This is a genomic window from Porphyrobacter sp. CACIAM 03H1 (assembly GCF_002215495.1).
Classification (GTDB): domain Bacteria; phylum Pseudomonadota; class Alphaproteobacteria; order Sphingomonadales; family Sphingomonadaceae; genus Erythrobacter.
In genome coordinates this window covers 3,234,786-3,345,921 of sequence record NZ_CP021378.1, presented here as the reverse complement: position 1 = coordinate 3,345,921, position 111,136 = coordinate 3,234,786, and the positions used below count along the sequence as shown (strand labels likewise).

99 protein-coding genes, 5 tRNA genes, 3 rRNA genes and 1 other RNA gene (2 of these 108 only partly in view) are annotated in these 111,136 nt (G+C 67.5%); 55 read left to right on the top strand and 53 right to left on the bottom strand.

Annotation, left to right across the window (positions count from 1 at the left end; all coding sequences use genetic code 11):
- From CBR61_RS15840 to CBR61_RS15830, 3 genes are all read right to left on the bottom strand, one after another.
- Positions 1-100, bottom strand: the beginning of a protein-coding gene (locus CBR61_RS15840) for a DUF2490 domain-containing protein (protein WP_088915239.1). The gene continues 572 nt to the left of window position 1, outside the view; only the first 100 of its 672 coding nucleotides appear in the window; the start codon lies at positions 98-100; its stop codon lies beyond the left edge, outside the window.
- 89 nt (positions 101-189) lie between these two features.
- The gene (locus tag CBR61_RS15835; RefSeq protein ID WP_088915238.1) at positions 190-723 is read right to left on the bottom strand and encodes a YceD family protein; all 534 of its coding nucleotides are present in this window, start codon (positions 721-723) and stop codon (positions 190-192) included.
- The gene (locus tag CBR61_RS15830) at positions 720-1,247 is read right to left on the bottom strand and encodes a ubiquinol-cytochrome C chaperone family protein (protein WP_088915237.1); all 528 of its coding nucleotides are present in this window, start codon (positions 1,245-1,247) and stop codon (positions 720-722) included. The genes CBR61_RS15835 and CBR61_RS15830 overlap by 4 nt, the downstream gene beginning before the upstream one ends.
- Positions 1,248-1,492: 245 nt before the next feature.
- Here CBR61_RS15830 and CBR61_RS15825 point away from each other — a divergent pair, with 245 nt between their 5' ends.
- Genes CBR61_RS15825 through CBR61_RS15805 form a run of 5 tightly spaced genes read left to right on the top strand, consistent with a single transcriptional unit; the run spans position 1,493 to position 5,397 of the window.
- Positions 1,493-1,978, top strand: coding sequence for an outer membrane protein assembly factor BamE (locus tag CBR61_RS15825; protein ID WP_233996769.1), 486 nt, complete (start codon positions 1,493-1,495; stop codon positions 1,976-1,978).
- Positions 1,979-2,018: 40 nt separating this feature from the next.
- Positions 2,019-2,576 carry an ATP-dependent protease subunit HslV gene (gene hslV, locus CBR61_RS15820; protein ID WP_088915235.1) on the top strand — a complete coding sequence of 186 codons (558 nt, stop codon included), beginning with the start codon at positions 2,019-2,021 and terminating at the stop codon, positions 2,574-2,576.
- A gap of 16 nt (positions 2,577-2,592) precedes the next feature.
- Complete coding sequence (locus tag CBR61_RS15815; protein WP_324616819.1) at positions 2,593-3,705, top strand: acyltransferase; 1,113 nt, start codon at positions 2,593-2,595, stop codon at positions 3,703-3,705.
- 10 nt (positions 3,706-3,715) lie between these two features.
- Positions 3,716-5,029: an ATP-dependent protease ATPase subunit HslU gene (gene hslU / locus CBR61_RS15810; protein ID WP_088915233.1), complete on the top strand. Its 1,314-nt coding sequence runs from the start codon at positions 3,716-3,718 to the stop codon at positions 5,027-5,029.
- Positions 5,029-5,397: an ACT domain-containing protein gene (locus CBR61_RS15805; protein WP_088915232.1), complete on the top strand. Its 369-nt coding sequence runs from the start codon at positions 5,029-5,031 to the stop codon at positions 5,395-5,397. The genes hslU and CBR61_RS15805 overlap by 1 nt, the downstream gene beginning before the upstream one ends.
- On the opposite strand, the gene CBR61_RS15800 is transcribed toward CBR61_RS15805, so the two are convergent.
- The gene (locus CBR61_RS15800) at positions 5,398-7,353 is read right to left on the bottom strand and encodes a prolyl oligopeptidase family serine peptidase (RefSeq protein ID WP_088915674.1); all 1,956 of its coding nucleotides are present in this window, start codon (positions 7,351-7,353) and stop codon (positions 5,398-5,400) included.
- Positions 7,354-7,374: 21 nt separating this feature from the next.
- Between CBR61_RS15800 and CBR61_RS15795 the strand changes: the two genes are divergently transcribed.
- Positions 7,375-7,923: a GFA family protein gene (locus CBR61_RS15795; protein WP_233996768.1), complete on the top strand. Its 549-nt coding sequence runs from the start codon at positions 7,375-7,377 to the stop codon at positions 7,921-7,923.
- A gap of 4 nt (positions 7,924-7,927) precedes the next feature.
- Here the strand turns inward: CBR61_RS15795 and CBR61_RS15790 are convergent, their stop codons facing one another.
- Together CBR61_RS15790 and CBR61_RS15785 are read right to left on the bottom strand one after the other, a co-directional pair.
- Positions 7,928-9,796 (bottom strand): ABCB family ABC transporter ATP-binding protein/permease, encoded by a 1,869-nt coding sequence (locus CBR61_RS15790; RefSeq protein ID WP_088915231.1) that lies wholly within the window; start codon positions 9,794-9,796, stop codon positions 7,928-7,930.
- 49 nt (positions 9,797-9,845) lie between these two features.
- On the bottom strand, positions 9,846-10,814 hold the full coding sequence (locus tag CBR61_RS15785) for a retropepsin-like aspartic protease (RefSeq protein WP_088915230.1): 969 nt from the start codon (positions 10,812-10,814) through the stop codon (positions 9,846-9,848).
- 725 nt (positions 10,815-11,539) lie between these two features.
- On the opposite strand from CBR61_RS15785, the gene CBR61_RS15780 reads away from it, so the two are divergent.
- The 7 genes from CBR61_RS15780 (at position 11,540) to CBR61_RS15750 (ending at position 17,568) form a co-directional block, all read left to right on the top strand.
- Positions 11,540-13,024, top strand: a 16S ribosomal RNA gene (locus CBR61_RS15780).
- Between the two features lie 197 nt (positions 13,025-13,221).
- Positions 13,222-13,298, top strand: a tRNA-Ile gene (locus tag CBR61_RS15775).
- 9 nt (positions 13,299-13,307) lie between these two features.
- A tRNA-Ala gene (locus CBR61_RS15770) sits at positions 13,308-13,383 on the top strand.
- Positions 13,384-13,656: 273 nt separating this feature from the next.
- Positions 13,657-16,444: ribosomal RNA gene (locus CBR61_RS15765) — 23S ribosomal RNA — on the top strand.
- A 132-nt stretch (positions 16,445-16,576) separates the two neighbouring features.
- Positions 16,577-16,691: ribosomal RNA gene (gene rrf / locus CBR61_RS15760) — 5S ribosomal RNA — on the top strand.
- Together the 16S, 23S and 5S rRNA genes with 3 tRNA genes alongside form the textbook arrangement of a ribosomal RNA operon.
- 112 nt (positions 16,692-16,803) lie before the next feature.
- Positions 16,804-16,880: transfer RNA gene (locus CBR61_RS15755), tRNA-Met, on the top strand.
- 94 nt (positions 16,881-16,974) lie between these two features.
- Positions 16,975-17,568 carry an HD domain-containing protein gene (locus CBR61_RS15750; protein ID WP_088915229.1) on the top strand — a complete coding sequence of 198 codons (594 nt, stop codon included), beginning with the start codon at positions 16,975-16,977 and terminating at the stop codon, positions 17,566-17,568.
- A gap of 8 nt (positions 17,569-17,576) precedes the next feature.
- Here CBR61_RS15750 and CBR61_RS15745 read toward each other — a convergent pair whose 3' ends face one another.
- The 9 genes from CBR61_RS15745 to CBR61_RS15705 all read right to left on the bottom strand — a co-directional run bounded on the left by CBR61_RS15745 (position 17,577) and on the right by CBR61_RS15705 (position 29,799).
- A complete protein-coding gene (locus CBR61_RS15745; protein ID WP_233996767.1) occupies positions 17,577-19,442 on the bottom strand; it encodes a methyl-accepting chemotaxis protein in 1,866 nt (621 codons plus the stop codon).
- 86 nt (positions 19,443-19,528) lie between these two features.
- Positions 19,529-21,334, bottom strand: coding sequence for a methyl-accepting chemotaxis protein (locus CBR61_RS15740; RefSeq protein WP_233996766.1), 1,806 nt, complete (start codon positions 21,332-21,334; stop codon positions 19,529-19,531).
- Positions 21,331-22,872, bottom strand: a complete 1,542-nt coding sequence (locus CBR61_RS15735) for a putative bifunctional diguanylate cyclase/phosphodiesterase (RefSeq protein WP_233996765.1) — start codon at positions 22,870-22,872, stop codon at positions 21,331-21,333. The genes CBR61_RS15740 and CBR61_RS15735 overlap by 4 nt, the downstream gene beginning before the upstream one ends.
- A gap of 117 nt (positions 22,873-22,989) precedes the next feature.
- Positions 22,990-23,856 (bottom strand): CheR family methyltransferase, encoded by an 867-nt coding sequence (locus CBR61_RS15730; RefSeq protein ID WP_088915228.1) that lies wholly within the window; start codon positions 23,854-23,856, stop codon positions 22,990-22,992.
- A 14-nt stretch (positions 23,857-23,870) separates the two neighbouring features.
- The gene (cheB, locus tag CBR61_RS15725; RefSeq protein WP_233996764.1) at positions 23,871-25,055 is read right to left on the bottom strand and encodes a chemotaxis-specific protein-glutamate methyltransferase CheB; all 1,185 of its coding nucleotides are present in this window, start codon (positions 25,053-25,055) and stop codon (positions 23,871-23,873) included.
- Positions 25,052-25,417 (bottom strand): response regulator, encoded by a 366-nt coding sequence (locus CBR61_RS15720; RefSeq protein WP_088915227.1) that lies wholly within the window; start codon positions 25,415-25,417, stop codon positions 25,052-25,054. Before CBR61_RS15720 ends, cheB begins: the two co-directional genes overlap by 4 nt.
- A 55-nt stretch (positions 25,418-25,472) precedes the next feature.
- A complete protein-coding gene (locus CBR61_RS15715) occupies positions 25,473-25,931 on the bottom strand; it encodes a chemotaxis protein CheW (protein ID WP_088915226.1) in 459 nt (152 codons plus the stop codon).
- Complete coding sequence (locus CBR61_RS15710) at positions 25,928-28,366, bottom strand: chemotaxis protein CheA (protein WP_088915225.1); 2,439 nt, start codon at positions 28,364-28,366, stop codon at positions 25,928-25,930. The genes CBR61_RS15715 and CBR61_RS15710 overlap by 4 nt, the downstream gene beginning before the upstream one ends.
- Before the next feature lie 62 nt (positions 28,367-28,428).
- Complete coding sequence (locus CBR61_RS15705; protein WP_088915224.1) at positions 28,429-29,799, bottom strand: MATE family efflux transporter; 1,371 nt, start codon at positions 29,797-29,799, stop codon at positions 28,429-28,431.
- A 93-nt stretch (positions 29,800-29,892) separates the two neighbouring features.
- Between CBR61_RS15705 and CBR61_RS15700 the strand changes: the two genes are divergently transcribed.
- Both CBR61_RS15700 and CBR61_RS15695 read left to right on the top strand, forming a co-directional pair.
- Positions 29,893-30,657, top strand: a complete 765-nt coding sequence (locus CBR61_RS15700) for a class II aldolase/adducin family protein (protein ID WP_088915223.1) — start codon at positions 29,893-29,895, stop codon at positions 30,655-30,657.
- 19 nt (positions 30,658-30,676) lie between these two features.
- Positions 30,677-31,225, top strand: a complete 549-nt coding sequence (locus CBR61_RS15695; protein ID WP_088915222.1) for a (2Fe-2S)-binding protein — start codon at positions 30,677-30,679, stop codon at positions 31,223-31,225.
- 115 nt (positions 31,226-31,340) lie between these two features.
- On the opposite strand, the gene CBR61_RS15690 is transcribed toward CBR61_RS15695, so the two are convergent.
- Complete coding sequence (locus CBR61_RS15690; protein WP_088915221.1) at positions 31,341-33,626, bottom strand: TonB-dependent receptor family protein; 2,286 nt, start codon at positions 33,624-33,626, stop codon at positions 31,341-31,343.
- A gap of 153 nt (positions 33,627-33,779) precedes the next feature.
- On the opposite strand from CBR61_RS15690, the gene arsC reads away from it, so the two are divergent.
- On the top strand, positions 33,780-34,124 hold the full coding sequence (gene arsC, locus CBR61_RS15685; RefSeq protein ID WP_088915220.1) for an arsenate reductase (glutaredoxin): 345 nt from the start codon (positions 33,780-33,782) through the stop codon (positions 34,122-34,124).
- 75 nt (positions 34,125-34,199) lie between these two features.
- Here arsC and CBR61_RS15680 read toward each other — a convergent pair whose 3' ends face one another.
- Together CBR61_RS15680 and CBR61_RS15675 are read right to left on the bottom strand one after the other, a co-directional pair.
- The gene (locus CBR61_RS15680) at positions 34,200-35,576 is read right to left on the bottom strand and encodes an MFS transporter (protein WP_172835984.1); all 1,377 of its coding nucleotides are present in this window, start codon (positions 35,574-35,576) and stop codon (positions 34,200-34,202) included.
- 16 nt (positions 35,577-35,592) lie between these two features.
- A complete protein-coding gene (locus tag CBR61_RS15675; protein ID WP_088915219.1) occupies positions 35,593-36,411 on the bottom strand; it encodes a glycerophosphoryl diester phosphodiesterase membrane domain-containing protein in 819 nt (272 codons plus the stop codon).
- Positions 36,412-36,507: 96 nt separating this feature from the next.
- Here CBR61_RS15675 and lipB point away from each other — a divergent pair, with 96 nt between their 5' ends.
- Complete coding sequence (lipB, locus tag CBR61_RS15670; protein WP_088915218.1) at positions 36,508-37,197, top strand: lipoyl(octanoyl) transferase LipB; 690 nt, start codon at positions 36,508-36,510, stop codon at positions 37,195-37,197.
- Positions 37,194-37,502: a hypothetical protein gene (locus tag CBR61_RS15665; protein WP_088915217.1), complete on the top strand. Its 309-nt coding sequence runs from the start codon at positions 37,194-37,196 to the stop codon at positions 37,500-37,502. Before lipB ends, CBR61_RS15665 begins: the two co-directional genes overlap by 4 nt.
- A 10-nt stretch (positions 37,503-37,512) precedes the next feature.
- Here CBR61_RS15665 and CBR61_RS15660 read toward each other — a convergent pair whose 3' ends face one another.
- Positions 37,513-38,625 carry an alkene reductase gene (locus CBR61_RS15660; RefSeq protein WP_088915216.1) on the bottom strand — a complete coding sequence of 371 codons (1,113 nt, stop codon included), beginning with the start codon at positions 38,623-38,625 and terminating at the stop codon, positions 37,513-37,515.
- Between the two features lie 69 nt (positions 38,626-38,694).
- On the opposite strand from CBR61_RS15660, the gene CBR61_RS15655 reads away from it, so the two are divergent.
- Positions 38,695-39,609: a DMT family transporter gene (locus CBR61_RS15655; protein WP_088915215.1), complete on the top strand. Its 915-nt coding sequence runs from the start codon at positions 38,695-38,697 to the stop codon at positions 39,607-39,609.
- Here CBR61_RS15655 and CBR61_RS15650 read toward each other — a convergent pair.
- The 4 genes from CBR61_RS15650 to CBR61_RS15635 all read right to left on the bottom strand — a co-directional run bounded on the left by CBR61_RS15650 (position 39,606) and on the right by CBR61_RS15635 (position 43,848).
- On the bottom strand, positions 39,606-40,952 hold the full coding sequence (locus CBR61_RS15650) for a DUF2254 domain-containing protein (RefSeq protein WP_088915214.1): 1,347 nt from the start codon (positions 40,950-40,952) through the stop codon (positions 39,606-39,608). The two genes, CBR61_RS15655 and CBR61_RS15650, sit on opposite strands and share 4 nt — an antisense overlap.
- Before the next feature lie 77 nt (positions 40,953-41,029).
- Positions 41,030-42,031: a quinolinate synthase NadA gene (nadA, locus tag CBR61_RS15645; RefSeq protein WP_088915213.1), complete on the bottom strand. Its 1,002-nt coding sequence runs from the start codon at positions 42,029-42,031 to the stop codon at positions 41,030-41,032.
- An 81-nt stretch (positions 42,032-42,112) separates the two neighbouring features.
- The gene (locus tag CBR61_RS15640) at positions 42,113-42,886 is read right to left on the bottom strand and encodes a hypothetical protein (RefSeq protein WP_172835983.1); all 774 of its coding nucleotides are present in this window, start codon (positions 42,884-42,886) and stop codon (positions 42,113-42,115) included.
- A 71-nt stretch (positions 42,887-42,957) separates the two neighbouring features.
- Entirely contained in the window at positions 42,958-43,848 is an 891-nt protein-coding gene (locus CBR61_RS15635) for an MBL fold metallo-hydrolase (protein WP_088915212.1), read from the bottom strand.
- A 129-nt stretch (positions 43,849-43,977) separates the two neighbouring features.
- Between CBR61_RS15635 and glpK the strand changes: the two genes are divergently transcribed.
- Positions 43,978-45,450 carry a glycerol kinase GlpK gene (gene glpK / locus CBR61_RS15630; RefSeq protein ID WP_088915211.1) on the top strand — a complete coding sequence of 491 codons (1,473 nt, stop codon included), beginning with the start codon at positions 43,978-43,980 and terminating at the stop codon, positions 45,448-45,450.
- 3 nt (positions 45,451-45,453) lie between these two features.
- Here the strand turns inward: glpK and CBR61_RS15625 are convergent, their stop codons facing one another.
- Both CBR61_RS15625 and CBR61_RS15620 read right to left on the bottom strand, forming a co-directional pair.
- A complete protein-coding gene (locus CBR61_RS15625; RefSeq protein WP_088915210.1) occupies positions 45,454-45,915 on the bottom strand; it encodes a DUF1465 family protein in 462 nt (153 codons plus the stop codon).
- 249 nt (positions 45,916-46,164) lie between these two features.
- Positions 46,165-46,374 carry a DUF465 domain-containing protein gene (locus tag CBR61_RS15620; RefSeq protein ID WP_017666379.1) on the bottom strand — a complete coding sequence of 70 codons (210 nt, stop codon included), beginning with the start codon at positions 46,372-46,374 and terminating at the stop codon, positions 46,165-46,167.
- A gap of 280 nt (positions 46,375-46,654) precedes the next feature.
- On the opposite strand from CBR61_RS15620, the gene CBR61_RS15615 reads away from it, so the two are divergent.
- From CBR61_RS15615 to tilS, 5 genes are all read left to right on the top strand, one after another.
- The gene (locus tag CBR61_RS15615; RefSeq protein ID WP_088915209.1) at positions 46,655-46,822 is read left to right on the top strand and encodes a YdcH family protein; all 168 of its coding nucleotides are present in this window, start codon (positions 46,655-46,657) and stop codon (positions 46,820-46,822) included.
- Positions 46,823-46,909: 87 nt separating this feature from the next.
- A complete protein-coding gene (gene ptsP / locus CBR61_RS15610) occupies positions 46,910-49,195 on the top strand; it encodes a phosphoenolpyruvate--protein phosphotransferase (protein WP_088915208.1) in 2,286 nt (761 codons plus the stop codon).
- A 154-nt stretch (positions 49,196-49,349) separates the two neighbouring features.
- Positions 49,350-50,327 (top strand): helix-turn-helix domain-containing protein, encoded by a 978-nt coding sequence (locus CBR61_RS15605; protein WP_088915207.1) that lies wholly within the window; start codon positions 49,350-49,352, stop codon positions 50,325-50,327.
- A gap of 127 nt (positions 50,328-50,454) precedes the next feature.
- Positions 50,455-51,462 (top strand): tetratricopeptide repeat protein, encoded by a 1,008-nt coding sequence (locus tag CBR61_RS15600; RefSeq protein WP_088915206.1) that lies wholly within the window; start codon positions 50,455-50,457, stop codon positions 51,460-51,462.
- Positions 51,453-52,445, top strand: a complete 993-nt coding sequence (gene tilS, locus CBR61_RS15595; RefSeq protein WP_088915205.1) for a tRNA lysidine(34) synthetase TilS — start codon at positions 51,453-51,455, stop codon at positions 52,443-52,445. Before CBR61_RS15600 ends, tilS begins: the two co-directional genes overlap by 10 nt.
- A gap of 21 nt (positions 52,446-52,466) precedes the next feature.
- Here the strand turns inward: tilS and CBR61_RS15590 are convergent, their stop codons facing one another.
- Positions 52,467-53,312 carry a L,D-transpeptidase family protein gene (locus tag CBR61_RS15590; RefSeq protein ID WP_088915204.1) on the bottom strand — a complete coding sequence of 282 codons (846 nt, stop codon included), beginning with the start codon at positions 53,310-53,312 and terminating at the stop codon, positions 52,467-52,469.
- Positions 53,313-53,493: 181 nt separating this feature from the next.
- Between CBR61_RS15590 and CBR61_RS15585 the strand changes: the two genes are divergently transcribed.
- Positions 53,494-55,044: a hypothetical protein gene (locus tag CBR61_RS15585; protein WP_157696638.1), complete on the top strand. Its 1,551-nt coding sequence runs from the start codon at positions 53,494-53,496 to the stop codon at positions 55,042-55,044.
- 10 nt (positions 55,045-55,054) lie between these two features.
- Here the strand turns inward: CBR61_RS15585 and rimO are convergent, their stop codons facing one another.
- A complete protein-coding gene (gene rimO, locus CBR61_RS15580; RefSeq protein WP_088915202.1) occupies positions 55,055-56,428 on the bottom strand; it encodes a 30S ribosomal protein S12 methylthiotransferase RimO in 1,374 nt (457 codons plus the stop codon).
- Between the two features lie 79 nt (positions 56,429-56,507).
- Here rimO and CBR61_RS15575 point away from each other — a divergent pair, with 79 nt between their 5' ends.
- The 4 genes from CBR61_RS15575 (at position 56,508) to CBR61_RS15560 (ending at position 59,577) form a co-directional block, all read left to right on the top strand.
- A complete protein-coding gene (locus CBR61_RS15575; RefSeq protein ID WP_088915201.1) occupies positions 56,508-56,747 on the top strand; it encodes a DUF6356 family protein in 240 nt (79 codons plus the stop codon).
- A gap of 50 nt (positions 56,748-56,797) precedes the next feature.
- Positions 56,798-57,319 (top strand): hypothetical protein, encoded by a 522-nt coding sequence (locus CBR61_RS15570; RefSeq protein ID WP_088915200.1) that lies wholly within the window; start codon positions 56,798-56,800, stop codon positions 57,317-57,319.
- On the top strand, positions 57,316-57,717 hold the full coding sequence (locus tag CBR61_RS15565; protein ID WP_088915199.1) for a DUF1761 domain-containing protein: 402 nt from the start codon (positions 57,316-57,318) through the stop codon (positions 57,715-57,717). Before CBR61_RS15570 ends, CBR61_RS15565 begins: the two co-directional genes overlap by 4 nt.
- A 447-nt stretch (positions 57,718-58,164) precedes the next feature.
- Entirely contained in the window at positions 58,165-59,577 is a 1,413-nt protein-coding gene (locus tag CBR61_RS15560) for a choice-of-anchor tandem repeat GloVer-containing protein (RefSeq protein WP_088915198.1), read from the top strand.
- 84 nt (positions 59,578-59,661) lie between these two features.
- Here the strand turns inward: CBR61_RS15560 and CBR61_RS15555 are convergent, their stop codons facing one another.
- The 3 genes from CBR61_RS15555 to serS all read right to left on the bottom strand — a co-directional run bounded on the left by CBR61_RS15555 (position 59,662) and on the right by serS (position 62,897).
- Positions 59,662-60,741 carry a potassium channel family protein gene (locus CBR61_RS15555; RefSeq protein WP_088915197.1) on the bottom strand — a complete coding sequence of 360 codons (1,080 nt, stop codon included), beginning with the start codon at positions 60,739-60,741 and terminating at the stop codon, positions 59,662-59,664.
- On the bottom strand, positions 60,741-61,505 hold the full coding sequence (surE, locus tag CBR61_RS15550; RefSeq protein ID WP_088915196.1) for a 5'/3'-nucleotidase SurE: 765 nt from the start codon (positions 61,503-61,505) through the stop codon (positions 60,741-60,743). Before surE ends, CBR61_RS15555 begins: the two co-directional genes overlap by 1 nt.
- 114 nt (positions 61,506-61,619) lie before the next feature.
- Positions 61,620-62,897 (bottom strand): serine--tRNA ligase, encoded by a 1,278-nt coding sequence (serS, locus tag CBR61_RS15545; protein WP_088915195.1) that lies wholly within the window; start codon positions 62,895-62,897, stop codon positions 61,620-61,622.
- A gap of 133 nt (positions 62,898-63,030) precedes the next feature.
- On the opposite strand from serS, the gene CBR61_RS15540 reads away from it, so the two are divergent.
- A complete protein-coding gene (locus CBR61_RS15540; protein WP_088915194.1) occupies positions 63,031-63,270 on the top strand; it encodes a hypothetical protein in 240 nt (79 codons plus the stop codon).
- A 63-nt stretch (positions 63,271-63,333) separates the two neighbouring features.
- Here the strand turns inward: CBR61_RS15540 and CBR61_RS15535 are convergent, their stop codons facing one another.
- Positions 63,334-65,661: a TonB-dependent receptor gene (locus CBR61_RS15535; RefSeq protein ID WP_088915193.1), complete on the bottom strand. Its 2,328-nt coding sequence runs from the start codon at positions 65,659-65,661 to the stop codon at positions 63,334-63,336.
- 122 nt (positions 65,662-65,783) lie between these two features.
- Between CBR61_RS15535 and CBR61_RS15530 the strand changes: the two genes are divergently transcribed.
- The 4 genes from CBR61_RS15530 to CBR61_RS15515 all read left to right on the top strand — a co-directional run bounded on the left by CBR61_RS15530 (position 65,784) and on the right by CBR61_RS15515 (position 70,687).
- The gene (locus CBR61_RS15530) at positions 65,784-66,437 is read left to right on the top strand and encodes a TetR/AcrR family transcriptional regulator (protein WP_088915192.1); all 654 of its coding nucleotides are present in this window, start codon (positions 65,784-65,786) and stop codon (positions 66,435-66,437) included.
- A 218-nt stretch (positions 66,438-66,655) separates the two neighbouring features.
- Complete coding sequence (locus tag CBR61_RS15525; protein ID WP_233996763.1) at positions 66,656-68,890, top strand: TonB-dependent hemoglobin/transferrin/lactoferrin family receptor; 2,235 nt, start codon at positions 66,656-66,658, stop codon at positions 68,888-68,890.
- 20 nt (positions 68,891-68,910) lie between these two features.
- Complete coding sequence (locus CBR61_RS15520) at positions 68,911-69,915, top strand: DUF6607 family protein (protein ID WP_088915190.1); 1,005 nt, start codon at positions 68,911-68,913, stop codon at positions 69,913-69,915.
- A gap of 94 nt (positions 69,916-70,009) precedes the next feature.
- Entirely contained in the window at positions 70,010-70,687 is a 678-nt protein-coding gene (locus tag CBR61_RS15515) for a Fe2+-dependent dioxygenase (RefSeq protein ID WP_088915189.1), read from the top strand.
- Here CBR61_RS15515 and CBR61_RS15510 read toward each other — a convergent pair.
- A complete protein-coding gene (locus CBR61_RS15510) occupies positions 70,661-71,407 on the bottom strand; it encodes a hypothetical protein (protein ID WP_088915188.1) in 747 nt (248 codons plus the stop codon). The two genes, CBR61_RS15515 and CBR61_RS15510, sit on opposite strands and share 27 nt — an antisense overlap.
- A 49-nt stretch (positions 71,408-71,456) precedes the next feature.
- Complete coding sequence (locus tag CBR61_RS15505) at positions 71,457-74,084, bottom strand: M14 family metallopeptidase (protein ID WP_088915187.1); 2,628 nt, start codon at positions 74,082-74,084, stop codon at positions 71,457-71,459.
- 103 nt (positions 74,085-74,187) lie between these two features.
- Here CBR61_RS15505 and CBR61_RS15500 point away from each other — a divergent pair, with 103 nt between their 5' ends.
- Entirely contained in the window at positions 74,188-74,616 is a 429-nt protein-coding gene (locus CBR61_RS15500) for a hypothetical protein (RefSeq protein ID WP_088915186.1), read from the top strand.
- 58 nt (positions 74,617-74,674) lie between these two features.
- Positions 74,675-75,217: a hypothetical protein gene (locus tag CBR61_RS15495; protein ID WP_157696636.1), complete on the top strand. Its 543-nt coding sequence runs from the start codon at positions 74,675-74,677 to the stop codon at positions 75,215-75,217.
- Between the two features lie 97 nt (positions 75,218-75,314).
- On the opposite strand, the gene CBR61_RS15490 is transcribed toward CBR61_RS15495, so the two are convergent.
- Positions 75,315-75,389 (bottom strand) — tRNA-Val (locus CBR61_RS15490).
- An 87-nt stretch (positions 75,390-75,476) separates the two neighbouring features.
- Entirely contained in the window at positions 75,477-77,384 is a 1,908-nt protein-coding gene (gene sppA / locus CBR61_RS15485) for a signal peptide peptidase SppA (protein ID WP_088915184.1), read from the bottom strand.
- A 118-nt stretch (positions 77,385-77,502) separates the two neighbouring features.
- Between sppA and CBR61_RS15480 the strand changes: the two genes are divergently transcribed.
- Together CBR61_RS15480 and CBR61_RS15475 are read left to right on the top strand one after the other, a co-directional pair.
- On the top strand, positions 77,503-78,519 hold the full coding sequence (locus CBR61_RS15480) for an aspartate carbamoyltransferase catalytic subunit (protein WP_088915183.1): 1,017 nt from the start codon (positions 77,503-77,505) through the stop codon (positions 78,517-78,519).
- Positions 78,516-79,751, top strand: a complete 1,236-nt coding sequence (locus CBR61_RS15475; protein ID WP_088915182.1) for a dihydroorotase — start codon at positions 78,516-78,518, stop codon at positions 79,749-79,751. The genes CBR61_RS15480 and CBR61_RS15475 overlap by 4 nt, the downstream gene beginning before the upstream one ends.
- An 87-nt stretch (positions 79,752-79,838) precedes the next feature.
- On the opposite strand, the gene CBR61_RS15470 is transcribed toward CBR61_RS15475, so the two are convergent.
- The 3 genes from CBR61_RS15470 to CBR61_RS15460 all read right to left on the bottom strand — a co-directional run bounded on the left by CBR61_RS15470 (position 79,839) and on the right by CBR61_RS15460 (position 82,700).
- A complete protein-coding gene (locus CBR61_RS15470; protein ID WP_157696635.1) occupies positions 79,839-81,212 on the bottom strand; it encodes a tetratricopeptide repeat protein in 1,374 nt (457 codons plus the stop codon).
- 64 nt (positions 81,213-81,276) lie between these two features.
- Positions 81,277-81,957, bottom strand: a complete 681-nt coding sequence (locus tag CBR61_RS17185; RefSeq protein WP_088915180.1) for a hypothetical protein — start codon at positions 81,955-81,957, stop codon at positions 81,277-81,279.
- 20 nt (positions 81,958-81,977) lie between these two features.
- The gene (locus CBR61_RS15460) at positions 81,978-82,700 is read right to left on the bottom strand and encodes a ParA family protein (protein WP_088915179.1); all 723 of its coding nucleotides are present in this window, start codon (positions 82,698-82,700) and stop codon (positions 81,978-81,980) included.
- Positions 82,701-82,968: 268 nt separating this feature from the next.
- Here CBR61_RS15460 and CBR61_RS15455 point away from each other — a divergent pair, with 268 nt between their 5' ends.
- The 5 genes from CBR61_RS15455 (at position 82,969) to CBR61_RS15435 (ending at position 87,105) form a co-directional block, all read left to right on the top strand.
- Positions 82,969-84,063 carry an SPOR domain-containing protein gene (locus CBR61_RS15455; RefSeq protein WP_233996762.1) on the top strand — a complete coding sequence of 365 codons (1,095 nt, stop codon included), beginning with the start codon at positions 82,969-82,971 and terminating at the stop codon, positions 84,061-84,063.
- 95 nt (positions 84,064-84,158) lie between these two features.
- Positions 84,159-85,454 (top strand): DUF418 domain-containing protein, encoded by a 1,296-nt coding sequence (locus tag CBR61_RS15450; protein WP_088915178.1) that lies wholly within the window; start codon positions 84,159-84,161, stop codon positions 85,452-85,454.
- A 76-nt stretch (positions 85,455-85,530) separates the two neighbouring features.
- A complete protein-coding gene (locus tag CBR61_RS15445; RefSeq protein ID WP_088915177.1) occupies positions 85,531-85,731 on the top strand; it encodes a (2Fe-2S)-binding protein in 201 nt (66 codons plus the stop codon).
- 138 nt (positions 85,732-85,869) lie between these two features.
- Positions 85,870-86,352 (top strand): bacterioferritin, encoded by a 483-nt coding sequence (bfr, locus tag CBR61_RS15440; protein WP_088915176.1) that lies wholly within the window; start codon positions 85,870-85,872, stop codon positions 86,350-86,352.
- A 285-nt stretch (positions 86,353-86,637) separates the two neighbouring features.
- Complete coding sequence (locus CBR61_RS15435) at positions 86,638-87,105, top strand: hypothetical protein (protein ID WP_088915175.1); 468 nt, start codon at positions 86,638-86,640, stop codon at positions 87,103-87,105.
- Between the two features lie 52 nt (positions 87,106-87,157).
- Here the strand turns inward: CBR61_RS15435 and CBR61_RS15430 are convergent, their stop codons facing one another.
- The 3 genes from CBR61_RS15430 to CBR61_RS15420 are packed head-to-tail and all read right to left on the bottom strand — an operon-like array spanning position 87,158 to position 89,428.
- Entirely contained in the window at positions 87,158-87,646 is a 489-nt protein-coding gene (locus tag CBR61_RS15430) for a DUF2721 domain-containing protein (RefSeq protein WP_088915174.1), read from the bottom strand.
- Between the two features lie 6 nt (positions 87,647-87,652).
- A complete protein-coding gene (gene der / locus CBR61_RS15425) occupies positions 87,653-89,065 on the bottom strand; it encodes a ribosome biogenesis GTPase Der (protein ID WP_088915173.1) in 1,413 nt (470 codons plus the stop codon).
- Between the two features lie 51 nt (positions 89,066-89,116).
- Positions 89,117-89,428: a DUF3297 family protein gene (locus tag CBR61_RS15420; protein WP_088915172.1), complete on the bottom strand. Its 312-nt coding sequence runs from the start codon at positions 89,426-89,428 to the stop codon at positions 89,117-89,119.
- A 133-nt stretch (positions 89,429-89,561) separates the two neighbouring features.
- Between CBR61_RS15420 and CBR61_RS15415 the strand changes: the two genes are divergently transcribed.
- Positions 89,562-89,646 (top strand) — tRNA-Leu (locus tag CBR61_RS15415).
- 63 nt (positions 89,647-89,709) lie between these two features.
- Complete coding sequence (gene tig, locus CBR61_RS15410; RefSeq protein WP_088915171.1) at positions 89,710-91,263, top strand: trigger factor; 1,554 nt, start codon at positions 89,710-89,712, stop codon at positions 91,261-91,263.
- A gap of 20 nt (positions 91,264-91,283) precedes the next feature.
- Here the strand turns inward: tig and CBR61_RS15405 are convergent, their stop codons facing one another.
- Complete coding sequence (locus CBR61_RS15405) at positions 91,284-92,819, bottom strand: amidase (RefSeq protein WP_088915170.1); 1,536 nt, start codon at positions 92,817-92,819, stop codon at positions 91,284-91,286.
- Between the two features lie 165 nt (positions 92,820-92,984).
- On the opposite strand from CBR61_RS15405, the gene clpP reads away from it, so the two are divergent.
- Both clpP and clpX read left to right on the top strand, forming a co-directional pair.
- Positions 92,985-93,689, top strand: coding sequence for an ATP-dependent Clp endopeptidase proteolytic subunit ClpP (clpP, locus tag CBR61_RS15400; RefSeq protein ID WP_088915665.1), 705 nt, complete (start codon positions 92,985-92,987; stop codon positions 93,687-93,689).
- A gap of 197 nt (positions 93,690-93,886) precedes the next feature.
- On the top strand, positions 93,887-95,152 hold the full coding sequence (gene clpX / locus CBR61_RS15395) for an ATP-dependent Clp protease ATP-binding subunit ClpX (RefSeq protein WP_088915169.1): 1,266 nt from the start codon (positions 93,887-93,889) through the stop codon (positions 95,150-95,152).
- A gap of 197 nt (positions 95,153-95,349) precedes the next feature.
- On the opposite strand, the gene CBR61_RS15390 is transcribed toward clpX, so the two are convergent.
- From CBR61_RS15390 to mtgA, 5 genes are all read right to left on the bottom strand, one after another.
- Entirely contained in the window at positions 95,350-95,904 is a 555-nt protein-coding gene (locus tag CBR61_RS15390; protein ID WP_233996761.1) for a fasciclin domain-containing protein, read from the bottom strand.
- Positions 95,905-96,047: 143 nt separating this feature from the next.
- Positions 96,048-96,824 carry an anti-sigma factor domain-containing protein gene (locus CBR61_RS15385; protein WP_088915168.1) on the bottom strand — a complete coding sequence of 259 codons (777 nt, stop codon included), beginning with the start codon at positions 96,822-96,824 and terminating at the stop codon, positions 96,048-96,050.
- Positions 96,821-97,408 carry a sigma-70 family RNA polymerase sigma factor gene (locus tag CBR61_RS15380; RefSeq protein ID WP_088915167.1) on the bottom strand — a complete coding sequence of 196 codons (588 nt, stop codon included), beginning with the start codon at positions 97,406-97,408 and terminating at the stop codon, positions 96,821-96,823. Before CBR61_RS15380 ends, CBR61_RS15385 begins: the two co-directional genes overlap by 4 nt.
- Positions 97,408-98,355, bottom strand: a complete 948-nt coding sequence (locus CBR61_RS15375) for a cation diffusion facilitator family transporter (protein ID WP_088915166.1) — start codon at positions 98,353-98,355, stop codon at positions 97,408-97,410. The genes CBR61_RS15380 and CBR61_RS15375 overlap by 1 nt, the downstream gene beginning before the upstream one ends.
- A 6-nt stretch (positions 98,356-98,361) precedes the next feature.
- A complete protein-coding gene (gene mtgA / locus CBR61_RS15370; protein ID WP_088915165.1) occupies positions 98,362-99,033 on the bottom strand; it encodes a monofunctional biosynthetic peptidoglycan transglycosylase in 672 nt (223 codons plus the stop codon).
- Positions 99,034-99,137: 104 nt separating this feature from the next.
- On the opposite strand from mtgA, the gene CBR61_RS15365 reads away from it, so the two are divergent.
- On the top strand, positions 99,138-100,472 hold the full coding sequence (locus CBR61_RS15365; protein WP_088915164.1) for an amidohydrolase: 1,335 nt from the start codon (positions 99,138-99,140) through the stop codon (positions 100,470-100,472).
- Positions 100,473-100,620: 148 nt separating this feature from the next.
- Here CBR61_RS15365 and rpoH read toward each other — a convergent pair whose 3' ends face one another.
- Positions 100,621-101,508, bottom strand: coding sequence for an RNA polymerase sigma factor RpoH (rpoH, locus tag CBR61_RS15360; RefSeq protein WP_088915163.1), 888 nt, complete (start codon positions 101,506-101,508; stop codon positions 100,621-100,623).
- 134 nt (positions 101,509-101,642) lie between these two features.
- Positions 101,643-102,605 carry an RluA family pseudouridine synthase gene (locus tag CBR61_RS15355; protein WP_172835982.1) on the bottom strand — a complete coding sequence of 321 codons (963 nt, stop codon included), beginning with the start codon at positions 102,603-102,605 and terminating at the stop codon, positions 101,643-101,645.
- A 64-nt stretch (positions 102,606-102,669) separates the two neighbouring features.
- Between CBR61_RS15355 and CBR61_RS17265 the strand changes: the two genes are divergently transcribed.
- From CBR61_RS17265 to rnpB, 4 genes are all read left to right on the top strand, one after another.
- A complete protein-coding gene (locus CBR61_RS17265; protein ID WP_088915161.1) occupies positions 102,670-103,368 on the top strand; it encodes a Mov34/MPN/PAD-1 family protein in 699 nt (232 codons plus the stop codon).
- 9 nt (positions 103,369-103,377) lie between these two features.
- Positions 103,378-104,031 carry a histidine phosphotransferase family protein gene (locus CBR61_RS15345; RefSeq protein WP_088915160.1) on the top strand — a complete coding sequence of 218 codons (654 nt, stop codon included), beginning with the start codon at positions 103,378-103,380 and terminating at the stop codon, positions 104,029-104,031.
- A gap of 21 nt (positions 104,032-104,052) precedes the next feature.
- On the top strand, positions 104,053-104,772 hold the full coding sequence (locus tag CBR61_RS15340) for an N-acetylmuramoyl-L-alanine amidase (RefSeq protein ID WP_088915159.1): 720 nt from the start codon (positions 104,053-104,055) through the stop codon (positions 104,770-104,772).
- Positions 104,773-104,913: 141 nt separating this feature from the next.
- An RNA gene (rnpB, locus tag CBR61_RS15335) (RNase P RNA component class A) lies at positions 104,914-105,345 on the top strand.
- Between the two features lie 255 nt (positions 105,346-105,600).
- Here rnpB and CBR61_RS15330 read toward each other — a convergent pair.
- The 3 genes from CBR61_RS15330 to CBR61_RS15320 all read right to left on the bottom strand — a co-directional run bounded on the left by CBR61_RS15330 (position 105,601) and on the right by CBR61_RS15320 (position 108,703).
- Positions 105,601-106,911, bottom strand: coding sequence for a UDP-glucose dehydrogenase family protein (locus tag CBR61_RS15330; RefSeq protein ID WP_088915158.1), 1,311 nt, complete (start codon positions 106,909-106,911; stop codon positions 105,601-105,603).
- Positions 106,912-106,965: 54 nt separating this feature from the next.
- On the bottom strand, positions 106,966-107,772 hold the full coding sequence (locus CBR61_RS15325) for a metallophosphoesterase family protein (RefSeq protein ID WP_172835981.1): 807 nt from the start codon (positions 107,770-107,772) through the stop codon (positions 106,966-106,968).
- A gap of 178 nt (positions 107,773-107,950) precedes the next feature.
- Positions 107,951-108,703 (bottom strand): SIMPL domain-containing protein, encoded by a 753-nt coding sequence (locus CBR61_RS15320; RefSeq protein WP_088915157.1) that lies wholly within the window; start codon positions 108,701-108,703, stop codon positions 107,951-107,953.
- Positions 108,704-108,779: 76 nt separating this feature from the next.
- Between CBR61_RS15320 and CBR61_RS15315 the strand changes: the two genes are divergently transcribed.
- Positions 108,780-109,217 carry a VOC family protein gene (locus tag CBR61_RS15315; RefSeq protein ID WP_088915662.1) on the top strand — a complete coding sequence of 146 codons (438 nt, stop codon included), beginning with the start codon at positions 108,780-108,782 and terminating at the stop codon, positions 109,215-109,217.
- Positions 109,218-109,319: 102 nt separating this feature from the next.
- On the top strand, positions 109,320-110,351 hold the full coding sequence (locus CBR61_RS15310; RefSeq protein WP_067406434.1) for an IS110 family transposase: 1,032 nt from the start codon (positions 109,320-109,322) through the stop codon (positions 110,349-110,351).
- 485 nt (positions 110,352-110,836) lie between these two features.
- Here CBR61_RS15310 and CBR61_RS15305 read toward each other — a convergent pair whose 3' ends face one another.
- Positions 110,837-111,136: the 3' portion of an IS110 family transposase gene (locus CBR61_RS15305; RefSeq protein WP_088915661.1), read on the bottom strand. It continues 780 nt past the right edge of the window; only the last 300 of its 1,080 coding nucleotides appear in the window; its start codon lies off the right edge, out of view — the gene reads right to left on this strand; its stop codon occupies positions 110,837-110,839.

The following is a 111,136-nucleotide window of genomic DNA, read 5'->3' as shown; positions in this document are numbered from 1 at the left end:
ACTGGCCGAGCCAGACATTGCCGTCCTCCTCCGCCGCCGCAGCGGGCGCGGCGGCGAGGGCGAGGAGCGGGAGCAGCAGCGGCAGGCGCGGGGCGGGCATGGCGGGACTCGGACGGGGAAGGGAGCGTTTGCCCATGCCGGACAGGCGCTTAAGGGGCCGTGCCGCCATGCCTATGGACACGCGCCGGGTCAGTCCTTCTTCAGCCCGGCGAGCAGATCGGCGAGCGGCCCGCGCACCTCGTCTTCCTGCACGATCCCCGCCGCGGCGCGCGCGGCATCGGCATCGGGCCCTTCGGCATAGGGATCGATCGCGAGGCCCAGCGACTGCGCCACGGCCTCGCCGAGATCGAACATCTCGCCGCTGAATTCGATCTCGTCGCAATCGTCGGCCTCGAGCTCGATTTCCTCGTCCTCGCTCGCCGGGCGCTGATGGTCCTCGACGAAGCGCAAATCGATGGGCTCGTCGATGGTAACCGGGAAATCCTCGCCACTGATCGCGCAGGGCTGCATGATCGCGGCCTTGAGCCGCCCCGTTGCGCGGATCGCGCGAGGCTTCTGTTCGAGGCTGATCTCGGCGCGCAGGCTCTCGACCGCGCCAAGGCCGAAGCGCGCCGCGAGCGCAGCGCGCTCCGCCTCGCTTGCCTCGATCACCACCGGTCCGCCGGGGAGCGGGCGCGCCTTGACCATGCGGGTCAGTTCGGACGGGGGGAGAGGCGCGCTCACCAGATCGCGCTCGCCTTCAGCATTTCGGCATCGGAAAAGCGACCCAGCCGCTCGGACAGCTTCATGATCCGCCCGGCCACGGCCCGTGCGCCCGCCGCCTCGTCGGTGCCGGGCGCGAAGGTGACATTGCGCGCGATCGCCGCCGTCAGCCGGTCGAGATCGCCTTCGTTCAGCGCCCCGCGATAGGCCCCGAGCCGCCCGCCGAGCACGCTCATCAGCTTGCCGATGCGCTTGCCCACGACCACGTCGTTGACCCCGAATTCGCGCAGCTGGCCGTCCATGTCCTCGACGAACAGCTCCGCCAGCAGCGCGCTTTCCGCGCGCATGTCGGAGGCTTCCAGCCGCACCATCGCCGCGCTCAGCACTGCGGTGATCATGTCGAAGCGGCCCGCGATCGAGTCCGCCACGCCGCATTCGGTGTAATACACGGTGTCGCGCGCCAGCTCGATCACGCGGTGCCACAGCGGCCGCACGCCTTCGCGCGGGTCGGGGGCGGTGCCGAGCAGGCGGGAGAGGAAGGACATTGGGAGGTTATGCCTTTCGCGCGAGTGGACCGGAGCGGGGCGAACCCCTCGCTCCTTACGACAACGCAGAAGCCGCGGATGCGTTCAACCGGGGTTCAACCCGCCTCGGCCACCGCTATGCCATATGGTGCGTTGCAAGCTTGCGCCTAGCCCCTTAAAGCACCACGCCCAAGGGACAAGAGCGCAAGGCTGCGCACACAGCACGGGACGGACACGGTTTGGCTGACATGACAAGGGCGGTGGCGATGAATTCCGGCTGGCGCAAGGCTGGCGGCGCGGTGCTGCTGGCGCTCGCGGGCCTGGGGCTGCCGGCCTGCTCGGCGATCCGCGAATCGCGCGGCTACATCGTCGATCCCACCCTGACCTCGCTGATCCAGCCCAAGATCGACAACCAGCAGTCGGTGGAAGGCACGCTCGGCCGCCCGACCTTCACCAGCCAGTTCGGCACTCCGACCTGGTATTACGTGTCGAGCATCACCGGCCAGCGCCCCTTCAACCGCCCGCGCATCCGCGACCATTCGGTTCTGGCGGTGACCTTCGACGAGAGGGGCCGCGTGTCGGAGGTGAAGCGCAGCGGCGTGGAGCAGGTCGTGTTCCTCGATCCCAACGGCAACAAGACCCCGACGCTGGGCCGCGAGCGCGGCTTCCTCGAGGACCTGTTCGGCAATATTGGTCAGGTCGGCGGTGCGGGCGTCGGCGGGGCGCCGGGCGGCGGGCCGAACGGGCAGTAAGCCGCTTGAACGGCTTGCCCTGCGCTCCATATTGGCGGGCATGAGCAACGATCCATCGGCCCACGGCCTCGTGCAATGGCACGGCACCACCATCATCGGCGTCCGCCGCGGCGGCACCACCGTCATCGCCGGTGACGGGCAGGTGTCGATGGGCAACACCGTGATGAAGCCCAATGCCCGCAAGGTCCGCCGCATCGGCAACGGCTCCGTGATCGCGGGCTTCGCCGGGGCGACGGCGGATGCCTTCACCCTGTTCGAGCGGCTCGAGAAGAAGCTCGAGCAATATTCCGGCCAGCTGATGCGCGCCTCGGTGGAGCTCGCCAAGGACTGGCGCACCGACAAGTACCTGCGCAACCTCGAGGCGCTGATGATCGTCGCCGACAAGGACACGCTGCTGGTGCTGACCGGCAACGGCGACGTGCTGGAACCGGTGGGCGAGATCGCCGCGATCGGATCGGGCGGGAACTTCGCCCTGGCCGCCGCGCGGGCGCTCGCCGATTACGAGCAGGATGCCGAGACCATTGCCCGCAAGGCGATGGCGGTCGCGGCCGAGATCTGCGTCTTCACCAACGGCAATTTGACGGTCGAGACGGTTTAGCCCTATCCGCCCGGGAGTGCGGGCGGAAAACGGGGATCCAGGCAGCGGCGCGGCCGAGACGCAGGGCGGCAGGATCGTCGCGATCCAGCTCTTGCGCGCGCTCGCCGCGCTGACCGTGGCTGCGGGTCACCTTGCCTTCGCCTTCGCCGATCATCTCCCAGGCGGCCTCGGCATAGCGCCCGAGGCGGACGGGCGGTCCGGACAGGTGGCGGTGATGCTGTTCTTCGTCATCTCCGGCCATGTGATGGTCGTTTCCTCCGAAAGCCTGTTCGGGCGGGCGGGCGCGCGCCGGATCTTCTGGCGACGGCGGCTGGTGCGGGTGATGCCGCCATACTGGATCGCGAGCGGACTGCTCGCCGTTATCTTCCTGACCCTGTTCCCCCAGCCGATCGACCCGGCGCGCTTTGGGCAATCACTGCTTCTTATCCCCTACTGGCCGGCCGACGGCACGCTGCGGGCGGTGCCGTTCCTCTGGGTGGGCTGGACGCTGTTCTACGAGATGCTGTTCTACGCCCTGTTCGGGCTCTTCATCGTCTGGCGGCGCGAGGCGGCTATTGCCGGGGTGGCGGTGGTGCTGGCGGCGCTCTGTCTCGCGGGGCTTTGTGTTGATCCCGTCAATGCGCCGCTGTTCACCGCCACGCGGCCGGTGACGCTGGTTTTCGTTGCAGGAATGCTGCTCGCATTGTGGCGTGCACGAAACGGATGCGCGCCCCCGTGGCTGCGCGCCGCGATGCTGGCGGCGGCCCTCGCGGCCTGGTGGGGCGTGCCGGTGCCGGCCGATCCGCCCGCGATGGGCTTTGGCTATCTGTTGTGGAGCGGACTGCCGGCGCTCCTGATCGCGCTCGCTGCGCTGTCCGGCCCGCTGGCCCTGCCCGCCGCCGGCTTCGTGAACCGGGCGGGTAATATGAGCTATTCGCTCTATCTCCTGCATGTGCCCGTCGCGTGGTTCTGGCTGTGGTTCTGGGGACGCCTGCCGGGTTTCGATGCCAGGCCGTGGGACTATCTCGTGAGTGCGCTGGCCGCGACGATCGCGGCCAGCTGGCTGTTCCATCGGTGGATCGAGCGGCCGATGACACTGGCCTTGAACCGGCGGCTGCGCTCGCCACATGGGCATGAAAGATCAGCCTGAAACGGAACCAATGGACAGCTCCCCCACTCAGTCGCTCACCCCCAAGGCCATCGTCGCCGCGCTCGACGAGCACATCATCGGTCAGGCCGACGCCAAGCGCGCGGTCGCCGTCGCGCTGCGCAATCGCTGGCGCCGCCAGCGGCTCGGCGCCGAGCTGCGCGACGAGGTCACGCCCAAGAACATCCTGATGATCGGCCCCACGGGCTGCGGCAAGACCGAGATCAGCCGCCGCCTGGCGAAACTCGCCGAGGCCCCCTTCATCAAGGTCGAGGCGACCAAGTTCACCGAGGTCGGCTATGTCGGCCGCGACGTCGAGCAGATCGCCCGCGACCTCGTGGAAGAGGCGATCCGCCTCGAGAAGGAACGCCGCCGCGAGAAGGTGCGCGAGGCCGCGAGCGAGGCGGCGATGCAGCGGCTCCTCAATGCGCTGGTCGGCGAGAACGCCTCGGAGGCGACCCGTGAAAGCTTCCGCCAGCGCATCGTCCAGAACGCGATGAACGATGTCGAGGTCGAGATCGAGGTGCGCGACACGCCGGCCGCACCCTTCGACATGGGCCCGATGGGCGGGCAGATCGGGATGATCGACCTGTCCGACATGATGGGCAAAGCGCTGGGGCGGAAGAACACCCGCCGCCAGAAGCTGCGAGTGCCCGACGCATGGGACAAGCTGGTCGACGAGGAGGCCGACAAGCGTCTCGATCAGGACGATGTCGCCCGCGCCGCGCTCCAGAACGCCGAGACCAACGGGATCGTGTTCCTCGACGAGATCGACAAGATCGCGGTCAGCGACGTGCGCGGCGGCTCTGTCAGCCGCGAGGGCGTGCAGCGCGACCTCCTCCCGCTGATCGAGGGCACCACGGTCGCCACCAAGTACGGGCCGATGAAGACCGACCACGTGCTGTTCATCGCGAGCGGTGCCTTCCACGTCGCCAAGCCCTCGGACATGCTGCCCGAATTGCAGGGCCGCCTGCCGATCCGCGTCGAGCTGCGCGCGCTGACCGAGGCGGATTTCGTGCGAATCCTTTCTGAAACCCGCGCCAATCTCGTGACGCAGTACAAGGCGCTGCTCGGCACCGAACAGGTGACGCTCGATTTCGCCGATGATGCCGTTGCCGAGATCGCGCGCATTGCCGCGCAGGTGAACAGCAGCGTCGAGAACATCGGCGCGCGGCGCCTGCAGACCGTGATGGAACGGCTGCTCGAGGAGATCAGCTTCGAGGCCGAGGATCACGTCGGCGAGACGATCCGCATCGATGCCGACTACGTCCGCTCCCGGCTCGAGGGGCTGGCGGGCAACACCGACCTTTCCAAGTACATCCTGTAATGGCGGGCGGGCCGGTCAGCGATCTTGCGGGGATGCTGGCAGGCATGGCCCCTGTGCTCGATGCTCAGGCCTGGGCCTTTGTCCTGATCGAGGGCGAGCCGCCCGCCGAAGCCTTCGCCCTGATCCGCGAGGACGAGGGCACCACCGCGATCCTGCCGGCGGAGGGTGGCGGCTTTGCCCGGATCACCCTCACGGTCCATTCCGCGCTCGAGGGCGTGGGCCTTACCGCCGCCGTGGCGGGCGCGCTCGCTGCACGCGGGATCGCCTGCAATGTCGTGGCGGGGTTCCACCACGATCACCTCTTCGTGCCGTGGGAGCGGCGCGAGGAGGCGCTGGAGGTGCTCCAGCGCCTCTCCGTCACGGGCTGATTACTCGCCCAGCAGGTGCTTCTTCCAGAACACCAGCTGCGCGAGGAAGGCGTAGTCGGAATTGGCCTTCTTCGCGAAGCCGTGGCCCTCGTCGGCGGCCACGAGGTGCCACGCCTCGCCGCCGTTCGCCCGGATCGCGGCGACCATCTGGTCGGCTTCTGACTTGGGCACGCGCGGATCGTTGGCACCGGTGATCACGAACATCGGCTTTTCGATCTCGTTCACCCGGGTGAGCGGGCTGATCTCCATCAGCTTGGCGCGCTGTTCGGGGATGCGCTCGTCGCCGTATTCCACCCGGCGCAGGTCCTGGCGGTAGGGGTTGGTGTTTTCGAGGAAGCTGACGAAGTTGCTGATCGCCACGGTGCACTGGGTGGCCGCGATCCTGTCCTTCAGCTGCACCGCCGCCGCATAGCACATGTAGCCGCCATAGGAGCCGCCGGTTAGGCCCACCTTCGCCGGATCGACCGCCTTGTCCTTGCGCACGGCATCGATCAGCGCAGCCATGTCCTTGACCGAGTCCTCCCGCTTGAACGGCCCGTTGTCGAGGCTGACGAAGGTCTTGCCGTAGCCGGTCGAACCGCGGACGTTGGGGTAGAATACCCCGATGCCGAGCTCGTTGAGGTAGTAGTTGCTGCGGCCCATGAAGCCCGCGGTCGACTGGCCCTCGGGCCCGCCGTGGACGCTGACGATCAGCGGGCGTTTGCCGGGGAACTTCGCCGGATCGGGCATGTAGAGGAGGCCCGAGACCTCCAGCCCGTCGAAGCTTTTCGTCGTCACGATGCGCGGCTCGACGTTGACCTCGGTGTCGAGACCGCCGGTCTCGCTGCGGGTCCAGCGGGTGAGCTGCATCGTCTTGGGGTCGAGCGACCAGACGTCCGCCGCGCTCTTGGCGCTGGAGAAGGAGAAGCCGATCTCGCCCCACGGCGCGATCTCGAGCCCGCCGATCTGGCCGGCGGGCAGGGCATCGACGCGGGTCACCTTGCCCGAAGCGATGTCGAGGATGCGCAGCCGGTCCGAACCCGCCTCGTTGACCTCGTAGACGATGGTCTTGCCGTCATCCGAGATGTCGAAGCCGTCGACGTCCCATTTCTCGCGACTGACCGGGGTGAAGGTGCCGGTGACCGGGTCGATCCGGCCGAGGCGCTGGAAGTCCGCGCCCTCGTCGCTCGTCACCCACAGCGTCCCGTCGGGGCCGATCTCCATACCGCCATAGGCGATCATCGCCCTGGGGTCGCCGATCGGGGTCATCGCGCCGCTGGCGAGGTCGAGCCGGTAGAGGTCGACATCCTGCACCGAGCGGTAGTCGGCGACATAGGCGGTCGTCTTGTCGGGCGAGAAGCCGGCGATGGCCCAGCCGCCGCCCTTGCTCTCGTGGACCATCCGTGCCGAACCGGGATCGCGCGGGTTCATGACATAGAGGTCCGAATCAACGCCATTGCGGCGGGTCGAGCTGAAGCCGATCAGCTCGCCGTCGCGGCTCCAGGCGTTCATCTCGTTGCGGCTCCTGCCGTCGGTGAGCAGGGTGAGGCGGCCGTCCTTCAGCGTGTGGAGCTGGAAATACTCGTCCCCGCCGCGATCCTTGCTGACCAGCACGACATCGCCCTTGCCCGGCGCGAAGGAGCCGCGCACCGGTTCGGCCTCGAAGCTGATCTGGGTGCGTGCGCCCATCGGCATCTCGACGCGGTGGAGCTGGCTGACATTGGCGAAGCGGGTCGAGATCATCACCGCGCGGGTGTTCGGATCCCAGCCGGCGAAGCCCGCGCCGCGGGCTTCGAGATAGGGGCGCACGCGCTCGGCCAGTTCGAGCGGGATCGGGGGCATCTGTTCGGCGGTGAGCGCAGCAGGCTTGGCGACAACCAGCTCGGGTGCTTGCTCGGGCTGGGTGGTCGCTGTCTGGGCCGCAAGCGGCATGGCAGTGGCGGCGAGCAGCGCGCCGATAAAACGCAGTCGAAGCATTTTGGTGAATATCCCCTTGTTATGCATGGTCTGCACAGCGTGCGGGTTCATGATGTTTACGACCCGAACAGGCCATTGATTGCGATGGTGCGCCAGCCTAGCTTCGACAAGTACCGAAGCCAAGCCACGCCGACCGACGCTCAGCTCAAGTGCCGGAAAAGGAGCCTGCCGATGCCCCAGGGTCGCTGCCATTGCGGCGCTTGTGTCTATGCTATCGAGGGCGAGGCTGTTCGCGCCTCCATCTGCCATTGCTCGGACTGCCAACGCTGTGCAGGCGCGCATGCTGTCGGCTGGCTGGCGGTGCCGAGAGCGGCATTCCGGCTGGTGCAGGGCGAGCCTGCAATCTACCGCTCGTCCCCCGGTGCGGAACGCTGGTTCTGTGGGGCGTGCGGGACCGGTCTTTACTACATCAATGAAGATGTCCTGCCAGGGATCGTCGACGTGCAGATCGCGACGCTCGACGACCCTGATGCCTATCCGCCCGAGGCGCTGATGCAGCTGGCGGATGCACCGGCTTGGGTGGCGACGCTGCACAAGCTTCCGCGGTTCGAACGTTTCCCGCCGGACTAGACTTCTACTCGGCGGCTTCGGCCTCGGCAGCGAGATCGTCGTCCTCGCGCCGCTCGCTCGCCTGGCGCGCCCACATTTCGGCATAGAGCCCGCCCCGCGCGATCAGCGTTGCATGGTCGCCGCTTTCGGCCAGCCGGCCGTGATCGAGGACGAGGATGTTGTCGGCATCGGCGATGGTCGACAGGCGATGCGCGATGGCGATGGTGGTGCGGCCTTCGGCGATCCGGTGGAGGGTTGCGAGGATCTCCTGTTCGGTGCGGGTGTCGAGCGCGCTGGTCGCCTCGTCGAGCAGCAGGATCGGCGGGTTCTTGACCAGCGTGCGGGCGATGGCGACGCGCTGCTTCTCCCCGCCCGAGAGCTTCAGCCCGCGCTCGCCCACCATCGTGTCGTAGCGGTCGGGCAGCCGCTCGATCAGCGGGGTGAGCGCGGCATCGCGTGCCGCCGCCTCGATCCGCGCCTGGTTCGCGCCTTCGGCGCCATAGGCGATGTTGTAGGCGAGGCTTTCGTTGAACAGCACCGAATCCTGCGGGACGATGCCGATCGCGGCGCGGAGCGACTCCTGCGTGACCCCGGCGATGTCCTCGCCTCCCACCAGCACGCGGCCGGCCTGCGGATCGTAGAAGCGGAACAGCAGCCGCCCGATGGTGCTCTTGCCCGCGCCCGAGGGGCCGACGATGGCGGTGGTGGTGCCGGCGGGCACTTCGAAGCTGAGGCCGTTCAGGATCGTGCGGCCCGGGTCATAACCGAAGGTGACATTGTCGAAGACGACCGTCGGCTTGCGGATGACCAGCGCGGGGGCGCCGAGCTTGTCGCGCACCTCGATGTCGGTGTCGATCAGGCGGAACATCTCCGCCATGTCGATCAGGCCCTGACGGATGGTTCGATACACCCAGCCGAGCACGTCCAGCGGGCGGAACAGCTGGATCAGATAGGTGTTGACGAGGACCAGATCGCCGACCGTCAGCGCACCGGTGCTCCAGCCCCACACGGTATAGGCCATTGCGCCTGCCACCAGCGCGTTGGTGATCGCCCCTTGCGCCATGTTGAGCAGGCCTACCGAGTTCTCGGACTTGATCGCGGCTTCGGCATAGGCGCGCGCGGCCTGGGAGTAGCGCGCCTCCTCCCGCTTCTCGGCGCCAAAATACTTCACGGTCTCGTAGTTGAGCAGCGAATCGACCGCGCGGTGCAGGGCCTTGCCGTCGAGATCGTTCATCTCGCGCCGCAGCTTGGTGCGCCATTCGGTGATCGCGCGCGTCACCCAGACATAGGCGATCACGGTGACGGCGGTGGCCGCGACCAGCTCGATCCCGAAATTGAGGTAGAAGATGACGCCGACCGCGATCAGCTCGATGATGGTCGGCGCGATGTTGAACAGCAGGAAATAGAGCATCTGGTCGATGCTCTTGGTTCCGCGCTCGATGATCTTGGTTACCTCGCCGGTGCGACGCGCGAGGTGGAACCTCAGGGACAGGCGATGGAGGCGGTGGAAGACGTCCTCGGCCAGGTGCAGGGTAGCGATCTGGCCGACCCGCTCGAAGGCCATGTTCCTGAGGTTGTCAAAGGCGACCGATGTGAAGCGCCCCAGCGCATAGGCCGCGACCAGCGCCAGCGCGACCGTCGCCCCTTCGCGCATCGTGCCTGTTCCCGACATGGCATCGACCGCGCCCTTGTAAGCGAAGGGCAGGGCGAGGGTGACGGCCTTCGCCGCCAGCACCAGCGCCATCGCGATGACGATGCGGGTGCGCAGGGCCGGATTGTCCTTCGGCCAGAGGTAGGGGAGGAAGCGCCTGAGTGTCGGCCAGCCCTCCACGTCGCGCGCGCGAGTCTTCTTATTGGCAGGATCGGCGGCGGGGGTGGGGGCGTCGGGCGGCATGGCCCGTCCCATGTGGGCGCCCCCGCGCCGCCGCGCAAGGACGGCGGGCCTAGAAGCGCGCCCGGTAGTTGGCCGATTGCTTCGCCTGGCGCAGCGCCCTTGCGACGTCGGCCGGCACGTCGAAAAGGATGCGCTGGCGGTCGAAATCGATCGCGACCCGGTCGAACAGGGCGAGGTGCTGCATCCCGATCGAGAGCACCGGCTGGTCCTGCAGCCCGAGCGCGGCGAAGGCGGGGGTGTCGGCAAAGGTCAGCGGCACGTCGGACAGCGACATGCCCTCGATCGTGAGCGAGCGCACGATGGCAAGCTCGCCGACGATATCGACGCCGTTGACGTCGGTGGTGACGACCTCCTCGGCGCGGCGCGCGCGGATCCGCTCGCGCAGGGCGAGGTTGCCCAGGCTCGCCTGCGCGCCGGTGTCGATGATTACCGTCGCCCGCACATCGTCGACGAAGGCATCGGTGATGAGCAGCTGTCCGAGCTTCTGGCGCGCACGCACGATGATCTCGAACCCGCCGCCCCGGGCTTTGCGGCTGGCATCCTCCACCGCGATGGTCTGCTTGCGGAAGTCGATCAGCACGCGGAAGTCCTGCAGCGCGTCGAGTCCGATGATCCCGTCCGCCCCGACGTTCTCGCGCGCGAGCACGGGCGCGGTGAAATCGGTGAAGCTGTTGGTGCCGAAATCGATGCGACCGACCCGAGCGAGCTCGACCTCGCGGCGGCTGGCCATGCCGACCAGCACGGCCGTCCCCGCGGGCGCGAGATTCGCCGCGGTGCGAATCTGGTGGGTGATGGCGGTGGCCTGGCTGCCGGTGTCGATCATGAAGGCGAAGGGACCGGCGCCTTCCACCAGCACGGGAAGCGTAAGCCTTGCGTGACGCTCCTCCTCCAGCAGCAGCACCTCGGCTCCGGGATCGACGAGGCCGGCGGCGGGCGAAGGAGCAGGCGAGGGGGTCTCCGCCGCTACCGGCAAGGCGGCGGCTAGCGCAGTGGCGGCGAACAGGTGTCGCGCTCTCATGGTCTCTCTCCCATGCGGCAGGGCGCTGGCGGCACTGTCACGCAGGGGCGATCCTACCATGTCGGAGCGAGGCTCCCAACAGGCCGCGAATCCGTCTGCCGCGGATTCGCCGGGCGATCCGGGGTGAATCGCGGCCGGAAAGGGGGCGTGGCTGGTCTGAAAGCCGCCGAAAGGCCGATTCAGGGGGGTGATTCACCCGGATTCGCGGAGTGCCCGGGGTGATTCTCGGGGGTCCAAGGGGACGGAGAGGGGCCGAATGTAGGGAAAAAATGGCGGAATTCTGCGGTTCTTGCGCGTCCCTGAAATAAAATTGCAAAAACCCGTTGACCGAATCAGGAAGCGCTCATAGATGGGCTCCACCGACGCGGCGCTGACGGCTTCCACCGCCACCGCAACGCTCGGTCGCCAACAAATTCGGATAGCCGGTCCCCCGGTGTAAATCGGGGAACCAAGCGCTGTCCGCCATTTCTGTCTGGCGGCTCTTTGACATCGTTGGTTTTTGATGAAGGGACATGTGGGCGACGGCGCCCGGTCCGGGGACCTCAAGGCTCCGGTAACCGGTTAACTCAAGCCGATCGCCATATCCGATCGCGGGCTCCACGCCTGCCCGGATGGCAAGCATGTTCATTCGTATCCATTACGTTTGACAGTGCAGGTATCGGCTCCTTGCAGCTCATGCCATGCTGGTCGATGGGGTTATCCCCATGCCGGTTTGGTGTGTGACACAACTTGAGAGTTTGATCCTGGCTCAGAACGAACGCTGGCGGCATGCCTAACACATGCAAGTCGAACGAGACCTTCGGGTCTAGTGGCGCACGGGTGCGTAACGCGTGGGAACCTGCCCTTAGGTTCGGAATAACTCAGAGAAATTTGAGCTAATACCGGATAATGTCTTCGGACCAAAGATTTATCGCCTTTGGATGGGCCCGCGTTGGATTAGCTAGTTGGTGGGGTAAAGGCCTACCAAGGCGACGATCCATAGCTGGTCTGAGAGGATGATCAGCCACACTGGGACTGAGACACGGCCCAGACTCCTACGGGAGGCAGCAGTGGGGAATATTGGACAATGGGCGAAAGCCTGATCCAGCAATGCCGCGTGAGTGATGAAGGCCTTAGGGTTGTAAAGTTCTTTTACCAGGGATGATAATGACAGTACCTGGAGAATAAGCTCCGGCTAACTCCGTGCCAGCAGCCGCGGTAATACGGAGGGAGCTAGCGTTGTTCGGAATTACTGGGCGTAAAGCGCACGTAGGCGGCTTTTTAAGTCAGGGGTGAAATCCCGGGGCTCAACCCCGGAACTGCCCTTGAAACTGGGAAGCTAGAATCTTGGAGAGGCGAGTGGAATTCCGAGTGTAGAGGTGAAATTCGTAGATATTCGGAAGAACACCAGTGGCGAAGGCGACTCGCTGGACAAGTATTGACGCTGAGGTGCGAAAGCGTGGGGAGCAAACAGGATTAGATACCCTGGTAGTCCACGCCGTAAACGATGATAACTAGCTGTCCGGGTTCATGGAACTTGGGTGGCGCAGCTAACGCATTAAGTTATCCGCCTGGGGAGTACGGTCGCAAGATTAAAACTCAAAGGAATTGACGGGGGCCTGCACAAGCGGTGGAGCATGTGGTTTAATTCGAAGCAACGCGCAGAACCTTACCAGCCTTTGACATCCTAGGACGACTTCTGGAGACAGATTTCTTCCCTTCGGGGACCTAGTGACAGGTGCTGCATGGCTGTCGTCAGCTCGTGTCGTGAGATGTTGGGTTAAGTCCCGCAACGAGCGCAACCCTCGTCCTTAGTTGCCATCATTAAGTTGGGCACTTTAAGGAAACTGCCGGTGATAAGCCGGAGGAAGGTGGGGATGACGTCAAGTCCTCATGGCCCTTACAGGCTGGGCTACACACGTGCTACAATGGCATCTACAGTGGGCAGCTATCCCGCAAGGGTGCGCTAATCTCCAAAAGATGTCTCAGTTCGGATTGTCCTCTGCAACTCGAGGGCATGAAGGCGGAATCGCTAGTAATCGCGGATCAGCATGCCGCGGTGAATACGTTCCCAGGCCTTGTACACACCGCCCGTCACACCATGGGAGTTGGATTCACCCGAAGGCAGTGCGCTAACCGCAAGGAGGCAGCTGACCACGGTGGGTTCAGCGACTGGGGTGAAGTCGTAACAAGGTAGCCGTAGGGGAACCTGCGGCTGGATCACCTCCTTTCTAAGGATATTCGCGAAAGCGCCTCGGCTAGCCCGGGGAAGTGCTTCGCGGTCTCCAAAGAACATTGCCGTCGTCCTCATGTCCTTTCATCAATCGGAATACAGCGCACCGCTTGCGGTCGCGCTGTGTGCCTTAGCCGGCTCACGCCATTGGCGGCAGCCTGTTCCCTCGGGAATGGCAGCCGGCCGCAGTGGAGTGGGCCTGTAGCTCAGTTGGTTAGAGCGCACCCCTGATAAGGGTGAGGTCAGAGGTTCAAATCCTCTCAGGCCCACCATCACCTCAAGGGGCCTTAGCTCAGCTGGGAGAGCGGTTGCTTTGCAAGCATCAGGTCATCGGTTCGATCCCGATAGGCTCCACCAGGCACTTCAAACTTCCGATAGATGAAACGAACCGGATCCTGCTTCGGCAGGTCAGGCGATCGTGCTGATTAGTCAGCGTCGCCGATCTTTGACATTGTGAATGGGTTTTTAAATCGATGCCGTGGCGCATGGATTGTATCGAACGGGCTTCGGCCTGCGCGGACGATCGTGCATCACAAATCAATCAAATTGATTATCTGGCTGAGATAATTCTCCCACCATCTTCAAGCGCTCGGGCTTTTATGCAGGCCTGACGTTGATGGTGTGGATTCTCAAGCGTGAGGTAAGAGCATTTGGTGGATGCCTTGGCATGTACAGGCGATGAAGGACGTGGCACGCTGCGATAAGCGTCGGGGAGTTGTGAGCAAACTTTGATCCGGCGATTTCCGAATGGGGAAACCCACCTTCACCATTTCTTCCAGTCTGCTTTCGGGCAGGCCGGGCGAGGTGGATAAGGTATCACCGAGCTGAATATATAGGCTTGGTGAAGCGAACCCGGGGAACTGAAACATCTCAGTACCCGGAGGAAAAGACATCAACAGAGATTCCCGTAGTAGTGGCGAGCGAACCGGGACCAGGCCAGTGCCTTCATTTCAACTAGCAGAACACTCTGGAAAGTGTGACCATAGCGGGTGACAGTCCCGTATGCGAAAGTGATGATGAAGGACTAGAGTAGGGCGGGACACGTGTAATCCTGTCTGAACATGGGGGGACCACCCTCCAAGCCTAAATACTCGTACATGACCGATAGCGAACACAGTACCGTGAGGGAAAGGTGAAAAGCACCCCGATTAGGGGAGTGAAACAGTACCTGAAACCGGATGCTTACAAGCAGTTGGAGCCCCATAGGGGGTGACAGCGTACCTCTTGCATAATGGGTCAGTGACTTAATCTAGCATGCGAGCTTAAGCCGTTAGGTGTAGGCGAAGCGAAAGCGAGTCTGAATAGGGCGACTGAGTATGTTGGATTAGACCCGAAACCCGGCGATCTAGGCATGAGCAGATTGAAGGTGCGGTAACACGCACTGGAGGATCGAACCGTTGCATGTTGAAAAATGCTCGGATGACTTGTGTTTAGGGGTGAAAGGCCAATCAAGCCGGGAAATAGCTGGTTCTCCGCGAAATCTATTGAGGTAGAGCGTCAGATGTATGCCGATGGGGGTAGAGCACTGGATGGGCTAGGGCTGCGCGAGCGGTACCAAACCTAACCAAACTCCGAATACCATCGAGTCTTGTCTGGCAGACAGACGGCGGGTGCTAAGGTCCGTCGTCAAAAGGGAAACAGCCCTAACCTACAGCTAAGGTCCCCAAGTCATATCTAAGTGGGAAAGCATGTGGGAATCCCAAAACAACCAGGAGGTTGGCTTAGAAGCAGCCATCCTTTAAAGAAAGCGTAACAGCTCACTGGTCTAAATAAGGGTTCCTGCGGCGAAGATGTAACGGGGCTAAAGATATGCACCGAAGCTTAGGGTTGCAGTTTACTGCAGCGGTAGCGGAGCGTTCCGTAAGCGAGCGAAGGAGAAGGGTAACCGACTCTGGACGTATCGGAAGTGCGAATGCTGACATGAGTAGCGACTAACAGGGTGAGATACCCTGTCGCCGAAAGACCAAGGGTTCCTACGCAATGCTAATCAGCGTAGGGTGAGCCGGCCCCTAAGACGAGCCCGAAGGGGGTAGTCGATGGGAACCACGTTAATATTCGTGGGCCTGGTGGTGTGTGACGGATCTCGTAAATTGTCCCTCCTTATTGGATTGGTTGGGCAGTGAAGAGGTTCCAGGAAATAGCCCCACCGTATAGACCGTACCCGAAACCGACACAGGTGGTCAGGTAGAGTATACCAAGGCGCTTGAGAGAAGTATCCTGAAGGAACTCGGCAAATTGCCTCCGTACCTTCGGAAGAAGGAGGCCCCGTCTTAAGGCAACTTTTGGCGGGGGGCACAGGCCAGGGGGTAGCGACTGTTTATCAAAAACACAGGACTCTGCTAAGTCGGCTTCAAGACGACGTATAGGGTCTGACGCCTGCCCGGTGCTGGAAGGTTAAGAGGAGGAGTGCAAGCTCCGAATTGAAGCCCCAGTAAACGGCGGCCGTAACTATAACGGTCCTAAGGTAGCGAAATTCCTTGTCGGGTAAGTTCCGACCTGCACGAATGGCGTAACGACTTCCCCACTGTCTCCAGGATATGCTCAGCGAAATTGAATTCTCCGTGAAGATGCGGAGTACCCGCGGTTAGACGGAAAGACCCCGTGCACCTTTACTGCAGCTTCAGAGTGGCATTAGGAAAGAGTTGTGTAGCATAGGTGGGAGGCTTTGAAGCGACGGCGCCAGCTGTCGTGGAGCCATAGGTGAAATACCACCCTGCTGTTTTCTGATGTCTAACCACGCACCGTTATCCGGTGTTGGGACCCTCTGTGGCGGGTAGTTTGACTGGGGCGGTCGCCTCCTAAAGAGTAACGGAGGCGCGCGATGGTAGGCTCAGGACGGTTGGAAACCGTCTGTTAGAGTGCAATGGCATAAGCCTGCCTGACTGCGAGACTGACGAGTCGAGCAGAGACGAAAGTCGGTCATAGTGATCCGGTGGTCCCTCGTGGAAGGGCCATCGCTCAACGGATAAAAGGTACGCCGGGGATAACAGGCTGATGATTCCCAAGAGCTCATATCGACGGAATCGTTTGGCACCTCGATGTCGGCTCATCACATCCTGGGGCTGGAGCAGGTCCCAAGGGTTTGGCTGTTCGCCAATTAAAGTGGTACGTGAGCTGGGTTCAGAACGTCGCGAGACAGTTTGGTCCCTATCTGCCGTGGGCGTCGATACTTGAAAGGAGTTGCCCCTAGTACGAGAGGACCGGGGTGAACGTGCCTCTGGTGTACCTGTCATCCTGCCAAGGGTGCCGCAGGGTAGCTATGCACGGACGGGATAACCGCTGAAAGCATCTAAGCGGGAAGCCTCCCTTGAGATTAGGTATCTTTGAACCGTGATAGACCATCACGTTGATAGGCCGGGTGTGGAAGTGCAGTAATGTATGGAGCTAACCGGTCCTAATAGTTCATATCGCGCTTGAGAGTCTGCACTATCAACGTCAGCCCTGCACTGCAGGAGCGCGTTGGTGGAGAAAGCTCCAGTCAGATACGCCCTTAACCACTCATACCCATGAGTGTGCATCGATTTGAAACCCGCATCCACTGGTCCCATTGCTTGGTGGCCATAGCGTCTGTGACCCACCCGATCCCATCTCGAACTCGGCCGTGAAACCAGACAGCGCCGATGGTACTAACGCTCAAGCGTTGGAAGAGTAGGTCGCCGCCAGGCATTGCGACCAGTGGGAGCGGGAATAACCCATTCACAAGTCAACAGGGCTGACCCGCAAGGGCGGCCCTTTTGGCGTCTTTGAAGCCTTCCGGCTTCACGGACGTATCGGTATCGCGGGATGGAGCAGCCCGGTAGCTCGTCAGGCTCATAACCTGAAGGTCGTTGGTTCAAATCCAACTCCCGCAACCACCGTCAAAAACCCACCACAGATCAACGTCATCCACGCCCGCAGCCTCGCTGCCGGGCGCAATCGGCGTTTGATCGGGCTAAAGGAGGACATGCGATGACCGATGGCTTTGCCACCCCCTTCCTCACCGACCGCTTCGACGATGCGCTCGCCTATGCCAGTCACCTCCACCGCGCGCAGCGGCGCAAGGGGAGCGAGATCCCCTATGTCTCGTACCTCCTCGCGGTCGCCGCGATCGCGCTCGAGAACAGGGCGGACGAGGATCAGGCGATTGCCGCGCTGCTCCACGATGCGGTCGAGGACCAGGGCGGCCTTGCGCAGCTGGAGGCGATCCGCGCCCGCTTCGGCGGAGGAGTGGCGGAGATCGTCGCCGACTGCACCGATGCGCACGAGGAGCCCAAGCCGGCATGGCGCCCGCGCAAGGAGGCCTACATCGCCAGCCTCACGCACAAGCCGGCACGCAGTCTCGCAGTGAGTTTGGCCGACAAGACCCACAACGCCAGCGCGATCAACGCCGATCTTCGGGCCATGGGTGAGGCCGTGTGGAGCCGCTTCACCGGCGGCAGGGAAGGGACGCTGTGGTACTACCGCGCGCTCGCGGAAGCCTTCCGCGCGCATGCGCCCGGCATCGCTGCCGAGCGCTTCGCCCGCGAGGTCGCGGAAATGGAGGAACTGGCGGCGCGCGCCTGAACGGGCGCTTATCCCGCCCGCACGGTGCGCAGGAACCCGCGCACCTGTTCGCCCAGATGCGCCGCCTGGGCCTCGAGCTCGTTGGCGCTCGAGAGCACCTGCGAGGCCGCCGCCCCGGTCGAGAGCGAGAGCTGGCGCACATCCTCGATATGGGCGCTGACCTTCTCGGTCCCGCGTGCGGCGAGGTCGATGCTCTGGGCGAGATCGCGGCCCGCCACCGATTGCTGGTCGACTGCCGTGGCGATCGAGACCGCAGTGGCTTCGAGGTCCTTCACCTGACCCGCGATCGCCCGCAGCGCCTTGACGCTCGCGCCGGTGGTGGACTGCATCGCGCGGATTTGTTCGGCGACCTTTTCGGTCGCGCGGCTGGTCTGCATCGCGAGCTCCTTGACCTCGCTGGCGACGACCGCGAAGCCGCGCCCGGCCTCGCCGCCGCGGGCGGCTTCGATCGAGGCGTTCAGCGCCAGCAGGTTGGTGCGCTGGGCAATAGTCTGGATAAGTTCGACGATCTGCCCAACCTCGTCGGCCGAGGCGGCCAGTGCCGAGATCGTCTCGTCGGCCTCGCCGGTGGCGACCGTCGCAAGGCGCGCCAGTTCGCTGGAGGAGGCCGCCTGACGGCTGATCTCGCTGATCGAGAGTGCGAATTCGTCGCTGGCCGCGGCGGCTGCGGTGGCGCCGGCATTGGCTTCCTCCATCGAGGCGGCGACCTCGCCGGTGCGACGGCTGGCTTCCTCGGCGCTCGTCGCCATGCGCGAAGCGGTGGTGTGGAGCTGGCTCGACGCTGCCGCCACGCCGCTCACCACATCGCCGACGGTGCGTTCGAACTGCCGCGCCACTTCATCGAGAAGGGCCGCCTTCTTCGCCTCGGCCTCGAGCCGTTCGCGCTCGCGCTCCTGCTGCAATTGCAATTCCTGCTCGGCGCGTTCGGCCTTTTCGCGGGCGCGATCCTCCATCCACTTGTTGGCGCGCTTGAACAGGTCGAGCGCGCGGACCATCTGGCCGATCTCGTCCTGGCGGTCGGCGCCCTCGATGGTGAAGTGGCGGTCGCCCGAGGCAAGCTGGTTCATGCCCTTGGCGATCTCGACGATCTTGTTCGAGAAATCGCGCGACAGATAGGTGAGACCCAGCAGCAGCACCGCCGCGCCCACCGCCGCCAGCGCGGCGAGAATCAGGATCATGTTGAAGAAATAGCCGATGCCACGCGCTTCCTGCGCCTCGCCCGCCGCGGCAAGGTCCGAGGCGAGCCGGGCGGTGGCGGCCATCACGGCGGTGCCTTGCCCGGCGACATCGTTTGCCGCCGCATTCGCATCCCCGCCGCCGCGCACGCTGTCGGCGGCGCGGTCGAAGGTGGTCTCGAAGCGGGCGAGTTCCGCGCGCACGGCGTTGACGCGCGGGGCGAGCTGGGGGGCTTCCTCGGCGATGCTTGCCTCGATCGAGGTGAGCTGGGTCAGCAGCGCGCTTTCGCTGGCCCGCTGTGCCTCTCGCGGACCGGTGCTGCGGTCGTAGACGACACGCACGGAATGATGGCGCAACTCGCTCGCGGCCATTTGCAACTGGCCGGCCGCGACCAGCGTTTCCTGCATCCGGGCCGAGGCGTTGTAGCGATCCCACAGGTGGGTGAGGCCTAGCCCCAGAACCAGCGTCATCAGCACGCCGACCCCGAGGAAGGTGCCGAACACGGCGTTGATCTTGCCGGAAAGCGAGAGGTTGCGGAACCAGGTCAGGCGTTCGAGCAGAGTGGTGCGCGGGGCTGCTTGCGGCACGTCTGCATCGCCGACGCCTGCATCCTCCAGCGCGAAGTCGCTCCTGAGGTCTCGCACGAAGTCGGGAACGGCCTGTTCCTCGCGGCGCTCCTGCAAGCTCATCATGTTCATTTTCCGCAATCCCCCGAAGGCTTGTTTCAAGCAATTGTGAAGGAAAATCCTTTCCAAAAGCTTGAGTTGCCGAGGATTGTGCGCGGTCAGCCGGTGCGCACCCGCGCGAGGAAATCCTGCACCTGAGTGCGCAGCGTGGCGGCCTGGGTTTCGAGGCTGGTTGCGCTCGCAAGCACCTGCGAAGCGGCCGATCCGGTCGACAGCGACAGCGCCCGCACGGTATCGACGTGGCCCGCGACCTTTTCGGTTCCGCGTGCCGCCAGATCGATGCTGCGGGCGAGATCGTGACCGGCGACCGACTGCTGGTCGACCGCGCTGGCGATCGAGACGGCGGTGGTTTCGAGCTGTTCAATCTGGCTGGCGATGGCGCGCAGGGCGCTGACGCTGGCGCCGGTGGTCGATTGCATCGCGCGGATCTGCTCGGCAACCTGTTCGGTTGCGCGGCTGGTCTGGTTGGCGAGTTCCTTGACCTCGCTGGCCACGACCGCAAAGCCGCGTCCCGCCTCGCCGCCGCGCGCCGCCTCGATCGAGGCGTTCAGGGCGAGCAGGTTGGTGCGCTGCGCGATGGTCTGGATCAGCTCGACGATTTGGCCGACCTCCTGCGCGGAGTGGGACAGGGCGCCGATGGTGCTGTCGGCTTGCCGCGCCGAGACGCTTGCCTCACGCGCCAGTGCGGCGGAGGAGGCGGCCTGACGACTGATCTCGCCGATCGACATGGCGAATTCGTCGCTGGCTGCGGCAGCCGCGGTGGCCCCGAGATTGGCTTCCTGCATCGCCGCTGCGGCCTCGCCGGTGCGCTGGCTCGCGTCCTCGGCGGTGGTCGCCATCAGGCTGGCGGTCGATTGCAGCTGGCTGGAGGCGGCAACCACGCCGGTGACGACTTCGCCCACGGTGCGTTCGAACTGGTCGGCGATGGCGTGGATCGCGCGGTCGCGTTCGAGCCGGGCCTCCTCGCGCTGCACCTGCAGGCGGGCCTGTTCGTCGAGCTCGGCCCTGGCGCGTTCGGCGCGTTCGCGGCTCAGCTTCTCGAGCCTGAGGCCGGCGCGGTGGAACACCTCGGTCGCGCGTGCCATCTCTCCGATTTCGTCGCGGCGCTCCTTGCCGCTGATCGCGACATCGCGCGTGCCGGCGGCGATGGCGGTCATCTGGCGCGCGATCGCGCCGAGGGTCGCGCCCACGGTGCGGTTGAAATAACGCTGTGCGAACAGCGTGATGAGCGTCAGGATCGTCGCGAGGCCGATCCACATGACCAGCAGACGCGAGATCAGCGATGCGCCGTCATCGGCCATCCGGTCGGCTTCCTGCCCGAGTGCGGTGGTCATGTCCCCCGCCGCCTCGATGACGGCGCTGCCGGTGGCCTCGATCTCGGAGGCCTGGCGCCGGCGGCGACTGTCGTCGGCGGTGTCGGGGTCGTAGGCGGCGACCTGGCGGCCGAGATCGTCGATTCCGTCGCGGATCAGCGAAAGGCGGTCCTGGGCGGCGATGCCGGTGGCGGCTGCACGGTCGGCAAGGGCGGCGGCGCTCGTCGCGGCGTGGTCGAGCGCCTCGCGGGCGGCACGGGCGCGCGCGGCATCGCCGTCCGCGATCAGCATTTCGGCGTGGCGCTGGCCCTCGCCCAGCTGCACCAGCAGGCGTTCGGCCGTGAGCGCTGCATTGTGGGTGGTGCGGATACGCTCGGCGCGCTGGCCGAGCTCGACATAGCCCGCAACCACGAACAGTCCCGCGAGCAGCGCGAAGGCGAGATTGCAGCTAAAGAACAGCGTAATCTTGCCACCGATCGACAGTCCGTCGAACCAGCGGCGCGCGCGGCCCAGCGGCGTCGTCGGCGCGGACGCCGCGCTGGCGACGGTTTCGGCCTCGCAGTCGATGGCGATGTCCTGAAGCGCGCTCATGCTGCCCGGTCGTCCTTGCTTTGAGGCCCTGCGACCTGGGCGTCGTTGCGGTTCTGCGCTTCTATCAGCCGGTCGATTTCCTCGGCCGGCAGCGCGCGGTAATAGAGCCAGCCCTGGATCTGGTCGCACCCGGCAAGGCGCACCAGTTCGGCCTGTTCCTCGGTCTCGACGCCTTCCGCGGTCACGCCCATGTCGAGCGCGCGGGCGAGCGCGATCGAGGAGAGCATCATCGCCCGGCTGCCGTCATCGACGCCGGCCAGTTCCACGAGGCTGCGGTCGAGCTTCAGTTTCTCGAAGCGGAAGCGCCGCAGGAAGCCGATCGAGGCATAGCCGGTGCCGAAATCGTCGAGCGCGATGCGCACGCCGAAGCTGCGGATCACGTCCAGCGTGCGCTCGGCCACCACGGGATCGAGCACGAGGCAGGTTTCGGTGACTTCCAGTTCGAGCCGGTGCGGCGGGAAGCCGGTTTCCTCCAGCACCTCGCCCAGCTTGATCGGGAATTCGGCATTGCGCAGCTGCGCGGCGGAGATGTTGACCGACAGCGTGATGTCGCCCCAGCGCAGCGCGTCGCACACCGCCTGGCGCAGCACCCACAGCCCGAGCGGATTGATGAGGCCTGAATCCTCGGCCACGGGGATGAAGATGTTGGGCCCGAGCGGATCGCGCCCGGTCCGGTCCCAGCGCAGCAGCGCCTCGACCGCAACGATGCGCTTGGTCTCGGCGCTTACCAGCGGCTGGTAGGCGAGGTGGAATTCGCCGGCGGTGATGCCGGTGCGGATCTCGTCCTCGATCTCGCGCACGCGCTCACGGCGGCGGTCGAAGCTTTCGTTGAACCAGGTGCAGCGCATCTTGCCGCCGCGCTTGGACATGTCCATCGCCACGTCCGCCCGGCGCAGCATTTCGGACGAGGGCACGCGCAGGTCGGCGGTCGAGCGGGTGAGGCCGATGCTCGCCCCCACCGCGATGTGGCGATGGCCGAGCGTGATCGGCGTGCCGAGCCGTTCCAGCAGCGCGCGGCAGATCCCCTCGAGGATGGTGCCCGAGACCTTGCCGGTCATCACTGCGGCGAATTCGTCGCCGCCGAGCCGGTAGCAGCGCGCCTCGGTGCCGCACACCTCGCGCAGGAGATCGGCGCAGCGTTCGATCAGCTGGTCGCCGACAGCGTGGCCGTAGTGGTCGTTCACCTGCTTGAAGCTGTCGAGATCGATCATCGCCAGCGCGACTTCCTCGTCCCCGCGCGAGAAGTGCTGGATGTCCTCGTGGAGCGCGTGGCGGTTGGGCAGGCGGGTGAGCGGATCGCCGTGGGCGCGTTCCTCGAGCCCGCGGATTGTGGCGATGCCGCTGCGGCCGAGGAAGAACAGCGTGGCGGCATAGATCAGGATCGCCGAGATCAGCAGCGCGCCCTGCGAACCCACCGCCCAGCGGTCCGAAAGCCCCACCGCCAGCGCGAGGCAGCCGGTCATCACGCTCGCCACCGCGATCGGGATGACCACCAGTCCGACCGAGGTCAGGTGCAGGGGTTGCTTCGCCGTGAACACAGAGCAGGATTCCCGTTGCGGCGCCCGCATTCTCGCGCCTTTGACGGATCATCCTAAAGAGGAGCGGCTAAGGAAGGGTAAACCATCGCGCCCGAAAGCGTCGCGCAGCGGCGGAAATCAGGCGATTTTCTGGAGCGTGGCGGCGACGGGCCTGGTGACCGGCTCGAAGAAGCTGGCCCGGCGCGAGGCGGGGACGAAGCGTTCGGTCTGGCCGACCACGGTCTCACCCGCGCCGAGCATCAGGAAGCCGTCGGGCATGACCGCGCCGGCCAGCCGGGCGAAGGCCTCGCTGCGGGTCGGGCGGTCGAAATAGAGCAGCACGTTGCGGCACAGCACGAGATCGAAGGGGATGCGTCCCGGGTGGTGGGGGGCGAGCAGGTTGGCCTGGGCGAAGCGGACCATGCGCCGCACCTCGTCGCGCACCTGCCAGCCGCGCGGTGTTTCCTCGAAGTGGCGCAGCATCTGGGTGACGCCGAGCCCGCGCTGCACCTCGAACTGGCTGTAGACCCCGCTGCGCGCCGCGGCGATCGCGCGGTGCGAGACATCGGTGCCGAGGATGTCGATCGTCCAGCCCTGCCAGCGTTCGGCCTGTTCGGCGAACAGCATGGCGAGCGAATAGACCTCCTGCCCGGTCGAGCAGCCCGCCGACCAGATCGACAGGCGGCGCGCGCTCTGGCGGCGCTTGGCGAGCTCGGGCAGGATCTCGCCCGGCAGCTGGTCGAAGGTCGGCTTGTCGCGGAAGAAATAGGTCTCGTTGTTGAGCAGCGCCTCGACAACCTCTTGCGCGAGATCGGTGCCCTCCGGGCCGGCAGGCGGGGCGGCGAGCAGGCACACCAGCTGGTCGACATTGGAGATGCCGTGCGCGCGGAAGATGCCGGCGAGCGCGGAATTGACGCGCCAGCGGCGGCTTTCGGTCAGGTGCTGACCGGTGCGCGCTTCGAGCAGATCGGCGATGATCTGGTGGGAGGCTTCGCTCGCTTCCATCGGGTCGCGCCGCCCTACCGCAGGGCCGCAGGGGCAGGGGCGGAGGCGGGAGCAGGGGTGAAGGCCTGCGCCATCACCGCATCGCCGAGCCGGTCGGGCGGGCCGATGAGGCTGGCGAGCCCCGCGCGCGCGACCGCGCCGGGCATCCCCCACACCGCGCTGGTATCGGCGTCCTGCGCGTAGATCATGCCGCCCGCATCGACGAGCGCCTGCGCGCCGAGCACCCCGTCGCGGCCCATGCCCGACAGGATCACGCCCACGGCGCGGCCCTCGCAGGCTGCGGCAAGGCTCGCCAGCATCGGATCGACCGAGGGCAGGCAGCCGCTCGCCGCCGGTTCGGTGCTGATACGGGTGACGAGACCCGATCCGGCAGCGGGCCCCTTGCGGCGCACCACGATATGGCCGTGACCGGGCGCGATGACGATGCGGCCCGGGGTGAGCGCGAGCCCATCGGTGGCGATGTCCGCCGGACGCCCGCAGGCCGCCTCGATCTGGCGCGCGAAGACCGGCATGAAGCTCGCCGGCAGGTGCTGGGTGATCAGCAGCGGCAGATCGAAATCGGCGCCGAGCTGGCGCAGCATCAGGCCAAGCGCGTGGATCCCCCCGGTCGAAGCGCCGATCGCGATCGCCTCCGGCCGCCAGGCGCGGCGCGCGAAGCCGGGGCGCGCGAAGCTGGGTGACGGACTGCGGGCAGGGACGGTCTCGGCCTCGGCAGCGCTTTCGGCGATGCGTGATCCGAGCGCGCGGATCTTGCCGAGCAGCGCCGCGCGGTAATCCTCGGTGAAGCCGCCCGGTCGCGGCTTCAGCAGCGTGTCCGCGGCCCCCATCTGGAGCGCGGCAAGCGTGTGCTCGGCCCCGTCCATCGTCAGCGACGAGACCACCAGCACCTGCGGCTTGCCCGGCGTGGCGAGAATCGCGGGCAGGGCATCGAGCCCGCCCATCCCCGGCATCTCGAGATCGAGCAGCACCACGTCGGCGGGCGTCTCCGAGAGCTGGGCGATGGCGCGTTCGGCGCTCGATGCGGTGCCCACGATCACCAGCGCGGGGTCGCTCTCGACCATGCGCTTGAAGATCGTGCGCACAGTCAGCGAATCGTCGACGATCATCACCCGGATCGCCGATGCGGCGCCGGCGTGGGCGAAGGGGCGTCTGGCGCTATCGGCGCGGGGGCTGCGCGGCAGGGAGGCGGGGCGGTTCACGCAAACCCGACAAGCTGCAACTTGATCTGCAGCGTCTCGTGATCGAAGGGCTTCATCACATATTCGTCCGCCCCGGCCTGGATCGCCTGGCGGATATGCGCGACATCGTTCTCGGTGGTGCAGAACACGACCTTGGGCTTGTCGCCGCCCGGGCGCTGGCGCAGGTGGACGAGGAATTCGATGCCCGTCATCACCGGCATGTTCCAGTCGAGCAGCACCACATCGGGCATCGCCGCATCGCAGGCATCGAGCGCGAGCTTGCCGTTCTCGGCCTCCTCCACGGCAAAGCCGAGCGTCTCGAGGATGTGCCGCGAAACCTTCCGGATGACCCGGGAATCATCGACGATGAGGCAAGTTTTCATGGGGCTGTCCTGCGATTGGTGCCGCAAGACTAAGGGCCATTTGGTAAGGATTGGATTAAGCCGCGCTCTCGATTTCGTGCCGTGCGGTCTCGGGTCCGGCGAGCAGTGCGGGAAGATCGACGAGCAGCGCGGGGCCGGCCATGGTCTCGATCATGCCTGTGGCGATGCGCGACCATTCGGGGCCGAATCCGCCCGGCACCTGCCCGGCCTCGCCCGCGGCGGTGGTGATGTCCTCGATCCCGTCGACCAGCAGCGCGTAGGAATGGCCCCCGTCGGCGACGACGATGGCGCGGTGGTCGGTCGGCCAGTCGCCCGCTCCCGCCACGCCGATCGCGCGGCGGCAGTCGATCACGGTCAGCGCCTGGCTGCGCAGTGCGGTGATCCCGGCGATCCACACCGGCGCGCGCGGGATCGGGGTGACGGCCGAAACCTCGATCACCGATTTCACGTCCAGCGCCGAGAGCGCGCAGCGGCGTCCGGCGATGCAGGCGATGACGAGCAGGTCTCCGGTCATGCGGCTTCTCCGGGGGCGGGGCGTGCGGCGGCGGCGAGGGCGGCGAGCAGGGCTTCGCGGTCGTAGCGGTAGATCGTCGCCGCGCCAGCGGGCGCATCGGGCTGGTCGCGCAGGCGGATCACGCGGGCGGGCAGGGGGCGGTCCAGTGCTTCGGCGACCTCGTAGACATCCTCGAACACGATCCCCACCGCGGCGGCACCGGCGTCCTCGGCTGCGACGATGTCATAGCCTGCGGCGGTCACCAGCGGGGCGAGGATGGTGCGCGCCCATTCGCCCTCGGGCAGGACGCAGGCGGGACGGACGGCGGCGACAGGCGGCTCGCCGTACCGGGCGAACAGGGCGTGGGCGTCGATCAGGGTGACAGGCGTGCCGCCGATCAGGGTCATGCCCTCGATCATCGGGTCCTCGGGCACCGGGGTCAGCGTCTCGGTCAGTTCCACCGCATCCTCGACCTCGCGCACCGCGTGGAGCAATTCGCAGGCCCCGTCAGACAGGCGCAGCAGGCGCACGCGCGGCTGGGCGAGGGGTTCTTCGGGCAGGCCGATCAGCGGCAGGATCATCCCGTCGATCACCACCCGCGCGCGGGCGGCGGAGCGGTCGATGGCGCTCGCCGGGGCGGTCTCGATGCGCTGCACCAGTTCGAGCCGCACCGCCGAACGGCGTCCGGCGAAATCGGTGAACAGCATCGCGCGGCTGTGCGTCTCGGCCCCGGCGGCGGCATCGCCGTCGTGAAGCTCGAGCACCCGGGTGCGGGTGTCGGAGACGAGGTGATGCTGCGCGGCGATGTTCGCCACGTCGAGCAGCAACACCGGCGTGCCGTCGTCGAGCAGGGTCGATCCGGCATAGAGCCCGGAGCGCATCACGGCAGGCGCGAGCGGCTTGACCACGATGTCGCCGTGATTGTGGATGCCCTCGACCGCCAGTGCGAAGAGATCGCCGCTGGCGAGGCGCAGCATCACGAGGGTCGGGTCCTTCGCCGCGACCTCGCAGGCCGGCAGGCCCAGCACTTCGCCCAGCATCAGACAGGGCACGCGGTTGCCGCGGAAGGTGACGAGCGCGGTCTCGCCCATGCGGGTGAAATCGAGCACCTTGGAGGAGGCCTGGACGATCTCCTCGACGTAGCTCTGCGGGATCGCGAAACGCTGGCCGCCCGCCTCGACGGTGAGCCCGGCGATGATGCTGAGAGTGAGCGGGATCTGGAGCGTGAAGGTGGTGCCCTGCCCGGGGGCGGAGGCGACCTTGATGCTGCCGCCGACCTTCTCGAGGTTCTGGCGCACGACGTCGAGCCCGACCCCCCGGCCCGAGACGTTGCTGACTGTCTCGGCGGTCGAGAAGCCCGGTTCGAAGATCAGGTTCAGGATCTTGTCGCGCGGCATGGCGGCGCGCTCGGCGGCGGTGAGCAGGCCCGTGGCGTTCGCCTTGGCGGCGATGCGTTCCTCGTCCAGCCCGCGCCCGTCATCGGCGATCACGATGGAGATGGTGTTGCCCGATTGGCGCGCGGCGATGGCGAGCAGGCCGATCTCGCGCTTGCCCCCGGCGAGGCGGGCGGACGGCGCCTCGATGCCGTGGTCGATCGCGTTGCGGATGATGTGGGTGAGCGGATCGCGGATCGTCTCGATCATCTCGCGGTCGAGTTCCACGTCCCCGCCGTCGAGATCGACCATCACCTGCTTGCCGAGTTCGGCGCTGAGATCGCGCACGAGGCGGGGGAGGGCGGAGAACAGGGTCTCGATCCGCTGCATCCGCATCCGCGTGATCGCGTCGCGCACGTCGGACAGGATCGTGGTGAGGCGCTCGAACGGCCCGTCGATGGTCGGCTGGGTGCCGGCCTGCCGCAGGCGGTGGGCGAGATCGTTGCGGGCCAGCACCATGTCGGAAACGCCGCTCATCACCCGGTCGAGCAGTTCGACCGGCAGGCGGATGGTGCGCTGGGCGGCGGCGGTATCGCTGCGGCGGGCGGGGCCGGCCTGCTCCTCGCCGGAGGCCAGCAGGCTCGCCGCAGGGGCGTGCAGGGCGGCACCGGAGTCCGCTTCGGCACCCTCCGGTCCTCCGGTTTCGCAGGTGTCGGGGGACGCATCGAGGCCCGCGATCAGAGCCTCGTCGCCACCCTCGGGAAAGGTCTCGCCCGCCTCGATGGCGTCGATCATCTGCACGATCCGGTCGATAATCGCGAGCACGGCGGACACTAGCGCGCGGTCCGGCTCGCGGCGCCCGGCGCGGCAATCGGCGAGCGCATCCTCGGCGGCATGGCTGAGGCCGGCAAGGCGCGGAAAATCGAAGAAGCCGCAGTTGCCCTTCACCGTGTGAACGAAGCGGAAGATCGCATCGAGGCGCGCGCGGTCGGCCGGATCGGCCTCCCAGGCGACGAGTTCGCCGCTGGAGGCTTCCAGCATCTCGCGGGTCTCGGCGATGAAATCCGCCAGCAGATCGTCCATGCGTGAAGGCGCCCTCTTGTCGCGTGTACGAGGGCTATGCGGCAGGGTTGGTTAACAATGGCCTAGCGCGCGGGCGTCCAGGCGGGATCCTGTCGCAGGAAGATGTGGCGCACCAGCAGGATTGCCGAGACGCCGCCGAACAGGTTGGCGGCGAGTTCGGCGGTGAAGATCGCCGCCGAGCCCATATCCGGCTGGAGCATCAGCGCCACCGGCAGCATCACGAGAAACACCCGCGCGACCGACTGGACGAGGGCGAACGCCGCCTTGTCGACCGCGTTCATGATCCCGTTGCCGACGATTAGCAGGCCGAACCCGGCATAGCCCCAGGCGGCGATCTTGAGGTAGAGATCGAACTCGGCGACGACGGCGGGATCATCGGTGAAGACCCGCGCCAGGCTCGCCCCTGCCGCCATCATGAGGATGGCGACCAGCAGCCCCCACACCACGCAGAAGCCGGCCGCATAGAGCGTCGCCTCGCGCGCCCGGTCGAATCGGCGCGCGCCCCAGTTCTGCCCCACGATCGCCCCGATAGCGCCCGACAGGCCGAGCAGCGGGACGATGACGAAGCTCTGCAAGCGTCCCGCCGCGCCGAACCCCGCGACTGCCGCCTCGCCTTCCAGCGCGACCAGCGCGGTCAGGACCGAGAGGCCGAGCGGGTTGATCGCATTGGAGAAGGAGGCGGGCAGGCCGACGCGGATGATGGCCCGGGCCTGTTCGGCAAGGTCGCAGTCGCGCAGCAGCCCTAGGTTGAGCGGCAGCGGCGTGCCGCGCAGCAGCCACATGGCCGCACAGACCCCCACCCCCCAGCCGATCACCGTGGCATAGGCCGATCCGGCAATGCCGAAGCCCGGAAAGCCGAAGGCGCCGGTGATCAGGATCGGGTTGAGCACCCAGTTGGCCGCGGCATAGGTGATGCTGACGGTGCTGGTGCGCTTCGCCTCGCCCTGCCCGCGCAGCACGCCGTTGAAGCCCATGATTGCAAGGCTGAGCGGGAAGCCCATGGCATAGGGCGCCATGTAGACCCGGATCAGCGGCATGAGGTGTGCGGGCGCGTTCATCGCCGAGAAGATCGGGTCGATGAGCAGCCACAGTGCAAGACCCATCACCAGTCCGCAGGCGAGCGCGAAGACGATCCCGAAATTGGCGCGCTTGGCGGCCCGGTCCATGTCCCCTTCGCCCAGCGCCCTGGCGACCACCGAATTGATCCCCACCATCACCCCGACGCCGAGCGAGGTGCTGGCCACGGCGACGGGGAAGATGAAGCTGATCGCCGCCAGCGGCGCGCTGCCGAGCTGGCCGATGAAATAGGCATCGACGATCCCGATCGACATGATCGCCGCCACCCCGATCACCGCGGGCAGGGTCTGGCTGACGAGGTGTCCGGGGATCGAGCCGCTGACGAGGCGAGCGGATGAAGGGGCGGGCGCGGTCATTCCCGGCAAGGCCTAGCCGCGCGCCTCGCGGCTTGCAAAGCATTCCCCGCCCGTGCGATAGCCGCGCAGCAAGGCAGACGGAGAGGAACGGCCATGGCAACCCAGCTCAAACCCACCATCGAATGCAGCCCCGAGGAATGGCAGGCGCGGCTGGATCTGGCGGCCTGCTATCGCATCTTCGACCATCTCGGCTGGTCGGAATCGATCTACAACCACATCTCGCTCAAGGTGCCGGGGGAGAAGGACACCTTCCTCATCAACCCCTTCGGCCTGCTCTATTCCGAGGTGACGGCGTCGAACCTCGTCAAGATCGATGTCGAGGGCAATAACGTGGGCGGCTCGCCCTACATGGTGAACAAGGCGGGCTTCACCCAGCACGCCTATTTCCACAAGCATCTGGGCGGCCGCGCCGACGCAATCTGCCATGTCCACACCACCGCGACCATGGCGGTGTGCAGCCACAAGGACGGGCTGCTGCCGACCAATTTCTACGCCTGCAACTTCCAGGGCCAGATCGGCTATCACGACTTCGAGGGCGTCACCGTGCGCCCCGAGGAAGGCGAGCGGCTGGTGCAGAACCTCGGCAACCACACGATCCTGATGCTGCGCAATCACGGACCCGTGGTGATGGACCGCACGATCCAGGGCATGTTCGTCAAGATGTGGGCCTTGCAGCGCGCCTGCGAGATCCAGGTGGCGACGCTCTCCATGGGCAATCCCAACCTCGTGCCCCAGGCAGTGGTCGACGTCCACCAGCGCGACCTTTCCGTGATGAGCGGGCAGGGCGGCGCGGGGCTGTTCGACTTCGAGGCGTGGAAGCGCAAGATCGACCGGATCGACGACAGCTGGCGCCAGTAAGCGCCGCCCAGGACCTGCCATGTCGCGCATGACCGTCAACGAGCGGCCGGTCGAGTTCGACCTCGATCCGCGCATGCCGCTGCTTTACGCGCTGCGCGAGGCGATGAACCTCACCGGCACCAAGGCCTGCGGGGGCGGGGCGGAATGCTCGGGCGCGTGCATGGTGCTGGTCGACGGCGTGGCGCTCCGGTCCTGCGCGATCACGCTGGCCGAGGCGGAGGGGCGTTTGATCACGACCATCGAGGGGTTGTCGCGCGATCGTTCGCATCCCGTGCAGCAGGCGTTGGTGGCGCAAGGGGCGATCCAGTGCGGCTATTGCACCCCCGGGATCGTGATGTCCGCCGCCGCGCTGCTCCAGCGCAACCCCGCGCCGACCCGCGAGGACATCGCTGCCGCTATCCCGAATATCTGCCGCTGCGGGGTCTATCCGCGGCTGGTCAAGGCGGTCGAGCAGGCCGGGCGCGTGGCCCAGCGGCAGGAGCGCATCAGCGCCGCCCCTGCGCCGGGCATCACTCCCGAGGACGCCGCCAAGGCGGTGCCGGCCCTGCGCGTGGGCGAGCCGGAGTAGCCTGTTCGGGCCACCTGCGGTGGCACGGACCACCCGCCCCGCCTCCCCACCCGGCCACCATAGCCTGATGGTATCATTGGTGGCCGGGTGGGGAGGCGGGGCGGGTGGTCTGAACTCAATAACGCAGCGTCAGGCCGACCTGGATGGTGAAGGGCTGCCCCGGCAGGATGCCGCGCGCCCGGTCGGTCACGTAAAGCCGGTCGAAGAGGTTGCGGGCTGTGGTGAACACCTCCCACTTGCCGCCCGGCGGGCCGTAGGAGGCGGCAAGGTTCACCTGCGTCCAGCCCTCGATCAGCCCGCGCTGGCCATCGGGGGTGACGGGGATGAGGTTCACATCGTCGGCGAAGATCGAGGACTGGCTGACCAACTCGACCTGCCCCGTGAAGCCCTTGTGCTCGACCCCTAGCGCGCCCGAGACGAGCCATTCGGGCGAATAGGGCAGGCGGTTGCCCTCGACATTGCGGGCGACGCCGCAGGGCACCGCGCCCGCGCCGGTTGCCACCAGCGTTCCGGTGGTCGCCCCGTCGAAGCAGGGAGCGGTGGCGATGCGGGTGCTGTTGTATTCGGCATCGGCGACCCAGGTCAGCGCGAGGCGCGCGAAGACATCGGTCTCGCCCCCGGTCCAGCCCGCCGCGCGCGAGGAGGCGTTGAGCGCGAACTCGCCGCCGCGGTGCAGCGTCTCGCCCGCCGAGGTGAGCGTCGCGCCAACCCCGCCGGCGACCGACTGGGCGACGATCTGGTTCTGGAAATCCATCACGAAGGCGGTGGCGTCGAAGCCGATGCCCGGCACGATGTCGCCGCGCAGCCCGATCTCGTAGTTCCAGCTCAGTTCGGCATCGAGATCGACCGAGCCCCCGGCTGCGGTGATGATGTCCTCCACCCGCGGCGGAGCGAAGCCGCGGTGCACGCCGCCATAGAGCGTGAGGTAGTCGCGGATCGCCCAGGTCGCGCCGATGCCGGGGAGCACCTTGTCGAGGCTGCTGGTGCCGCTGGTCGCGGCGGTCACCGCACCCGAGGGGCGGCCGCCGACGAGGATGTCGATCGGCAGGTTGCGGCGCGCGAAATCGATGAACTCGGCGCGCACGCCGGGGGTGAGCGCGAAGGCGCCGAATTCGAGGCGCGACTGGATAAAGGCCGCAAAGGCGGTCGCATCGCGCTCGTTGTTCTCGCGCACGCCCGCGTTGACGCTCGTGCCGGGGCGGCGGGCGGTGGGGGTGTCGCCGTTCCACTGGCGGCGGCGCTGGCGTTCCTCGTGATAGCGCACCCCGATCTCGGTCTCGCCGCCGATGCCGAATAGCGCGTGATCGATCGCGAGGCGGGATTCGATCCCGTAGGTGTCGTAATCGCGCAGGCGCCCCTCATTGCCGCAGGCGGTGAGGAGGTTGGCCATGCCGCCGCAGGCCGGATCGCTCGAATCGTTGGGCCGCTGGCCCGAGTTCGAGGACTGCCGCCACCAGTCGCGGGTGAAGTAGTGGTAATAGGCCGAGGTGCGCAGGGTCAGATTGTCGGACAGGTTCCAGCGATGGGCGATGGTGGCGTTCAGGCGCTCGGTCTGGAAGTCGTCGTTGACGAAGGGATTGCCGCGCGGATCGGCGGCGAATTCGTCGCGGCGCAGGCCCGAATATCCCACCCGGCTGTCCTCGCGGAAGCGCGAGAGCTTGATCGTGAGGCCGTGGTCGGGGCCGAATTCCCAGCCTCCCTTCACGAAGATGTCGGTGAAGCGCAGCGCCTGGTTGTCGCGGAAGCCGTCGGTCTGGTTGTGGTTGACATGAACCAGCACGCCGCCGCCGGCGAGCCTGCCGCCGACCATGCCGTCGAGCATCAGCATGTCGCGGTTGCCGCCCGCGACGGTGCCGTTGGCGATGAATTCGTCGGGCACTTCGGGAGTGATGTAGTTGACCACGCCGCCGATGGTCTGCGGACCGAAGCGGATTTGGCCGGCGCCTTTCAACACCTCGAGCCGGGTGAAGCGCTGGATCGGCGGGTGGTAGTAGCTGGCGTTGTCGCCATAGGGGGCATAGCCGAGCGGGATCCCGTCCTCGAGCAGCAGCACCTTGGTCGAGCGCACCGGGTTGAGGCCGCGGATGCCGATATTGGGGCGCATCCCCGCGCCTTCCTCCTCGCGGACGAATACGCCCGGAACAAGGCGCAGGGCATCGTTGACGTTGAGCGGGCGGGTGCGTTCGAGATCGGTTTCGGTGACGATGGCGGATGAGCCGGGGATGGTGTCGGCGTCCTCCATGCTGCCGACGACGACGATCTCGGTCGCGGGCTGCGCGGCGGTGGTGGTGATCGCTCCGCTGCTGCTGCCCTGCTGCAAGTCGCCGTTCTCTGCGAAAGCGGGGAAGGCGATGCTGGCGCAGCCCGCCAGAAGGGCGGTGCGGGCGAAGGGGAGAATCATGGGTTGAAGGCCTCTCGGTGTGTCTTGCGAACGCCAGCTATTGAAAACCATTCGCATCTGCAAGCGCCGCGAGGGCTTGAAATTGATAATCATCAATCTGTGGCAATCCCGCCACGAGGATTCTATCGTCCGGACAAGACAAGGGAGCATCGAATGAAGGCGACGATCTGGCACAACCCGGCCTGCGGCACATCGCGCAAGACACTGGCGATCCTCGAGAACCTCAGCCGTGTGGAGGTGACCGTGGTCGAATACCTCAAGACCCCGCCGAGCGCCGAGAAGCTCGCCCAGCTCTACCGTAATGCCGGGATCACCCCGCAGGCAGGCCTGCGCATGCGCGGCACCGATGCGGCCGAACGTGGCCTGCCCGATGCAGACGACGCCACGGTGCTCGCCGCGATGGTCGCCGATCCGATCCTGATCGAGCGCCCGCTGGTGGAAACCGACAACGGCGTTCGCCTGTGCCGACCGCAGGACGTGGTGCTGGAAATTCTCTAACTTCCGTTCGGGTCGAGCGCAGCCAAGACAGCTGTGACTTGCCTCTCGACTTCGCTCGAGGCGAACGCGTGAGGATCAGGCCCGCTCCTTCGTCAGATCCCGGTCGGCCTGCAACTTGAACCACCCGTGCACCAGCACGGTCAGGCACAGCGCCACGATCAGCCCGAATCCCAGCCAGTCGGAATGGCCGTAAAGCCACACGCCGAGCGCGGGGGCGTAGATGTAGCTCGCCCCTGCCAGCGAGGCGACGATGCCCGATGCCTGCCCCTGTTCGGCACGGGTGACGGCCAGCGAGGTTCCCGCGGTGGTGCCGGGGCGGAACAGGCCGAAGCCGAGCGAGGCAATGGCATAGCCCAGCGCGATGAGGTGCAGATCGCCGGCCACCGCCAGCAGCACCGTTCCGAATGCGGCTGCGGCGATGCCCCAAAGCGTCGCCGCGCGCGGGCCGAGATCGAAGCGCGGGATCAGCCCCCACTGCGCAAGCAGAGTGGCGATTGCGCCGCTCATCAGCACCAGGCCCACCGGCCCCGCGCCCTCGGCGGGCGTGTCGCGCAGGCCGAGGCGGTCGAGCACGAGGAAGCCCGCGATCCCGAGCACCATCGCCTGCGCATGGCCCCCGATCAGCCCGGCAAAGACCCAGGGCCGCAGGCGCGGATCGCGCCAGGTCAGGCGGGGCGGCTCCCCCGTCTCGTCCGCGTCCGGCGTGTCGCCGGGGTCGACCGGCGCGCCCGAGCCGCTCGAGGAATAGGCGACGGCGGCCCCGCGCGCGGCATATTGCGGCTCGTCGTCGGGCAGGCGCCAGCGCAGCAGCACCAGGGCGACCACCCCTATCGCGGCGAAGCACAGGAACGGGCCGGTCAGGCCGATGCCGAGGAACGGCAGCACCATCAGCGGTGCCAGCGCCGGGCCGATCACCGTGCCGAGCCCGAAGCTCGAGGCGATCAAAGAGAGCGCCTGCGTGCGTTCCGCCCGGGGCGTGCGCGAGGCGACGTAGGCCTGCACCGCCGGCGGCGCGGCGCTGCCGAAACCGCCATAGAGGCTGCGCGCGGCGGCGAAGGCGATGAGGGTCCACAGGGCCGACATCCAGCCCGCCAGCCCCGCCCACAATGCCGCGCCGCACAGCACGAAGGAGGTGATGAAGCCCGCAAGCCCCAGCGCCATCATCGCCTTGCGCCCGCGCTTGTCCGAGCGGCGCGCCCAGAACGGGGCGCATACAACCCACAGCAGCGCCGACCATGAATAGGCGAGGCTGATCCACACGTCCTCGACCGCCAGCGCCGTGCCGATCGACGGCATCACCGATTGCATCGCGGTGTTGCCCGCGGCGGTGACCAGCATCACCATGAACAGCAGCGCCATGCGCGCGGGCGGGATCGCGCCCGTCCGGCGGGCGGCGGGGGCTCCGGCGGAGGTCGGGGCCTCTCGGGTCGGCTCGGGGTCGGTCTCGGCCATCGCGGCAGGGGTGCCCTTACTCGAAGAGGTCCGGTTCCTCGTCCGGGATGATCTGGGAGAGCTGGCGATAAATCGCCGCGGTGAGCGCGTAGGAGACGGTGTAGAACACCGTCAGCAGCAGCGCGAAGAAGGCGGTGTTGCCGATCATCGCGACCCTTTCACCGAGCGCCGAGAAGACCAGGCCCACGACCAGCAGCAGGATCAACGCGATCACCGTCCCCAGCAGCACCAGCGAGACGAAGAACAGGAACAGGCGGAACGAATTGCCCTTGGTGAGCTGCCATGATTCGCGCATCGCGGTGACGGGATTGCGCTTGCCCCCGATCACGATCACTGCGCTCACCAGCGCGAACTTGACCGTCAGGTAGAGCGTCACCGGCAGGATGATCAGGCTCGCCGCCGCCTCGGCCATGTCGGGCAGCAGGCTGGCGAGGAAGGAGGGGAGCTGGGTGAGAAGGCCCACGAGCAGCTGCCCGCCCAGCACCGGCAGGATCAGCCGCGGCACCGCGCCCAGTGCCTCGCGCACCGTCGGGCGGGACGGGTCTCCGAGCAAGGCGAGGATCGCGATCCCGCCGCACAACTGCCCGATCAGCGCCAGCAGCAGCGCCCACCAGTTCGCGAGCATGAAGGCATTGATCTGCGCCGCCACGCGCTCGGGATCGGGCTCGCTCCCGCCGCCGAAATCCAAGCCGCTGGTCAGCAGGGCGTAAATCACCACAAACAGCGGCAGGAACAGGAAGATCCCCGCCAGCACGCTCACGAGGTCGCGATTGGCGCCGATCATCCCGGTCGCCTGTGTCCAGGCCTTGCCCATGTCGAGCTTGCGGTGTGCCATCTGGTGCCCTTTTCGATCCCGTCGAGCCACGAAGCCGGCGCGGCTGCCGCGCAATCGCCTCTTGATCTCGCCGCTCAATGCCCCCACCGGTGCGCCATGGCAAGCACTGCTCCGGCCCGCGAGGCCGCATTCCCGATCGAATGGGTGCGCGAGAGCGCGCCGGTGCCCTATGCCTGGGCGCTGGAGGCCATGGAGGCGAGGAACGTTGCCGTCCACGAAGGGCGCGCCGCCGAGCTCGTCTGGCTGCTCGAGCATCCGCCCGTCTACACCGCCGGCACCAGCGCGGACCCTGCCGAGCTGGTCGATCCGCGTTTCGAGGTGGTCGAGGCCGGGCGCGGCGGGCGTTACACCTATCACGGCCCCGGCCAGCGGGTCGGCTATCTGGTGCTCGATCTGGCAAAGCGCGGGAAGGACGTGCGCTGCTTCGTCCACGCGATCGAGGGCTGGGTGATCGCCACGCTCGCGCGGTTCGGGGTCGAAAGCTGGCGCGCCGAGGGCCGCGTCGGCATCTGGACCCGCGACATCGACGGCTCGGAAGCCAAGATCGGCGCGATCGGCGTGCGGGTGCGGCGCTGGGTGACGATGCACGGCTTCTCGGTCAACCTCGATCCTGACCTCGCGCACTTCGGCGGGATCGTGCCCTGCGGCATCGCCGAATACGGCGTCACCAGCCTCGCACGGCTGGGGGTGCGGGTCTCGGCCGAGGAATGGGATGCAGCGCTGATCGCGTGCCATGACGATTTTCTTGACGCACTCGATGCGGCCGCGAAGAGGGGGTGCCGATGAAGCGCACATTTCTCCTCGCCCTGCCGCTGGCGCTTGCCGCCTGCGAGCAGCAGGCTGCCGACTCCCCTGCCGAACAGGGCGGCGCGGCCTCGGGCGAGGTGCTGCCCGGTTCGATCAGCGACGCGATGATCCCGCTCGAACAGCTCGATTCGCAAGCCCCCCTCGCGCCGCGCCAGGCGGTGCCGGTCGGCAGCATCGACGCAGAGCAGCCCGAGGTCACGCCCGCACCGGGGATCGAGGGCGGGCCGGAAAGCGAGGGGGCCGGAGCAGCCCCTGCCGCCTCGGCCCCCGAACCTTTCGAATAGACCGCGCCGATTACTCGGCCGCCTGGGCCTGTTCTTCCTCGAGCGTCGGGTAGTCGATGTAGCCCTGCGGGATCGGGAAGTACCAGCTCTTGGGCACGTCCTTGTTGGGGTTCCAGTGCGCGCCGACGGCGATACGCTTTTCGAGATCGGGGTTGGAGATATAGGGCCGCCCGAAGCTCACCGCGTCGCACTTGCCGCTGGTCACATCGGCCTCGGCCTGCTCGGCGGTGTAGTCGCTGTTGAGGATCAGCTTGCCGGTGTAGATCTGGCGGATCAGCGGGCTCTGCTTGGGCACGTCGGTCTGGCCGAAGGTGCCCTCCGGCCCCGGCTCGCGCAGTTCGACGAAGGCGAGGCCCAGCTCCTCGCACACCTTGGCGGCCGCGCCGAAGGTCGCGGGCGGGTTGCTGTCGTCCGTTCCCTGCGAATCCCCGTTGGGCGAAAGGCGGATGCCGACGCGGTCCGCACCCCACACGTCGATCAGCGCTTCCAGGACTTCGCGCATGAAGCGGGTGCGGTTCTCGGGCGAGCCGCCGTATTCGTCGGTGCGCAGGTTGGTCTTGTCGCGCAGGAACTGGTCGACAAGGTAGCCATTGGCGCCGTGGAGCTGCACCCCGTCGAAGCCCGCCTTCTTGGCGTTCTCGGCGGCGCGGCGGTAGTCGGCAATGGTACGCTTGATGTCCTCGAGCGTCATTTCGCGTGCCTGCGCATAGGGCTGCTTGCCTTGCGGCGTGTGCGCTTCGCCCGGCGCGGTGGTGGCGCTCGCCGAGAAGGGCGGCTGGCCGTCGAGGAACACGGGGTGGACGATGCGGCCCATGTGCCACAGCTGCATGACGATGAGGCCGCCTTCCTCGTGCACCGCCTTCGTGGTGGCCTTCCAGGCCTCGGTCTGCTCGTCCGACCAGATGCCGGGCGCCGACGGCCACCCGAGGCCCTCGCGGCTGATGCCGGTCGCTTCGGTCAGGATCATCCCGGCGCCTGCGCGCTGGCGGTAATAGGTCGCCATCAGCTCATTGGGCACGAACATCGGCTCGGCCGCGCGCCCGCGGGTGAGGGGGGCCATGTGGATGCGGTTCTTCGCGTGAAGCGCGCCCATCTGGAGCGGCTGGAACAGGGCGTCATGCATATGTGGGAAACCTCCTGTTGGTCTGTCTTTGGGTTAGGCACTTGGGACGCGCGCGGCTAGGGCGCAAGCATGGAAAATGAGGGGGCCTCCCAAGCAGAACTTGTCGGCGAACCTGCCAAGGAACCTCCACGCCCGGCGCAGTGGCTGCTGCTGCTTGCGCTGTTCGGCGGCAACGTGGCGCTCGCGATCGGGCCGTGGTTCGTGCGGATCGCCGACACCGGCCCGGTCGCGGCAGGATTCTGGCGACTGTTTCTCGCGCTGCCGTTCCTAGTGCTGCTCGCCCGGGCGAACCGCCAGCCGCTGACGGGGATGCCGGTCAAGACGCTCGCGCTGGTGGCGTTGGGCGCGGTGACCTTCGCGCTGGATCTGGCGAGCTGGCACATCGGGATCGAGATGACCCGGCTCGGCAACGCGACGCTGTTCGGCAATGCCGGTTCGATCGTCCTGCTGTTCTGGGGCTTTCTCGTCGCGCGCACCCTGCCCGGACGGCTCGAGTGGCTGGCGATCCTCTTCGCGCTCGCAGGCGCGGCGATCCTGATGGGACGGAGCCTCGAGATTTCGGGCGAGACCCTGATCGGCGACCTGTTCTCGGTCGCGGCGGGGCTGCTCTACGCGGTCTATCTGCTGACGCTCCAGAACGCGCGCGGCGCCTTCGGGTCGTGGAGCCTGCTGGTATGGGTGAGCATCTTCGGCGGCCCGGTGCTGCTGGGGATCGCGCTCGCACTCGGCGAGCCGGTTTGGCCGCAGGCGTGGGGACCGATCATCGGCCTGTTCATCCTCAGCCAGCTGGTCGGGCAGGGGCTGATGGTCTTCGCCCTGCGCTATTTCCCGCCACTGGTGGTGGGTCTTGCCCTGCTGACCCAGCCTGCGGTCGCCTCGATCTACGGCTGGCTCGCTTTCGGCGAGGTGCTTTCGGGGATGGATATCGTCGGGATGATCTTGGTGGGCGCGGCGCTGGCGGTGTCGCGGGCCCGGGCCACCTAGGGCGCGAAGGAGCGCTCGAAGGCGGCCAGCCGTTCCTCGACCACCGCCAGGTCGGGGCCGGCGAGCGCGAGGCGCACCTGTTCGCCCAGCAACCGGCCCTGGTGCCGCAGCAATTCGAGGCGCTCGGGATCGGCGATCGGGCGGGCGGCGTTCTCGATCGCCTCCAGCATCACCTGCGCCGCGATCGGGCTGGCCGCCACTGCGCTGCGCAGTCCGCCGAAGCCGCGCTTGACGTAGTGATCGAAATCGTCGGCATGGGGCACTACCGGGCACTCCGCCGGATCGTCCTTGCACACCACCCGCCGCAGATCGCGCGCAGCCAGCTCCGCCGTCGCCGCGCCGAGCCAGTGCAGCGCGTTGATCGCGGTGAAGGGATCATTGATCCCCGGCGAAAGCGCGCGCAGCCCGATCTCAACCAGCTCGTCGATCAGGAATTCTAGGTCCTGCTGCGGCGTGCGCATCGGGCCGATGGTGAACGCATCGCGCAGCACCTCGCCGAGCTTGTCGGGCAAGGCCCCGTGGATTTCCAGCAGTGGCAGGCCCGGGTGGACGAAATCGCCGGTCCTGACGCTCAACGCCATGACGCAGCCGGCCTTGCGCGCGGCCCTAACCAGCCGGTCGAAATCGATCATCTGCACATAGCCGACCGACCTCGCCAGCACCGCAATGCCTCCGCGTGAGGCCTTGGGCCCCACGTCATCGCTGGCGTGCGGGAAAGTCTCGTCGATCTGGCGCAGCAGCCGCCGGCCGATCCCCTCGAGCACGATGTTGATGCGAATGGACGAGGGAATGTGGTTGAGGAAATAGACCAGCACCGCCACGCACAGCGCGGTAAGCAGGTAGGCGACCCCGAGCGAGACCTGCGGCACGAAGCCGGGCAGCGCCGCCTGGGCAGAGCCCGCGCCCGCGCCCGGATCGGCGAGGGCGCCGGCCAGCACCCGCGTCTCGTCCTCGCCGCGCACCGCGCGCAGCACCACCATCGCATAGACAAAGCTGCCGATCAGGGTCGCAAGGCTGACCTGGCTGCCGCGATCCTCCATGAAGTTGGTGAGCAGGCGCGGCCCGTAATTGCCGCTGGCATAGGCGACCGCGGCGACGGTGATCGAGAACACCGTGGCGGCGACCGTGATCATGCTGCCAGCCATCACCGAGAGCATGGTGAGCGCCCCCTGCGGCCGGGCGGGCAGGAACCACTCGGCCTCGCCGAGGCTTGCGGCCCTGCCGCTGCTGTCGATGGCGATCATGCCCACGGCCAGTACCGCGCCGAGGATCGCGAAAAGCGCCGGGTAGAACCAGTAATTGGCAGTGAGGCGGGTGAGGGTGAAGCGCAAGGTCGCGGTCATACGGGCACAACCACCCGAATGCCTGCAGGGTTACGCCGCGCGCCGTCTCGCCGGGACGAGACGGTGGCGGACCACGATCAATCCCCGCTGAAGCGAACCTTCCCCAAATCCCCCATCCCCACGGTCCCGCTCGCCATTTCGAGCATGCGGTCGAGGCTGCGCTTGGCCTTCAGGCGGATGCCTTCCTCGATCTCGATCTGCGGCGAGAGGTCACGCAGCGCGACGTAGAGCTTTTCCATCGTGTTGAGCGCCATGTAGGGGCAGATGTTGCACGAGCAGTTCCCGTCCGCACCCGGCGCGCCGATGAAGTTCTTCTCGGGCAGGGCCTTCTGCATCTGGTGGATGATGTGCGGCTCGGTGGCGACGATCAGGGTGTCGCCGGGAAAGGTCTTGGCAAAGCTGAGGATGCCGCTGGTCGAGCCGACATAGTCCGCGTGGTCGATGATCGTCGGCGGGCATTCCGGGTGCGCGGCAATCGGCGCGCCGGGAAATTGCTCCTTGAGCTTCAGAAGCTCGGTCTCCGAGAAGGCCTCGTGGACGATGCACACGCCGGGCCACAGCAGCATCTCGCGGTTGAACTTGCGCGCCAGATAGCCGCCGAGGTGCCGGTCGGGGCCGAAGATGATCTTCTGTTCGGGAGGGATCTGGGCGAGGATCGTCTCGGCGCTCGAACTCGTCACAATGATGTCCGAGAGCGCCTTCACCTCGGTCGAGCAGTTGATGTAGGTCAGCGCGATGTGATCGGGGTGCGCCTCGCGGAAGGCGCGGAACTTCTCGGGCGGGCAGCTGTCTTCAAGGCTGCACCCGGCGTCCATGTCGGGCAGGATCACGGTCTTCTGGGGCGAGAGGATCTTGGCGGTGTCGGCCATGAACTTGACCCCGCAGAAGGCGATCACGTCCGCATCGGTCGCCGCCGCCTTGCGCGAAAGCTCCAGCGAATCCCCCACGAAGTCGGCAATGTCCTGAATGTCGGGCGTCTGGTAGTAATGCGCGAGGATCACCGCATTGCGTTCCTTGCGCAGACGGTCGATCTCGGCGAGCAGGTCCGCGCCGGTGGGGACTTTGGTGACATAGCTCATGGGTTGACGATCCCGCTGTTGGCTGTTGCGCGGGGATATAGGCGCTGGGCCGCGATTTTCGAGCGAAAAGCGTGGGGGCCGCTAGAACTTGAAGCCCGGCGGAATATGCGCCTCCATCGGCCGTGCGGCGCCCGGCGATCCGCTCACCACCCATTCCGTCAAGGCGTAGCCGAGGGGCGAATAGGCGAGCAGCATCGAGGCGGCGAAGGCACCGACATTGATGCCCATCCCCCACCACCAGGCGGGATGCACGCGGCCTTCGCTGCGCCGGTCGGCGATCATGCCGATCACCGGGACAATGAAGGTCAGCAGGATCGTGGCGCTCCATGCGTAGGGCATGAACAGCGGCATCGGAAGGAGCCGCCCCAGCCCGGGGCCGGTCAGCACGCTCATCGCCACCAGCATCAGCCGACGGTGCCAGCCGGTGTGGCGCCGCACGCGCAGCGCCCACAGCGCGAGACCGCCGAAGGTGAGCAGGCCCGCGAAGTTGCTTACCAGGAACTCGTTCATGGCGAAGAAGAACGGCCCGCCCGTGGTGCGCGCCGAGACGACGATCATCATCGTGCCCGCCGCGACCATCAGCGGGATCCACAGGTAGGCGAGCTTGCCCAGCCTGATGTGCAGCGCGGTGTTGCCGGTGGCGATGGTCACGACCTGCGCGATTGCCAACCCCAGCCAGCCCATGAAGACTATGCCGTGGACATGGAACGGCATGGGCAGGGCGAAGCTCGAGCGCCCCATCGCGAGATTGACTGAGAACCCAGCGACGATGACCAGCGTCATCGCGAAGGTCATGATCACGAAGAAGCGCCTGTCCCGTGCGGGCGCGCGGCGCGGTGCTGCTGCTGTGGCCAAAGCCGTTCCCCCCTGAACGCGACCCGCACCGAGTGGAACACGGATCGCGCGGGGGTGCAAGCCGCTTCGCGTCAGGCCGGCTGCCAGATGTCCGCCCCGTCGCCCTCGGCGCGCCGCACCATGCCGCGCTTCTCGAGGTCGAGCAGATGCGCCGTCACGCTCATCTCGGCAGCGCCGACAAGGCGCGGGTCAAGCCCCTTGTACATCTCGGGGATGAAGCCGCTCACGGGCCGCGCAGCCTCGCCCAGCAGGCGCAGGATCTGCGCCTCGCGCTGGCGGCGGTGGCCGATCATGCCGCGCACCAGCTGGCGCGGCTTTTCGATCGCCGCGCCATGGGCCGAGTGGTAGCGCACGTCGTCGCGCCCCATCAGTTTTTCGAGGCTCGCCATGTAATCGCCCATGTCGCCGTCGGGCGGGATGACGACGCTGGTCGACCAGCCCATGACATGATCGCCGGTGAACAGAGCGCCCGATTCCTCCAGCGCGAAGCACAGGTGGTTCGAGGTGTGCCCCGGCGTGGCGACGGCGGTGAGCGTCCAGCCGGTGCCGCGCATCGCCTCGCCATCGAGCAGCACGCGGTCGGGATCATAGGTCGGGTCGAAGGCCTCGTCGGAGCGCGGGCCGTCCACCGTCAGCACCAGCGGCGCGCAGCCGACGATCGGCGCGCCGGTCTTCGCCGCGAGCGGGGCAGCGGCGGGTGAGTGGTCGCGGTGGGTGTGGGTGCACATGATCGCCAGCACCCTGCGGCCCGCGACGGCGGCGATGATCGCCTCGATGTGCGCGGGTTCGTCCGGACCGGGATCGATCACCGCACAGTCGGGCCCCTGCGCCTCGCCAACGACATAGGTCTGGGTGCCGGTGAAGGTGTAGGGCGAAGGGTTGGGCGCGAGCACGCGCCTGACGAGTGGCTCGACATCTTCGGCAAGGCCGGTGGGCCAGGGTTTCTCGGGGATCGTGACCATGGGGGCACACATGGCCCCGCCATCTTCTTTGGGCAACCCCCGCTCCGGATCAGGCGGATCGCAGGGAAGAGCGTCTCGACTTCCCGCGCCCCGTCCGGCTAGGACACCGCAAAACGGGAGAGCCTGTCCATGTCCGATTACATCCTCGTCCTCGATGAAGGCACCACCTCGACCCGCGCGATGCTGTTTGCCAGCGACGGGGTGCTGGTCGCCTCGGCGCAGGAGCCGCTCACCCAGCATTATCCGCAAGGCGGCTGGGTGGAGCACGATCCGCGCGAGATCTGGGACAAGACGCTCGCCTGCGCGCAGGCGATGGTGCCCAAGGCGGGCGGAGCGGCGATGATCGCCTGCATCGGCATCACCAACCAGCGCGAGACCGTGGTGGCGTGGGACCGGCAGACCGGCGAGCCGCTCGCCAACGCGATCGTCTGGCAGGACCGCCGCACCGAGCCCTTCTGCGCCGAATTGCGCGAGGCGGGGCACGAGGCGGAGGTGCAGGAGCGCACCGGGCTGCTGCTCGATCCCTATTTCTCGGGCACCAAGATGCGCTGGATGCTCGACAACGTGCCCGAGGTGAAGGCGGCGGCGGAGAAGGGCACGCTCGCCTTCGGGACGGTGGAAAGCTGGCTGGTCTACAAGCTGACGGGCGGCGCGGCCCACATCACCGATGCCTCCAACGCCAGCCGCACGCTGCTGATGGGGCTGGAGGACGCGCAGTTCGACGAAGGTCTTTGCGACCTCTTCGGCGTGCCGTTGGCGGCGCTTCCCGGGGTCGTCGACATGGCAGGACCGCTGGCGGTGACCGATCCCGACCTGTTCGGCCGCGCCATCCCGATCACCGGCCTTGCCGGCGATCAGCAGGCCGCGACCGTCGGCCAGGCCTGCCTCGCGCCCGGCCAGACCAAGGCGACCTACGGCACCGGCGCTTTCGTTCTGACCTGCCAGGGCGCCCGCATCCCACGCTCGAAGAACCGTCTGCTCGGCACCGTGCTGACCCAGATCGAAGGGCAGCGCACCTATGCCATCGAGGGATCGGTGTTCGTCGCCGGGAGTCTCGTCCAGTGGCTCAGGGACTCGCTCGGCATAGTCGATGTGGCGAGCCAGACCGAGGAGCTTGCGCGCTCGATCCCGGACAGCGGCGGGGTAGTGATCGTGCCCGCGCTCTCTGGCCTCGGCGCGCCGCACTGGCATGCTGAGGCGCGCGGGGTGATTGCCGGGCTCTCTTTCGCCAGCGGCAAGGCCGAGCTCGCCCGCGCGGCGCTGGAGGCGATGGCGCACCAGACCCACGACCTCGCCGCCGCCTATGCCGCCGACGGGGCGCCGTGGCAGACCCTCAGGATCGACGGCGGCATGGCGGCCAACGACTGGATGGCGCAGGATCTCGCCGACGTGCTCGGGGTGCCGGTGGAGCGGCCCGGTTTCATCGAGACCACCGCGCTCGGCGCAGCGATGCTCGCCGCGAGCGGGGCGGGGCTGTACCCCGATCTCGCCAGCGCGGCGCAGGCGATGCGTGGGCGGCTGAGCCGCTTCGAACCGGCGATGGCGGCAGAGGTGCGGGACGCGCGGCTGGCGGCGTGGCGCAAGGCGCTCGCCGCCGCCTGAGGCTCAGCCAAGCCTTCCCAGTTCGCGACCGATCCTGTCCTGGAAGGCGCGGGCGGGGGAGGTCATCTCGAAATGCTGGCGCCATGCCTCATCGAGCCGGGCGATGCGCTGGTGCAGCCTTTCGGTGTCGGCGATCAGTTCGCGGGTCTCGGGTTCGAGCAGCGCGAGCTGCGCCTCGTCCGATCCGCGATCCGGCGGCAGGGCGCCGTGGAGACGCACTTGGCTTTCGCTCAGTTCGCCCGAGAACAGGGCGCGCTGGTTCAGCAGCCAGGCCAGCACGTGCATCATGCGGGTGGTCGTCTTCAGCCCTTCGGTCGAGAGCGCGAGGCGCACGAAGGCGTCCTCCCCCGGGATGGGCTCGCGCACGCCGGCGGCGAACACCGCGCGCACCTCGTCAGCCAAAACCAGCGCCTCGGTGTAAAGCGCCTCGATGATCGGGCGCGAGAGATTGGTGGTGCGAGCCATGGCGCGGGACACTACGCCTCCCGGCCTGCGCCCGCCATATCGTCATGGTTACTTTCCAAGCAATTTTCGCACCCGTCCCTTGCGGATACAGAATTGATTATTCGGTAACCATGTTTGATCGCGCTGGACCGCGATGCAGACCGCCCGCCCAGCCTTCCCACCCGGCCACCAATAGTACCACTATGATATGGTGGCCGGGTGGGAAGGCTGGGCGGGCGGTCTGCGCCACCGAATGTGGCCGAAAAGAATCTACGCGATGATATCGGGCAGCAGCGTGTCCTCGATGATCGCGATCTGGTCCTTCAAACGCAGCTTGCGCTTCTTGAGGCGGGCGATCTGGAGCATGTCGGCCGAAGCCGAACCGCGCGCCGCCTCGGTCAGGGCGGCGATCGCGGCGTCGAGGTCGCGATGCTCGGTCTTGAGCAATTCGAGCTTTTTCCTGAGCTCCTGCTCGGTCATTCGCCCCTTGTCCTTCTCGTCCGGCGGCACGCTGCGTCACGCCCGCAAATGCACGCCCCCGCTACGCGTTCCTGCGCCGTGTTGGAAGATGGCTTTGCGCGCTGCCCCCCGTCCTCGCGAAAACGGCCCGTCGCAGCCGGGTGCGGATGCGCCGCTTAAGGAATGATCAGGGCTTTGCAAGCTAGCCTGACTGTGGTTCTTTCGAGCCTGCGGCCCGGCCGCACCGTCGGCCGAGTCGCCTGCCCGGGGGCATCCCCCCGCTTTGACAGGAGAACGCCTCATGGCATCGACCGCAGTGTCCTCGCACCTCAACGCCCTCCAGACCAAGCACGCCGGCCTCGAAGCCCGTCTGCGCGAAGAGATGGCCCGGCCCGTGCCCGACACCGCGACGATCCAGTCCCTGAAGAAGCAGAAGCTGCGATTGAAGGAAGAGATCGCCGGCGTCTGACGCAGACGGATTGTCGCCTGAACGGCTGGCGGCTGCGCATCACGGCTTTTGCATTTGCCGCGCCGGTCGCATAGACCTGCGCAGGTGATGACCGCAGCCGCTGCCGCCCGCCAGATCCTCACCCGCCTGACCGAGGTCATGGCCTCGCGAATGCACGCGCAGGCCAAGCTCGATCAGGTGGTCGAGATCATCGGCGAATGCCTCTCGAGCGAGGTATGCTCGATCTATCTCCTGCGAGAGGGGATGCTCGAGCTGTTCGCGACGCGCGGCCTCAACCAGAGCGCGGTACACGTCACCCGGATGGCGATCGGCGAGGGTCTGACCGGCGCGATCGCCCAGAAGGTCGAGACTCTCAACCTCGCCGAGGCCAAGGCCCACCCCGATTTCCAGTATCGCCCCGAAACCGGCGAGGAGAAGTTCCACTCCTTCGCAGGCGTGCCGATCGTCTACCGCGAGCGCGCCGTCGGGGTGCTGTGCGTCCAGCACGTCGAGCCGCGCCGCTACGAAGAAGTCGAGATCGAGGCGCTCCAGACCACCGCGATGGTGCTCTCCGAACTCATTGCCAATGCCGAACTGGTCGACGAGGAACAGGCGCTCGGCCTCACCGCCGAACAGACCGGCCCGCAGACCCTTACGGGCCTGACGCTGGTCAAGGGGCTGGGTGCGGGTGTCGCGGTCTATCACCAGCCCCGCGTGGAGATCACGCAGGTCATGGCCGAGGACATCGAGGCCGAGCGCCAGCGCGTTTACCGCGCCTTCGACAAAATGCGCGAGCAGATCGACGGGCTCGCCAGCCAGGCCGAATTCGGCGTCGGCGGCGAGCACGAGGAGGTGCTCGAGACCTACAAGATGTTCGCCTATGACGAGGGCTGGTCGCGGCGCATCAACGAGGCGATCGACTCCGGCCTCACCGCCGAAGCGGCAATCGAACGTGTGCAGCAGCACACCCGGATGCGGATGCGCGAAATCGACGATCCGCTGCTCGCCGACCGGATGCACGATCTGGAGGATCTGGCGAACCGCCTGATCCGCATCGTCGCCGGACAGGTCGGCACTGCAGCCTCGCAGGGGCTGCGCAAGGACACGATCCTGATCGCACGCAACCTCGGCCCGGCCGAACTGCTCGAATACGACAAGCGGCGGCTGAAGGGCGTGATCCTCGAGGAAGGCTCGGTTACGGCGCACGTGGTGATCGTGGCGCGGGCGATGAACGTGCCGGTGATCGGGCGCATCGCCAACGGCAAGGGCGCTGGCGTGCGCGGCACGATCCGCGAGGGCGACGAGATCCTGCTCGATGCGACTGCGGGCAATGCCATCGTCCGCCCGCTTCCTCAGGTCGCCGATGCCTTCCACGCGCGCTTTGCCAAGAGCCGCGAGAAGCAGGCGGCCTATGCCTCGCTCAGGGACGTCGAGCCCTTCACCCGCTGCGGTACGCGCATCCAGGTGATGATGAACGCCGGCCTGCGCGACGACATGAGCGCGCTCGGCCTGACCGGCGCTGACGGGGTGGGGCTGTTCCGCACCGAGTTCCAGTTCCTCGTTTCGGCCACCTTGCCCCAGCGCGAGCGCCAGACCCGGCTCTATCGCGATGTTCTGGACGCGGCCGGGGACAAGCCGGTAATCTTCCGCACGGTCGATATCGGCGGGGACAAGTCGGTGCCCTATCTCGCCTCCGAGATCGCCGCGCAGGACGAGAACCCCGCGATGGGCTGGCGCGCGCTGCGCCTCGCGCTCGAACGCGAGGGGTTGATGAAGATCCAGGCGCGCTCCTTGCTTGAGGCGGCGGCGGGCCGCTCGCTCTATGTCATGTTCCCGATGGTGTCCGAGCCGTGGGAGTTCGACGCCGCCAAACAGGTTTTCGACGAACAGCTCGCCTTCCTCCGCGCGCAGAAGAAGCTGCTGCCCGAACGGATCCACTTTGGCGCGATGCTTGAAGTGCCCGCGCTTGCCGAGGTGCTCGACCTGCTGCTGCCGCGCCTCTCCTTCCTGTCGATCGGGACCAACGATCTCACCCAGTTCCTGTTCGCCGCCGACCGCGCCAACCCGAAGCTTGCCGAACGCTACGACTGGCTGTCGCCGTCCATCCTGCGGTTCCTGCGGCGCGTAATGCAGACCAGCATCGGCAGCGGGGTCGATATCGGGGTGTGCGGCGAAATGGGCGGGCGGCGGCTCGAGGCGCTGGCGTTGCTCGGGATCGGCTATCGCCGCCTCTCGATCACGCCCGCGGCGGTCGGCCCGATCAAGGAGCTGGTGCGCAAGGTCGACTTGGCCGAACTGACTGCGGCGATGAACGGCTGGCTTGCGAGCCCCCAGGGCTCGCTACGCGCCGCGCTCTCCGAATGGGCCGATGCGCGCGAGATCGAATATGATTGAGCGGCGGCTTGCGGAGAGGCGTGCGCGGGATGCGGCGGCGTGCTATGGCAGCGCTTGACAGAATGCAGCCCAGCGGGTGAGTCCGCGTTCAAGCCAAATTCACCAAAACTCTCACAAGCGAAGCCTCGGCAAGAAGGCGCGGGACCCGGGTCACATGGACAGCGAAGAATTCAACGGCGCGGAGACGGCGCCTGCACCGGAGGCATCCGGTCCCGGCGCGACCCTGCGCGGGGCGCGGGAGGCGCAGCGGCTGGAGCTGGCGCACATCGCCGCCGAGACGCGCATTCCGCTGCGCCATCTCGAGGCGATCGAGGCCGGCGATTTCGAGAGCCTGCCGAGCCGCGCCTACGCGATCGGTTTCTCGCGCACCTATGCCAAGGCCGTCGGGCTCGATCCGGCGGTGATCACCGACGCGGTGCGCGCCGAACTGGCGGATGGCTCGATGCGGCGCACCGTGCCCTCGCCGGCGATGGAGCCAGGAGATCCGGCGCGTCTGCCCTCGGCGGGCCTCGCCTGGGCGATGGTGGGCGCGGTGCTGATCCTCGCGGTGGGGAGCTTCGCCTTCTACAACAGCTATTTCGGGGCGGGGAGCGAGCCGGGCTCGCTGCTGACGCCCGAACCGGCAGCGAGCGCGCCTGCCCCTGCCGCAAGCCCCGCGCCGACCGCCGCTGCGGTGCCGGGCGGTCCGGTGGTGCTGACCGCGCTCGAGGACAATATCTGGGTGCGCATCTACGAGGAAGGCGGCGAGCGTCTGGCCGAGCGCTATCTGAGGAAGGGCGAGACGCTCGAGGTGCCGCCAGCGGCGGTCGATCCGCGGATCAATACCGGGCGACCCGACGCGCTGGCGGTGACGATCGGCGGCCAGCCGGTCGCGCCGCTGTCTGACCGGCCGACGACGATCTCGGGCGTGCCGGTTTCGGCTGCGGCCCTGGCGGCGCGCGGCGCTGCCCCTGCCACTGCTGCGGCGACGCCCGTCGCAAGCGAGACGGTGCCCGCCGCGCGGACCTCGCGCCGACAGCTGTCCGCGCCTGCACCGGCGAGCGAGCGCGCGCCCGCCCCTGACGACGCCGCTGCTCCGGCCGAGGCCGCGCCGCCTCCGGCAGGCGATCCGGCGCCCTCGGCCCGGCGTTAACCCTTTTCCCGTTGATTAGGCGTCCTGCCGCTCTCGACTTGACCGGCGGCGTTCGGCAGGGTTCCGGCCTCGTTCATCCGGCCCGCGCCAGAGCGGCGCGATCATTGCCAAGGGAGCCTGACCAGCCATGACCCCCACCCCGCGACCCCGCGCCCCGAGGATCATCCCCCTGCGTCTCGCCGGTGCTGTCCTGTCCGCCGCGACCCTCGCCGCTACCGCGGTCCCGGCGCTTGCGCAGGACGGAGCCGAGGAGGCCCGGCTGCGCAAGATCGAGGCCGAGGTGCGCGCGCTTCAGCGCAAGGTCTTCCCCGGCGGCGACGGGCGCTTTTTCGAGCCGCAGATCGCGCCGGGCACGCAAAGCCCCGCGACCACGTCCGCACCCGCCACGACCGGCGCGCCGTCCACGACCGCAGTGACCGACATCCTCGTGCGGCTCGACGCGCTGGAGGCGCAGCTGCGCACGCTGACCGCGCGCTCGGAGGAACAGGCGAACGCGATGAGCCTGCTCGAACAGCGCGTGGCCGCGCTCGAGACTGCCGGAAATGCGCCGATCGCCGGTGCCGCGCCGACGATCCAGCCCGCCGCGACGCTCGCATCCGCCACCCCCGCGCCCGCCGCGCGCGCTCCGGCCACGCCGCCGCCCGCCGCCGCCACGACCGCTGCGCCCCCGCCTGCCGCCACGGTTTCCGCGCCGAGCGCCACGCGCCTCGCCGCCGTGCAGGCGATCGCCAAGCCCCAGACTGCCGATGCGGGCGACGACGAATATTCCTACGGCTTCCGCCTGTGGAACGCCGGGTTCTTCCCCGAAGCGCGCCAGCAGCTCACGAAGTTCGTCGAGCAATACCCCAACCACCCGCGCATCAGCTTCGGCCGCAACCTGCTGGGCCGCGCCTTCCTCGACGACAACATGCCCAAGGAGGCGGCGCAGTGGTTCCTCAAGAACTACCAGGCCAACAAGGCCGGTGACCGCGCACCCGACAGCCTGCTCTATCTCGGCGCCTCGATGATCGCGATGAAGGACACCAAGCGCGCCTGCATCGCGCTCGCCGAATTCGCCGAGACCTATCCGCTGATCGCCTCCGGGCGACTGGCGAGCGAGTACCAGGCGAACCGCGCGAAGGTGAAGTGCAGCTAGCAGCCCGGTTTGCCGCCGATCTGGCGGCGCTCTGGCCCGAGGAGGAGCGCGAGGGGCCATTGGGCCTTGCGGTCTCGGGCGGGCCGGACAGTCTTGCGCTGCTGCTGCTCGCCCATGCCGCCCTGCCGGGGCGGATCGCGGTGTGCAGCGTGGATCACGGCCTCAGGCCCGAAGCCGCGGGCGAGGTCGCGCTGGTCGAGCGGGTCGCTGCCGCGCGCGGCATTCCCTTCACCCCGCTTGCGGTCAAGCTGGCCCCCGGCAACCTCCAGGCGCAGGCTCGCGCGGCGCGCTATGCGGCGCTGGCGGAGTGGGCGGCGGCGCAAGGGCTGGGGTCAGTGGCGACCGCCCACCACGCCGACGATCAGGCCGAAACCTTGCTTATGCGCCTGAACCGGGGGAGCGGGCTGGCGGGCCTTGCCGGCGTGCGCCCGCGCGCACTGATCGAGGGCAGCGAGATCCCGCTGCTGCGCCCTCTGCTGGGCTGGCGCAAGGCCGAGCTGGCGCAGGTCGTGGCCGAAGCCGGAATCTCCCCCGCCGACGACCCTTCCAACACCGACCCCGCCTTCGACCGCGCCCGCCTGCGTGCCCGGCTGGCCGAAGCCGACTGGCTCGACCCGGTGCAGATCGCCGCCAGCGCGGCGCATCTGGCGGAAAGCTGGCAGGCGCTCGAATGGTATGCCGAACTCGACTGGCACGAGATGGTGATGCGCGAGGACACGCCCGAGGGCCTGCCCGGCTATACCTATTGCGCCAACGTGCCACGTGTGATCGCGATCGAGACGATCCTCAGGGTCATCCGCGCGCTCGGCGGCCACGCCACCCGCAGCGAGGCGGCGCGGGCGTGGGAGCGCCTGTGGGCGGGGGAGAACGCCTCATTGGGCGGGGTGCTGGCGGTGCCGGGGGTGGAGCGGGTCGAGAAGGTGGGCGTGATGATGCGCGTCTGGCGCTTCAGGCCGGAGCCGACGAGGGGTTCGGTGAACTGAACGTCCGCCGGCGGGCCGCGATCACATCACCTTGTCGCCGACCCCGATCATCTTGCCGCGGGTGATGATGACCTTGTCCCCGCGCTTGGCGGCGGCGAAGAGCAGGGCGGCGAATTCGTCGGGCACCCCGATGCAGCCGTGCGAGGCATAGCCGTTCAGCACCGGCGAGCCGTGGATCGCGATCCCGTCCCAGGTCAGGCGCAGGGTGTGGGGCATGGGAGCGTTGCCGTATTTCTCGGAGACGTTGTCCTTCTCCTTGGTCAGGATCGGGAAGGTGCCGAGCGGTGTCGGGTGCGCCTGCGTTCCAAGCAGGGCGACCGCGGTGCCGATTTCGTGCCCGTCGCGGAAGGCGCTGATGACGCGCGCTTCGAGGTCGACGGTGATGACGAGCTTGCCGGTCGCGGGCGCGGCGCTCTCGTCCCAGAACCAGTCGCCGTAGCGGATCGAGCCCTCGATCGGCAGGATCGACTTGATGACGAAGGGATCGCGGCTCGCCGGGGCCCGCGCGGGGGCGCGGACCTGGGCGGGCGCGGCGACGGGGAGGGGCTGCACCACCTCGGTGGCGATCATCCGCACTGCCGGGCCGCGAGGGGCTTGCGCATAGGCGTCGGCTTCCTCGGCGAATTCGGGTTCGGCTTCCACCGTGCCGACGGGCGCCGCGCTGCCGAGCGGCGGCAGGCCGGCATAGACGGCGGCGGCATCCGCACGCTCCGGCATCTCGGCGTCGGGGTCGATCGCCTCGAAGGTGCCCGCAGCGCGCGCCGCGACGGCCTCGGCCGCGTCGGCGGCCTGACCTGCGGGGACGTGCGCAAAGGCGGCATATTGCAGCAGCGCGACGGCGGCGAGGAAGGCGAGAATCCGGACCATGCGGCGGATTATGCCGCGTCAGCCGGTTGGTTGCCAGCGGTTAACCGTGCGCCGTCCCTTGCGGGGACGCGCCGGGGGCAGGGGTTAACGCGGAGGATCATTGCCGACGGGGCTGTCGCTTTACTCTTCCCTTTGCAGTCGGATCGGGGGAAAAGGCCGTGTGAACAAGGGGATCATGCGCATGGCATCAGCCCTTCGCCCGTTACTCGCGCTGACCGGCGCACTGCTCGCGCCGCCGCTCGCGGCCGGAGAGCCCGCTGCCGAGCCGCTGCCCGATCTGGCGGCGATGGATGCCCGCGGGATTGCGCAACTGTTCTCACAGGACGAGAACCGCTGGATGCGCGAGCCGTGCACCTTCGGCGTGCCGGTGACCACCGCGCTCGAGGGCAAGGCCAATGATCCCTCCAAGATCAAGCCCCTGCGCCTGTTTGCCGAAGCGCTGTGCGCCGATCGCGAAAAGCGCTATGCCGACGGTGCCAGGATCGCGGCCGCTTTGGCTGCGCTTGAACCGGCCGATCCGCCGACGGGTCTTCTGCTTTACTTCGCCCACCGCCTCGACGATGCGGACACCGCCATCGCCCATCTGCGCGGGCTCGACGATGCCGGGCTCGGGAAGCTTGATCCTGACGATTACTGGACCGCCATGCGTCTTGCGCAGCGGGTCGGGCGGTCGGCCGAATTCGATGCGCTCGCGCTGGCATGGGCCGATGGTGGCAAACTCGCCTTCCTCGATACCGCTGTCCACGAAGGCGTCGCGAGAGCAGGCCTGCGTGCGGCGGCCGTGGCAGGGCGCGGCGATCTGGCGGAAGGACTGCTGGTGTCGATCACGAGTCCGGTCAGCTACATCACCATGCTCACACACCGGGTCTACGCGCCCTTCTGGCCGCAGATCGAGGCGCGCGCCGGCAACCATCTGGCGCTGATCGGGGAGGAGCACGTGCGCGTCACCCGCGCCCGGCTTGTCAATGCGCCGGAGGATCGCGACCGCTTCTCTGAAGCGGCCCATGCGCTCCACTACAACGGCCAGTTCGCAGACGCGATCGCGCTCTCGCAGCGGTGGCGCGAGAGGGCGGCACGCGGCAAGGCGATAGAGGAGGGCGATGCGTGGGCGCTCAACATCGAAGCCTATGCCCATGATTCCCTGGGAGAGACCAGGAAGGCCGATGCGGTGTTCGAGGAGCTGGCGAAGCTCGATCCCGACGAGCACAACTGGGTGGTGAACTTCGTCATCAACCGTGCCACCCGGCTGGTCGGGCAGGGACGCTGGAAAGAGGGTCTCAAGGCGACCGAACTCGCGCGCAAGGTCGCGGAAAAGCAGGGCAGCACCTATGCCAAGCTGATCATCGCCAGCGATCGCGCCTGCGCCCTCGAGCGGCTGGGCCGGGCGGGGGATGCCGCGCCGGAGCTCGCCTATCTGCGCGAGAACTGGAAGGAGGGGGTGGGTCTTGCCGTGCGCGGCCTGCTATGCCACCGGCAAGAGGCCGAGGCCGTGGGCCTGCTGCTCGACGGCCTGCGCGACGACACGACGCGCCCGCGAACGCTCGCGGCATTCGAGACCGACGAGCTCGACCTGTTCTACACCGCCACGATCCTGCGCCAGCCGAGCGATCTCACGGCCGCCCATGCCGATCTTGCCGCCGAACTGGCCAAGCATGTGCGCCCCATGCCCGAGGCCTTCATACCGCAAGCCGCGCTGAAGCGGGTGGCGCGCAAGGAAGGGGCGGCCCGCTAGGCGCGCAGCCTCAGGCGATCACCCCGAACAGGTCGTGGGCGCCGGCATCCTCGATGGTCGCCTCGACGATGTCGCCGGGGGCGAGGGTGGCGGGGACGTTCCTGAGATACACGGCCCCGTCGATCTCGGGCGCGTCGGCCTGGCTGCGGCCGGTGGCGCCGATATCGCCGTCCTCGTCGGGCTCGCCCACCTCGTCGATGATGACGGGTAGCGTCCGGCCGACCTTGGCGGCGAGCTTGGCGGCGGAGATGCGCTCGGTCACCTCCATGATCCGGGCGTAGCGTTCTTCCTTGACCTCCTCCGGCACCTGATCTGGCAGGGCATTGGCGGCGGCACCCTCGACCGGCTCGAAGCGGAAGGCGCCCACGCGGTCGAGCTGCGCTTCCTCAAGCCAGTCGAGGAGATAGCGGAAATCCTCCTCGGTTTCGCCAGGGAAGCCGACCACGAAGCTGGAGCGGATCGCGATGTCGGGGCAGATCGCGCGCCACGACTTCAGCCGTTCGAGCACCTTGGCCTCGTTGGCGGGGCGGCGCATCAGCTTCAGCACCTTCGGCGAGGCGTGCTGGAAGGGAATGTCGAGATAGGGCGTCAGCAGCCCCTCGGCCATCAGCGGGATGACCTGATCCACGTGCGGGTAGGGGTAGACGTAGTGGAGCCGCACCCACGGCGTCTGGCCTTCAGGCGTGCGCAGCTGGCCCAGTTCGCGCGCCATGTCGGTCATGTGCGCGCGCACCTCACGGCCCTTCCACTGGCGCGGCTCGTGGCGGATGTCGACCCCGTAGGCGCTGGTGTCCTGCGAGATGACGAGCAGTTCCTTCGTGCCCGCAGCGACCAGCTTCTCAGCCTCGCGCAGCACCGCGTCGATGCGGCGGCTGGCGAGCTTCCCGCGCAAGGCGGGAATGATGCAGAAGGCGCAGGAGTGATTGCAGCCCTCGGAGATCTTCAGGTAGCTGTAGTGGCGCGGGGTCAGCTTGATGTCGGGCTGAGGGATGAGGTCCACGAACGGCCCCTGCGAGGGCGGCGCGTGGGTGTGCACAGCCTCGACCACCTGCTCGTACTGGTGCGCCCCCGTCACCGCGAGGACTTGCGGGTGGACCGCGCGGATCGCGTCCGCCTCCTCGCCCATGCAGCCGGTGACGATCACCCGCCCGTTCTCGGCAATCGCCTCGCCGATCGCGGCAAGGCTCTCCTCCTTGGCGGAATCGAGGAAGCCGCAGGTGTTGACCAGCACCACGTCCGCGCCCGCATAGTCCTCGGCGAAGGCATAGCCGTCGGCGCGCAAACGGGTGAGGATGCGCTCGGAATCGACGAGCGCCTTGGGGCAGCCGAGGCTGACCATCCCGATCTTCTTCTGGTCGGGCAGGGTGAGGGGGGCGGTGTTCATGGCGGCGCGCCCCCTACACTGTGTAGCCCCCGCGCGCTAGGCTTGACGATCATCGCCCCCGGCGGGCATGACGGCAACCATGATCGCCAAGCTCTTCACCGACCACCCGCAGTCCATCGGCGAGACCTACTCGCAGCACGCCCGCACCGCGCTGAGCTTCGGCTGGCGCATGGTGGTGGGCGGGCTCGCCTGCATGGTCCACGCCATCGTTCCGGGCCTCTTCGTCAAGACCGCGAGCCGGACCGTGGTGCAGCTCGATGCCGAGATGCGCGGCCGCAAGCCGGCGCCGGGCGCGGAGGAATTCGCCTACGTCATCTGAGGGCGCGCCGGCCCTGTCCGAACGGACCGAAAGGCGCTACATTCCCGGCGATGCGTATCGCGATAACCAAGGGCGCCGGGCAGGATCACGTCGCGGTCGAACGTGCCGACGGCACGCGGACCGCATTCGCCTTCCCCAAGAAAGGCCCCTATCCCCATGATGCCTATCACTTCTTCGTCGAGCGCGAGCTCGGGATGACGGCAGGCTTCTGGGGCCTGGTCGCGTCCGGCATGGCGCCGGGCGAGGTGCAGGCGCTCGCGCTCGCGGGCGGCCATGCCAGTGCCAAGCGGGCCGGGATGCCCGATGCGGGGATCGTCGAGCTTCTCCAGGCCGAGCGGCTCGTCGAATGCTTCGAGGCGGCAAGCTGGAGCGGCGGGGCGGACGATGCGGCCATCATGGCGATGGCCGAACCCGCCTGGGCCGCCTCCCACGTTCCCCCGCCCGAAGGAGTGACCGACCGGCTGGCGGCGATCCGCACGGGGCTGGACGCCTTCCTTGCTGAATGGCGCACCCTGCCGGAAGGCGAGGCGATCGCGCTCGCGTGGCCGGAAATGGCAGGAGAGCGGGCATGAACGATTTCGCCCTCCTGCCGGTGCTGGCGGGCACGCTGGCCTTCTTCCTCGTGGGCGCGCTGTGGTACGGGCTGATCTTCGCCAAGCCGTGGCAGCGTGTGGCAGGGCTCACCAACACCCAGCTCCAGGTCGGCAAGATGGGGCTGATCTTCGCGCTGACCTTCGCCTTCGAGATGCTGATCGCGATGGTCCTGTGGCACCTCCTCGCCCGCACCGACCCGCCGCCCCACGTGGTGATGATGATGGCGCTGGGCTTCGCTGGCGGCGTGATGATCCCGGCGATCGGGATCAACTACCTCTACCTCAGGAAACCCTTCACGCTGTTCCTGATCGACGCCGGACACTTCCTGGTCGGCATGGCGGCGATGGGCGGGGTGTTTGTCTGGTTCCGGGGCTGAGGCGGATTGCCTGCGCTGCGAAGTTTACAAAGTTGACACTGTAAACTTCGATTTCCTACAGGAATTCTCCATAGTTCTCATGGGCTTTCCCGGCAAAAGCGAAGTTGACACTGTGTTTTGCGTTTTCCCTGCCTGAAGGGGGGAGGCGCAACCCGGCACGGCGGCTTCGCGCGGCAACGACGATGCGAAAGAACCGCCCGAGGCTAACGGCCGGGTTGCCGGTAGGAAAGCGCCGACAGGAAGGTGCATGCTCGCCCGAACAGCAACCATAAGGTCCGGCACCGCCCCTCGGCGCGACTGCTGCGGATCGCCTTGGTGAAATAATCGAGGTCCTTCATGTCCCGCGATCTGCAGTGCGCGGCCCTTCCCGCTCGCTCCGTATTTTCTCGTTCCAAAACATTGACGTGACTTCCTGGTTGGACGATCACAGGAGCAACGGAGGGATCAATGTACAACCAACTGCGCCACCGTTCTTGCATGGCGCTCGTCCTTGCTTTTGCACTTGGCAGCTGTGGTGGTGGAGGATCGTCCGCTGGGGGCGTGCAAACCGCACCTTCGCCGAGTCCCTCTCCCTCTCCGTCTCCCTCTCCTTCCCCCTCTCCGTCTCCCACCTCCTCAGCAGGCGTTTCCTACATTCACGCCTTCGGAACCACGACCGGCTCGGCAAATCAGCCGAGGGGGCCGCTGCTGCTCGCGAGTGACGGGAACTTCTACGGGATCACGGTTAGCGGCGGTACGAACGGTTGCTTCGAAAGAATCGAATCCTGCGGCACCATCTTCAGAATGACACCACAGGGCACGGTTACCCTCCTCCATGCGTTCGGAGCCTCGCCCACGGACGGGTTTGTGCCGTCAGCACCACTGATCCAAGCGAGCGATGGTGCAATTTACGGCGTCACGACCAGCGGTGGACGAGGCGGCTTTGGCACGGTCTTCCGGATCACTCTCGACGGTGCCTACTCCCAGCTCCACTCGTTCGGCATGTCGCCGGGCGACGGCAAACTGCCGCGCGGTGCGCTTCTCGAGGGTCGAGACGGCAACCTTTACGGGGCAACCCTGGCGGGCGGCACCGGCCCGTGCCCGCTTACCCGCGATGATTGCGGGACTGCCTTTCGCATCTCGAAGAGCGGCAACGACTATCGCCAGCTCTATTCATTCGGCGCCTTCGAAGGCGACGCGGAACGTCCGAACGGCGCCTTCATCCAGACTGCCGACGGCAATCTTCTCGGAACCAGCGCCGGCGGTGGGGTCCGAAACTGCAGCAATGTTCCGGGCATTTTCGGTTGCGGCACCGTGTTCCGCATGACGCCTGGCGGCGTAGTGACGGTGCTATATGCGTTCGGCGGGACGGTGGCCGGTGACGGGGCGCAGCCCGAAGGGCCGCTGACCCCGGGCGGAGACGGTTTCTTCTACGGGACAACCATCGCGGGAGGCCGGTTCGGCGGGTGCGCCGAGATGGCAGGCTGCGGCACCGTATTCAGGATGAGCGCGGCGGGAACGGTCAACGTCCTTTACGCATTCGTGCCCCCGCCCCCCGTCGGCTCCAGCCCCACTCCCGACGGCTATAGCCCGGGGGCCTACCTGCTGCGCGCGCGTGACGGTAACTTCTACGGTGTCACGGCATCTGAAACGGGCGCTCCGACAGTGAGAACCGGAACGATCTTCCGCATCACGCCTGCCGGGGTGAAGACTACGCTCTTTTCATTCGGCCCCGTGGACGTCAATCCGGCAGAGCCCCACGGCGGGCTGGTCCAAGCGCCTGACGGGTCCTTCTATGGCGTCACGCTGACCAGCGGCACCCTCGGCCGTGTCGGTGCGCGCGAAGGCCGGGGAACCGTCTTCCGAATGGTCCTCCCGTAAGGCGCGCCAGATTACCGATCTAGGGCTGACAGCCGAAGAGGCAGCTTTTTGCTGACGGCCCGCACGCCCGGACTGGCCCCCCGCCTACTCCGCCTCGCGTGGGGCGGTGGGCACGATCTCGACCACCACGTCGCCGGGCTGGAGGGTCTGGCACTCGGGTTCCCAGAAGCCGATCGGGCGGCCGTTGCGATATACGCGCAGGCCCTGTCCGCCGCTGGAGAGGTCGGTGATCGAGCGCCCGCATTCCTCGGGCGTGACCACCCGCTCGACCAGCTGCACCCGCCCTTCCACGCTGGCGAGGTCGGCGAGGTAATCGGCGATGTGCGCGCCCTTGACGCTGCCCGCCAGCAGCAGGCCGGTGAAGCGCACCGGGTTGATGACGTTGTTCGCTCCCGCCTGATGCGCCAGCAGCTCGTTGTCCTCGGCGCGCACCACCACGCTGATCGGCACCTTGGGCGCAAGGTGGCGCACGGTCAGCACGATCAGGATCGAGGTGTCGTCGCGCCCGGCGCTGACCAGCACGCTCGATGCCTCGGCGATCCGCACCGCCTTCAGCGTCTCGTCGCGCGTCGCATCGCCGGCCATGACGTTGACGCCGAGCTTCTCGGCCTCGGCGAGGCGCTCCTCGAAGGGGTCGATCACGACGATGCAGCGCGGATCGACCCCGCGCTCGATCAGCTCGCCTACGCTCTGCGAGCCCGACACGCCGTAACCCAGCACCACGACGTGATCGGTCAGCTGTTCCTGAATGCGGGCCATGCGCCATTTCTCCCAGCTGCGCTTGATGACGAAATCGTAGGCCGCGCCCACGAAGATGAACAGCACCGCGATGCGCACGGGGGTGACGATCACCGCCTCGATCAGCCGCGCGCGGTCGGACACCGGGGCGATGTCGCCGAAGCCGGTGGTGGTGACGCTGATCATGGTGAAATAGACCACGTCGAGGAAGCTGATCTGCCCGTCGACATTGTCGACCAGCCCCTCGCGGTCCCACCAGTGGATCATGATGACCATGCCGAGCAGGAACAGCGCCAGCCCTGCGCGAAGGCCGAGATCGCCCCAGACCGGGATCTTCACCTGCCGCCGCAGCGGCCGGAACTCGGCCAGCAGCGCCTTGCGCTTGAACGGGTTGCGGCTTGCCGGCTGACCCGTCCCGCGCGCCATCAGTCGGCAAACCTCTCGGCGAGGATGCCGATGGTGGAATAGTGGGTGAGGTCGAGCTGGAGCGGGGTGACGGCGATGAAGCCGTCCTCGATCGCCTCGAGATCGGTGCCGTGATCCAGCGTGTGCTCGATCGGGTCGAGCCCGAACCAGAAATAGCGGTAGCCGCGCGGGTCGCGGCCCTCGACGATGGTGCCGCGCGAATAATCGTGGAAGCCCTGGCGCACGACGCGGATGCCCTTGACCTCTTCCGGCGGCAGGGCGGGAAAATTGACGTTGACGAGCGTGCGGTCGGCGAGCGGCACGTCAATCAGCTTCTCCAGCACCTTCGCCCCCCATTCGCGCGCCGCGCCGAAGGGCACCTCGTCGCCCATCCCCTCGCGGGCGTAGACCTGGCTGAAGGCGACCGACCGGACCCCCGCCAGCGCACCCTCGATCGCGGCCGAGACCGTGCCCGAATAGGTGATGTCGTCGGCGAGGTTGGCACCGCGGTTGACGCCGGAGAGGATGATGTCGGGCGCATCGGGCATGACCTCGCGCAGCGCCATCATCACGGAATCGGTCGGCGTCCCGGTGACGGCAAAGCGCCGCTCGCCGTGCTTCTGGAGCCGCACGGGCCGGGTCAGGGTGAGCGAGTGACCCGCGCCCGACTGCTCCTCGCTGGGCGCGCAGACCCAGATATCGTCCGAGAACTGGCGCGCGATTTCCTCCAGCACCTTGAGGCCGGGGGCGTGGATGCCGTCGTCATTGGTGAGGAGGATGCGCATCAGGCCATGCCCCCGGTCCGTTCGTGCTGAGCCTGTCGAAGCACCGTATTTCCTTTGTCTCTGGTCAGGATGAAGAAAGTGCGGCCCTTGGACAAGCTCAGGGCGAACGGGAATCTAGCTGGGCCGGATGACTTCCAGCCCGCCCATGTAGGGCCTGAGCGCCTCGGGCACGGTCACCGAGCCGTCGGCGTTCTGGTAGTTCTCGATCACCGCGACCAGCGTGCGGCCCACGGCAAGGCCGGAGCCGTTGAGGGTGTGGACGAACTCGGTCCGCTTCTCGCCCGCCACGCGATAGCGGGTGTTCATGCGGCGGGCCTGGAAATCGCCGGTGTTGGAACACGAGCTGATCTCGCGATAGGCGCCCTGTCCGGGGAGCCACACCTCGAGATCATAGGTCTTGCGCGCACCGAAGCCCATGTCGCCGGTGCACAGCAGGAGCTTGCGGTAGGGGAGGGCGAGGCGCTCGAGGATGGTCTCGGCAGCGCGGGTCATGCGCTGGTGTTCTTCTTCGCTGTCCTCCGGGCGCACGATGCTGACCAGCTCGCACTTCTCGAACTGGTGCTGGCGGATGAACCCGCGCGTGTCGCGCCCCGCTGCCCCGGCTTCCGAGCGGAAGCACAGGGTGAGCGCGGTGAGGCGCATCGGCAGGGCGGCCTCGTCGAGCAGCTCGCCCATGACGCTGGCGGTGAGGGAGACTTCGCTGGTGGGGATGAGCCAGCGGCCGTTGGTGGTGCAGAAGCTGTCCTCGGCGAACTTGGGCAGCTTGTCGGTGCCGTACATGGCATCGTCGCCCACCAGCACCGGCGGGTTGCATTCGGCATAGCCGTGCTCACCGGTCTGCACATCGAGCATGAACTGGCCGAGCGCGCGGTGGAGCCTTGCCATTCCCCCGCGCAGAAAGGTGAAGCGTGCGCCCGAGAGCCTTGCGCCGGTCTCGAAATCCATGCCCAGCGCAGGGGCGATGTCGGCGTGTTCCCTGGGCGTGAAGTCGAAGGTGCGCTTCTCGCCCCATTCCTTCTCGACCCGGTTGTCGGCCTCGTCCGCACCGTCGGGCACGTCGGCGGCGGGGAGGTTGGGGATGATCTCCAGCGCCGCCTTGAGCTGCCCCGCCAGCTCCTCGGCGCGGGCTTCGAGCGCGGGCATCTGCTCCTTCAATGCGGCAACCTCGGCCTTGATCGCCTCGGCCCCTTCCTTGTCGCCCTTGGCCATGGCCGCGCCGATCAGCTTCGAGGCCTCGTTGCGGCGGCTCTGGGCGATCTGCACCGCGGTGGTCGCGGCGCGGCGCTCCTCGTCGAGCGCGATCAGGGCGGAGGCCTGGGCGGGCAGCCCGCGGCGGGCGAGGCCGGCGTCGAAGCCTTCCGGGTTCTCTCGGATCAGACGGATATCGTGCATGGCTCGCGCCTATGCCCGCTCGGGCGGGGCAAGGGAAGGGGGCTTGGCCAACGCGCCGGAGCGCGCGGCAGGTGCGACCTGCGGCGGAACAGCGGGCCCCTCCCGCCGGTTGATGGGTAAAGGAGAAAGACCCATGCTGAAGAAGATCATCGGCGCCGCGATCGGCGCGAGCGTCGCGAAGCGGAACCCGGCGGCAGGCGGCGTGACCGGCGCGGTGCTGGCGAGCGCGGTGCCGTTCGTGCTCACCCGCATCAGCCTGCCGGCGATGGTGGCGCTGGGCGTGGGTGGCTATGCCGCCAAGCGTTACATGGAACGGCGGGGGCCGCAGGCGGCGCCTGCGCTGCCCCCGCCGTCGGCTCCCGTCCAGCCGTAAGCGAAAAGGAGAAGGGAGCGGCGGTGGTTTGCCAGAGGCCGCCGCCCCCCCGGGAGTTTCGCGTCAGAAGTTGATCTGCGCAGTCACGAAGATCCGGCGCGGATCGCCGTAGAAGCCGGTCAACGTGCCCTCGCGGCCCAGCGTCGGGACGAAAGGCGTGCCCGGCGGGGTGCCGCCCGCCACGAAGTTGTAGCCGGCGACGATGTATTCCTTGTCGAACAGGTTCTTGCCGTGGACGCCCAGCGACCACAGACCGCTGTCGGCGGTGTAAACCACGCTCGCATCCACCAGCACGAAGCCGTCCTGGTCGAGGAAGGGGTTGGGCGTTTCGAACTGGCTCGCGTCCGAACGGAGCGAGGCGAGGCCGATGAAATCCATCATGCCCCCGCCCACCGGCAGGCCCATGTTGAAGCCCATGTGCGCGGTGATCTCGGGCGTGTTCTGGAACACCCGCTGGTCGGCCACGTCGCGGCCGAAGGCGTCGATGAAGGTGTTGAACTTGGCGTCGAGCACGCCCAGCGACCAGTTGACGCTGAAGCGGCTGCCATCGCCCGCGAAGTCCTTGCCGACGAGCGCAGTGCCCTCGAACTCGATCCCGTTGACGTCGGCATCGGCTGCGTTCGAGGTGATGCCGATGAAGCTCTCGTTCACCCCGTCGCCGTTGGCGTCGAAGCCGACCGATCCGGGGATCTGCACGTCGGTGTACTGGGCGAGGAAGCCGGCGAGGCTGATGTTAAGGCGGTTGTCGAGCAGCGAGGCCTTCCACCCGAGCTCGAAGCTGTCGACCGTTTCGGGGTCGAAGGCCATGAAGTCGAACACCTCCTGCGGGGTGCAGGCGCCGCCGCGCGGGTTGCGGCACGCGGTGGTCTGGCCACGCGGGTCGAAGCCGCCGCCCTTGAAGCCCTGCGAATAGGTGAAGTAGACGTTGTGGTCCGCATTCGGCTGCCAGCTGATCGAGGCGCGCGGGTTGAAATCCTTGAAGGTCGCGCTGCCGTTGAAGTTGCTGGTCACCGCGGCCGCGACGCCCGAGCCGCCGAACAGGTTCGAGAACCCGCCGAGGAAGGTCGTGCGCAGCACCCGGCTGGTGCGCTCGTCATGGGTGTAGCGCCCGCCGACCGAGACGCTGATCGTGTCCGACAGGTCGTAGGTGAAGTCGCCGAACACCGACCAGGTCTTGGTGTTGACGTCGCCCAGCGTCTGCGCGGTCAGGCCCGCGACGGTGGTGAACAGCGCCACGTCGAAGGCGGTGAAGGCGTTGGCGTCGAGATAGTAGAAGCCGAGCACGCCCGAGAGGTTGTCGCTCTCGTAGAGCAGCTGGAATTCCTGGCTGAACTGGTCGTTCTCGTAGATCGCCGGCACGTCGAGGTCGGCGGACGGCAGGCTGTCGAAATCGATCGGGGTGGTCGAGGCATCCTCGCGGTAGCCGGTGATCGACTTCAGGGTGATCGTGTCCGACAGCTCGATCGCGATGTTGAGCGCGCCGCCCCAGGCCTCGACCTCCTGGTCGACGATGTTGAGCCCTGCGCGGGTGTCGAATACGTCATTCAGCACCGGCGCGCCGGTCAGGCGTCCGGGGATCAAGCGATGGCCCTGGCGGGCCTCGGAATTGTCCTTGATGTAGTCGCCCGACAGGCGGACGAATACCGGCCCGCTGTCGAACTCGATCGTGCCGCGTGCGGCCCAGGCGTCGCGGTTGTAGTTCTCGGTGCCGAGCGTCAGGTTGTCGCCGAAGCCGCCGCGCGACAGGCGCGCACCGGCGACGCCGATCTTGAAGCTGTCGGAGATCGGGGTGGCGGCGCTGACGATCAGGTCGGCCTGGTCATAGGAGCCGTAGGTGCCGCGGATCTTGACGCTGGTCTCGTCGGGGAGCTTGGCGGTGACATACTTGATCGCGCCGCCGATGGTGTTGCGCCCGTAGAGCGTGCCCTGCGGCCCGCGCAGCACCTCGATGCGCTCGACCTCGTAGATGTCGAGCACCGCGGCCTGCGGACGGTTGAGATAGACATCGTCGACATAGAGGCCGACGCCGGCCTCGAAGCCGCCGACCGGGTCCTGCTGGCCGATGCCGCGGATGAAGGCGGTGAGGGTGGTGTTGGTGCCGCGGCTCACTTCGAGCGTAACGTTGGGCACCTGCTGGGCGACCGCGACGATATCCTGCACGCCCTGCTTGATCAGGTCGTCGCCCGACAACGCGGTGACGGACAGCGGCACGTCGATCAGGCGTTCCTCGCGGCGGCGCGCGGTGACGTAGATCGTGCCGTCCTCCTCGGCGGTCTGCGCCTCGTCGGCAACCTCGGCGGAAGCGTCCTGCGCCATGGCGGGTGCGGCGAAGGTGGCGATGCCGGCGCAGCCGGCAAGCAGTGCGGCGCGGACGTAAAGCGTCTTGGTCATGGGGTGTTTCCTCTCCTGGCCCTCGTTCTGGCGGCGACCGTATTGAAAGTTGAACCACCTTTCAAGTTTAGACTTGTGCCTGACCCTTGCGCGGCCTACCGAAAGCGTGGAGGGAGTAGCTGATGGGCAACAGTCCGGGCACCGCGACGCCGATCGCATCTGGAGTCGAAGACGCCGCTTGCGGCGACGCCAAGACGCCGCGTACCGAGCGCGGGCGGCGGACCCTGCGCAAGCTGCTCGACGCGGCGGCGGAGGAATTCGGCGAGAAGGGCTTCCACGAGGCCTCGGTCAGCTCGATCACGCGGCGTGCGGGCGTGGCGCTGGGCAGCTTCTATACCTATTTCGACAGCAAGGACGCGCTGTTCCGGGCGCTGGTCGCCGACATGAGCGAGAAGGTGCGCACCAGCGCGCGCTCGGCGCTGACCGACGACATGGGCGCGCTCGAGATCGAGCGCGCGGCGCTCGCGGCCTTCCTGCGCTTCGCGGCGGAGCACAAGGAGATCTACCGGATCATCGACGAGGCCGAGTTCGTCGATCCGGCAAGCTACCGCCAGCATTACGAGACCATCGCCGCGCGCATCGCCGACCGCCTGCGCAAGGGCGCGGCGGCAGGCGAGTTCCGCGAGGGGCTGGGCGAGCTCGAGGCTTGGGCGATGATGGGCATGAACGTCTTCGTTGGCCTGCGCTACATCGTGTGGGGCGAGGCCGAGATGGGTCCGGACGAAGTGGCCGCGGGGGTCAACCGTCTGCTGGCCGAGGGCCTGCTGCGGCGCTGAGGGCGCCGGCGCGCAGGCGTCTCACGAAAAACGCGGGTCTGTCGGAGGGCGGTCGACGATGCGGCCGATCTCCGTCCGTCTGCGCGCCGTTTATGCGAACGATTCCTATTAGCATTTCGTATTGACTCTCATTCGCAATAAGGTCAGACACGCGGCGTTCCTCCCTCTCCAGCAGGATGCCCCACCGCGTGTCTTCGACGAAATCTCTTGCCCTTTGCGTGTCGCCTTTCGCTCTCCTCGCCGCTGCTCCGGCGATCGCCGAAAATGCCGCCATTGCCTCCGCCGAAGCCGAAGCCGAGGCCCAGCAGCAGACCGGGCGCATCACCGTCACCGCCACCCGCACCCCGGTGCTCCAGGAAGAGGCGCCCGCGACCGTCACCATCATCACCGACGAGGAAATCGCCGACCAGCTCGCCACCGACATCAAGGACCTGGTGCGCTTCGAGCCGGGCGTCACCGTCCGCCGTGCGCCCGCGCGCTTCGGGGCGGCGATCGGGTCCACCGGGCGCGGGCGCAACGAGGACATCGCGATCCGCGGGATCGGCGGCAACCGCGTGCTGATCCAGGTCGACGGCATCCGCAGCCCGCAGGGCTTCAGCTTCGGCCCGCAGGACGCCGGGCGCGGCGGGTTTGCCGATGTCAGCCTCGTCAAGCAGGTCGAGATCCTGCGCGGGCCCGCCAGCGCGCTCTACGGCTCGGACGGGCTGGCGGGCGCCGTCAGCTTCGTCACCGCCGATCCGGTCGACCTCATCAGGGGCGAGAGCCTCGGCGGCTTCGTGACTTGGCAATATTCCTCGGACGACAATGAATTCGGCCAGACCGCGACCCTCGCCGGCCGCACCGGCGACCTCTCGGCGATGATCGCCTACACCCGGCGCGACTTCGCCGAGCTGGAAAACCGCGGCACCAACACCGGCACCGGCCCCTTGCGCACCGCGCCCAACCCGCAGGATGGCGAGAGCAACGCGGTGCTCGGCAAGCTGGTGTGGGAGAGGGGCGCGCACCGCATCCGTCTGACGGGCGAGTGGCTCGAAAGCGCGGTGGAGACCGAGGTGCTGACCGGCCTCGGCCCGGCCTTCACCTTCGGCCCGCGTCCGGTGTGGACCGTCGATGCCCTGAACGCCCGCGACACCACCGCGCGCGCGCGCGCTTCGCTCGACTGGACCTATGACGGCAGCCCCGGGGACGAGGTCGAATACGCCTTCCTCTCCGCCTATTGGCAGGACGCCGAGGACCGCCAGTTCGCTTTCGAGGAGCGCACCACCCTCACCGCCACCCCCGCGCCCGACCGCGAGCGGCTGAACACTTTTGAAAACCGCGTCTACGGCGCGGTCGGGGAGCTGCGCAGCGGCTTCGACCTCGGCGGGACGAAGCACCGCGTCGCCATCGGCGGGGACATCAGCTGGACCCGCCAGCAGGGCCTGCGCGACGGGACCTTCCCGGGCCGCGGCGAAAGCTTCCCGACCCGTGCCTTCCCCGTCACCGACTTCACGCTGGGCGGGCTGTTCGTCTCGGACGAGATCACGCTCTTCGACGGCGCGCTGACCCTGTTCCCGGCACTGCGCTTCGATTTCTACGACCTGAACCCCACCGACGATCCGCTGCTCACCACCTTCGTGCCGCAAGGCCAGAGCGACAGCCGCCTCTCGCCGAAGTTCGGCGCCACGCTGAAACTCGCGCCCGAGGTGTTCCTTTTCGGCAATTACGCGCAAGGCTTTCTCGCGCCCACGCCTTCCCAGGTGAACAACTTCTTCGAATTCATCGCCGGGGGCTACACCTCGATCCCCAACCCCGACCTGCGGCCCGAGACCAGCGAGAGCTTCGAGGCAGGCGCGCGCTATGTCGGCGATGTCTTCTCGCTCCAGCTCACCGCCTTCCGCGGCGACTACGACAACTTCATCAGCCAGCAGGTGATCCGCGGCGCCTTCACCCCGCAGGACCCGGCGATCTTCCAGTTCGTCAATTTCCCGGGCGCGCGGATCGAGGGGATCGAGGCGCGGGCCGAGATGAAGCTCGACAACGGCATCACCGGGCGCTTCGCGATGGCCTATGCCGATGGCGACACCTTCGATGCGGCGGGCACGCGCCTGCCGCTCGACACGATCGATCCCTTCAACCTCGTCGCCAGCCTCGGCTACCGCGATCCGCAACGCCGCTTCGGGGGCGAGCTGATCCTTACCCACAATGCCCGCAAGGAAGCGGGCGAACTCGAACGCGCAGGCGACGGCACCGATCTGTTCGTGCGGCCCGGCGCCTCGACGATCCTCGATCTCACCGCCTTCGTGGCCGTCACCGACGCGCTCAAGCTGCGCGCGGGCCTCTTCAACCTGACGAACGAGACCTACGCCCTGTGGTCCGACGTGCGCGGGCTGCGCGTGGCGGACGCGGGGATTCTCGACGCCTTCACCCGCCCGGGCCGCAATCTCAGCGTCTCGGCCAGCTACCGCTTCTGACCAACCATGGAGGACGACCCATGACCCGACTGACCAAGCTGTTCCTTTCGACCGGCCTCGCCGCCCTCGCGCTCGCCGCCGCGCCTGCCCCGGCGCTCGCCGACGGCCCGATCGTCCAGACCGCCGAAGCCGCCAAGGCCGCCTTCGAGGAGGACCGCAAGACCATCCTCGCGATGGCGGGCGACTTCAAGGTGACCTTCGACATGCAGGAATCGACTCCCTGGATGGAGGGCTACACCCCGCTCGAGCGCAAGATCTCGGGCGGCTACGAGAGCGTGCGGGTGATCGAGGACACCGGCACGCGCATCGTGCTCCAGCACCTGCTCGTCACCGGGGACGAGGCCAACCCCTATGTCGTCAAGCACTGGCGGCAGGACTGGGAATACCAGCCGGAGAAGATCCTCGCCTACAAGGGCGGGGACACGTGGGAATGGCAGGCGGTGCCCGAGAAGATGCGCGCCGGGCGCTGGTCGCAGACCGTGTGGCAGGTCGACGACAGCCCGCGCTATGCCGGGTGGGGCGAGTGGGAGACGAGCCAGGGCATCCGCCGCTGGCGCTCCAACTGGACCGCGCGGCCGCTTGCCCGGCGCGATGCGATCCGGGGCCCCGTCTACGATCACTACATGGGCATCAACCGTCACCAGCTGACCCCGACCGGGTGGATCCACTGGCAGGACAACACCAAGATGCAGACTCCGGCAGAGGGCGCGGGCGAAGCGAAGCCGGTGGTGCAGGAATACGTGCTCAACACCTATGAGCGGTTCAACGGCTACAATGTCGCTGCGGCCGAGACCTATTGGGAGAAGACCAAAGGCTACTGGGACGCGGTGCGCGGCAAGTGGGACGAGGTCGCCGAAGCCAATGGCGGCATCCGCATCGCGCAGGAGGCAAGCGCCGGCACCACCATCGCCAATGAGCTGATGATCCTCGCCGACAAGATCAAGGACGGCAAGGAAGACCCCGCCGTCGCCAGCGAGAAGGCGCTGGCGCTGATCGAGGAAGGCACTTCCCGCAAGGGGGGGTAAGCGGCCCCTCCTTGACCCTGCCGGCGGGGGAAGTGTCCTCTCTCCCGCCGGCCCCTTTGCATCGCCGCCGCCGCACCGCTAGAGCTGGGCGCCCATGATCCTCGTCATCGACGCCATCCCCGACCCGGCCGACCTTGCCGCCATCGCCGAGCGGATCGCCCTGCTGGAGTGGCGCGACGGGCGCGAGACGGCGGGCGCGGTCGCGCGCGCGGTGAAGCGCAACGAACAGGCGGTGCTCGACGGCCCGGCTGGCCGGGCGCTGAAGGAGGAACTGGGGCGGATCGTCGGCGATCATCCGGTCGTCAGGGCCGCCGCCCAGCCGCGGCGCCTGTCGCCGCTGCTGATCAGCCGTACGGGCGAGGGCGGCCACTATGGTCCCCATGTCGACAATGCGCTGATGGGGAAGGGCGCATCCCGCCTGCGCACCGACCTCTCCTTCACCCTCTTCCTAACCCCGCCCGGCGATTACGAGGGCGGGGAACTGGTGATCCATGCCGCAGGCATGACCCAGACCATCAAGGGCGAGGCAGGGAGCATGGTGCTCTACCCCTCGGGCGCGCTCCACGAGGTGTGCCCCGTCACGCGGGGCACGCGGATCGTGTGCGTGGGGTGGATCGAGAGCATGATCGCCGATCCGGCACGGCGCGAGCTGCTGTTCGACCTCGAGAACCTGCGCGCATCGCTGCGCGGGCAGCTCCCGGCGCAGTCGGCCGAGCTGCTCACGCTCGACAAGTCCATCGCCAATCTACTGCGGATGTGGGCGCACCCCTGAAGCGCACGGGCCTGCGGCTTTCTTGCCCTTGAGGGTAAACCAGATGATCAGGCTCACCCCGATCACGCTCGGCCCCGCCCAGACGGCGGGGTTGAAGACGTGCTCTGGCACATAGCGGATCAGGCCCACCGAGAGGAACGCGGTATAGGCCGAGATGCCCATGCCGATCAGCGCCCGGAAGTGCTCGCCCACATAGGTCTGACGGGGTGGATCGACCGTGCGCCAGATGTAGAGCTGCTGGATGCCCATCGACAGGATGCCGATGAAGGCCACCAGCACCATCAGCGGATGGCCCACCTGCCAGCCGAAATAGCCGCACCACGCGCCCGAGACTACCACCGCCGCGATCACCGTCTGATAGCGCGGGGACCGCAGCATCCGCCGGTCGCGGCTGTGCTTCACCACGGCGAGGCCGTAATCAACGAAGCCGATGGTGAGGATGCCGAGATAGAGCATCATCCACCCGAACAGCCCTTCGAACAGGGTGCGGTCCTCGATCTCCGGGTGGCGGGCTTCCGGCCCGTAGAGCGAGAGCAGCGCCATGCAGATGGCAAGCGTCCCCGCGCCGAGGAAGCCGTAGCACGCGGCGCGGCCCCACTTGCGATGCCGCGCGGCACCCTTCTTGGTGGCGATCGGGCCCCAGAACGCCGTCAGCCCCACCGCACCGGTGGCGACGTGGGCGACGACAAGGGCCTCGAACAGCGCCATGCCCGCGAGCATGACACAACCTGTGTCAACTTCCTAGATCACTATCGCGCGCCAGTTCCGGTCAGAGCACCCGTGAGGGCGCAACCAGCACGGCGTTAGCGATCATCAGGTCGAGCCCTTCGAGATAGGCCCGGGTCGAGGGGTCGTGCGCGAAGCCGATCACCAGCCCGCGGCCCTGCTGCTGCGCCATCAGGTAGGGCTTGTAGGCCAGCTGCCGCCGGTTCTCGTCCCACACATAGCCGCTGGCAATGAGGTTGCCCGGGGCGGCGAAGCGCAGCACGTTGACGCCCTTGTCGCGGCCCAGCGGGGTGAAGATCTGCGTCCCCGTCGCCAGCACCACCGCGCCGTCGTCATAACCTGCCGACAGAAAGTGGTCGGGCTCGCCCACCACGTTGAGCAGCGCGCCCGGCAGGGTGTCTGGAAGCGCGGCCTGGTCCTTGATCGCGTCGCGGTAATCGGCGTCGCTGGCGATCTCGACCGCCTCGGCGAGCGCGCCCTTGCCCTCGTCCCCTGCCTCGGCAGGGTCACGGCCGAGGGCCGCCTCGCGCTTCACCGCCAGCAGCGGATTGTCGCCGCCGCTGAAAGTCTCGAGGCTGTCGCCGATCGCCACCAGCACGCCGCCGCGGCGCACGAATTCGCGCAAGTTGCGCTGGCCGCCCTCGCCGAGCACGCTCGAGGGATCGCCCTCGGGCACCAGCACCACGTCGTAGTTGCCGAGATCGGCGCGGGCGAGGCGGCTGGTGCGGATCGGCGTGACGGGCAGGCCGATGCGCTGTTCGAGCACATAGCGCAGGCTGCCGGCGGAGAGCTGCGAGATCCCGTCGTCCCACGCCACCGCGACGCGCGGCAGGGTGAGCCGCACGAAGCGTTCGCTGCCGAGATTGGGGCCGCTCTCGACCCAGCCGCTCTCGAGCGCGACGGTGTGCGCGCCGACCTCGCGGGCGAGCGCGGTGAGGCGGGCCATCTTCTCGGGCGTGTTGCTCCCGGCGGGGAAGACCACCGTGCCGCGCGGATAGGCGCGGCCTGCGGCGGTGAAGGCCTTGTCGGTGACGCGGCCCTCGATGCCTTCGCGCAGGGCGAGGGTGACGAGCCGCGCCTGTCCGCCATCGGTCCATGGCACCGCGACCGCGAAGCTGCCGCTGCCTTCGGTCTTGGGGGCGATCGGCGCATCGGCGCGCAGCGGCTCGCCGCTGGCGGCGGCGTTGCACAGCTGGACGTCGACCCCGGCCATCGGCCCCACCGACCATGCGGTCACATCGTAGAGCTCGTGCGGCAGGTCGACCGAGCGGCGGCGCTCCTGCTCGGCGAGGAAGTCGGGCGGCAGCGGGGTGTCGCGGTCGAGCAGGCTGCGGATCAGCCGCGCGGCGGGCTGTGCCTGCGACACGGCGAGGTAGCCCTGGGGGTAGGACTTGCCGCAGATCGTCGTGCTGCCCTCGCGGCGCAGAACGGTGATGCCCTGTTCGGCGAGGCGGCGGCCCAGCCGCTCGGCGTGCCAGCGGCGCTTGGCCAAGTCGATCACATAGGTGCCGCGCCCCGCGCCCCCGCCGGCATTGGCCGCGCGGTAGGCGGCGAAGTCCGAGAGGAACTTCTGCGGATTGTCGGCCACCGCCGCTGCGGTCGCGAGGCTGGCGGTGAAGTGGTTGGCGACGGTGTCGGCATAGGTCAGCTCGGTCCCGTCGCGCCGCTTCCACACCAGCCCGCGCGCCGACCCCTGTTCGTAGGTCGAACCGATCGCCCCCTGGTGTGCATTCCAGGTGTCGCCGTAGCCGGGGTAGAACAGGTCGTAGACCTCGCGGGTGAAATAGGGCTCGCCGCGCGCATCGAAGGCGGCGGCGTTGTAGCGGCCGATCAGCTCGTAGGCGCGGATCTGCGCGGGCGTGAGGTTGGGGCTGAAAGGCTGGGCGGCGGGCGAGAAGAAATAGGTCTCGTCCCCGCCCATCTCGTGCAGGTCGATCACCACCACCGGGTTCCACTGCCGGATCGCGGCGACCTTGCCGCGGGTCTCGGGCTGGGAGAGGGTGAACCAGTCGCGGTTGAGATCGAACATGTAGTGGTTCACCCGCCCGCTCGGCCAGGGCTCGTCGTGCTCGGCGGCCTGACGGTCGGCTGCCGGCGCGATGCCGGTCGAGGCGAGGAAGTTGTTCACGAACCGCGCCCGCCCGTCGGGGTTCTGCATCGGGTCGATCACGACGATGGTCTCGGCCATGATCTTCGCGGCGCGATCGTCGCCCTGGGCGGCGAGCAGGTGGTAGGCGGTCATCAGCGCGGCATCGGTCGAGGAGATCTCGTTGCCGTGCACGCCGTAGGCCAGCCATGTCACGGGCATCGCGGTGCCGTTGCCCGGTCGTCCCGCGGCGATGTTCGCCATGTCGGCGCGGATCGCGTCGAGCCGCGCCATGTTCTGCGGCGCGGACATCACGAGGTAGTAGAGCGGCCGCCCCTCCCAGCTCGTCGCATATTGCACCAGCCGGACGCGATCCGGCGCCGCCTCGGCCAGCGCCTTGATGTAGGCATAGGTCTGGTCGGGCGAGGTGATGCGCGTGCCGGGCGCATGGCCGACCGTTGCGGTCAGGGTCGGGATGGCGGGATCGAACTGCCCCTCGATGAAGGACTGCGCGGAGGCAGGCAGGGCCGCGCCGGCAAGGGCGGCGAGCACGACGAGCCAGCGGCCCCGGAACATCTTTCGCATCGGATAACCTCGCAAGTCCGCCGGACGCCGGCGGAAAGAGTGCGAGCCTTGCCGCGACAACCCCGCCCGGGTCAAGCGGGCAGGAACCGGCGAGCGGAAGCCCTTGGCCGGGGTCGCAGTTCAACGGCAGTCCGAACAAGGGCGCGGCCTATGTCGCAGGCGTGGTGAGCGGACTCGCCCCGCTGGGCTACAGGATCTAGTCTTTCGGAAACGAGAATCTGCGCAGCACGCGGCAGAATTTCTGCACCTCACCATCGAGGCGATCCGCACGGCGCTCGAAACCAAAGCCGACCTGCAGTCCGTCGAGGGGCACCTGCGGGCCCACCGCAATCTTTTCCGGGTCGATTACGAGGCCCTCTTCTCGTGCCCCGAGGCCGCGGCCAACCGGGCGGCCTTGGGGGCCTGGATCGGAACGGATGCGATAAGCGAGCCGGACCTGCGCAAGGTCTCCAGCGGCTGGCCCGACTGGTTCGATCGCGAATTGTCCGCAAGGGTCCTTGAGGGGACAGCAAGCCAATGGTGGCTGTCATGACCTCGATCTACACCCGGATGCACGATGCCATCGCCGCGATGGATGCCGGGCAGAGCGCGTGCGAGGTGATCCTTGTCGGCGTGAACGACCAAGCCGGTTCCGCGCACTGGCGTATTCCCGCCACGGGTGCAATGCGCTGGCGAAGCCGGGCAACGGGGTCACCCGGGCCGTGGTCCACAATCACGCGGGCATCATCTCCTTCTTCGAGATCGACACCTTCGAAACGCCGCCCGCGGACTGGATCAGGGGCATTTCGTCGCTGCGCCCGGAAAGCAATGCGCAGAACCTGCGTTCGGGCAGCGGGAGCGATCGCGCGTTCATATCGGCACACCGGGTATCCTATCCGGTGGCCCTCACCCCGGTGCGGAGCCTCGGAACCCCGGGCGTTCCGAAATTCTTCATCCTCGATGTCGAAGGCATGGACTACGATATCGCGCTCGATCTGCTCACGATGGACGACGTTGTGGGCATCGGTTGCGAGCACGCGCTGATGTCGAGCGACGAGGCGATCCTGCTGCGCTGCACGGCGATCGAGCGCGGGTTCGCATTCGAATTTGGCGACGAGGACGCGGTCTTCCTGCGCGAGACAGCCTGCCCGTGATGCCGCGCGGCCGATCGGTCGCGGGCCAATTCCGACCCACGCTTTTCATACTTTTTCCATGAGAGCCGGCACCATCTCTTCCAGATCGTGGGAAGGATGGTGGGCGCGACAGGGATTGAACCTGTGACCCCACCCGTGTGAAGGGTGTGCTCTACCGCTGAGCTACGCGCCCGTCCGATGGGCTCGGATGCCCGGACAGGGGGGCGCCTTTAATGCGGCCTCGCGCGCTTGGCAAGCGCCCGTGCGCCGCCTGCGCGAATTAGCTGCCGGCGAGCCAGCCGAGCAGCGCCAGCACGCCCTCGCCCGGCGGCGCGGCGCTGCGCTGCGTGGCGGCGGGAGCGACGATTCCGGCGGGGCAGGCGAGGCAGAAGGCCTGGATTCCGCGGGTTCCCAGCAGCCGTTCGGCATCGCGGGCGATGCGGGCGCCGAGGTGCTCGCGGCGCAGCGCCGTCATCGCGAAGATGTCGCCGCCCCCGGCCGACGCGCCCTGCCGGGCATCGTCGCCGACGATCAGCTGGCGGATCAGCGAATCGTAATTGGCACCGCGTTCGCCGAGGTGGACTGCGTGCCATTCGCCCTCTTTGGCCCCGGCCTTGCCCGCCGCCCAGCCGAGCGCGTCGGGAAGGCCGCCGAACTCGTCCACCAGCCCGAGCTGGCGCGCGGTGCCGCCATCCCATACCTGCCCCTGTGCTGCGGCATCGACCCGGTCCACCGGCATCCGCCGCGACTTTGCAACAAGCGCGAGGAAATCCTTGTATGTGCCGCCGATCGAGGTCTGGAACAGGCTGTCCATTGCCGGGGTGAAGCCGCCGATCAGGTCGGGCTGACCCGACAGCGGCGTGGTGCGATAGCCGTCGGAGGTGACGCCGAGCTGTGCGGCGGCCCCTTCGAAGGTCGGGATCACGGCGAAGACCCCGATCGAGCCGGTGACGGTCTCGGGCTCGGCATAGATCCTGTCGCCCGCCATCGCCACCCAGTAGCCCCCGCTCGCGGCGACATTGGCGAAGGACACGGCGACGGGGATCTTGCGGTCGCGGTACCGCTGGATCGCGCGGCGGATCTCTTCCGAGCCGGTCACCGAGCCGCCGGGCGAATCCACCCGCACCACCAGCGCGGCAAGATCATCGTCGAGCGCCTCGTCGAGCAGGTCGGCGATGCGCTTCGCCCCCGCGACGCCCGGGCCGGCATCGCCGTCGACGATCTCGCCCGCGATGGTGACGACGCCGATTTTCTTGCCCTTCCGCTCCTGCCCGAGATCGGCGAGATAGGCGGGAAGCTCGCTCGCGGCGAAGCTGCCGGGCAGTTCGCTCCAAGGGTCCTTGCCCGCCAGTTCGGCCACCCGCGCGCCGAACTGCACGCGGTCGCCGAGCTTGTCGACCAGCCCGGCCGCCACCGCCGCCTCGGCCAGATCGCCGCCCGAACTTTCGATCCACGCGCCCGGATCGCCCGTCACCCGCGCCAGCTGGAGCCGGGGCCGCGCCTTTGTGACATTTGCGCGGTATTCCTCCCAGAGCGCCCCGTAGAGCCCGCCGATGTTCGCCCGCGCTTCGTCCGACATCGAGGTGCGCGACCACGGTTCGACCGCCGACTTGAACTCGCCCACGCGATAGACCCGCGCATTGACGCTCAGCTTTTCCAGCAGCCCGGCATAGTAGAGATTGCTGCCCCCCGGCCCGGCGATCACCGCCACGCCCTGCGGGTCGAGCCACACCTCGCTGGCATGGGCAGCCAGCAGCATGTGATCGTCGGCATAGCCCATCGCGTAGGTCAGCACCGGCTTTCCGGCCTTGCGCACGCGGTCCATGCTCGCGCCGATTTGTTTCAGGTGCACCTGCCCCCCGCCGAGGAAGGTGGTCATGTCCAGCACGACCGCCTTCACCCGTGTGTCGGTCGCGGCGGCATCGAGCGCGCGGACGATATCGCGCGCGCGAGTCTCGCCCAGCGGCGCGCTGCGCGAGAGCAGGGCCTCGATCGGATCGAGCGCGGTCTTTTCCTCGACCACGATCCCGTCGAGGTCGATCAGCAGCGCCCCGTCGCGCACCTGCCCGGGATTGGGCCGGGCCGAGAGCACCCCGAACAGCGCCACGAAGAACAGCAGCATGAACACCAGGACAAGCCCGTCCTTGATCCCCACGAGGATCTTCCAAACCTTGCCGACGAAGCTCATCCGATGTCCCTTTTGCCTTGGCCCTCCCGATCTAGGGTCTTTGGCCGGCAACTTCTATCGGAAAGCTTACGCGGCGGGGTTGAGCGGCGGATGCGGCTCGACTAAGGGCGTGGCTTTAATGGCCACGACCGATCCTTCGCCCTCAGCGGGCCGCTTTCCGCCCGGAAGGCTCGCCTTCCCGCACCGCGATCTCACCGGAATCGGGCACCTCCAGCGCCACGAGATCCTCTACCTGCTGAGCGAGGCCGAGCAGTGGGTCGCGCTCAACCGGCAGAGCGCGAAGCACAGCGACCGGCTGGCCGGGCTGACGATCATCAACGCCTTCTTCGAGAACTCCACCCGCACGCTGCTGTCCTTCGAGATCGCGGGCAAGCGGCTGGGGGCGGACGTGGTCAACATGCACGCCGCCACCTCGAGCGTGAAGAAGGGCGAGACGCTGATCGACACCGCGATCACGCTCAACGCGATGCGCGCCGATGCGATCGTGATCCGCCACGGTTCCTCGGGCGCGACGCGGCTGATCGCGGACAAGGTCGATTGCCCGGTGCTCAATGCTGGCGACGGACAGCACGAACACCCGACGCAGGCCCTGCTCGATGCCTTGACGCTGCGCCATGCGCTGGCCGAGCGCGGGGAGGGGGCCGAGGACTTCACCGGCCTCACCGTCACCATCTGCGGCGACATCCTGCACAGCCGGGTCGCGCGATCGAACATCCTGTGTCTGACGGCGCTCGGTGCCAAGGTGCGGGTCTGCGCGCCGCCCGCGCTGATGCCTGCCGGGATCGAGGCAATGGGGGTGGAGGTGCACCACCGCTTCGATGCGGCGCTCGAGGGCGCGGAGGTGGTGATGATGCTGCGCCTGCAATCCGAGCGGATGAGCGGCCAGTTCGTGCCGTCCCCGCGCGAATACCGCCACCTCTACGGGCTGACGACGAAACGCCTCGCGCTCGCCCGGCCCGATGCGCTGGTCATGCACCCGGGGCCGATGAACCGCGGGGTAGAGATCGACAGCGAGGTCGCGGACCTTGCGGGTCGCTCGCTGATCACCCGGCAGGTCGAGATGGGCGTGGCGATCCGCATGGCCTGTCTCGACGTGCTGACGCGCGGCGCACGCGGGCTGGAGGGCTGGGCATGAGACAGGCGGAGCCGCTCACCATCGTAAACGCGCAGCTGGTCACTCATGCGGGGGTGGTTGCCGGTGCGTTGCGGTGTTGTTGCGGGGTCATCGACGCGATCGGGGCTGATGTCGCACCGCAGGATGGCGACGCGGTGGTCGATGCCCGCGGGCGTCTGCTCGCCCCCGGGCTGGTCGATCTCGGGGTCTTCGCGGTCGACAAGCCCGCCTTCCACTTCGGCGGGATCACCCGTGCGGCGCTGATGCCGGATCAGTCGCCCCCGCTCGACCTGCCGAGCCGGGTGGGCTTCATCGCCAAGAGCGGCAAGCCCGACCTGTGGGTCCATCCCCTCGCCGCCGCGACGCGGGGCCTTGAGGGGTGGGAACTCGCGGAGCTGGCGCTGATGCAGGATGCGGGGGCGCGGGGCATCGCCACCGGGCGGCGCTGGATCGCCGACAGCGGCGTGATGCTGCGGCTGCTGCAATATGCCGCGATGCTCGATCTGGTGGTCGTCGCCCATGCCGAAGACGGCGGGCTGGCCGGAGAGGCGGCTGCCACGGCAGGCGAGATCGCGACCCGGCTAGGCCTGCCCGCTGCCCCCGCTGAGGCCGAGGCGCTCGCCATCGCCCGCGATATCGCGCTGGCCGAACTCGCGGGGGCGCGGCTCCACATCCGGCAGGTGACGACAGCGCGGGGCTTCGAGCTGGTGCGCGAGGCCAAGGCGCGGGGCCTGCCGGTGACCTGCGGGATCACGCCGGCGCATTTCATGCTCTCCGACCTCGCCACGGCCGACTTCCGCACCTTCACCCGTCTCTCGCCCCCGCTCAGGAGCGAGGCCGACCGTCAGGCGGCGCTCGCCGCCATCGCCGACGGCACCGTGGACGTGATCGCCAGCGGCCATGACCCGCGCGGGCCCGAGGACAAGCGCCTGCCCTTCGCCGATGCGCTGCCCGGCATGGCGGGGGCCGAAACGTTGCTCGCCATGACCCTGGGGCTGGTGCGGGATGGCGTGGTCGACACCCCCCGCGCCTTCGACCTGCTGGCGACCAATCCCGCCCGCATCCTCGGCGTCCCTGCCGGGGCGCTGGCGGCGGGGCTGGAGGCCGACCTTGCCTTGATCGATCCGGACGCGCCGTGGATCATCGACCGGCGCAAGATGGAGGCCACCGCCGACAATACTCCCTTCGACCGGCAGGGTGCGCAGGGGCGGGTGCTGGGCCTGTGGAAGGGCGGGGTGCGGCTGGCGCTCTGAGTTCCGGCAGGTGCCGAAAAACAACTCCCGGACAGCGCGGGGCTGTCCGGGAGCAAGGCTTGCTCATTCCTGTGACAGGAAATCGTGTCAGCGGGTGCGCGCGGCCATCCGAACGTCGCGCTTGACGGCGCCGGCGGGCGGGGTGGTGGCGGCATAGGCGAAGCATCCGCGACCGGCCGACTTGACCGTGCCGCACATAGCCTTGGCGCTGTTCGGACCGAAGCCGTCTGCGGCGACGCGCCAGAAGGTGCGGCCGTTCACCAGCGCCTCGGTGATCACCGGCTGGTGATCCTTGAGCTGCGGGAACTTCGCCTTGAGGGCGTTCCAGCCGCGCTCGGCCTCGATCTTGCTGTTGTAGGAGCCGAGCTGGACGAGGTGCGAGGCGGCGGCCTTGTCGCTCGCCACCGGCGCAGGCGCGGGGGCGGCGGCGGGGGCGGCCATGCGGCGCTGTGAGGCATTGCCCGCGACCCGCGGCGCGCCCGGCGCGCGGCGCGACTGGGCGGCAGCGGCGGGCAGTTCCTGCACCACCGGGACCGAGACGAAACGCGGGCCGGCAGTGGCCGGAGCGACCGTCGCGACTCCCGGCTCGGGCGCTGCGGCGGCGGGGGCAAAGGCGGCCGTGAAGGTCGCCGAGGGAGCCGGATCGGCCACCTTCACCGGCTCGGCATAGGCGAGTTCGCTTGCGCCCTGGGCGGCGGCTTCGGCGACCATCACCTCCTGCGCCGGGAAATTGGCGAGCGCGAGACGCTGCGGTTGGCCGGCGTCGGCCCGCGGGGTCACGTCGAGCATGGCGGCGATGCGTTCCTGGAACAGTTCGGGCGCCGAGCGCGAGGCCCACTGGGAAAGGCGCGCCTCGAGCTGGTCGGCGGGCACGTCCTCGGCCGCCATCACCCGCGCCGCGCGCCAGTTGCCGGCGAGGGCATAGGTGTAAGCGAGGTTCTGGCGCAGCTTGGGCGTGGCTTGCTCGGCGCTGCGCACGGCGTTGATCAGCACGTGGACGCCGCGTTCCGGCTGCCCGGCGAGCGCGAGGGCGAGACCGAGATCGGCGGCATCGAGGCTCTGCGCATATTCGTCGAGGACGGTCACTGCCGCGCGCGAATCGCCGGTGGCGATCTTGGCGAGAGCGAAGCTCAGCACGGTGCGCGGGTTCTCGTCACCCAGATCGAGCGCGTCGCCGAAGCTGGTCGCCGCCGATTCGAAGCGGCCTGCCTCGAGGTAGGCCGCGCCCAACAGCGCGCGGAAGCCGGGGTTGCGCGGCTCGGCGAGAACGGCCGCCTCGGCGTGCATGATCGCCTTGTCGACCTGGCCCTTGGCGAGCGCGGTCTGGGCGCTGCCGAAGGACACGTCGGCACGCGGCGCGGCGGAGGCCATGCACCCGGCCATCGCCAGTCCGGCGATCGCAGTGGTGACGGCGAGCGCGAGGCGCGGCGTGGCGATGCCGGTCTTGAGCTTACGGTCCATTGTCATTTCCCCCGTTCGGTCCTGGCTGTTCACGTTTCGTGGTGGTGGTCGGTCGCGCGCCGGATCAGTGACGCTTGAGGTGGTTGGCGATGACGTCGAGCTCGCCATACTCGGCGAGCAGGCGGTCGAGCGCCTCGGTCACGAGCGCCTGGGCGCTGACGCCCTGCATCGTCGCGGCGAGACGCAGCTTGAGATGGCGGTCGGCATCGAGCCGCAGCGTGAAGGCGGCGCGGCGGCCGGACTGCACGGCGGGCACGCGCGGCTTGGCGGGTGCGCGCGGCGCGGGTGCGGGTGCGGCGACGGGTTCGGGTGCGAGCGGGGCGTAGAGCGCGGTGTCCGCCTCCTCGTCCTCGTCCTCGTCCTCGTAGCCGTAATCCTCGTCCTCGGCCTCGCCGTAGAGAGCCTCGCCGTCCTCGTCATATTCGGGTTCGCGGTCCTCGGGACCGGTCATCGCCGCATCGGCGAGCACGCGCTCCTCGAGCCGACGCTGCTGGCGCCGCACGATCGGGCCGGGGTGCGCGGGGATGCCGTCAGGCGCGATGTCGGCGTTGATCGGCACGATCTCGGCGCCGCCCTCATGGTCCGAATCGCCCATGTCGTTCCAGCCGAGATCCTCGAGCTGCTCCTCGGCGACCGGGGTCTCGCCCGTCACCAGCGGCGCGACCTGCGGACGCATCGCGGGCTTGGCGCCGCCCTTGCGGGCCAGCAGCGAGGGGCCGAGCGAGGCGAAACCGGAATCCGACATGGGCCTGTCCGCCTTCCCGCTTACTGCGCGACCCGGCGACCGAAGCCGCCGGCCGGACGCGGCACGCCGCCCATGTGCTGACCCGCGCCATTGGGGGCGGCAGCGAAGACGGTGCGGCGGAAGTTCTTTTCGAGCCGGTCGGCGATGTAGCGCCACAGCGCGGCGATCTCGGCGGCGGAGCGGCTTTCGGGATCGACTTCCATCACCGTGCGGCCGTCGATCATCGAGGCGGCGAAGTCGGTGCGGTGGTGCAGCGTGATCGGGGCGACGGTGCCGTGCTGCGAGAGCGCGACCGCGGCTTCCGAGGTGATCTTGGCCTTTGGGGTGGCGGCGTTGACGACGAACACCAGCGGCTTGCCCGCGCGCTCGCACAGGTCGACCGTGGCGCCCACGGCGCGCAGGTCGTGCGGGGAGGGGCGGGTCGGCACGACGATCAGCTCCGCCACCGAGATGACCGACTGGATCGCCATCGTGATCGCCGGCGGGGTGTCGATCACCGCGAGCTTGAAGCCCTGCTGGCGCAGCACCTGGAGGTCGTTGGCGAGACGCGCCACGGTGGTCTGGGCGAAGGCAGGATATTCCGCCTCGCGCTCGTTCCACCAGTCGGCGAGCGACCCTTGCGGGTCGATGTCGATCAGCACGACCGGCCCGGCGCCGGCGCGCTGGGCCTGGACGGCGAGATGTCCGGACAGGGTGGTCTTGCCCGATCCACCTTTCTGCGATGCCAAAGCGAGTACACGCAACGCCTGGGTCCCCCATGGATTGAACCGCTGGCAGGCCGCCCTATTGCGACCCTGCGACAACGGCTGGATGGACACGGGATCGCAGGATACCCCTAATTTAGAGTTAACAACGGGCTGCCGCGTGCAAGAAGGTCCTGATCGCCCTCGCGACCTTTGCCGCACCCTCTGCCGCAGCATGGTGCCGGGGTGGCAGGCAACCATTTGCTAACCGTGTTTGCCTATGCTGCCCTGCGAGACATCCACCGGCACACCGCGAGGCAGACAGGCGATGGCAAGGATCATGGTGACGAAGACGATGGCAAAGCGCGGCGTGGTCGCTGCGGGCACGGTGCTGGCGATGCTGGCCGTTCCGGCTCTGGCCGACGTCAAGGCCGGGGTCGACGCGTGGAGCGCGGGCGATTTCACCCGCGCGGTGGTCGAATGGCAGGGTCCGGCGGCGGCGGGCGATCCCGACGCGCTGTTCAACCTCGCCCAGGCCTACCGCCTCGGGCGCGGGGTCGAGGTCGACAACGCCCGCGCGCGCAAGCTCTATGAAGAGGCGGCGCGGCTCGGCCATGTGAAGGCGGCCGACAATTACGGGCTGATGCTGTTCCAGGAAGGCGAGCAGGAAAAGGCCATGCCGCTGATCAAGGCTGCCGCCGACCGCGGTGATCCGCGCGCGCAATACGTGCTCGGCCTTTCGCACTTCAACGCCGACTACGCCCCGCGCGACTGGGTGCGCGCCTATGCGCTGATGACGCTGGCGAACGGTTCGGGTCTGCCGCAGGCGCGCGACGCGTTGGCGCAGATGGACAAGTATGTGCCGCAGGCCCAGCGGGCCCAGGCTCAGTCGCTCGCCCGCGAGCTGGAGGCGGGGGCCAAGGCCCAGCGTTCCGCAGAGCTGGCGGCAGTGGAACTGGGCACGCGCCTGGCTGCCGCTCCGGCTCCGGCTCCGGTTCCGGCTGCGGCAGGCGCAGCGGCCAAGCGCCCGGCCGTCGCTGCCGTGACCCAGCCCGCACCCAAGGCCGCCGGCCTGCCGCCCGCGCCGCGAACGGTCACGCCTGTGCCGGTCGCCGCCGCCGCTGCTGCTGCCGCGCCCAAGCCCGCCGCCGCGACGCCCGTCCCCGCGCCTGCCGCCGCCCCGCGCCGGCAGGGCAACTGGCGCGTCCAGCTCGGCGCTTTCGGCGTCGCCGCCAATGCCGACCGCCTGTGGGGCCAGCTTTCCGGCCACGCCGCGCTCGCCGGAACCAGGAAGACCCTCGTGCCTAGCGGTAGCCTGACCCGCCTGCTCGCCACCGGCTTTGCCAGCGAGAGCGAGGCGAGCCGCGCCTGCGCAAGCCTCAAGCGCGAGGGCAAGGCCTGCGTCGTCGCCGGGCAGGGCTGAACGCGGACCAACCGCCGAGCGATTTCGACAACCCGCTCTTTTCAAAGAGCCGCGCTCTGCTAGTCTCCCGCCATTCAAGGGCCGGGGGATCAGCCATGAACGACACGATTGCGCCGAGCATCGACGACAACGCCGCCGCGGTTCCCGCGTCCGCGATCGCCCCGGTGGGCGCCGCCGAGCGCATCGACACGCTCGATTTCATCCGCGGGCTGGCGGTGATGGGCATCCTTGCCGCCAACATCGTCGCCTTCGGGCAGCCGATGATGGCCTACTTCACGCCCGGCAAGTTTCTCGTCCCCGCCGGCGATCCCGATGGCTGGATGTGGATCGCGCAGTTCATCCTCGTCGACGGCAAGATGCGCGGGCTGTTCACCCTGCTGTTCGGGGCGGGGATGTACCTGTTCATGGAGAAGGCGTGGGCGCGCGGCGCGACCCGGTGGCTTCAGGCATGGCGCCTGGTCATCCTGCTGGGCTTCGGGCTTTTCCATTTCTATTTCATCTGGTTCGGCGACATCCTTTCGCTTTATGCCCTGGTCGGCCTGATTGTGCTGGCCTGCCTCAAATGGAGCATCAAGACGCAGCTCTGGGTGGGCCTTGCCGGCTACATGCTGGGTGTGGTGTTCTATGCCTTCACGGTCTTCCCCTGGCTGGTGACGGGCACCGCCTTGGGCGACAGCTCGCCCGAGATGGCCGAGATGCGCGACGGGATGAGGGCCGAGATGCAGTCCCAGATCGCCGAGCAGGCGCCGGTCAACGAGGCGATCGCCTCGGGCGATTATGCCGCGCTGGTGGCGCACCGGATCGGCGAGCAGGGGCTGGAGCCCTTCACCAATGTCTTCCTGTTCGGCTTCGAGACGCTGCCGCTGATGCTGATCGGCATCGCGCTCTACCGCATCGGGTTCTTCTCGGGTGCGATCGCGCGGGAGAAGCTGGTGCTCTGGGGCTGGACCGGAATGATCGCCGGAGGGCTGGCGCACCTCGCGATCGGCCTGCTGATGCAGGCTGACGGTTTCAGCCCGTTCGGCACCCAGGCCGCCTTCCTCGGCATGAGCGCCCTGCCGCGCCTGTGGATGGTGATCGGTCTCGTCGCGCTGCTGGTCGCCTATGCGCCCTCGGCCACCGGCTGGCTCGGCGATCGCGTGCGCGCAGCCGGGCGGGCGGCCTTCACCAACTATCTCGGCACCTCGGTGGTGATGATGTTCCTGTTCCACGGCTGGGCGCTGGGCCTGTTCGGGCAGCTGAACCGCCCGCAGCTTTATGTCGTGGTGGTGCTGGCCTGGGTGCTGATGCTCGCATGGTCGAAGCCGTGGCTCGATCGCTACCGTTACGGCCCGCTCGAATGGCTGTGGCGGTGTCTCACCTACCGGACGGTCTTTCCCTTGAGGAAGTGATTTTCCCACTTGTTATTAAGAATGGTTCGCATACATTCGCTCCTGCAAACGCCTCGCAGGAAAGATTCGCACGCCCATGTACATCTGCATCTGCAATGCCATCCGCGAGACCGACTTGCGGAAAGCCGCGCTCTCCTGCGAGGGTGACGCAGAAGCGACCTACGCTTGCCTCGGCAAGCGCCCCAATTGCGGCCAGTGCCTTGATGAAGCGCAGGAAATCATCGACGCCGAGCGCGCCGCCGCCAAGTGCGATTTCCTCGCAGTAGAGGCCGCCTGAGCCGCGATTGCGAACGGCTCGCAAGCGACTGATTCGCAAAGATTTTTCTCGCCCGACCCTTGCGGATAGGCCCCGGCACCGTCTACAATGACGGCAATGCCGGCACGCGGCTTTGACATTACGCAAGGAGCTTTCCCCATGAAGGGCGACCAGAAGGTCATCGACTATCTCAACCAGGCGCTCACCAACGAGCTGACCGCGATCAACCAGTACTGGCTGCACTATCGCGTGCTCGACAACTGGGGTCTCAAGAAGCTCGCCGCCTACGAGCGCCACGAATCGATCGAGGAAATGGAGCACGCCGACAAGCTGGCGGAGCGCATCCTGTTCCTCGAGGCGCTGCCCAACTTCCAGGCGATCCACAAGCTCAAGGTCGGCGAGAACGTCGAGGAGATCCTGCGCGCCGATCTCGCGCTCGAGAACGAGGCGATCCCGCTGCTGCGCGACGCGATCGAATATTGCGAGAGCGTGCGCGACTACGTGAGCCGCGAGCTGTTCGCTTACATCCTCAAGAACGAGGAAGAGCATGTCGACTTCATCGAACAGCAATTCGAGATGATCGAGCGCATGGGCCTGCACAACTACTGCCAACTGCAGAGCGCGCCGGCCGGCGACAGCTGACGGATCAATTCGCGCGCTCCTGCGGGGGCGGCGGAGGCACGATTGCCGCACAGGGGCAGGGCCGGGCGAGGCTCTGCCCTTTTTGCGTTACGGCCAAGGCGAAGTCAGCCGGCGTTATGTCGTCTCGGGCAACCCACTTGACTGATCCGGCGCCGAGGCGCACTTTCCTGCCGGGGGGAGAAGCGCGGGCATGCTGCGGGCACGCCAGCGCGCGTTAGGGTGAGGGGACAACCGCAGCATCATCGCGTGCAAACCCTCCAATAGCATCACGCATTGGAGGACATCATGAAGACACTTGCCAAACTGATCGGCTGCGGCATCGCGGCAGGCTCGCTTGCTCTGGCGGCACCGGCCTATGCCCAGCCTGCCGAGGTCTACAAGGACTACACCCCGGCCGACGAGGTGATCGAGATGACCCTCGTCAAGGTCGACGAAGGCCACGCCGACACCTACCTCGGCGGCCTGCGCAAGACCTGGATCGCTGCCAACGAGATCCAGAAGAAGCTCGGCCATATCAAGGACTACGCCATCTACGGCGTGCCCTATGGCGATGGCGAGTTCAACGTCGTGCTGATCGTCGTATTTCCCAATACCGAGGCGCTGGGTCCGAGCAAGGAACGCTACATGGCGTTCCTCGAGGCCTACGGGAAGGCCAATATCGACGCTGGCAACAAGACCCAGATCGAGCTCTACAACAAGATCCGCGAGATCCAGGGCACCTACCTGCTGCGCAAGGTGAACTTCGCGAACTGAACCGCGAGGGGGCAGGGCCGCGAGAGGCTCTGTCCCTTCTTTCGCCTTGCCGCTACTCCTTCGGCTCCACCGCCCCTATCGCCGCCAGCCGGGTTTCCAGCAGGAAGAAGCCGAGCCCCGTCACCAGCAGTGCCATCGTCAGCACCCACAGCCCCGCGATCACCGTGCCGATCTGGGCGGTGATATAGGCGCTGATGAACAAGAGGCCGATCACGAGGCTGATCATCACCGCCGCCGCGGTCGAGAACATGATCGCGCCTTGCATCAGCCGCCGGCGGCGCATCAGCCAGCCCACCTCGCGTGTCTGGCGCGGGGTGCGATGTTCCTCCATCCTGTCCTCGATGATCTCGATGCGCTTGGCGATCCAGATCATGCGGCTCATGATGACGTTCATCACCGCACCGATCCCCGAGAGCAGGAACGCTGGCGCAAGGCTCAGCTGCACCACCTGCTGCACCCGCGGGGTGGAGGCGGTGCGCTCGATGATTTCGAAGGCGAAGGGCGAGTGCACCGCCGCAGCGGCGAGGAGGTCGGGGAGCATGGCCCGCTAGTCCTTGGCGTAGGGGTTCTTGTTGGTCTTGAGCGTGACGCGCACCGGCACGGCGTCGAAGCCGAGCTTGGCCCGGATGCCGTTCACCAGATAGCGCTCGTAGCTCTTGGGGAGCAGGTCGAGCCGCGTGCCGAAGATCACGAAGCGCGGCGGGCGGGTGCCGGCCTGAGTGATGTAACGCAGCTTGATCCGCTTGCCGCCAGGGGCCGGAGGCGGGTTCGCTTCCATCGCGTCGTCGAACCAGCGGTTCAATGCCGAGGTGCTGACGCGCTTCGACCACGCCTCGCGCAGCTCGAACGCCCCGGCGAGCATCTGGTCGAGGCCCTTCCCGGTCTTGGCGGAGACGGCGAACAGCGGCAGGCCGCGCACCTGCGCAAGGCCGTCGTCGAGCGCCGCGCGGATGCCGTTGAACAGCTTGCTCGCGTCCTCGGCCACGTCCCACTTGTTGATCGCGATCATCAGCGCGCGGCCTTCTTCGAGGACGAGGCTGGCGATCTTCAAATCCTGATGCTCCAGCCCCTGCGTCGCATCGAGCAGCAGCACCACGACCTCGGCAAAATCCACCGCCCGCCGCGCGTCGGCCACGGAGAGCTTTTCGAGCTTCTCGGTGACATTTTTCTTCTTGCGCATCCCCGCCGTGTCGATGAGCCGGATCTCGCGGGTCTCGTCGGTCTTGGGGTCGGTCCATTCCCAGTCGATCGCGATCGAATCGCGGGTGATCCCGGCTTCGGGGCCGGTCAGCAGGCGGTCTTCGCCGAGCAGGCGGTTGATGAGCGTCGACTTGCCCGCGTTGGGCCGCCCGACGATGGCGAGTTTCAGGGGGCCGGAGGGGCGATCCTCCTCGTCCATGTCGCGCAAGGCCGCACGTTCGGCGTCGTTCGCCTCTTCCCAGGCCTCGGCCTTGGCGCCGATGATCGGCCACAGCCCGCCGAACAGCTCGGCGACGCCCTCGCCGTGCTCGGCCGAGACCGCGAGCGGCTCGCCGAGGCCGAGAGCATAGGCCTCCATCACCCCGGCTTCGGCAGCGGCGCCCTCGGCCTTGTTGGCGACCACCACCACCGGCACTTCCTGTTCGCGCAGGTAGCGGGCGATTTCCTCGTCGAGCGGGGTCAGGCCCGCGCGCGCGTCGACCACGAACAACGCCGCGTCCGCGCCTGCAAGGCTCGCCTCGGTCTGCTTCCTCATCCGGCCGGGGAGGCTGAGTTCGTCCTCGTCCTCCCACCCGGCGGTGTCGACCACGGTGAAGTGCAGGCCGGCGATCACCGCATCGCCCATCCTGCGGTCGCGCGTCACCCCGGGCTGGTCATCGACCAGCGCGAGTTTCTTGCCCACGAGCCGGTTGAACAGCGTGGACTTGCCGACGTTGGGTCGGCCGATGATGACGACTTCGGGCTTGGCGGGGAGGGACATGACCCGCGCCAAGTGGGCGCAAATGCCGCTTTTGGCAAGGTTTGGCTGGGGTCAGCCCTTCTTGGCGACCGGCGGGTTCTCGCCCAGATCCTCGTACCAGGCCTCGACCGGGCCGGTGAGCTTGATCGTCAGCGGCTGGCCCTTGCGGTCGACCGCCTTGCCCGCCTGCACCCGCACCCAGCCTTCTGAGATCGAGTATTCCTCGATATCGGTGCGCACCCGGTCCTTGAACCGGATGCCGACTCCGCGCTGCAGCTTCTCCGCATCGAAGAAGGGGCTGCGCGGGTTGACCGACAGGTGATCGGGCGGCACATCCGCGCCGGCAGAGGCGGCGGGGGCGGTTTCGGGGGTGTCTTCGCTCATGGCCCGCGCCCTTATCGGGGCTTTGCGCCAGCTTCAAGCGTGTTGCGCTTGCCCTTTTGGCGCGAGGCGGATAAGGGCACCCGCTGATACGCGCGGGGAGCCACACGCTTCCCGCGCGGCTTCGTTCGGGCATGCGGGCGTGGCGAAATTGGTAGACGCACCAGATTTAGGTTCTGGCATCGCAAGATGTGGGGGTTCGAGTCCCTTCGCCCGCACCAAGTTCGCCCCTCACCGGCCCGGCCTTACGGATTTCTAGTCAAGAAGGCTTCAGACCAGTTCCCATGCAGACCAAGCAGACTGTCAACGAAGGGCTCAAGCGCGCCTATCTGATCACGATCACCGCGGCCGAACTGGCCGCCAAGATCGATGCCGAGATCAAGAAGATCGCGCCGCAGGTGCGGATGCCCGGCTTCCGCCCCGGCAAGGTGCCCGCAAACCTCGTCAGGAAGATGCACGGCGAGGCCCTGCACGGTCAGGTCGTCAACGACACGATCCGCGAATCGGTCGACAAGCTGATCCGCGACGAGGCGCTGCGCCCCGCTATGCAGCCGGAAGTGGGCCTCAACGAGGACTATGAAGAAGGCAAGGACGCCGCCGTCACCGTCAGCCTCGAAGTGCTGCCGACGATCGAGGCGCCGAGCATCGAGTGCCTGAAGCTCGAGAAGCTGGTGGTCCCCGTGACCGACGCGCAGATCGACGAGGCGCTCGGCAATATCGCCGCGCAGAACAAGAGCTACAAGGACGCCGCCAAGACCAAGAAGGCGGACGAGGGCGACCAGCTGATCATCGACTTCGTCGGCAAGCTCGACGGCGTCGAGTTCGAGGGCGGCAAGGCTGAAGACGCGGCGCTCGTGCTCGGTTCGGGCACCTTCATCCCCGGCTTCGAGGACCAGCTGGTCGGCGTGAAGACCGGTCAGGAAAAGACGATCACCGTCACCTTCCCCGAAAACTACCAGGCCGAACACCTCGCCGGCAAGGAAGCGACCTTCGACGTCACCGTGAAGGCGGTGAAGGTCGAGACCGAGACCACGGTGGACGAGGACTTCGCCAAGAGCCTCGGGCTCGACAGCCTCGACAAGCTGCGCGAGATCATGAAGGGCCAGCTGGAACAGCAGACCGCCGGTCTGACCCGCACCCAGATGAAGCGCGCGCTGCTCGACCAGCTCGCTGCGGGCCACAGCTTCGAGGTGCCGGGCACCATGGTCGAGGCCGAGTTCCAGCAGATCTGGGCCCAGCTCCAGCAGGAAGCCGCCCGCGAGGAAGATGCGGCCGCCGCACTCAAGCAGATCGAGGACGAGAAGGACGAATACCGCTCGATCGCCGAACGCCGCGTGCGTCTCGGCCTGCTGCTCTCGGAAATCGGCCAGGCCAACGGCGTGGAAGTGACCCAGCAGGAAATGGGGATGCTGATCCAGCAGGCCGCGATGCAGTATCGCGCCGAGGACCGCGAGCGCTTCGTCCAGTACGTCCAGTCCGAGCCGATGGTTGCCGCCCAGCTGCGCGCGCCGCTGTATGAGGACAAGGTCGTCGACTTCCTGTTCGACAAGGCGGAAGTTACCGAACGCGAAGTGACCGTCGAGGAACTTCAGGCCGCGATCGAGGCGGAAGAAACCGCCGAAGCGGCGCCGGCTGCCAAGAAGGCTCCGGCCAAGAAGAAGGCCCCGGCCAAGAAGGAAGCCGCCGCCGAGGAAGCGCCTGCTGCCGAAGAAAAGCCGGCCGCGAAGAAGGCTCCGGCCAAGAAGGCCGCTCCCAAGAAGGAAGCTGCCCCGGCCGAGGAAGGCGAAGCCAAGCCTGCCAAGAAGGCCCCGGCCAAGAAGGCTGCGGCCAAGAAGTGATCAGGTGAGCGGCGGGGCGCTTACTCCCCCGCCGGTCGCCACACCCGGAACGAAGGCGCGGGCAGCCTGGCTGTCCGCGCCTTTTCGTAGACTGCGCCCGCCTTCAGCACCTCGTGGTCCTGCCACTGGCCGCCCATGATGCTGAAGCCCACCGGCAGGCCCTCGACCGCGCCCATCGGCACGGTGAGGTGCGGATAGCCCGCGATCGCGGCGAGATAGCCAGCGCCGATGCGCCCGCCGAAATTGTCGCCGTTGACCAGATCGGTGCTCCACGCCGGCCCCGTGGTGGGCGCGACGAGGAAGCGCACCTGGTTGTCGGCGAGCAGCTTGTCGATCCCCTCGGCGCGGGTCAGGCGGCGGAGCGTGGCGAGGTTCTTCGCATAGGCCTCGGCGTCGGTGGTTTCGAGCGCCCGCTCGAACAGGTCCTGCCCGAACCAGCGCATTTCGGCCGCGGCGTTGGCGGTGTTGAAGGCGACCACATCGGCTAGGCTGCGCGGTCCGCCGGTGCCGGGACGGGCGGCGAGATACTTGTCCATCTCGACCCTGAGCTCGTACATCAGCACCGGCAGCGAGGCGCCCCACAGCTCGCCCGAGGGGGTGAACTCGATGTCCACCAGCACAGCGCCCGCGCGCGTCAGGTCGGCGAGCGCGGTCTCGAACAGCGCCTTGACGTCCGCGCGGCTGCCGACCGCGCTGCGCAGCACGCCGATGCGCACGCCCGCGAGCGAGGCGGTGTCGAGCCCGGCGGTGTAATCGGGCACGCGCTTCGCCTCGAGCGTCGCCGGATCGGACCGGTCCTCGCCGGCGATCGCGGTCAGCAGCAGGGCGGCATCATAGACCGTCTTCGTCATCGGCCCGGCGGTGTCCTGCGTGCTCGAGATTGGCACCACATGGGTGCGGCTGACGATGCCGACGCTGGGCTTGAAGCCGACGATGCCGCCCACGCTCGCCGGGCAGGTGATCGAGCCGTTGGTCTCGGTCCCGATCGCGCCCCATGCGAGGCCCGCCGCGATCGCCGCCCCGCTGCCGCTCGAGGAACCGCAGGTGTTGCGGTCGATGGCGTGGGGGTTGCGCGTCAGCCCGCCGACCGCGCTCCACCCGCTGGTGGAGTTGTCGGACCGGATATTGGCCCATTCGCTGAGGTTGGTCTTGCCCAGCACCACGCCGCCGTTCTTGCGCAGCAGCGCGATCAGCGGCGCATCGCGGCCTGTGGCATTGTCTTTCAGCGCAAGGCTGCCCGCGGTCGTCGGCCACTCGGCGATCTCGACATTGTCCTTCACCAGCACGGTGCGGCCCTTGAGCGGCCCGGTCGCGAACTGCTGACGCGCCTTGACCGAAGCGGCGGGATCATAGTCGATCACCGCGTTGATGCGCGGGCCCGCATCGTCGAGCGCCTGGATGCGCAGGATATATTCGTCCACCGCGAGCAGCTCGTTCACGGCCGCCCGATCGGATGCCGTGGCGACCGGCGGGCTCGCCGACTGGGCGAAGGCCGGGACGGCGGTGGTGGCGAGGAGCAGGGCGAGGGCCGGGCGGCCGAGGGCGGTGGTCGTCATCGTGACAGGGTTTGCCACGCATCCGCCCCGCGACAAGAGGGAAAACGCCGGGCGCGCGCCTTGCCGCCTCCCCGTCAATTCACAGGGACAAGGTAAACGCCCTTGAAATTGCCCCCCGCCTGCCGACATAGCCATCCGGAACCCAAAATGGACAAGGGCCCTTCAATGATCGATCTGTTCGGCAATACCGGCGAAGCTTACGGAACCCAGGGCCAGTTCACCCGCGATCCGGTTACCGGCGCGCTGGTGCCCGTCGTGGTCGAGCAGACCAGCCGGGGCGAACGCAGCTTCGACATCTTCTCGCGTCTGCTGCGCGAGCGCATCGTCTTCGTCACCGGGCAGGTGGAAGACGGCATGGCCTCGCTGATCGTCGCCCAGCTGCTGTTCCTCGAGAGCGAGAACCCCTCGAAGCCGATCTCGATGTACATCAACTCGCCCGGGGGCGTCGTGACCGCCGGTCTCGCGATCTACGACACCATGCAGTACATCAAGCCGCGCGTGTCGACCGTGTGCATCGGGCAGGCCGCCTCGATGGGCAGCTTCCTTCTCGCCGCGGGCGAGCCGGGAATGCGCATCGCGCTCCCGAACGCGCGGATCATGATCCACCAGCCCTCGGGCGGGGCGCGCGGGATGGCGTCGGACATCGAGATCCAGGCGCGCGAGATCCTGCGCATCCGCAGCCGCATGAACGATCTCTATGTTCGGTTCACCGGCCGCAGCCTCGAGGAAATCGAGAAGGCGATGGACCGCGACACCTTCCTCGAGGCCGAGGAAGCCAAGGCCTTCGGTCTGGTCGACAAGGTGTTCGAGACCCGGCCCGACAGCGAGGAAACCGGCATCGAGGACGGTTCGGGCGGGGCACCTGAATAAGCTTCCCGCCCCGACCTGCACCACGGCGGGACAGAGCGCCGCCAGACGTGGCTTTTCCACGCCATGTCGAGGGCGGCAGCCATGGTAACACCACGAATTCACGCGCCATGTGTTGATTCATGGGGGCCACGCGATACACTTGACGAATCCGTGCGCGACGTTCCGGCGCCTGCACAAGCGGATTCGAGGACACAGGAATGACCAAATTGAGCGGATCCGACAGCAAGAGTACCCTCTACTGCAGCTTCTGCGGGAAGTCGCAGCACGAGGTGCGCAAGCTTATCGCCGGCCCCACGGTGTTCATCTGCGATGAATGCGTCGAGCTGTGCAACGACATCATCCGCGAGGAAACCAAGTCAGGGATCGCCGGCAAGAAGGACGGCGAGATCCCCACGCCAATGGACATCTTCACCACCCTGAACGACTACGTGATCGGACAGGACCGGGCGAAGCGCGTGCTCTCGGTCGCGGTGCACAACCACTACAAACGCCTCAAGCACTCCGGCAAGGCGGGCGACGTCGAGCTGGCGAAGTCGAACATCCTGCTCGTCGGCCCGACCGGTTCGGGCAAGACCCTGCTCGCCCAGACCCTGGCGCGCACGTTCGACGTGCCCTTCACCATGGCCGATGCGACCACGCTGACCGAGGCCGGTTACGTTGGCGAGGACGTCGAGAACATCATTCTCAAGCTGCTCCAGGCCTCCGACTACAATGTCGAGAAGGCCCAGCACGGGATCGTCTACATCGACGAGATCGACAAGATCACCCGCAAGGCCGAGAACCCCTCGATCACGCGCGATGTTTCGGGTGAGGGCGTGCAGCAGGCGCTCCTGAAGCTGATGGAAGGCACCACCGCCTCCGTTCCGCCGCAGGGCGGGCGCAAGCATCCGCAGCAGGAGTTCCTGCAGGTCGACACGACCAACATCCTGTTCATCTGCGGCGGGGCCTTCGCGGGCCTCGATAAGATCATTGCCGACCGGTTGCAGAAGCGCTCGATCGGCTTCGGCGCACACGTCGCCGATCCCGACAAGCGACGCGTGGGCGAGCTGCTCGAGAAGTCCGAGCCTGAGGATCTACTCAAGTTCGGCCTGATCCCCGAATTCGTTGGGCGCCTGCCGGTCATCGCCACGCTGCACGATCTCGACGTGCCGGCGCTGGTGACGATCCTCAAGGAGCCGAAGAACGCGCTGGTCAAGCAGTACCGCAAGCTCTTCGAGCTCGAGGACGTCGAGCTGACTTTCACCGACGACGCCCTCCAAGCGATCGCCGAGCGCGCGATCAAGCGCAAGACCGGCGCGCGCGGCCTGCGTTCGATCGTCGAGGGCCTGCTGCTCGACACGATGTTCGACCTGCCCGACATGGAAGGCGTCACCGAAATCGTGATCGACGCCGATGTGGTCGCGGGCAAGAAGGAACCGATCCGCGTTCACGGTGGCGAGGCGAAGAAGGAAGAGGCGGCCTAAGTCTCGGCCCCAGAAAAACAAGGCGAAAACGACGCGCCGCCGGAGCCTTCCCGGGCTCCGGCGGCGCTGTGCATCCGGCACCCTGAAAGCGAAACCCCGCCCGGCCCTGGAGGTGGACCGGACGGGGTCGGAGAAAGCGCCGCCCCTCTCGGGAGGGGATTGGGGGAATGAAGGGCAGCGCCAGCTTGTCTGTTAGGTCACGCGGGCAGGAACACGCCGTCGGTCACGTGCACGACGCCGTTCGAGGTCATGACGTCGGCCTTCACGACGGTGGTCTTGCCGCCCTTGGCATCGGTGATCACGACATTGCCGCCTTCGAGCATCGCGGTCAGCGTGCCGCCCTGAACGGTGGTGATCGTCGCCTTGCCACCGTTCGCGTTGATCAGCTTGACGAGGTCGCCCGCGGTCACCTTGCCGGGAACGGCATGGTAGGTGAGGATGGTGGTCAGCGTGCCCTTGTTCTCGGGCTTCACCAGCGTTTCGACGGTGCCGGCGGGCAGCTTGGCGAAGGCGGCGTCGGTCGGGGCGAAAACCGTGAACGGGCCGGGGCTCGAGAGGGTGTCGACGAGGCCGGCGGCCTTGACCGCGGCGACCAGCGTATTGTGCATGCCGGTGCTCATGGCGGTCTGGACGATGTTCGATTCCGCCTTCTTCGCCATGTGGTTGTCGGCGAGGACGGGGGGCGTCACGAGAGTGGTGGTGGCAGCAAGCGCGGCCGCGACGGCGGCGATGAGGGTGGTCTTGGGGGTCACTTCGGGATCTCCGCAAATGGGGTGGTCACGTCTGCAAGCCCCTCCCGCTTGCGTGAAAAGCTACGCAAGCCGCCGTGCGGCAGATGCACCGAATTTGCTAATGCGGATGAATCACCGCTGACGCGCGGCGAAGCGAAGGGCGCTCAGGCGCGGGTAAAGGCGCCCTTGGCGACCACCGGCCCGGCGTCCTGCCCCTCGGGCTTGCCGCCGATCGGCTCGCGCGTGAGGGCAAGTCCCGCCCCCTCGCCGAGCTTTGCGGTTACGGCAGCGGGCAGGGCCATGCTGCGCACCTTGCCGGGTGCGACCACGCCCAGCGACTGCGGCGCCGAGCCGTCGGTGGGCACCAGCCACAACTCGTGATCGTGGACGCCATCGGGCTTGAGGCCGACCGCGCCGACGACCATGCGCTCACTTTCCGGAATGTAGGTGACATCGAGCCGGAGACCGGTCTCGCCAATGGGCACGGTGGCGACCAGCGGGGCGGCGGCGGCGACCTGTGCCGGGGGCGCCTGCACGGGGTGACTGCCGGGGGCGAGGGCGAGCCAAGCCAGCGCGATGGCCGCCGCTGCGCTCGAAAGCCCCGCCAGCCACTGCCAGCGTCGTACCTTCGCTTCCAGCGCGATCACGTTGGCACCGGCAGCCTCTGGGGAGGCGGTCGAAGCCGCCTGCTGCGCCGCCGCCACGCGCGCGGCGATGCCGTCCCACACGTGATCGCCCGGCTCGGCGCCCGGCATGGCGTCGGTCAGCGGCGCGAACCAGCCGTCCCACCATTCCTTGCGCCACGCGAATTGCGGGTCGGTCGCGTACTTCCCGCGCGCGGCGAGCAGTTCCTCGCCCTCGAGCAGACCGAGCGCCCACTCGGCGGCGATCATCGGATCGTCGCGGGTCACTTCGGGGCCGGTTTCTTCCACGCCGCTCATGCCGCTTCGCTCGCTTCGAGACAGGCGCGCAGTCGTTGCAGCCCGCGGCGGATCCAGCTCTTCATCGTGCCGAGCGGCACGTCGGCGGCCTCGGCCAGCTGGGCATAGGTCTTGCCCTCGAAGAAGGCCGCGCGAATGTGGCCCTGCGTCCTCGAATCCAGCGCGCCGAGGCACTTGTGGATCTGCGCAGCCTGCTCGGCATCGACCAGCAGCGCATCGGCGAGCGGCGCCTCGTCGGGAAGCGGCGCGGCCTCCTCGACCGGGACGGCGCCGGCGCGCACCTTGCCGGTGCGCAGCCGATCGACCGCCCGGTTGCGCGCGAACGCCGCCAGCCACGCGATCGGGCTCGCGCGGGTCGGGTCGTAGCGGTCGGCCCGCTGCCAGAGATTGACATAGACGTCCTGCAAGGCGTCCTCGGCTTCCTTTTTGTCGCCCAAGATACGCAGGGTGATGCCGAACAGCTTCACCCGCGTGGCGCGATAGATTTCCTCGAGCGCAGACTGGTCCCCGGCGGCGAGCCGCGCCATCGCATCGCGCAGCGCCTCGCGCGCCTCGTCGGCGGTCGGACGGGGTCGGGCGGCCATCAGTCGCACGCCTCGCACGGGGCTTCGCCGCTTTCGACCTGGAGCGTGGTGTGGTCCACCCCGAAGCGCGCTGCGAGCGTCGCGGAGACCTCGTGCAGGAAGCTGTCCGAGGCCGGGCGGCCGGGCATCACGAGGTGCGCGGTGAGCGCGACCTCGGTGGTCGACATCGGCCAGACGTGGAGATCGTGCACCGCGGCAACCCCCGCGAAGGAGGCGAGGTGCTGGCGGACTTCGGCAAGATCGATCCCCTCGGGCGCGGCATTGAGGCCCATCGCCACGCTGTCGCGCGCAAGGCCCCAGGTGCCCCAGGCGATCATGGCGACGATCGCGAGGCTCACCAGCGGATCGATCCAGGCGATGCCGGTGACGAGGATCGCAAGGCCCGCCACCACCACGCCCACCGAGACCAGCGCATCGGCCGCCATGTGGAGATAGGCTCCGCGGATGTTGAGATCCTCCTGACCTTTCAGAAACAGCATGGCCGTGAACGCGTTGATCGCGATCCCGATCCCGGCGACCACCGCCATGGCCATGCCCTGCGGCTCGGCGGGGTTCATCATGCGGTGAAGGGTCTCGAACAGGATCGCCCCGATCGCCACCGCCAGCAGCAGCGCATTGGCGAGCGCGGCGAGAATTGTCGAGGACTTGTAGCCATAGGTGAACCGCCCCGAGGCCGGCTGGCGCGCGGCGATGCTGGCGATCCAGGCGAGCGCGAGGGCGAGCACGTCCGACAGGTTGTGCCCGGCATCGGCGATCAGCGCCATCGAGCCGTAGACCAGACCCGCGACGGCCTCGATCACCACGAAACCGGTGTTGAGGATGATGCCGATCAGGAAGGCGCGGCCGAAATCGGCGGGCGCATGGTGGTGATGCCCGTGCCCATGCCCGTGCCCGTGCCCGTGCTCATGGCCGTGATGGTCGTGATGATGGGCGTGCGCGTGAGCCATGGCGGGTCAGTTGTAGACGCAAGCATCGAGGCCGTCACGCCTGACGATGCCGATCCGCTTTTCGATCCGGTTGCCGTGGCGCGCGAGCCACCCGCCGGGGTTCTTCACCGAGCGTTTCTTGGGGCTGGGGAGGGCAGCGGCCATGCGGCTCGCCTCGTCGCGGCTGAGGCGCGCGGCGGAATGGCCGAAATAGCGCTGCGCCCCGGCCTCGGCGCCGTAGGTTCCGATCCCGGTCTCGGCCACGTTGAGATAGACTTCCATGATCCGCCGCTTGCCCCAGACCATCTCGATCCAGAAGGTGAACCACGCCTCCAGACCTTTGCGGAAATAGCCGCCGCCCTGCCACAGGAAGACGTTCTTGGCGGTCTGCTGGCTGATCGAGGAGCCGCCGCGGATCTTTCCGCCTTCGAGGTTCTCGCGCATCGCCTGCTCGATCGCCTCGGTGTCGAAGCCCGAATGCTGGCAGAACCGCTGATCCTCCGAGGCGATCACCGCGCTCACCAGATTGCGGTCGATATTGTCGAGGCTCTCCCAGTCCTTGGTGATGCCGTTTCCGTCCATCAGCATGGTCGCGGTGACGGGCACGGGGAGCCACTTGAAGGCGATCACCAGAACCAGGGTGAGGCCGATGAAGCCGGCAAAGGCCTTGGCCGCGAGGCGGAGAATGGTGGCAACCATGCAAGGCCCCTAGCGCAGGCCGGGGGACGTGGGAAGCATCGCCGCTTGCAGGGCGGGGCCGGTGGCGGTTAGCTAGCGGGCACACACGAAGGGGAGACCGAAGAATGCGCCTGTTCCACCTCGCCGCGAGCGCGCTTGCGCTGGCTGTCGCCGCCGCGCCTGCCCATGCCGAAGCGCCCGAGACGCGTAAGGCGATCGAGGCGGATTACGACAGCTACCTCGCCCCGCTGTTCCTCGATTTCCACGCCAATCCCGAACTCTCCTTCCTCGAGAACCGCACCGCGGCGAAGATGGCGGCGGAGCTGAAGGCGGCCGGGCTCGAGGTGACGACGGGCGTCGGCAAGACGGGGGTGGTCGGGATCCTCAGGAACGGCGATGGCCCGACGATCCTGCTGCGCGCCGACATGGACGGCCTTCCGGTCGAGGAGAAGACCGGCCTCGCACATGCCTCGAAGGCGGTGCAGACCGGCCTCGACGGGAAGGAATACCCGGTGATGCACGCCTGCGGGCACGATACCCACATCACCTCCATGATCGGCACCGCGCGGCGGCTGGCGGCGATGAAGGACAAGTGGAAGGGCACGCTGATGTTCGTCGTCCAGCCCGCCGAGGAACTCGTCTCGGGGGCCAAGGCGATGATGGACGACGGGCTCTACCAGCGTTTCGGCAAGCCCGATTACGCGCTCGCCTTCCATGTCGCCGCCCAGCTGCCGATCGGGATCGTCTCGGCGGCCGAGGGGATCCAGTATTCCTCCTCGGATTCGATCGACATCCGCGTGCCGGGCATCGGCACCCACGGCGCCTCGCCGCACCTCGGCAAGGACCCGGTCTACATCGCCTCGCAGATCGTGAGCGCGCTGCAATCGATCGACTCGCGCGAGATTTCGCCGGTGAAGCCGGTGGTGGTGACGGTCGGCTCGTTCCATGCCGGCTCCAAGCACAACATCATCTCCGACGAGGCGAAGCTGCAGGTGACGGTGCGCGCCAATGACGAGGAGACCCGCGAACAGGTGATCGCGGCGATCGGGCGGATCGCGGTCAATATCGGCAAGGCGCACGGGCTGCCGGACTCCATGCCGGTCGAGGTGGTGCGCGGCGCGGGGACGCCGACGACGGTCAACGACGCCGCCCTGGCGCGGCGGCTCAACGCTGTGATGAAGCGCGAGCTGGGCGAGGCGGCGGTGGTGCCCTTCGAGCAGCAGAACATGGGTGCCGAGGACTTCACCTATTTCGTGAGCGCGGGCCTCGGCGTTCCGGGCTACTACTTCGCGGTTGGCGGCACCCCGCAGGCCGATATCGACGCGGCCAAGAACGGCGGCCCGGCGGTGGCGGGGCACCACTCCCCGCTGTTCAAGGTCGCACCGCGGGAGAGCGTCGTGCTCGGCACCCGGGCGATGGTGGCGGCGGTGCTGGACCTCGCCCCGGCGAAGAGGAAGTAGGTGTTCGCCAAAGGTTCCACGTGAAACATTGACGGAGCCACAAAGCGAAAAGGGCGCTGCGATCGCTCGCAGCGCCCTTTCGACATCATGCAACGACCCGGCAACGACCGCGCGATGATCGCGCAACGGCCGGGCGACGGCAGCGCGCTTACGCGACGCCCTGCAGCAGCCTTTCACCCGCGATCCGCTGCATCGCCTTCTGGAGCTTCTCGAAGGCGCGCACCTCGATCTGGCGGATGCGTTCGCGGCTGACGTCGTATTCCTGCGACAGCTCCTCGAGCGTCTGGGGCTTCTCGGTCAGGCGGCGTTCGGTCAGGATGTGGCGCTCGCGATCGTTGAGGCTGTTCATCGCCTCGCTGAGCATCTCCATGCGCATCTGCGCTTCCTGGTTCTCGGCGACGGTCTCGTCCTGCAGGGGGCGGTCATCCGCCAGCCAGTCCTGCCATTCGCCCGAGCCTTCCTCGGCCCCGCGCAAGCTGACGTTGAGCGAGGCATCGCCGCCCATCATCATGCGCCGGTTCATGTTGACGACTTCCTGCTCCGGCACGCCGAGATCGGTCGCGATCTTGGTAAGATCGTCCGGACGCAGGTCGCTGTCCTCGTAGGCGTCGAGGTTCTTCTTCATCCGGCGAAGGTTGAAGAACAGCTTCTTTTGCGCCGCCGTGGTCCCCATCTTCACGAGGCTCCACGAGCGCAGGATGTATTCCTGGATCGAGGCCTTGATCCACCACATCGCGTAGGTCGCGAGGCGGAAGCCGCGATCGGGTTCGAACTTCTTGACGCCCTGCATCAGGCCCACGTTGCCTTCCGAGATCAGGTCGGCGACCGGCAGGCCATAGCCGCGGTAACCCATCGCGATCTTCGCGACGAGCCGCAGGTGGCTGGAGACGAGCTGGGCGGCAGCTTCGGGATCCTCGTGCTCCTGATACCGCTTGGCGAGCATGTATTCCTGCTCGGCGGTGAGCACCGGGAACTTGCGGATCTCGGCGAGATAGCGGTTGAGCGACTGCTCGCCGCTCAGCGCCGGGACCGACATGGTCTTGGACTTGGACACTGGTTTACCTAACCTTTCTGGCGTCGACCGCTCTGCACGGGACCCCTAATGGGCATCCCGCGAACTGGGCCACGGGTTACTTATATACGTGAAAACCGGTCAGATGTATGCGCGTTTCATCGATCAATACGGCCAAGTTGGTCGATCAGTTCCATCATGTCTTGCGGCAGATTGCTCCGGAATTGCACCATCTGGCCGGTCACGGGGTGCCGGAAGCCCAGTTCCGCCGCGTGCAGCGCCTGCCGCGCGAAACCGAGTCGCTCGAGAACGGGGCGCAGGGGTTTCGGGGTGCGGCCATAGGCAGGGTCTCCCAATAGCGGATGGCCGATTGACGCACAGTGAACGCGCACCTGGTGGGTGCGCCCGGTTTCCAGCCGGCATTCGATCTGCGCGGACGATTCGAGCCTGTGGATCACCTTGTAATGGGTGATGGCGCTCTTGCCGCGCGAGGAATTGTTGGGGAGCACCGTCATTTTCTTTCGGTCGGCATCGGATCGCCCGATGCGCGCGTCGATGGTGCCCTCGGCAGGGGAGGGGTGCCCGGCGACCACCGCGATGTAGCGGCGGTGGACGGAGTGCGCGGCAAACTGCGCGGCGAGGCCCTCGTGCGCGGCGTCGGTCTTGGCGGCGACCAGCAGCCCCGAGGTGTCCTTGTCGATCCGGTGCACGATCCCGGGCCGCGCGACCCCGCCAATGCCGGAGAGCTGCCCCCGGCAATGGTGCAGCAGGGCGTTGACCAGCGTGCCCGAGAGGTTCCCGGCCGCCGGGTGGACGACGAGCCCCGCGGGCTTGTCGACGACGATCAGGTGCTCGTCCTCGAAGGCGATGGCGAGCGGGATGTCCTCCGGCGCGGCCTCGGCGGGGGCGGCCGGGGGGATGTCGATGCGGAAGGGCGTTCCGGCGGCGACCTTCACCGAGGCCGAGACGGCAGGCCGGCCCGCGATCGCGACCCGCCCTTCCTCGATCAGCGCCTGCACCCGCGCGCGCGACAGCCCGCTCGCCTCGGCCAGCGCCTTGTCGAGGCGGCCGGGGGCGATGACTGACCCCTCCAGCACTTCGACCTGCTCTGAACCTGTCACCACCCGACCCAACTCCGTTCGCCCTGAGCTTGTCGAAGGGCCGTCTTTCTCTTAGCCGTTCCGCATGGCGTTCTGGGCCTACATGCTCCATTGCCGCGGCGGCGCGTTCTACACCGGTCATACCGATGATCTGGATAACCGCATAGCGCAGCACAATTCGGGTCTGGTGAAGGGCTTTACCAGCGATAAGCTTCCCGTCGAACTGGTGTGGTCGCACGATTTTCCGACCCGCTACGAGGCACTTGCTGCCGAACGGCAGATCAACGGCTGGTCGCGAGCAAAGAAGATGGCCCTTGTCCGTGGGGACGGGGAGGCGATTTCGCAGTTGGCAAAGGGGAAAAGCGGCCCTTCGACAAGCTCAGGGCGAACGGAGATAGAGCTTTCCGCTCAGGCTCTCGCCGCCATGCGCGCCGCCGCCGACGCGGCGCATCCGCGCGAGGCCTGCGGGATCCTGCTCGGCGAAGGGGCCCGCATCCTCGAGGCGCGCCTCGCAGCCAATGTCCATCCCTCGCCCGAGACCCATTTCGAGATCGACCCGCAGGCGCTGATCGATGCCCACCGCGCCGCCCGTGCCGGGGCGGCGGCGGTGGCGGGCTATTTCCATTCCCACCCGAGCGGGGACGCCGCCCCCTCCGCCACCGACCGTGCCTGCGCTGCCGGGGACGGCCGGATCTGGGCGATCCTTGCGGGAGAGGACGTAAGGTTCTGGCGGGACGGGGAAGCGGGTTTCACCGCTCTTTCCTTTACCATGATCGATGGTTAGGAAAGGCGCATGATTTCCCGGACCGATCTAGCCGCGATGCTGTGCTCGCGCCTGTGCCACGACATGCTCTCGCCGGTCGGCGCGCTCGCCAACGGGCTGGAGCTGCTCGCCGACGAGCAGGACCCCCAGATGCGGGCCAAGGTGGTCGAGCTGCTCGAGCAGTCGGCGCGGATCAGCACCGACAAGCTCAAGTTCTTCCGCCTCGCCTTCGGGGCGGCGGGGGGCTTCGGCGAGGCGATCCCGGTGGACGAGGCGCGCGCCGTGATCGATGCGCTTGCCGCCGATGCCAAGCGGGTCGAGGTCAACTGGGCGATTGCCGAACCGAGCCTGCCCAAGCCTGCGGTCAAGGTGCTGCTCAACCTTGCCCAGATTGCGCTGGAAGCGCTGGTGCGTGGCGGATCGCTCGACATCGGGGCGGAGCGGCGCGACGGGGCGGTGGAGATCGTCGCCCGCGCGCGGGGCGACAGGATCGCCTTCGACGAGACAATCGGCCGCGCGCTGCAGGGCGATCTCGACGAGGGCGAGATCACCAGCCGCACGGCGGCGGCGCACATGATCGCGGTGCTCGCCGAGGAGATGGAGGGCGGCCTCCAGTACAAGCTCGGCGACGGCGCGCTGGTGCTGGGCGCGGTGCTGCCCGAGCCCGAAGGCATGATCGGATAGGGCGTCCGGGGTTTGGGGGGCATGGAAGACGACGAGCTGGTCCATCGCGAGGTGCCCTCGCCCAATCACGGCGAACGGACGCTGCCGATCAGCATGGTGGTGCTGCACTACACCGAGATGAAGCCCGTCGAGACGGCATTGCAGCGCATGTGTGACCCCGCCGCCTCGGTCAGCGCGCATTACTGCATCACCGAGGAGGGCGAGGTGATCCGGCTGGTGCCCGAACACCGCCGCGCCTGGCACGCCGGGGCGAGTTATTGGCGCGGCATTCCGGACGTCAATTCGGCGAGTATCGGCATCGAACTGGACCACCCCGGCCACCTGCCCGAAAACGGCGGCTATCGCGGCTTTGCCGAGGCGCAGATTGACGCGCTGATCCCGCTGCTCGCGCGGATCGTGAAGCACTACGACATCCCGCGCGCCAATGTGGTGGGCCATTCCGATGTCGCGCCAATGCGCAAGACCGATCCGGGCGAGCTGTTCCCGTGGGAGCGCCTTGCCCAATACAAGCTCTGCCTGCCGCGTCCGCAATGCCTTGCGGCGGGCAACCCGTTCCACAACGAGGGCAGCTTCTTCCTCGCGCTGGAGCGCTTCGGCTACGACATCACCGACCCTGCCAAGGCGGTCGAGGCCTTCGAGCGCCGTTGGCGGCCCGAGCGGATCACCGGCGTGCCCGACGGGGAGGTGGCGGCGATATTGTGGCAGCTGCTGCTCGACCGCGACCAGGGGCGCACGCGCTAGCAGATTCCCCGTTCGCCCTGAGCTTGTTGAAGGGCTGTCTTTCTTTTTCGATGTCGGTTCCGAAAAAGTGCAGTGCTTCGACAAGCTCAGCACGAAAGGGATTTTTGCATTTGCGCCGTCCCGACCCTATAGGCCGACCCGTCAGGGGGCCTGAGGCAGCCGCGTGACCTTCGGGTCGCGAGGAAAGTCCGGGCTCCACGAAACGAGGGTGGCGGGTAACGCCCGCCGGTCCCGCCTTCGGGCGGGGCAAGGGAAAGTGCCACAGAGAGCAGACCGCCGATGGCCCGCCATCCTTCGGGAGCGCGGGCACAGGCAAGGGTGAAAGGGTGCGGCAAGAGCGCACCGGGGGGCCGGCAACGGCAACCGCATGGCAAACCCCACCCGGAGCAAGGCCGAATAGGGGTCTCGCGCCTTCCGCAAGGAGGCAGGCGTGTTTCGCGCCGAGAGACCCGGGTTGGCTGCTAGAGCCGTCGAGCGATCGTCGGCCCAGATGAATGGCTGCCGCCGCGGGGCCGGTCCGTCAGGATACCGCCCGCGGAGACAGAACCCGGCTTATGACGGCCTCCTGACGTTGTTTTCGTTGCGAACCCGCCTCCGCGGGTTCGTGCTCGGCGCGGTTTCGAGCCCGGCGGGTTCGAGCGCCTGCGGTTCGGCCGCTTGGCCTCCCGGTCGCTGCGCGACCGAAATCATGGCGAAACTTGCGGGTTGAAGACAATCCGGCCCCCCGAAGAACGGGCCGCGAGCGCAAGCGTGCGAGCCGCAGGCGCCCTGAGCGCAGCGAAGGAATAGCGCCGAGGATGTGCCCACGGAGGCGGGCACGCAGACAAACTACCCCCGGCCTACGCTCACATAGGTGAAGCCGGCGGCGCGCATGTCCTCGGGCTTGTAGATGTTCCTGAGGTCCACCAGCACCGGCGCCTTGGCGATCTGCTTGATGCGGCGGAAATCGAGCGCGCGGAAAGCGTCCCATTCGGTCACGATCACCACCACGTCGGCGCCCTCGATCGCCTCGTAGGGGTTGCCGCACATCGTCACCTTGGGGAGCAGCGGGCGGGCCTGTTCCATCCCCTCCGGGTCGTAGGCGGCCACCGCCACCCCCGCGTCCATCAGCGTCTGCGCCACCGCAATCGCCGGGCTGTCGCGCATGTCGTCGGTGTTGGGCTTGAAGGTCAGGCCGAGCAGCGCCGCCTTCTTGCCGCGCGCTTCCTCGAGCCCGCCCAGCGCATCGACGACCTTGCGGCCCATCGCGCGCTTGCGGGTGTCGTTGACCTTGACCACGGCCTCCACGATCCGCGTCGGGCTGTCGTAATCCTCGGCGGTCTTGAGCAGGGCGAGCGTGTCCTTGGGGAAGCAGCTCCCGCCATAGCCGGGGCCGGCGTGTAGGAACTTGGAGCCGATGCGGTTGTCCATCCCGATCCCGCGGGAGACGTCCTGCACATTCGCGCCGACCTTCTCACACAGGTCCGCCATCTCGTTAATGAAGGTGATCTTCGTTGCGAGGAATGCGTTCGCCGCATACTTGATCAGCTCGCTTGTGCGGCGCGAGGTGAACAGAATCGGGCTTTCGTTGAGGAACAGCGGGCGGTAGACCTCGCGCATCACCTCGCGGCCGAAATCGTCCTCGGCGCCGATGACGATGCGGTCCGGGCGCTTGAAATCGCCGATCGCCGCGCCCTCGCGCAGGAATTCGGGGTTGGAAACGACCGCAACCTTGTGTGCCGTGCCGGTCTCGCGGATGATCCGCTCCACCTCGTCGCCGGTGCCGACCGGGACGGTCGACTTGGTCACGACCACCGCATCGCCCGACAGCTTCTCGCCCACTTCGCGCGCGACCTCGTAGACGAAGGTGAGGTCGGCATGGCCGTCACCCCGGCGGCTGGGCGTGCCAACCGCGATGAAGATCGCGTCGGCCCCGGCAATGCCTTCGCCCAGATCGGTGGTGAAGCTGAGGCGCCCGGCCTTCACGTTGCTTTCGACCAGTGCATCGAGGCCCGGCTCGTAGATCGGCATGATCCCGGCGTGCAACCGGTCGATCTTGCCCTGATCCTTGTCGATGCAGACCACGTCGTGCCCGAAATCGGCAAAACACGCGCCCGACACGAGCCCGACATAGCCCGAACCCACCATCGCAATCTTCATTTCCGGCTTTCCCTGATACGCTGTCTGTGAACCGGCTCGCGCGCCGCACCGCGATTAATGCGGGCGCTCGCCATGGAAAATCGCGATGGATCCTGCTTCGTCCGTGCAGGCCTGGAGGATCCGCCGCTGGTCGCCCTCAAGCACGAGGGCTGTAAGCACACCGGAGCGGAAAGCGCCAGTGTCGATGCCGATGCGGTTGCCGCAGTCCATCACCTGGTCGAAGATCGTGTGCCCGTGGACCACCACCTTCTCGAGCGGACCTTCATGGTTGAGGAAACGCTCGCGGATCCAGAGGAGGTCGCTGCGCTTCTGTTCGGCCAGCGGGCGCGTTGGGTCGATCCCGGCATGGACGAAGACATAGTCGCCTGCCCGGATCATCGTCTCGAAGGAGGCGATGTAATCGCGCGTCTCCTGCGAAACGACCTGCGGCAGGCGCTCGAAAATTTCCTCGAGCTCGAGCTTGGCCAGCTGCTTGCTGGAAAAGCCGTAGCTCAGCACCGTCTCGTGCCCGCCGTGCTTGAGGAAGTGGCGCAGCGCTTCGGGCTTGGTGAAGGCGGCGAGGAACATCTCCTCGTGATTGCCGGCGAGAATGCGCACCTTGCGGGTCTGTTGCCAGGCGCGGGCGCGCTCGACCACGCCTGCGCTGTCCGGCCCGCGGTCGACGAGGTCGCCGAGCAGGATGATGCGGTGGTCGAGCCCCGGCGCAGCGACGATCTCCTCCTCGATCGCGGCGATCATCGCGTTGAACAGATCAAGCCGCCCGTGGATGTCGCCGACCGCGTAATAGCGCGTGCCCGCCGGCACTTCCGGCAGCTTGGCCGGCGGCGGGGGACGGAAAAACTCGCGCAGTTTCTGAAGCATGATCGATCAGGCTGTCCGGTTGTGCGACCCCGGCCGGTTCTGCCGGGGGGCGGGGAAGCGCGCGCCGCTTCGGCAGAGGGGCGCGCATACTCCGCACGACGCGGGTGCGCAACTGGCCCTCCGGCGTGCGCGATGGACGGTGCGAAATTGGCGTCCAACAGTCATCGCACGCCAGGCGTCAATCGAGCGTGAAACTGACCGTCGTGACAACCCGCACCTTCTTGTAGGGGCTGTCTGCCGAACCCCAGCCGCCCGCCTCGCCGTCGCGCGCCTCGATTGCGAAATAGCCCTGCGTGGCGTCGCGGATCTTGCCGACGCCCGAATCCGAATCCTTGGCGAACTGCTCGGCGGCAGCGCGCGCGTCGCGGGTGGCGGCGGCGACCATCTCGGGCTTGATGTCGTTCAATTTGGTGAAGGTGTAGGCCATGCCCGAGCCTTCCTCGAGGAACACCCCGCGCTCGACCAGATCGAACTGGCGGGCAACCGCCTTCTGCGCGCGGGCGATGTCGGTGGTGCGCAGCGCAAGGCGCTGGCGGACGGTGTAGGTGGTGATCCCTTCGCTGGTGTAGCTGGTGACGTTGGCCCCGGTCGGCTGGAGCGCATCGGCGGGGAAGCCGAGCTCCCGGAAGAAGGCCTCGATGCTGGCGGTGTCGCGCCGCACCTTGTCCTGCGCCTCGGCGAGGCTGGTGGAGGTGGCGGAGTAGGAGATCGTCCAGGTCGCGAGATCGGCGGTCACGTCGCGTTCGGCCAGCCCGCGCACGGTGACTGCGCGCTCGGCATCCTTGGCGCGCAGCAGCCCGTCGCCCAGCAGGTATCCGCCCGCGACCATTCCGACCGCGAGGATAGCCGCCGTGCCGAACCAGCGCTGGTTGGCCGGCCAGCCAAGGGCACCGCCTGGCGCAGTCGCAGGTTGCATCTCGTCACCGCTCATCCCATTGTCCCCCGTTCGAGTTGGTGCAGCGAGTTGTGCGCCAGCGTCGATGAACCGTTTTTGGATGGAAAGCCCGATGGTCAAGTATCTGCACAGCATGATCCGCGTCGCCGATTCGGAGGCAACGGTCGCCTTCTTCAAGCTCATCGGGCTGGAGGAGGTGCGCCGCTTTGACAGCGAGCAGGGGCGCTTCACGCTGATCTTCCTCGCTGCACCGGGGCAGGAGGGCCTCGCCGAGGTCGAACTCACCTACAACTGGCCCCCTGCCGATGGCAGCGCGCCCGAGGAATACACCGGCGGGCGCAATTTCGGCCACCTCGCCTACCGTGTCGCCAATGTCTACGAGACCTGCCAGCGGCTGATGGACGCCGGCCACACGATCCATCGCCCCCCGCGCGACGGTCACATGGCTTTCGTCAAGTCACCTGACGGCATTTCGATCGAACTGCTCCAGGAAGGCTATCTCGAACCGGCCGAGCCGTGGACCAGCATGCCCAATGTCGGCAGCTGGTAGGCGTCATCTGTGGACCTCGGGTAATCGCGGCATCGAGTCGGATTACCGCTAGTGTTGCGATCCGGGCTTTTTGCCCGGTGGTGAGCAACATTGGAGGTTCCGATGCCGCATTCTGTAGGATTGGACGTTTCGCAGAAGTCGACCGCCATTTGCGTGGTGAACGCTGAAGGCAGGCGCATCTGGAGGGGCGATTGCCCGACGCAGCCGGACAAGATCGCTGCGCTGGTTTCGAGGCACGCCGGGTCTGATGCGAAGGTGGGTGTGGAGACCGGTGCGATGACGCCCTGGCTCGTGCATGGCCTGCAAGCCGCGGGTCTCCGGGTCGAGTGCCTTGATGCGCGCCGAGTGAAGTCAGCGCTGCAGATGCGCTTGAACAAGACAGACCACAACGATGCCGAAGGCCTGGCGCAGGTGGTGCGAACGGGCTGGTATCGGGCGGTGCACGTCAAGTCACTCGAGGCTCATCAGGCTCGATCGTTGCTCGGCGCCAGAGCGCAACTGGTCGGGATGCGAACGCGGCTTGCCAACATGATACGCGGCGTTCTGAAGACCTTCGGCATCTTGCCCGGGAGTGAGCGAGGCATGCGGTTCGATCGGCGCGTTGAACGCGCCATGGTAGATTCTCCCGATGTAGCGGCGATCGTGCATCCGTTGCTTGTGACGTGGAGGCATATACGTGAGCAGATTGCCGGCTTCGACGTCGCGATCCAGCGCCGCGTCAAGGCAGACCCGACCTGCCGACTGCTGATGAGCGTTCCGGGCATCGGGCCCCTGTCGGCGCTCGCCTTCGTCAGCACCATCGAAGACCCGGCACGGTTCTCGCGTTCTCGGGCTGTCGGTGCTCACCTCGGACTGACGCCCAGACGTTACCAGTCGGGAGAGATCGACCGCAGTGGGCGGATCTCCGGCTGCGGCGATGCTCTGGCGCGAACGCTCATGTATGAGGCAGCGGTCGTGATCCTGCACCGGGTCAAGCGATCGTTGCCGTTGAAGGACTGGGCACTGGCGATCGCCGAGCGCTCGGGGTCAGGCAAGGCGCGCATAGCTCTCGCACGCAAGCTATCGGTGATCCTGCACAGCATTTGGCGATCGGGCGAGCCGTTCCGCTGGGCACCTGAGACCGCCGCGCAGTAGTTTATCAGATCATCCCACCAGACGGATGAACTCGTCGCCTCGGGCGAGGTGCGGGTGACTGCGCGCTAGGGGCCATGGGCATGTCTTGTGATGTCAGCCCGTTGTGGACCTTGCAGCACTCGCGCTTTTCCAACCGGACCAGATGTTGCGGCGGCTCTTGCCGACCGCGGAGAGAACCATGACCCGGAAAGCGACGAAGAAGCAGGCTTGACGAGGGAGGCGCGATTAGAGAACGCCTCTTTGGATGCAAGCGGTAATTTCGGATATTTTGGCACGTAGTCGGATGCTGTCATCTGTCCGGCCTCGATGAGCAGCGCCATAGCTGCGGGCCAGTATGGGAGTTCGCGGATCGGATTCATTTCAGCTTTGCGCGCTTGGCTAGCGCTCAGACGTTCCCTGGTTCTTCCGACCCCGTCTCGCCGACTGTTGTGCCATACCCTCCTTCGACCGCCTACATCCCCGACGCCTCTGACCGCTTTCTCAGCTTACGCCGAGACCGCGGCCGGAGCTCTGTAATCTTCTCTCTTGGTCAGCAGCGCCCAGACCATCCGTGCCATCTTGTTGGCGAGCGCGACCGAGACGAGTATTCGCGGCTTCCTCGCCAGCATCCGCTCCAGCCATGAGCCACCCGGAGCGCCGCGCCTGCTGGCCTGCAGCACCACCGAGCTTGCCCCCATGATGAGCAGCCGCCTGATGGTCCGCTCGCCCATCTTGGTGATGCTGCCGAGCCGCTGCTTGCCGCCGGTTGAGTGCTGGCGCGGCGCAAGGCCAAGCCATGCAGCGAA

Excerpts from the sequence above, each read along its gene's own strand:
- CBR61_RS15830 (WP_088915237.1), bottom strand. The coding sequence starts at position 1,247 with ATGTCCTTCCTCTCCCGCCTGCTCGGCACCGCCCCCGACCCGCGCGAA.
- CBR61_RS15825 (WP_233996769.1), top strand. The coding sequence starts at position 1,493 with ATGAATTCCGGCTGGCGCAAGGCTGGCGGCGCGGTGCTGCTGGCGCTC.
- hslV (WP_088915235.1), top strand. The coding sequence starts at position 2,019 with ATGAGCAACGATCCATCGGCCCACGGCCTCGTGCAATGGCACGGCACC.
- hslU (WP_088915233.1), top strand. The coding sequence starts at position 3,716 with ATGGACAGCTCCCCCACTCAGTCGCTCACCCCCAAGGCCATCGTCGCC.
- CBR61_RS15805 (WP_088915232.1), top strand. The coding sequence starts at position 5,029 with ATGGCGGGCGGGCCGGTCAGCGATCTTGCGGGGATGCTGGCAGGCATG.
- CBR61_RS15800 (WP_088915674.1), bottom strand. The coding sequence starts at position 7,353 with ATGCTTCGACTGCGTTTTATCGGCGCGCTGCTCGCCGCCACTGCCATG.
- CBR61_RS15795 (WP_233996768.1), top strand. The coding sequence starts at position 7,375 with ATGCATGGTCTGCACAGCGTGCGGGTTCATGATGTTTACGACCCGAAC.
- CBR61_RS15790 (WP_088915231.1), bottom strand. The coding sequence starts at position 9,796 with ATGCCGCCCGACGCCCCCACCCCCGCCGCCGATCCTGCCAATAAGAAG.
- CBR61_RS15785 (WP_088915230.1), bottom strand. The coding sequence starts at position 10,814 with ATGAGAGCGCGACACCTGTTCGCCGCCACTGCGCTAGCCGCCGCCTTG.
- CBR61_RS15750 (WP_088915229.1), top strand. The coding sequence starts at position 16,975 with ATGACCGATGGCTTTGCCACCCCCTTCCTCACCGACCGCTTCGACGAT.
- CBR61_RS15745 (WP_233996767.1), bottom strand. The coding sequence starts at position 19,442 with ATGAACATGATGAGCTTGCAGGAGCGCCGCGAGGAACAGGCCGTTCCC.
- CBR61_RS15740 (WP_233996766.1), bottom strand. The coding sequence starts at position 21,334 with ATGAGCGCGCTTCAGGACATCGCCATCGACTGCGAGGCCGAAACCGTC.
- CBR61_RS15730 (WP_088915228.1), bottom strand. The coding sequence starts at position 23,856 with ATGGAAGCGAGCGAAGCCTCCCACCAGATCATCGCCGATCTGCTCGAA.
- CBR61_RS15720 (WP_088915227.1), bottom strand. The coding sequence starts at position 25,417 with ATGAAAACTTGCCTCATCGTCGATGATTCCCGGGTCATCCGGAAGGTT.
- CBR61_RS15715 (WP_088915226.1), bottom strand. The coding sequence starts at position 25,931 with ATGACCGGAGACCTGCTCGTCATCGCCTGCATCGCCGGACGCCGCTGC.
- CBR61_RS15710 (WP_088915225.1), bottom strand. The coding sequence starts at position 28,366 with ATGGACGATCTGCTGGCGGATTTCATCGCCGAGACCCGCGAGATGCTG.
- CBR61_RS15705 (WP_088915224.1), bottom strand. The coding sequence starts at position 29,799 with ATGACCGCGCCCGCCCCTTCATCCGCTCGCCTCGTCAGCGGCTCGATC.
- CBR61_RS15700 (WP_088915223.1), top strand. The coding sequence starts at position 29,893 with ATGGCAACCCAGCTCAAACCCACCATCGAATGCAGCCCCGAGGAATGG.
- CBR61_RS15695 (WP_088915222.1), top strand. The coding sequence starts at position 30,677 with ATGTCGCGCATGACCGTCAACGAGCGGCCGGTCGAGTTCGACCTCGAT.
- CBR61_RS15690 (WP_088915221.1), bottom strand. The coding sequence starts at position 33,626 with ATGATTCTCCCCTTCGCCCGCACCGCCCTTCTGGCGGGCTGCGCCAGC.
- arsC (WP_088915220.1), top strand. The coding sequence starts at position 33,780 with ATGAAGGCGACGATCTGGCACAACCCGGCCTGCGGCACATCGCGCAAG.
- CBR61_RS15680 (WP_172835984.1), bottom strand. The coding sequence starts at position 35,576 with ATGGCCGAGACCGACCCCGAGCCGACCCGAGAGGCCCCGACCTCCGCC.
- CBR61_RS15675 (WP_088915219.1), bottom strand. The coding sequence starts at position 36,411 with ATGGCACACCGCAAGCTCGACATGGGCAAGGCCTGGACACAGGCGACC.
- lipB (WP_088915218.1), top strand. The coding sequence starts at position 36,508 with ATGGCAAGCACTGCTCCGGCCCGCGAGGCCGCATTCCCGATCGAATGG.
- CBR61_RS15665 (WP_088915217.1), top strand. The coding sequence starts at position 37,194 with ATGAAGCGCACATTTCTCCTCGCCCTGCCGCTGGCGCTTGCCGCCTGC.
- CBR61_RS15660 (WP_088915216.1), bottom strand. The coding sequence starts at position 38,625 with ATGCATGACGCCCTGTTCCAGCCGCTCCAGATGGGCGCGCTTCACGCG.
- CBR61_RS15655 (WP_088915215.1), top strand. The coding sequence starts at position 38,695 with ATGGAAAATGAGGGGGCCTCCCAAGCAGAACTTGTCGGCGAACCTGCC.
- CBR61_RS15650 (WP_088915214.1), bottom strand. The coding sequence starts at position 40,952 with ATGACCGCGACCTTGCGCTTCACCCTCACCCGCCTCACTGCCAATTAC.
- nadA (WP_088915213.1), bottom strand. The coding sequence starts at position 42,031 with ATGAGCTATGTCACCAAAGTCCCCACCGGCGCGGACCTGCTCGCCGAG.
- CBR61_RS15635 (WP_088915212.1), bottom strand. The coding sequence starts at position 43,848 with ATGGTCACGATCCCCGAGAAACCCTGGCCCACCGGCCTTGCCGAAGAT.
- glpK (WP_088915211.1), top strand. The coding sequence starts at position 43,978 with ATGTCCGATTACATCCTCGTCCTCGATGAAGGCACCACCTCGACCCGC.
- CBR61_RS15625 (WP_088915210.1), bottom strand. The coding sequence starts at position 45,915 with ATGGCTCGCACCACCAATCTCTCGCGCCCGATCATCGAGGCGCTTTAC.
- CBR61_RS15620 (WP_017666379.1), bottom strand. The coding sequence starts at position 46,374 with ATGACCGAGCAGGAGCTCAGGAAAAAGCTCGAATTGCTCAAGACCGAG.
- CBR61_RS15615 (WP_088915209.1), top strand. The coding sequence starts at position 46,655 with ATGGCATCGACCGCAGTGTCCTCGCACCTCAACGCCCTCCAGACCAAG.
- ptsP (WP_088915208.1), top strand. The coding sequence starts at position 46,910 with ATGACCGCAGCCGCTGCCGCCCGCCAGATCCTCACCCGCCTGACCGAG.
- CBR61_RS15605 (WP_088915207.1), top strand. The coding sequence starts at position 49,350 with ATGGACAGCGAAGAATTCAACGGCGCGGAGACGGCGCCTGCACCGGAG.
- CBR61_RS15600 (WP_088915206.1), top strand. The coding sequence starts at position 50,455 with ATGACCCCCACCCCGCGACCCCGCGCCCCGAGGATCATCCCCCTGCGT.
- CBR61_RS15590 (WP_088915204.1), bottom strand. The coding sequence starts at position 53,312 with ATGGTCCGGATTCTCGCCTTCCTCGCCGCCGTCGCGCTGCTGCAATAT.
- CBR61_RS15585 (WP_157696638.1), top strand. The coding sequence starts at position 53,494 with ATGGCATCAGCCCTTCGCCCGTTACTCGCGCTGACCGGCGCACTGCTC.
- rimO (WP_088915202.1), bottom strand. The coding sequence starts at position 56,428 with ATGAACACCGCCCCCCTCACCCTGCCCGACCAGAAGAAGATCGGGATG.
- CBR61_RS15575 (WP_088915201.1), top strand. The coding sequence starts at position 56,508 with ATGATCGCCAAGCTCTTCACCGACCACCCGCAGTCCATCGGCGAGACC.
- CBR61_RS15570 (WP_088915200.1), top strand. The coding sequence starts at position 56,798 with ATGCGTATCGCGATAACCAAGGGCGCCGGGCAGGATCACGTCGCGGTC.
- CBR61_RS15565 (WP_088915199.1), top strand. The coding sequence starts at position 57,316 with ATGAACGATTTCGCCCTCCTGCCGGTGCTGGCGGGCACGCTGGCCTTC.
- CBR61_RS15560 (WP_088915198.1), top strand. The coding sequence starts at position 58,165 with ATGTACAACCAACTGCGCCACCGTTCTTGCATGGCGCTCGTCCTTGCT.
- CBR61_RS15555 (WP_088915197.1), bottom strand. The coding sequence starts at position 60,741 with ATGGCGCGCGGGACGGGTCAGCCGGCAAGCCGCAACCCGTTCAAGCGC.
- surE (WP_088915196.1), bottom strand. The coding sequence starts at position 61,505 with ATGCGCATCCTCCTCACCAATGACGACGGCATCCACGCCCCCGGCCTC.
- serS (WP_088915195.1), bottom strand. The coding sequence starts at position 62,897 with ATGCACGATATCCGTCTGATCCGAGAGAACCCGGAAGGCTTCGACGCC.
- CBR61_RS15540 (WP_088915194.1), top strand. The coding sequence starts at position 63,031 with ATGCTGAAGAAGATCATCGGCGCCGCGATCGGCGCGAGCGTCGCGAAG.
- CBR61_RS15535 (WP_088915193.1), bottom strand. The coding sequence starts at position 65,661 with ATGACCAAGACGCTTTACGTCCGCGCCGCACTGCTTGCCGGCTGCGCC.
- CBR61_RS15530 (WP_088915192.1), top strand. The coding sequence starts at position 65,784 with ATGGGCAACAGTCCGGGCACCGCGACGCCGATCGCATCTGGAGTCGAA.
- CBR61_RS15520 (WP_088915190.1), top strand. The coding sequence starts at position 68,911 with ATGACCCGACTGACCAAGCTGTTCCTTTCGACCGGCCTCGCCGCCCTC.
- CBR61_RS15515 (WP_088915189.1), top strand. The coding sequence starts at position 70,010 with ATGATCCTCGTCATCGACGCCATCCCCGACCCGGCCGACCTTGCCGCC.
- CBR61_RS15510 (WP_088915188.1), bottom strand. The coding sequence starts at position 71,407 with ATGCTCGCGGGCATGGCGCTGTTCGAGGCCCTTGTCGTCGCCCACGTC.
- CBR61_RS15505 (WP_088915187.1), bottom strand. The coding sequence starts at position 74,084 with ATGCGAAAGATGTTCCGGGGCCGCTGGCTCGTCGTGCTCGCCGCCCTT.
- sppA (WP_088915184.1), bottom strand. The coding sequence starts at position 77,384 with ATGAGCTTCGTCGGCAAGGTTTGGAAGATCCTCGTGGGGATCAAGGAC.
- CBR61_RS15480 (WP_088915183.1), top strand. The coding sequence starts at position 77,503 with ATGGCCACGACCGATCCTTCGCCCTCAGCGGGCCGCTTTCCGCCCGGA.
- CBR61_RS15475 (WP_088915182.1), top strand. The coding sequence starts at position 78,516 with ATGAGACAGGCGGAGCCGCTCACCATCGTAAACGCGCAGCTGGTCACT.
- CBR61_RS15470 (WP_157696635.1), bottom strand. The coding sequence starts at position 81,212 with ATGGACCGTAAGCTCAAGACCGGCATCGCCACGCCGCGCCTCGCGCTC.
- CBR61_RS17185 (WP_088915180.1), bottom strand. The coding sequence starts at position 81,957 with ATGTCGGATTCCGGTTTCGCCTCGCTCGGCCCCTCGCTGCTGGCCCGC.
- CBR61_RS15455 (WP_233996762.1), top strand. The coding sequence starts at position 82,969 with ATGGCAAGGATCATGGTGACGAAGACGATGGCAAAGCGCGGCGTGGTC.
- CBR61_RS15450 (WP_088915178.1), top strand. The coding sequence starts at position 84,159 with ATGAACGACACGATTGCGCCGAGCATCGACGACAACGCCGCCGCGGTT.
- CBR61_RS15445 (WP_088915177.1), top strand. The coding sequence starts at position 85,531 with ATGTACATCTGCATCTGCAATGCCATCCGCGAGACCGACTTGCGGAAA.
- bfr (WP_088915176.1), top strand. The coding sequence starts at position 85,870 with ATGAAGGGCGACCAGAAGGTCATCGACTATCTCAACCAGGCGCTCACC.
- CBR61_RS15435 (WP_088915175.1), top strand. The coding sequence starts at position 86,638 with ATGAAGACACTTGCCAAACTGATCGGCTGCGGCATCGCGGCAGGCTCG.
- CBR61_RS15430 (WP_088915174.1), bottom strand. The coding sequence starts at position 87,646 with ATGCTCCCCGACCTCCTCGCCGCTGCGGCGGTGCACTCGCCCTTCGCC.
- der (WP_088915173.1), bottom strand. The coding sequence starts at position 89,065 with ATGTCCCTCCCCGCCAAGCCCGAAGTCGTCATCATCGGCCGACCCAAC.
- CBR61_RS15420 (WP_088915172.1), bottom strand. The coding sequence starts at position 89,428 with ATGAGCGAAGACACCCCCGAAACCGCCCCCGCCGCCTCTGCCGGCGCG.
- tig (WP_088915171.1), top strand. The coding sequence starts at position 89,710 with ATGCAGACCAAGCAGACTGTCAACGAAGGGCTCAAGCGCGCCTATCTG.
- CBR61_RS15405 (WP_088915170.1), bottom strand. The coding sequence starts at position 92,819 with ATGACGACCACCGCCCTCGGCCGCCCGGCCCTCGCCCTGCTCCTCGCC.
- clpP (WP_088915665.1), top strand. The coding sequence starts at position 92,985 with ATGATCGATCTGTTCGGCAATACCGGCGAAGCTTACGGAACCCAGGGC.
- clpX (WP_088915169.1), top strand. The coding sequence starts at position 93,887 with ATGACCAAATTGAGCGGATCCGACAGCAAGAGTACCCTCTACTGCAGC.
- CBR61_RS15385 (WP_088915168.1), bottom strand. The coding sequence starts at position 96,824 with ATGAGCGGCGTGGAAGAAACCGGCCCCGAAGTGACCCGCGACGATCCG.
- CBR61_RS15380 (WP_088915167.1), bottom strand. The coding sequence starts at position 97,408 with ATGGCCGCCCGACCCCGTCCGACCGCCGACGAGGCGCGCGAGGCGCTG.
- CBR61_RS15375 (WP_088915166.1), bottom strand. The coding sequence starts at position 98,355 with ATGGCTCACGCGCACGCCCATCATCACGACCATCACGGCCATGAGCAC.
- mtgA (WP_088915165.1), bottom strand. The coding sequence starts at position 99,033 with ATGGTTGCCACCATTCTCCGCCTCGCGGCCAAGGCCTTTGCCGGCTTC.
- CBR61_RS15365 (WP_088915164.1), top strand. The coding sequence starts at position 99,138 with ATGCGCCTGTTCCACCTCGCCGCGAGCGCGCTTGCGCTGGCTGTCGCC.
- rpoH (WP_088915163.1), bottom strand. The coding sequence starts at position 101,508 with ATGTCGGTCCCGGCGCTGAGCGGCGAGCAGTCGCTCAACCGCTATCTC.
- CBR61_RS17265 (WP_088915161.1), top strand. The coding sequence starts at position 102,670 with ATGGCGTTCTGGGCCTACATGCTCCATTGCCGCGGCGGCGCGTTCTAC.
- CBR61_RS15345 (WP_088915160.1), top strand. The coding sequence starts at position 103,378 with ATGATTTCCCGGACCGATCTAGCCGCGATGCTGTGCTCGCGCCTGTGC.
- CBR61_RS15340 (WP_088915159.1), top strand. The coding sequence starts at position 104,053 with ATGGAAGACGACGAGCTGGTCCATCGCGAGGTGCCCTCGCCCAATCAC.
- CBR61_RS15330 (WP_088915158.1), bottom strand. The coding sequence starts at position 106,911 with ATGAAGATTGCGATGGTGGGTTCGGGCTATGTCGGGCTCGTGTCGGGC.
- CBR61_RS15325 (WP_172835981.1), bottom strand. The coding sequence starts at position 107,772 with ATGCTTCAGAAACTGCGCGAGTTTTTCCGTCCCCCGCCGCCGGCCAAG.
- CBR61_RS15320 (WP_088915157.1), bottom strand. The coding sequence starts at position 108,703 with ATGAGCGGTGACGAGATGCAACCTGCGACTGCGCCAGGCGGTGCCCTT.
- CBR61_RS15315 (WP_088915662.1), top strand. The coding sequence starts at position 108,780 with ATGGTCAAGTATCTGCACAGCATGATCCGCGTCGCCGATTCGGAGGCA.
- CBR61_RS15310 (WP_067406434.1), top strand. The coding sequence starts at position 109,320 with ATGCCGCATTCTGTAGGATTGGACGTTTCGCAGAAGTCGACCGCCATT.